Below are 114,399 nucleotides of genomic sequence, written 5' to 3' on the forward strand. Positions count from 1 at the left end.
CCATCGTGCCGTCGCTGGCCGGCCCGAAGCGCCCGCAGGACCGCGTCCCGCTGAACGCGGCGAAGGCCATGTTCCGCGACGCGCTCGGCAACTACGTGCAGGGCGTCGACGGCCACGCGGACGAGGCCTCCGCCGAGTCCTTCCCGGCCAGCGACCCGCCGGCCAACCACGTCGACGACGAGGCCGACAAGCCGCACGTGTTCAGCGCCGCCAACGGCTCCGACGGCCGCCCGTCCAAGCCGACCCGGGTGGTCGGCGAGGACGGCACCGAGTTCGAGCTGGACCACGGCGCCGTGGTCATCGCCGCCATCACGTCCTGCACCAACACGTCGAACCCGCAGGTCATGATCGGTGCGGCGCTGCTGGCCAAGAAGGCGGTCGAGCGCGGCCTGACCCGCAAGCCGTGGGTCAAGACCACGCTGGCGCCGGGCTCCAAGGTGGTCATGGACTACTACGAGCGGGCCGGGCTCACGCCGTACCTGGAGAAGGTCGGCTTCCACCTGGTCGGCTACGGCTGCACCACCTGCATCGGCAACTCCGGCCCGCTGCCCGAGGCGATCTCCGCCGCGGTCAACGAGGCCGACCTGACCGCGGTCAGCGTGCTCTCCGGCAACCGCAACTTCGAGGGCCGGATCAACCCGGACGTCAAGATGAACTACCTGGCGTCCCCGCCGCTGGTCGTCGCGTACGCGCTGGCCGGCTCGATGGACATCGACATCACCACCGAGCCGCTCGGCACCGGCTCGGACGGCAAGCCGGTCTACCTCGACGACATCTGGCCGTCCGCGCAGGAGATCGACGAGACCATCGCGCAGGCGATCGGCGCGGAGGGCTTCTCCGCCGCGTACTCCGACGTCTTCGCGGGCGACGAGCAGTGGCAGTCGCTGCCCACGCCGACCGGCAAGACGTTCGAGTGGTCCGAGGACTCCACCTACGTGCGCAAGCCCCCGTACTTCGAGGGCATGTCCGCGGAGCCCACGCCGGTGAACGACATCTCCGGCGCGCGGGTGCTGGCCAAGCTGGGCGACTCGGTCACCACCGACCACATCTCCCCGGCCAGCTCGATCAAGCCGGACTCCCCGGCCGGTCGGTACCTGGCGGAGCACGGCGTGGCCCGGCACGAGTTCAACTCGTACGGCTCCCGCCGCGGCAACCACGAGGTCATGATCCGTGGCACGTTCGCCAACATCCGGCTCCGCAACCAGCTGGTGCCGGGCGTCGAGGGCGGCTTCACGGTCAACCACCTGACCGGCGAGCAGACCACGATCTACGACGCCTCCGTGGCCTACGCCGCGGAGAACGTGCCGCTGGTCATCCTGGCCGGCAAGGAGTACGGTTCCGGCTCGTCCCGCGACTGGGCCGCCAAGGGCACCATGCTCCTCGGCGTCCGCGCCGTCATCGCCGAGTCCTACGAGCGCATCCACCGCTCGAACCTGATCGGCATGGGCGTGCTCCCGCTGCAGTTCCCGCAGGGCGAGAACGCGGAGTCGCTCAAGCTCACCGGCACCGAGACGTTCACCATCACGGGCGTCACCGCGCTGAACGACGGCACCACCCCCCGCACGGTCAAGGTCACCACCGACACCGGCATCGAGTTCGACGCGGTCGTCCGCATCGACACCCCCGGCGAGGCGGACTACTACCGCCACGGCGGCATCCTGCAGTACGTCCTCCGCAAGATGATCGCCAGCTGACCCACCACTACACCGCCGTCGGGCGGCCGTCCTTTCCCAGGGCGGCCGCCCGACGCGTTCCAAGAGCCGACATTCATGTTCCCGCTCTCGCGGGCGCCGAGCCCATCGTGGTTCCGGCCGCCCCTCGATGGGCTGTCACCGCGGTCCGGCGCCGGGCGACGACGTCACTCCCGCGGCACCGATTCCGGCGCTGGTCGCCGGAACCGCTGCCGGCTGCTTCTGATCAGCGGCCGGTCATCGTCCTCACCGGCACCCCGGGCAATGCGCGCACCGGTTGTTCCACCGCCTCGATCCGGTACACCGGCGGATCGGTGAAGTCCTCGACCTCGTCGATCATCGCCCGAGTGTGCTCACCGTCCGGCCCGGCCAGCCAATAGGCACCGGGAAGCACCTCTCGCCAGGGGTGGACGACGACCTCCCGGAGATGCCTCGCGAGGAATACCGCCGTCTCGGGCTCGGTCGGCTCCGGGGATACCGACAACCCGAAGTCGATCTCCAGGCTCCAGCTCACGTCGCCGGCGAGCGACGCGTGGGTGGCGAGCACCGCGGCGTCCCAGTCGCGCTCGGCGGCGCCCTCAGGCGCCACGTCAACCGCCTCGGGCGGCACACCGAGCAGTGCGCCCAGCGCCGCAGCGATCCGCTGCGGCTCCGGCTCGCCGGCGATCATCACGGTGAACACGCGATCAGCGGCCGGGCTGCCGGTCCCAGGGGAGCGGGCGGGGGACGTGACGCCACCACCAGTGGTCCGGCGGGGCGTCGGCCGCGTCGCCGGGAAGGGCGGCGGCGAGCGCGGCGCCGCCGTCGTCGTGGGTGAGGCGGCGGAAGGCGTCGTCGATGCCGGACAGCGCGGCGGACAGCACGGCGCGGGCGTCCGGCGGCGCCTCGGCCACGGAGACCGCGAGGCGATCGCGGGTCTCCAGGTCACCCCGGTAGAAGTCGGCCGGGTACCAGCCGTCCGGTGGCCAGCCGAGCTCGAGCCGGGCGACCAGCGCCTCCCACGCGGCCAGCCGGTTGACGGCGTGCCACAGCCGTTCGTCGCCGAGCTGCTCCCCGACCCGGTCCGCGACCGGGGAGGGCATGACGTGCGTGCGGATCACGTCCGGCAGCGGCCGGACCGACGCGCCGGGAAGCTCGGCCACCGGATACTCCACCGCGCCGACTCGGACGACCGGCGGCTCGCCGCCATCCTCGCCGTCGAGCCGCGCCCGGATCCGGTTACCGGTCGGCGTGGCCACCCAGAAGGCGCTCGGCAGATCCTCCTCGGCCGGGTAGATCACGGGAGTCCGCAGTGCGCGGGCGAGCCAGGCAGCCGCCTCACGTTCGGACGGTGCGGTGACGGACTCCGCCAGGTAGATGTCGAGTGCCTCGCGCACGTCGCCGGTCCGCGCCGCGGTCGTCACCAGGACCGGAGCGGCCCAGTCACGCTCCTCGGCGTCCTCGTCGGCGATGTCCACGGCCGCCGGCGGCAACCCGGTCAGGTCGGCCAGCGCGGCGGCGAGCCCGGCGTGATCCGGCTCCCCGACGATCAGCACGTTGTAGGTCACGGCTTCCAGGTCCCGTCATAGATCTGCTTGGCCTTGTCTACCAGCTCGGGGTTGTTCACGAACCGCGGGGCGTGCGAGAGCTGCGGCGCCCTCGACAGGTCGCCCTCCGCCCGCACCCACTGCTGAAGGGCCGCGTATTCGTTGCGGTCCAGCTTCTCCATGCCGACGCCCTCGACGGGGAAGGCGCGGCCGGTGTCCTCGATGCGGTACGTGCGCCCGTTGATCGTGTACAGCCCGGTCTTCTCGTCCCACGTCGCCCGGCCGTCCGCGATGCCCTGGACGTCCTCCCGGCCCGCGCCCTCGTACCCACGCAGGTACACCGTGTTGTCGCCCTTGATCTCGCCGCTCTTCGCGCCGCTGATCGAGTGCCGGTCGTGCGGCGGCAGTAGCGCGTCGACGCCACCCGGCAGTCCGCGCACCCCGTCCGCCACCGGCCACGGTGGCCCGCTCGACGCGTCCGGTGTGGTGCCGCGACCGGCGTCCGGTGTGGTGCCGCCATCCGCGGCCGGCGTTCCGGACCGCCCGGGGCGGCCGGCGACCGCCTCCGCGTGCGTCTCGGCCTGGGCGGCGTCGACGGATCTGCTGCCGCCGCCCCGGCCGCCGCGTGTGGGGCCGTCGCCGCCGTCCGGTGGGTCGTTCGGCCCACGTGGGGTGCCGCCACCGCCGGGATTCCTCGCCACAGTGCCTCCGCCGTCCCGGGAACGGCGTCGACTGTACCGGCCATGATCCAGGGCGCCGGGATGCGGCCGGACACGGACCATGATCGAGTGTCCCGCGAGTCGTCAGGCCGACTCGCGGGACACCTCGATCATGCGATTGACCGCGTTTACTGCAGGTAGTTCTCGACCTCCTGCTTCGAGTGGGCCTCCTGCGCGTCCGGGTCCTGCCCGAACTCGCGGGCGGCCCGGCGGCGGCGCAGCAGGTCCCAGCACTGGTCGAGGGACTCCTCGACGGCGCGGAGGCGGTCGTGCTCCTCACCGGCGGTGATCTCACCGGCGGCGAGCTGCTCGCGGAGCTTGTGCTCCTCGTCGACCAGGCTGTTGATCTGACTCAGGATCGTGGTGTCTTCCATGTGTCGTTTCTACCGCAGGTTCGCCTCGGCGAGCAGCGTGGTGATCAACGGCTCCGGATCGGCGAGTTCCGCGGGCAGGCCGCGGGACGCGAACCAGGCCGCGACCACCCGCACGTCGCGGGCCAGGAAGTCGCGGCCCTGCGGGTTGGCGATCACGTCCACGATCTGCGGCAGGTCGATCAGGACCAGCCGGCCGTCGTGCACCAGGATGTTGTAGGGCGACAGGTCGCCGTGCGCGAGCCCGCACCGGGCCAGCACGGTCAGCGCCTCGACCGCTTGCCGCCACAGGTCCAGCAGCGCGTCCGGGTCGGGGCGGGCCTGGGCCAGGCGCGGTGCGGCCCGGCCGTCGTCGTCGCCGAGGAACTCCAGCATCAGTTCGGTGCCGAGCAACTGCACCGGGTACGGCACGTGGATGCCGCCCATGGTCCGGCCGATGTGCCAGAGCCGGGACAGCGCGGCGAACTCCGCGGCCGCCCACTGACCGGCGATCACCTGGCGGCCGAAGCTGGTGCGGTTCTCCATCGCGCGCATCTCGCGGGAGCGGCGCACCCGGCGTCCCTCCAGGTAGCCGGCGTCGCGGTGGAACAGGCGGTGGTCGGCGTCCCGGTAGCGCTTGACGGCGAGCAGCACGGACCGGTCCGTGCCGGGGACGCCGCGGCGTACCAGATGGACGTCGGCTTCTTTTCCGGTCTTGAGGATGCCGAGCTCGTCGTCGACGGCGGCGTGCTCGGTGACCACCCACTCGGGGATCGGATCGGGGCCGTGCTCGGCCGCCTCCCAGGTGGACCAGCGGTCGCCCTCGTCGGGCTGGTCGGGCTCGGCGACCGCCTGCCGGCGGGCGCCGCGGAACTTCAGATCGTGGGGCTCGTCGTCGTCGAACCGGCGACGGCCGCGCGGACGGGAACTATCGAACACTTCAGCGTCTCCTCGGACGAGAAAAGGAAGGAAGGCATGGCGAAGCTCGTGACCATGACAGCCATTACTCGCACCTCCTCCTTGTCTCGCCGAGCGCGGAAGCGCCGGTCTGTCGCGCGACCACTATCGCGAACCCGGCCGGGCCGCGCAAGCGATTTACGGATGCACCACCCGGCCGCCCGCGAGCACCGCGGACAGGCCCTGGATCAGCGACCCGGCGGACGTGGTCGGCTCGAACCGCGACTCCATCCACTGCCGCCCCCGGTGCAGCCACACGCTGGGCAGGCCCATCGCGGCGGCGGCGCCGATGTCCGCCTCCGGGCTGTCGCCGACGATCCAGGCGCCGCGCAGGTGCATGCGCACGCGCTCGGCCGCCAGCGTGAAGATCCGGGGGTTCGGCTTACTGACGCCGGCGGCCTCGGAGATCACCCAGTCCGCGACGTAGTGGTCCAGGCCGGTGCGGCGGATGATGCTCTCCTGCCGGTACGCCGGGCCGTTGCTCACCACCACCGGCATCCAGCCGGCGTCGTCCGCGATCCGCAGGGCGCACGCCACCAGCGGGTCCAGCCGGGTGTGCTCGACCAGCCCAAGGTCGAGCTCGTCCACCAGGTCCACGGCGGAGGCGCGCAGCCGGTACCGCGCCTGGATCGAGTCGGCCAGGTCCCACCGCGAGGTCAGGCCGTCCGCGTCGATCGAGACCAGCCACTCCAGATCCTCCGGCGGCGCGCCTATCTCGGCGAGGAATTTCGCACCCCAGGCACGGAACGCCGCCTCTCGGTCGAGGAGGGTGTTGTCGAGCGCCAGCAACATGAGGGGCACTCGCGCACACTAGTTGAGCAGCCTGGGAGCCGACCAGTCCCACCATGTAAACAAGACGTATAAAGCAAGTCCGGGCTAGCGACGACGGGTGAACGTCCGGCCCGCGACCTGCACGATCAATACCTCGGCGGTACGCCGGACGGCCGGAAACCGGCGTGGCCGGGGCTCGCTCCCGCCGTCGTAGACCCAGGCCGCCTCGCGCCGGGCCAGCTCCTCCTCGGCCGCCGGGCCCCGCGTGCCGCACGCGCGGGCGAAGTCCCAGCCGTCGCGCAGCCCGCCCGCGGTCGGCCGCCGCGCCGCCCAGGCCGCGAACGCGCCGGTCCAGCCGGTCCCGTAGCCGGCGGCCAGCATCGGCCAGTGCCGGGCCGCCACCCCGGCCCGCTTGCGCAGCAGCGCCTGCCGGGCCACGCCGACCAGCCGCGCGTCGAACCCGTCCGGGATCGGCGCGCCGCCGGTCAGCGCCGCCACCAGCGCCTCCTGCCGCGCCGCCAGGTCCCCGCTCACCTGGTCGGGTCCGGGTAGCCGGCCGCGGCCGCGATGGCGGACAGCTCCGCGGTGAGCTCCGCCGCCGGCGGGTAGTGGCCGTCGCGCTCCAGCATCAGCGCCGGTGGCCGGCAGCGCGCGGTCAGCTCGCCGATCAGGTCGAGCACCGGCTGCGGCGTCGCGGCCGTGTGCGTGTCGTGGTAGATCCCGTCCAGGTCGTCGCCGCCGGCCACGTGGCAGTACGCGATCCGCTCCAGCGGCAGCCGGTCCAGCAGGTCCACCGGGTCGGTGCCGCGGTTGCGCGCGTTCGCGTACACGTTCGCGACGTCCAGCAGCAGCAGCGCGCCGGACCGCTCGACGATCTCGGTGATGAACTCCGCCTCGGACAGCTCCTCGTCCGGCCAGTCGAAGATCGCCGCGATCGGCTCCAGCGCGATCGGCACCGACACGGCCGCGCGCACCCGCCTGACGTTGGCCACCACCGCGTCGACCGCCTCCCGGGTGCGCGGCAGCGGCAGCAGGTGGCCCGCCTCCACGCCCCCGGCCCGGACGAACGCGATGTGCTCGCTGACCAGCGGCGCGTCCAGCGCCTCGGCCGCGGCCGCGAACTGCGCGACCCGGTCCGGCTCGACCGGGGTGGCGCCGCCCAGCGACAGCCGGACGCCGTGCGGCACCACGGTCACCCCGCGCTCCCGCAGCTCGGCCAGGCCGGGCGGGAGCGGGCCGGTGACCGGCACGGTCTCCGCGATCACCTCGGTGAACCGGAGGCCGGGCAGCCCGCCGACGTACCCGGCGATCTCCGGGCGCCAGCCGATGCCGACACCGTGGAAGGCCGGGACGGTCATCCGCCGCAGCCTCCGCCACCGCCGCAGCCGCCACCACCGCCGCCGTCGGAGCCACCGCCGCCGCCGTCCGAGCCGCCCCAGGACGAGCCGGCATCGCCGGACCACCCGCCGCCGGACGCGGCCGACGCGGTCTGCCGCTGGATCTCCGCCTCGGCCGCGAACGCGGCGTCGTACGTGTAGAGCGACGCGGTGCCCCAGAGCGCCACGCCCATCGCCAGGCCGGTCGCGCCGTAGGTGCCCCAGGCCGGCGACTGTGCCGGCGACAGGTACTGGTAGCGCGTCCGCAGCCCCTCCAGCACCCGCCGGCCGGCCCGGGTCATCCACGGCGTACGGCCGCGCAGGACCAGCGTGGTGATGCCGAGCGCGATCACGATCAGCACCAGGTACCCGACCGGCGCGCCGTTGACCAGGCCGGACACGATGCGCACCGCGCCCAGTGCGACCAGCGCGGCGAGCAGCCACGTGCTGCCGCGGTAGGCGCGGCGGTCCTCCTCGGTGAGCGCGAGCCCGAGCCGTTCCAGCTCGGACCGCAGCCGGTCCAGCTCGTTGGTCACGCCCGGCTCGGTCTTCACCGCGCGCACCGACCGGGTGCTCCGCAGGCCGTGGTAGACGGCGGCGTCCAGGGCCGGCGCGCCCGGCGGGAGCGGCGCGGACGGCGTCGTGATCCGGCCCGGGCTGATGTCGATCACACCGGCCGCGCGCAGCGCCGCGACCGAGGAGTAGACGGCGAGTTCGGGCCCGCCGGTGAGGTAGGCGGCCTGCTGCGAGGTGAGCCGGTCCGCGCCGGGGAGCTGCCGGCCGGCGGCCAGCCCGCTGCGGCGGACCAGGACGATGACGAGTGCGACGACGGCCGCACCGAGGTACAGCGCGAGGAAGGTCGGGCCCGGGATTCCCCAGGTGGCGCCCGATGCCGATTGCGCGATCATGTCGTCATTGTGCGCCACCGCCGCCAGCGCGGGACTCCCCGGAACGGGCCATGATCAGGGACGGCGGACCGCTTCCTCCACCACGTCCAGCACCCGGCTCAGCGAACCGGCCGGGCGGCCCATCGCCAGGTGCAGCACCAGCCCGTCGTAGGCCAGCTCCAGGAACTCGGCCAGCACGTCCAGCGGCACGTCGTCGCGCAGCTTCCCGGCGTCGCGCAGCCGGCCGAGCCGGGTGCGGGTGGCCTCCTCGATCGCGGCCTGCCGCTGCGCCCACCGGGACGCGAAGTCCGGGTCCGTGCGCAGCCGCCGCGAGACCTCCAGCTGGCTGCCCAGCCAGCCCGCCGTGTCCGGCGACCCGGCGCGCGCCAGCAGGTCGCGCATCACCTGGACCAGGCCGTTCTCCGCGACCGTGCTGACCATGGCGGCGGCGTCGTCCTCCGCGACCGCGAGGAACAGCGAGTCCTTGTCCCGGAAGTGGTGGAAGATCGCGCCGCGGGACAGGCCGGTGGCCTCCTCCAGGCGACGCACGGTGGCGCCCTCGTACCCGTGCCGGGCGAAGCAGGCTCGCGCGGCCGAGAGTATCTCCTGGCGGCGCGCGTCGAGCTGGTCCTGGCTTACCCTTGGCACGCGAACGATCGTGTCACGCTGCGCAGTAATTCTGCAATCCGTACGTACGGCTTGTAACTCGCGCGTGCGTAGGATGTCACGCATGGATCTGGGTCTGGACGGTCGTGTCTACGTACTCACCGGCGCCTCCCGCGGCCTGGGCTTCGCCACCGCGTCCGCGCTGGTCGCGGAGGGCGCACGCGTGGTGATCTCCGCGCGGGACGCGGACGCGGTCGCCGATGCCGTGGACCGGCTGGGTGGCGATGATCACGCGCACGGCGTGGCCGCCGACCTCGCCGACCCGGACACGGCGCGGCGCCTGGTCGACGCGGCCACCGCCCGGTTCGGCCGGATCGACGGCGCGCTGATCTCGGTCGGCGGCCCGCCGCACGGCTCGACGCTCCAGGTGACGGACGAGCAGTGGCGCCAGTCGTTCGAGAGCGTGTTCCTGGGCGCGGTGCGCACGGCCCGGGTGATCGCCGCCGCGCTCTCCGAGGGCGGCGCCCTCGCGCTGGTCGCGTCCAGCTCCGCGAAGTCGCCGATCGTCGACCTCGGCATCTCCAACGGGCTGCGCCCCGGCCTGTCCATGGTGGCCAAGGAGCTGGCCGACGAGCTCGGCCCGCGCGGCATCCGCGTGCTGAGCCTGCTGCCCGGCCGGGTCCTCACCGGCCGGCTGCACGAGCTGTTCGAGGCCACCGGCGACGCGGAGCGGGCCGCCGCCGACGCCGCCGCGCGAATCCCGCTGCGCCGCGTCGGCGAGCCCGCGGAGTTCGCGCGCGTCGCCGCGTTCGTGCTCTCCCCCGCCGCGAGCTACCTGACCGGCGTCGCGCTGCCCGTCGACGGCGGCGCCATGCGTACCCTCTGATGCCCTTCACCAGGGCGGAGCTGGAGGCCGCGGCCGACAACGTCATCCCGGACGTGATCGCGCCCGGGCTGCGCGTGCTGTTCTGCGGCATCAACCCCGGGCTCTACTCGGCCGCGACCGGTCACCACTTCGCGCGGCCCGGCAACCGGTTCTGGCCGGCGCTGCACGGCGCCGGCTTCACGCCCCGGCTGTTCACCCCCGCGGAGCAGGACCAGCTTCCGGGGTACGGACTGGGGATCACGAACATCGTGCCGCGTGCCTCGGCCCGCGCGGACGAGCTGACCCCGGCGGAGCTGTCGGCCGGCGGCGCCGCGCTGAGCGCGAAGGTCGCGGAGTACCGGCCGGCGTGGCTGGCCGTGCTGGGCATCGGCGCCTACCGGGCCGCGTTCGCCCGCCCGAAGGCCGCGATCGGCCCGCAGCCGGACCGGCTGGGCGCGTCCGGCGTCTGGATCCTGCCGAACCCGAGCGGGCTCAACGCGTCCTACCAGCTGCCACGGCTGATCGAGGAGTTCGCGCGCCTGGCCGCCGCCGCGCGGGGATAGCCTGTTCCGCATGTCCCGCTCCGGTGCCGACCTCGCGCTCCTCCTGCTCGGCGGGTTCCGCACGCTCGCCGACGCCGCCACCGCCGAGCTGGCCCGGCGCGGCTTCGAGGACTACCGCCCGGTGCACGACTTCGCCATGCGCGCGATCGTGGCCGGCGCCGACAGCGCGTCCGAGCTGGGCCGCCACCTCTCCGTCACGAAGCAGTCCGCCGCCAAGACCATCGGCGTGCTGCAGGATCGGGGCTACGTCACCCGCGAGCCCGACCCGACCGACGCCCGCCGCAAGCGGCTGCGGGTCACGCCGCTCGGCTTCGAGGTCATGCAGACCGGCGAGGCCATCTTCGACCGCCTCCGCGCCGACTGGGCCGCCCGGGTCGGCGCCACCGAGCTGGAGTCCCTGGAGAAGCACCTCGCCACCCTGGTCGGCACCGTCCCCACCCGCTTCGACGCCCCCGGCTGGCTCTCCCGCGACCTCCCCGACTCCGCCTGACGCCCGCCCGCGGGGCCACGACGTCACCGGGCCGTGGCGAACTGGGTCCGGTAGAGGTCGGCGTAGAGGCCGTCCGCGGCGAGGAGGGAGTCGTGGGTGCCGCGCTCGACGATGCGGCCGTGGTCCATGACGAGGATCTGGTCGGCCGCGCGGATCGTGGACAGGCGGTGCGCGATGACCAGCGCGGTACGGCCGGAGAGCGCGGCGGTCAGCGCGGACTGGACCGCGGCCTCGCTCTCCGAGTCGAGGTGGGCGGTGGCCTCGTCGAGCACCACGATCGCCGGGGCCTTGAGCAGCAGGCGCGCGATGGCGATGCGCTGCTTCTCGCCGCCGGAGAAGCGGTAGCCGCGCTCCCCCACCACGGTGTCCAGCCCGTCCGGCAGCTCGCGGACCACGTCGCCGACCTGGGCCGCGTCCAGCGCCGCCCACAGCTCGTCGTCGGTGGCGGTACGGCGGGCGTAGCGCAGGTTCTCCGCGATCGTCTCGTGGAACAGGTGCGCGTCCTGGGTGACCACGCCGACCGTGTCCCGCAGCGAGGCGAGCCGGGCGTCGCGGACGTCGACGCCGCCGACGGTGACCGCGCCGGACGTGACGTCGTAGACGCGGGACAGCAGCATGGCCGTGGTCGACTTGCCGGCGCCGGACGGGCCGACCAGCGCGACCATGGTGCCCGGCTCGACCGTGAACGACACGTCGCGCAGCACCGGCTCGCCCGCGGTACGGTCCAGCGCGGCCACGTCCTCCAGCGAGGCCAGCGACGTCTCGGCCGCGGTCGGGTACCGGAACGTGACGTCGTCGAAGACGATCCGGGCGTGCTCGCGGGGAAGGCCGACCGCGCCGGGGCGCTCCGCGATCGCGGGCGTCAGGTCCAGGACCTCGAAGACCCGCTCGAACGACACGAGCGCGCTCATCACGTCGACCCGCACGTTGGACAGCGCGGTGAGCGGCCCGTAGAGGCGGGTGAGCAGCAGCGCGAGCGTGACCACCGTGCCCGCGCTGACCGCGCCGCGCACGGCCAGCCAGCCGCCGAGGCCGTAGGTGAGCGCCTGCGCCAGCGACGCCACCAGCAGCATCGCCACGAAGAAGGTGCGCGAGTAGATCGCCTGCCGGACGCCGATGTCCCGTACCCGCCGGGCCTTGACCTCGAACTTGGCCGCCTCGTCGGCGGGCGAGCCGAACAGCTTGACCAGCAGCGCGCCCGCGACGCCGAACCGCTCGACCATGGTGGCCTGCATCGACGCGGACAGCTCGTACGACTCGCGGGTGATCTCGGCGAGACGGCGCCCGACCCGGCGCGCCGGCAGGATGAACAGCGGCAGCATGACCAGCGAGAGCAGCGTGATCTGCCAGGACAGCGTGAACATGACGCCCGCGGTCAGCGCCAGCTGGATGGCGTTGCTGACCACGCCGGAGAGCGTGGACGTGAACGCCTGCTGCGCGCCAATCACGTCGTTGTTGAGCCGGCTGACCAGCGCGCCGGTCTGCGTGCGGGTGAAGAACGCCAGCGGCTGCCGCTGCACGTGGTCGAAGACGCGGGTGCGCAGGTCCAGGATGATGCTCTCGCCGACGCGCGCGGAGTACCAGCGCTGGCCGAGCGAGAGCAGCGAGTCCGCGAGCGCGATGCCGGCGATCGCCAGCGCGATCCAGACGATCGTGCGGGCCGCCTCGGGACCACCCCGGGTGATCTCGTTGACCACGTCGCCCGCCAGCACGGGCGTGGCCACGCCGAGCACCGCCGAGATCACCACGGCCACCAGGAAGATCCCGATATCCCGCCGGTACGGGTACGCGAAACGCACCACCCGCCGGGTGACCCTCCAGTCGACCTTGCGCCCTTCGAGTTTCTTCTCATTGTTGAGCGCGCGCAGCGTCGACCAGCCGCCCATGCTCCCTGGCCCGCCCGGCATTCCCCGCATGTTGTTCATCTCGCCGGCAACCCTAACCCCTGCCCCACCCCGAACCCGCAGGCCGCGGCCCCGGCGCCGGGCGCACGCGGCGGATCGTCACCGGCCCGCGCCGACTGGGCCGGACCCGCCGCGACAATCGGCGGATCCAGGAGCCGATCTTCCCGCTTCCGGTCTGGTCGCGGCCCGCATGCTCCCGCGGGCGAACCTCGCCCGGGCTCCGCTCCGCCCGCGGCGCCGGAGCCGCTCCCGGCGTGGCCGGAGATCGCGCGGGAGCAGCCGGCCGCGCCGCCTGCCGAAGGTCGATGGCGGCGCCGCCGGGCGCCGAGATGCCGGGATCGCGGCGGGTGCGGGAGCCGCGTGGGGTGTGCCGCGGCCAGGTGCGGGACCGGCAGGGACGAGCGCCGGCGACGACCGGTGCCCGCGGGAGCTTGCGGGCCACACCACGCCGGAAGCGGGAAGACAGGGTCCGGGGTCTTCGTCGTGAGGGCGCTAGTCGCCGGTGCCGAAGAGGGTCTTGGCGCGCCGCACCTGGGCCTCGCGTTCGGCGCGGTCGGCGTCGGGGTAGGTGCGGTCGGCGGCGGTGGCGAGCAGGGCCTTGATCTCGATGACGGCGTCGCGGTTGCCGGAGAGGACGGCGGCGACCAGGTCGGCGGTGGCGGAGGGAAGGTCGGCGGCGGGGACGACCAGGTTGGCGAGGCCCATGGTGGCGGCCTCGTCGGCGGCGACGCGGCGGCCGGTCACGCACAGTTCGAGCGCGCGGGCGTAGCCGATGAGCTCGACGAGGCGTTTGGTGCCGCCGAGGTCGGGGACGAGCCCGAGCGTGACCTCGGCCATGGCGAGCTTCGCGTCGTCGGCGAGGATGCGCAGGTCGCAGCCGAGCGCGAGCTGGAAGCCGGCGCCGATCGCGTAGCCCTGGACGGCCGCGATGGTGATCAGATCCGGTCGGCGCAGCCAGGTGAACGCCTCCTGGAAGCCCAGGATGCGGTCGGCGGCGCGGTCGTCGGGGAGCGCGGCGAGGTCGGTGAAGTCGCCGCCGCCGAGCACGGCGCGGTCGAGGCCGGCGGAAAAGGCGCGCCCCTCGCCCCGCACGACAACGACGCGGACGTCGCCGGTGAGTTCCCCGGCGAAATTGCGAAGCGCCCGCCACATATCCGGAGTCTGTGCATTGAGCACGTCGGGCCGGCACAACGTCACCGTCGCGACCGGCCCGTCGCATTCAAGTCGCACGCCACTATCTGAATTCATCGGGGGGATCCCGGACGCGCGTACTGTTTGCCGGCGATTACCGGCCTCACGCCTTCTTGCGACGCCGCGCGCCGCCGCGCTGGCGCAGTTGCACGCCGCTTTCGGTCAGAACCCGGTGCACGAAACCGTAGGAACGGCCCGTCGAGGCGGCCAAGGCGCGGATACTTTCCCCTGAGGTATACCGCTTTACGAGGTCCTTGGCGAGCGTCTGACGCTCCTGCCCGACAATTCGACGACCTTTCTCAGTGCTGGTGGCTGTGCCAGTGGCTGCCATGTTGAATCCTCACGTCCCAGACTGTGCGGTTCGAGTGCGGTCCCACCTATTAGACCGCCTCGAACGATCATGCGCCAGACACCATTCGTTCGCCAACCGACACGCATGCCACTGTCGGGCCGTGCTCACGGCGGCCGAGTCGCTTCGTGGGCCGGCTCGTTACCCGCCTATCGGCTTGTACCTGCGCATTCTTGGCGCCGCCTGCGCGGTGCGGCATCGTCGGCCGTACATCGCGGGCGGTACGGAGTGTGCCAAGATTTTCACACTCCCGTGTCGCCGCCGACAAGAGAAGCCGTCAATACCTACCGTCACTGAAATTTTCGGCGCCAATTCCACACGCGGGATCAGAGAAACGTGGGATTAGCTGCGGCTCAGGCGAGCTCGACCAGCTCCAGCAGGTCGTCGCTCCACGCGTCCTCGTCACCGTCCGGGAGAAGGATCGCCCGGTCCGGCTTGAGCGCCAGCACCGCGCCCGGGTCGTGGGTCACCAGCACGATCGCGCCCGGGTAGTTGGCGATCGCGTCCAGCACCTGCTCGCGGCTGGCCGGGTCGAGGTTGTTCGTCGGCTCGTCGAGGAGCAGCACGTTCGCGCCGGAGCAGACCAGCGTGGAGAGCGCGAGCCGGGTCTTCTCGCCACCGGACAGCACGCCGGCCGGCTTGTTCACGTCGTCGCCGCTGAACAGGAACGCGCCCAGGATCTTCCGCAGGTCGGTGTCGGACTGGTCGGGCGCGGCGCTGCGCATGTGCTCCAGGATCGTGCGGTCCACGTCCAGCGTCTCGTGTTCCTGCGCGTAGTAGCCCAGGCGCAGCCCGTGCCCCGGGTTCACCGACCCGGTGTCCGGCGCCAGCAGCCCGCCCAGCATGCGCAGCAGCGTGGTCTTGCCGGCGCCGTTCAGCCCCAGGATCGCGACCCGGGAGCCGCGGTCGACCGCCACGCTGACGTCCGTGAAGATCTCCAGCGAGCCGTACGACTTGGAGAGCCCGGTCGCGGTCAGCGGCGTCTTGCCGCAGGGCGCGGGCGCGGGGAAGCGCACCTTCGCCACCCGGTCCGCGGTGCGCTCGTCCTCCAGCCCGGCCAGCAGCTTCTCCGCGCGCTTCGCCATGTTCTGCGCGGCGACGGTCTTGGTGGCCTTGGCACGCATCTTGTCGGCCTGCGCCATCAGGGCACCGGCCTTCTTCTCCGCGTTGGCGCGCTCGCGCCTGCGGCGGCGCTCGTCCGTCTCGCGCTGCTCCAGGTACGCCTTCCAGCCCAGGTTGTACTGGTCGACCACGGACCGGGTGGCGTCCAGGTACCACACCTTGTTGACCACGGCCTCCAGCAGCGCGCCGTCGTGGGAGATCACCACCAGCCCGCCCTTGTGCGCGGAGAGGAAGCTCTTGAGCCAGGTGATCGAGTCCGCGTCCAGGTGGTTGGTGGGCTCGTCGAGCAGCAGGATGCCGCTGTCGCCGGCGTCCCGGAAGAGGATCCGGGCCAGCTCGATCCGGCGGCGCTGACCGCCGGAGAGCGTGCCGATGGTCTGCGCCAGGATGCGGTCCTCCAGGCCCAGGTTCGAACAGATCCTGGCGGCCTCGGCCTCGGCCGCGTAACCACCGAGCGCGGCGAACCGGTCCTCCAGCGTGCCGTACCGCCGGACCAGGCGATCGTCGGCGCTCTCCGCCAGCTTCTCCTGCAACTCGTTCATCTCGCGGAGCAGCGCGTCCAGGCCACGGGCGGAGAGCACCCGGTCGCGCGCGGTCACGCCCAGGTCGCCGGTGCGCGGGTCCTGCGGCAGATAGCCGGCCTCGCCGCGGCGCTCGACGTGCCCCGCGTACGGCTGGCCCTCGCCGGCCAGCACCTTGAGCGTGGTGGTCTTGCCCGCGCCGTTGCGGCCGACCAGGCCGATCCGGTCGCCGGGCTGGATCCGCAGGTTCGCCTCGGACAGCAGGATTCGGGCTCCGGCGCGCAGCTCCAGGCCGGTGGCGGTGATCATGCGGTGTGACTCGCTCTCGATGAGACCCGGGCCGGACGATCCCCGGCACAGAGAGAAGCTCCGCACGCGGCGGAGCACCAACCTTCAGTGTACCGATCGCGCGACGGCCCCTCCGCCGGATTGATTTCCAAGATCAACGGGTACGTGGGAGGGACCCCGCATCGACGAGTTGGAGCCGTCAGATGGAGCTCAACGAGAACGCACGGATCGACACCGACCAGATCACCGACCGGCGCGGCAGCGGCGGCGGCGGTGGCGGGCTGTCGGGCATCCCGATCCCGATCGGCGGCGGCAAGGGCGCGTGGATCGGCCTGGCGGTCTTCCTGCTGGTGTCGCTGCTCGGCGGCGGGCTCGGCCTGAACGCGATGAACGGCGACGGTTCCGGCGCCGGCTCCGGCTCCGGCGAGTCGCTGGCCCAGGAGTGCGGCGCGGACGACCGGCTCCAGCAGCTGGAGTGCCGCAACGCGCTCTACGTCAACTCGATCCAGGACTACTGGAAGGACGCGCTGCCGCAGCACTTCGGCGAGCAGTACGCGGAGTCGGACACCGTCTTCTTCAGCCAGGCCGTGAGCACGGGCTGCGGCAACGCGGACTCCGGCGTCGGCCCGTTCTACTGCCCGGCCGACGACCTGGTGTACATCGACCTCACGTTCTACCGGCAGCTCGCGGACCAGCTCGGCGCGCCGGGCGAGTTCGCGCAGCCGTACGTGCTGGCCCACGAGTACGGCCACCACGTGCAGGACCTGCTCGGCACCGAGGCGCAGATGCGCCGGGCGCAGGAGCGCGACCCGGGCGCGGCGAACCAGCTATCCGTGGCGCTGGAGCTGCAGGCCGACTGCTACGCCGGCGCCTGGGCGAAGAACGCGACCGGCACCGACGACGAGAGCGGCCAGAAGATCTTCACCAGCATCACCCAGCAGGACATCCAGGAGGGCCTGGACACCGCGGCCGCGATCGGTGACGACACGCTCCAGCAGCGGTCCGGCAACCCGGTCGACGAGGAGGCGTTCACCCACGGCTCCTCCGCGGACCGGCAGAAATGGTTCCGCACCGGCTACGACAGCGGCGACCCGAAGTCCTGCGACACGTTCGGCGGCACGCTCTGAGCCTCGCCGGTCAGGGCGGCGGATCGTGCACGACGACGGTGACGGCCCGGGCCTCGGGCAGCGCGTCCGACAGGACCGCCTGACGGGGCTCGGGCACGTCCAGGAACCGTTCCGCGCGCAGCTCCAGCAGCGGCGCGAGGCGGCGGTCGGCCAGGATCGCGTCCACGGCGGCCCGGTCGCCGCCGGTGACCAGCGTGGTCAGCTCCCGCGCGCGGGGCAGCAGCAGGCGGACCGCGATGTCGGCGGCGCCGCCGGCCGCGGCCTTGGCCTGGTTGTCCCGCCGCCGGGCGAAGCGCTGCTGCGACCAGCCGCCGGCCGCGGTCCGCGACTGCACGTAGCTGCGGTCGACCTTCGACTCGCGCAGGTCGTCGCCGACCGCGTAGCCGACCGCGACCGCCGATCTCCGCGCCAGCAGCAGGCCGAGCGGGCGGGGTGCGACCGCGGCGGCGAGGAACGCGTCCGGGTCCGCGGTGAGCGGCGCGCCCGGCGGCGGGTGCAGTTCCGCGACCGCGCCGTCCGGGGCCTCCAGGCGTACCGCGTACCCCCGCATGGTCCGGTGGGGTCGCCCGTGCCGGGCCGTGAAGTTGTCGAGCCAGCGGGTCAGGCGGCCGGGGACCACCTCGACCTGGCGGCCGCCGCCCGCGGCGGGTCGCGCACGCATGCCCACAGCGTAGTGCGCTAGTCGGTCTCCTCCAGCAGCAGCGCGCGGTGGTCGCCGAGCAGCCGGCGCAGCCGCTCCAGGCAGCGCTTGCTCTGCGACTTCACCACCGTGGTGGAGACGCCCATCACCTCGGCGACCGTCTCCACGCTGTGGTCCTCCCAGTAGCGCAGCACCACGATCGCGCGGTCCCGCTCGGGCAGCGTGCCGAGCGCCTCCAGCAGCGTCATCCGCAGCTCCGGACCGGCCTCCGGGGCCGGTGAGTCCAGCTGGTCGCCGGACGCGATGCCGATGAACTCGCGGTTGCCCTTGCGCCGGTGGTCGAAGAGGGCGTTCATCAGGACCTTGTGGCTGTACGCTTCCACGTTGACGGTGCCGTGCAGGCGCTTCCAGGACACGTACATCTTGGTGAGCGTTATCTGGGTGAGGTCCTGCGCCAGGTGCCAGTCGCGGCACATCAGGAACGCGGTACGCCGCAGCCGCTCCGCCATCGCCTGGGCGAACTCGACGTACTCGTCCTCCTGGTCCTGGCGGGCGGCGCGCGCCCGCCCGGTGCGCAGCAGGCGCCGCGTGCCGGACTCCGACGGCGGCTGGGGCGGGGCGGAGGGGGCCACGGCCGGCGCCGCCAGGGCGTAGTTGCCGGGAACGGTGGTCACTCAGCCTCCAACAATCGGGGTCAGCTTCTCGAAGGTGCGATCGCCCGTCTTGACCACCTCAAGCGGCACCCGCGTGCTCCATACCGGGTTCACCACCACGGTCACCGCTTCCTGGAGCGACAGCGCGACCTCGCCGGGCGGGTGCTCCCGGCCGTTGAACATGAGGCAGTCCGCGAGCTGGAGCCGCACCTGCACGCCGTCCGCCCGATACAGCGAGACGACCTGCCGGCGCGTGCAATCGTCGGCACTGTCCTCCACCACCAGCAGGCCGGTGCCGGTCAGGTAGGCGCAGGACATCGCGTCCTGGCAGATCTTCTCGTCGAAGCCGTCCGTCACCGGCTCGGTCGCGCCGACGTAGAGGCGCAGCATGCCGAAGCCGAGGCCCCGGTCGAGGTAGAGCTGGACGTAGGCGCCGCCGTCCTCGGCGTCGAGGATCGGCTGGTAGGCCCACCCGCCGGTCCGGCCCTCCGGAACCAGCTCGGTGAGCAGTTGGAGCACGGCCCCGGCGGTGGCCGGCGCGAGGTCCGCCTGGCTCGGGCTCACCGGCGGGACGGACAGGTCGAGGTCGTCCAGGAGGCCGGGGCACTCCGCCGCCGTGGCCGGGCGGGACTCGCTGGGCTCCCCGCCGTCGTCGCTGGTGGCGGGGCTCGCGCTGGGCGGGACGCACCGGTACGACGGCGCGACCGACGGCACCGGGTCGGACGGCGCGGCCACGTTCATCGCCGGCGTGGGAGTCTCGGTGGGCGTCCCGGATGGGGTGGACGGCGAGCCCAGCGCGAACAGCCCGACGACGGCGAGCACGGCGGCCGCGGTGCCGCCGCCGGCACCGGCGAACCACCGGCGCCGGCGGCGGACGCGTCGCCCCGAGTCGACGGACACCCGCACCACGTCTCCGAGTGGTGGCGGCGTCTCGCCTGCGAGCTCCTCCTCGAGGAGCCGGCGTAGTTCATGAGTCACAGCGGTGTTCCCTCTTCCGGGCCGACGCCATGAAGACGCGGCTCGAGCCGGTCAGGTGACACCCTGGGCCACGCGAATTTGTGAATCGGTTGGTCAGCGGGTGCTCGTGAACCGATGACCCGGGTGCAGGATCAGACGATCGGGGCGGATCACCAGGGTACGGCCCGAGCCCACCCACCCGGCCAGCGTCCCGGTTCCGTCCTCGACGTCGGTGCCGACCGCGACGACCGGCGCGTCCAGCCCGGCCGCCAGCCGCTCCGCCGCCGGGGTCCGCCGCGCCGTCAGCACCGCGAAGCCGGGGCCGAGCACGTCGTCGAGCAGCACGTCGCGTCCCCGGTGGCGCACCCGGGGCTGCGGCAGGAACCGGCCGGTCGGCGGCGTGCTCCACCACGGGCGCAGCGTGCTCGGGCCGATCAGCGGCGCGATGCCGCGGAGCCCGGCCGCGGTGAAGCCGGGTACCCGGACCGCGGCCGCGAGCACGCCCCGGCGTACCGCCGCGGCCCGGTCCTGCCCGCCGGTCATCGCGGCGCCGAGCAGCCGGGCCGCCTGGATCAGGCGCAGCGCGGGCCGGCGGCGCTCCGCCTGGTACGTGTCGAGCAGCGCCTCGCCGGCCCGCCCGGTGAGCACCAGCTCCAGCTTCCACGCCAGGTTCGCGGCGTCGCGCAGGCCGGCGCCCAGGCCCTGCCCGATGAACGGCGGCGTCTCGTGGGCGGCGTCGCCGAGCAGGAAGACCCGTCCGTACCGCCAGCGGTCCGCGATCCGGGCCCGGAACCGGTAGGCGACCCGCCGCCGGATCTCCACGCGCGCGCCCCCGGTCCACGGCGCGAGCAGCGCCTCCAGGTCCGGGCTGTCGGCCGTCTCGCCGGGCAGCAGCCGGAACTCCCAGCGGTACCGGTCCGGGCCGACCTGCATGAACGTGGCCGCGCGGCGCGGGTCGCTGACCTGGTGGACGCCGCCCCAGTGGCCGAGGTCGTCCGCGGTGACCGCGTCCACGACCAGCCAGTCCTCGCTGTAGCCGAGGTCGGTGCTGCGCGCGCCGACGAGCGTGCGGACCGTGGAGTTGGCGCCGTCGCAGCCGAGCACGGCGGCGGTACGCAGCCGGTACGTCCCGGTGTCCGCGCGCAGCGTGGCGTGCGTGCCGTCCGGGTCCAGCGCGGTCAGCTCGGTGCCGGCGCGCAGCTCCGCGTGCGGCAGCCGGGCCAGGCGCTCGCGCAGCAGCGCGTCCAGCGCCGGCTGGTCGAACATGTTCGCCTGCGGCCAGCCGTGCAGCCCGACCAGGCTGTCCCGGCGGAACTCGGCCAGCGTCCGCAGCCGCGCGTCGACGATCCGGAGGCCGAGCGCGGGACGGCTGATCGCGCGGAAGGCCTCGGCCACGCCGGCCCGCTGGAGGATGCGGTGGCCCTCGTCGTCCAGGTGCACGGCGCGCGGCAGCGGGTACGGCTCGCGATGCCGCTCGGCCACGATCACGCGCACGCCCCGCTGCGCGAGCAGGATCGCGGCCGTCAGCCCCGTCGGGCCCGCGCCCACCACCAGCACCGGATCGGCCGTCACTGCCCCATCAGACCCGATCCGCGCGGCGCGCGCATCACGTGGTGAGCGTGTGCGCGGCCAGGGCGGTGATCAGCAGGGCGGAGACCAGTGCGGTGACCAGCCGGCCGCGGCGCCCGGTGAGCAGGCGGCCGACCAGCGAGCCGCCGGCCGCGATCAGCAGTTGCCAGCTCGCCGAGGCCAGGAACGCGCCGAGCACGAACGCCGCCGCCGCGGCCGGCGTGAGGTCGCCGGAGGCCTGCCGGGCCAGCACCAGCGCGGCGAAGTAGACCACGGTCATCGGGTTCAGCAGGGTCAGCGCGAGAATCCCGCCGTACGCCCGGATCGGCGTGGTCAGCCCGCTGCCGGTCGCCACGGCCACGGCCGGTGACCGGTGGTGGCGGATCGCGGTCAGCGCGGTGTGCCCCGCGAGTCCGATCAGGACCGCCGCGGCGATCCAGCGCAGCGGCGCCGCGATCGGCGCGATCACCCCGGCCAGCGCCGCGCCCCCGGTGACGGCCACGGCCGCGTAGAGCCCGTCCGCCGTGGCCACGCCGAGCGCCGCCGCCGCGCCGACGCGCAGCGACGTGCGGGCGGTGAGGCCCGCGATCAGGATCGCGATGGCGCCGACCGGCACGGCCACGCCGTAGCCGGCGATCGCGCCGGCCAGGAACGCCGCGCTCATCGTCGCGGGCGGCGGGCCGGGGCGGGCACGGCACCGCGCTGCTGCCGCCCGGCCCGGACGGCCGTCGCGACAGTGGTGCGGTTCCGCTTCGTCCCGGTCATGCGGCCATGGTGCGCGCCGCCGTCCGTCGCCCGCCACCGGTTTTCCGGTGCGGCGCGTCAGGTGAGGTAAGCCTCCAGCAGCGTGCGCAGCCCTTCCGCGTCGGCCACGTTCGTGTGCGGGGTGATCGAAGGGTGCGCGATCGGCTCCGGCGCGACCAGGATGGTGGCGCCGACGCCCGCGCGACGGCCGCAGAGCACGTCGCGGTCGAGCTTGTCGCCGGCGAACCAGCTGTGCGCCAGGTCGACGCCGAGGCGGTCCGCCGCGTGCTTGAGGATGGCCGGGTTGGGCTTGCGGACGCCGACCTCGTCGCTGTAGATCTCCGCGCCGAACGCGCCGTCCAGCGGCGACTGCGCGATGATCTCGCGGAACGCGGCGCCGCAGAGCGTGTTGCTGACCACCGCGACCGGCAGGCCGGCGTCGACCGCGGTGCGGACCAGCTCGACGATGCCGGGCAGCAGCGTCCAGTCGTTGTTGTCGATCAGCCAGCAGCGGCTGAGCACCTCGGCGCTGTCCCGGACCGCGGCGCGGGCCGGCGCGGGCCAGTCCGCGGCCACGTACTCGGTCCAGAACTCCTGCTGGGAGAGTTCCGGCGGCGCGGACGGGCGGGCCATGGCGTTGCGCCACTCGCGATATGCCGCGCGGCCGGCGGCGTGGTCGGCGCGGATGCGGTCGACGGGCACGGACGGCCCGGCGATGCGCGCGAGGACCTCGATGAACGCGTCCTCGCGGCCGGGGCGGGCCTCCGAGCGGCCGATCACCCCGTGGAAGTCGAGCAGCAACGCCCGTGGCCTGATCAACACGGATGTGATCCTGACATGTGCGCGCCAGTAGGTCCAAAGGGGCCGGTGCCCGGGCGAGCCGGACACCGGCGGTACGGCATCAGACGTTGAATCCAAGCGACCGAAGCTGGTCGCGGCCCTCGTCGGTGATCTTGTCCGGGCCCCACGGCGGCAACCACACCCAGTTGATCCGCACGTCGCTGACCAGGCCGCCGTCCGGGCCGCTGAGCAGCGCGGTACGGGTCTGGTCCTCGATCACGTCGGTCAGCGGGCAGGCCGCGGAGGTGAGCGTCATGTCGAGCGTGGCCACCTTCTCCGCGTCGACGTACACGCCGTAGATCAGGCCGAGGTCGACGACGTTGATGCCGAGCTCGGGGTCGACGACGTCCTTCATCGCCTCCTCGATGTCGGCGACCAGCTTCGGGTCGACGGTCGCCGCCGCGGTCTCCCCGGCGGACTCCGGGGCGGGCTCCGCCTCGGGCTCCGTGCGGGACGACTGCGGGACGGTGGCGTCGTAGATGGAGGACGGAGTATCAGTCATGACAGAACCTCTCACGCGGCGGGCGACGTCGCGGCCACGCCGGCCCGCGCCGCCGCGTCCTTGAACGCCATCCAGGGCAGCAGCGCGCACTTCACGCGCGCCGGGTACTTCGCGACGCCGGCGAACGCGACGCCGTCACCGAGCAGTTCCTCGTCGGGCTCGACCGCGCCGCGCCCGCCCATCAGCTCCGCGAACGCGGCGTGCACCCGGAACGCCTGGTCGGCGCGGGCACCGCTGAGCAGTTCGTGGAGCACGCTGGCCGAGGCCTGGCTGATCGAGCAGCCCTGCCCGTCGTACGAGATGTCGGAGAGCACCCCGTCGGAGTCCACCGCGACGCGGATGGTGACCTCGTCCCCGCACGTCGGGTTCACGTGGTGCGCCTCCCCGCCGAAGGGGTCACGCAGCCCGCGCCCGTGCGGGTGCTTGTAGTGGTCCAGGATGATCTCCTGGTAGAGCCCGTCAAGCATCGCTCGCGCCCCTCAGCCGAATATCTTCCGCACCTGGTCGAGCCCGCGCACGAGGGCATCGACCTCTTCGGTGGTGGTGTACAGGTAGAACGACGCTCGGGTCATCGCCGGAACGCCGAATCGGGCGCAGACCGGCCGCGCGCAGTGGTGCCCGACGCGCACCTCCACGCCCAGCGAGTCCAGCACCTGGCCGACGTCGTGCGGGTGCACGCCGTCGAGTCCGAAGGAGAGCGTGCCGCCGCGGCCGACCGGCACCTCCGGCCCGAAGATCCGGAGCCCGTCCACGGACCGGAGCGCGTCCAGCGCGTACGCCGTGAGCTCCTTCTCGTGCCAGGCGATGGCCTCCATGCCGATGCCGGTGAGGTAGTCCACGGCCGCGCCGAGGCCCACCACCTCCACGATCGGCGGCGTGCCGGCCTCGAACCGGGCGGGCGGCGGCGCGTACGTGGACCCGCTCATCGACACGGTCTCGATCATCGACCCGCCACCCAGGAACGGCGGCATGGCGGTGAGCAGCTCGTACCGGCCCCACAGCACGCCGACGCCGGTCGGGCCGCACATCTTGTGGCCGGTGAACGCGATGAAGTCCGCGTTCAGATCGCGCACGTCGACCGGGATGTGCGGCGCGGCCTGGGACGCGTCCAGCAGCACCAGCGCGCCGACCTCGCGCGCCCGGGCGGTGATCGCGGAGGTCGGGTTGATCGTGCCGAGGGTGTTGGAGACCAGCGCGTACGACACGATCTTGGTGCGCTCGTTGACCAGCTCGTCCAGCGCGTCGAGCTGAAGCCGGCCCTGGTCGGTGATGGAGAACCAGCGCAGCGTGGCGCCGGTGCGCTCGCAGAGCAGCTGCCACGGCACGATGTTGGAGTGGTGCTCCATCTCGGAGATGACGATCTCGTCGCCGGGACCGATCCGGAAGCGCGGGTCGGTGGCGCGCTCGGAGAACGAGTACGCCACCAGGTTGATCGACTCGGTGGCGTTCTTGGTGAACACCACCTCGTCGACGCTCGGCGCGTTGATGAAGCCCGCGACCTTCGCGCGGGCCCCCTCGTACGCCTCGGTCGCCTCGGTGCCGACCGTGTGGACCGAGCGGGACACGTTGCCGTTGTGCCGCTCCAGGTGCGCCTGCATGACCTCGAGCACCTGGCGCGGTTTCTGCGACGTGTTGCCGCTGTCCAGGTAGACCATGCGGTGCCCGTTGACCTCGCGGTCGAGGATCGGGAAGTCGGCGCGGACCTTCTCCACGTCGAACCGGGGCTTGTCCTCGTACTGAGGCATGCCCTGCGGAATCGCGGCGGTCGACATCAGGCTCCTTCTAGGTTCAGATCGCGGCCGCGCCGGCGCCGGCCTGGTACCGCTCGTAGCCGGACTCCTCGAGCTTCTCGGCCAGCTCCGAGCCGCCCTCCTCGACGATCTTGCCGTTGACGAAGACGTGCACGAAGTCCGGCTTGATGTAGCGCAGAATCCGGGTGTAGTGGGTGATCAGCAGCAGGCCGGTGTCGCCGGTCTCGCGGACCCGGTTGACGCCCTCGGAGACCACGCGCAGCGCGTCCACGTCGAGGCCGGAGTCGGTCTCGTCGAGGATGGCGATCTTCGGCTTGAGCAGCTCCAGCTGGACGATCTCGTGGCGCTTCTTCTCACCGCCGGAGAAACCCTCGTTCACGTTGCGCTGGGCGAACGCCGGGTCCATCTGAAGGCGCTCCATGGCGCCGCGCAGCTCGCCGGCCCAGGTGCGCAGCTTCGGCGCCTCGCCGTCGATCGCGGTCTTCGCGGTGCGCAGGAAGTTCGCCACGGACACGCCGGGAACCTCGACCGGGTACTGCATGGCGAGGAACAGGCCGGCGCGGGCCCGCTCGTCCACGGTCATCTCCAGGACGTCGTTGCCGTCCAGCGTCACCGTGCCGCCGGTGATCTCGTACCGCGGGTGGCCGGCCAGCGAGTAGGCCAGCGTGGACTTGCCGGAGCCGTTGGGGCCCATGATGGCGTGCGTCTCGCCCGACCTCACGGTCAGGTCGACGCCGCGCAGGATCGGCTTGAGCTCGCCCTCGGGCAGCTTGACCGACACCTGCAGGTCGCGGATCTCGAGGGTGCTCACAGCGTTACTCCATTACTCGGATTCAGGTCGACGTAGATGTCCCCGTCCCGGATCTCGACGGGGAAGACGGCCACCGGCTCGGTGGCGGGCAGACCGGTCGGCTCACCGGTGCGCAGATCGAAGCGCGAGCCGTGCAGCCAGCACTCGAGCGTGCAGCCGTCCACCTCGCCCTCGGAGAGCGGGATGGTGGCGTGCGAGCACTCGTCGTGGACGGCGTGGAACTCGTCGTCGTCGGTGTGCACGACCGCGAGCGGGACGCCCTCCACCTCCACCGCCATCGCCGTTCCCTTGGCGAGGTCGGCGGCGGCCGCCACCCGTACCGTTGCGGGCATCTAGGCCCCTGTCCGCGCGAGCCGGGCCTCGATGGCGTCGCCGAGCCGCTCACGCAGCTCCTCCACCGGAATCTTGGTCAGGATCTCGGCGAAGAAGCCGCGGACGACCAGCTTGCGGGCCTCGCCCTCGGGGATGCCGCGCGCCATCAGGTAGAACAGCTGCTCGTCGTCGAAGCGGCCGGTCGCGCTCGCGTGGCCGGCACCGGCGATCTCGCCCGTCTCGATCTCCAGGTTCGGTACCGAGTCGGCGCGCGCGCCGTCCGTCAGCACCAGGTTCCGGTTGATCTCGTACGTGTCCGTGCCGGTCGCGTCCGCCTGGATCAGCACGTCGCCGACCCAGACCGTGTGCGAGGACGCGCCCTGCAGCGCGCCGCGGTAGCCGACGTAGCTGCGGCAGTCCGGCACGTTGTGGTCGACGAGCTGCCGGTGCTCCTGGTGCTGCCCGTTGTCCGCGAAGTACAGCCCGTACAGCTCGGCGTCGCCGCCGCGCTCGGTGTACTCCACGCTGGTGAACTGGCGGACCAGGTCGCCGCCGAGCGTCACCTGGGTGTGCACCACCTTGGCGTCCCGGCCGAGGCGGATCTTGATGTGCTGCGCCTGCACCGCGTCCGGCGCCCAGTCCGCGACGGTCACCAGGTTCAGCCGGGCGCCGTCCGCGATCACGACCTCGAGGTTGTCGGCCAGCGTGACCGAGCCCTCCTGCCAGAGCACCAGCGCGGCCTCGGCGAACCGGCCGACGGTGATCTGGGTGCGGGCCGCGTGCAGCCCCTCCACGCCGGTGCCGGTGATCGTCACGACCGCCGGCTCCTTGATCACCGTGTCCTTGGCGACCTCGATGAGCGTGACGTCGGTGGCCGCGCCGTAGCCGAGCGCGCTGATCCGGTCGAACGGGGTCAGCACCTTCCCGGCCTCGGCGGCGGCCACGACGCGCAGCGAGACGCCGTCGGTGTCGGCCAGCGCCACGGTGACGCCGCCGCTGGTGGCCTCGACCGCGCTCTCCAGCCCGCGGAGGCGCTTGAGCGGGGTGAACCGCCAGTCCTCCTCCAGGCCGGTCAGCGCCGGGAAGTCCGCGACATCGTACGAGCGCAGCGCCTGGGACTTGGTCTTCGGCGGCGCTATGGCTTCAGCAGTCATCTCGTCCTAGCTCTGTGATCTTCTCGTGCAGCGCCGGAACTAACCGACGGCGCCTTCCATCTGCAGCTCGATCAGGCGGTTGAGCTCCAGCGCGTACTCCATCGGAAGCTCCTTGGCGATCGGCTCGATGAACCCGCGCACGATCATCGCCATCGCCTCGTCCTCGGTCAGGCCGCGGCTCATCAGGTAGAACAGCTGGTCGTCGCTGATCTTCGACACCGTGGCCTCGTGCCCCATGGAGACGTCGTCCTCGCGGATGTCGACGTAGGGGTACGTGTCCGACCGGGAGATCGTGTCGACCAGCAGCGCGTCGCACTTCACGGTCGACTTCGACTGGTTCGACCCCTCCAGGACCTGGATCAGCCCACGGTACGAGGTGCGGCCGCCGCCCCGGGCGATCGACTTCGACACGATGGTGGACGACGTGTTCGGCGCGGCGTGCACCATCTTGGCGCCCGCGTCCTGGTGCTGGCCCTCGCCGGCCATGGCCACGGAGAGCACCTCGCCCTTGGCGTGCGGGCCGGTCATGTAGACCGCCGGGTACTTCATGGTGACCTTGGAGCCGAGGTTGCCGTCGATCCACTCCATGGTCGCGCCCTCGTGGCACACCGCGCGCTTGGTGACCAGGTTGTAGACGTTGTTCGACCAGTTCTGGATGGTCGTGTAGCGCACCCGCGCGTTCTTCTTCACGATGATCTCGACGACCGCGGAGTGCAGCGAGTCGGACGAGTAGATCGGTGCGGTGCAGCCCTCGACGTAGTGCACGTACGAGCCCTCGTCCGCGATGATCAGCGTCCGCTCGAACTGGCCCATGTTCTCCGTGTTGATCCGGAAGTAGGCCTGCAGCGGGATCTCCACGTGCACGCCCTTCGGCACGTAGATGAACGAGCCGCCGGACCAGGTCGCGGTGTTCAGCGCGGCGAACTTGTTGTCGCCGACCGGGATGACCGTCCCGAAGTACTCCTTGAACAGCTCCTCGTGCTCCTTGAGCGCGGAGTCGGTGTCCACGAAGATGACGCCCTGCTCCTCGAGGTCCTCGCGGATGGCGTGGTAGACGACCTCGGACTCGTACTGCGCGGCGACGCCCGCGACGAGGCGCTGCTTCTCCGCCTCCGGGATGCCGAGCTTGTCGTACGTGTTCTTGATGTCCTCCGGAAGCTCCTCCCAGCTCTGGGCCTGCTTCTCGGTGGAACGCACGAAGTACTTGATGTTGTCGAAGTCGATGCCGGTCAGGTCCGCGCCCCAGGACGGCATCGGCTTGCGGCCGAACAGGCGCAGGCCCTTCAGCCGCAGGTCGAGCATCCACTCGGGCTCGTTCTTCTTCGCGGAGATGTCCCGCACGACAGCCTCGGACAAGCCTCGCTGCGCCGCGGCGCCGGCCACGTCCGAGTCAGCCCAGCCGTACTCGTACTTCCCGAGCGCGGCGAGGTGCTCCTCCTGGCTGATCGGCTGCACGATCTGGTCCGTCATCGATCTGTCCTCACGGTGGAGTTCTTCTTCGTGGTGTTCTTACCTGCGTGCCCGGCGGTGGCCGGGATATGCGTGGTGCAGACCCCGTCGCCGTGGGCGATGGTGGCCAGACGTTGCACGTGGGTGCCGATCAGGCGCGAGATGACCGCCGTCTCCGCCTCGCAGAGCTGGGGGAACTCGGCGGCCACGTGCGCCACCGGGCAGTGGTGCTGACACAGCTGCCCGCCGGTCGCGATCGTGGTCGCGTTCGCAGCGTAGCCCTCCGCGGTCAGCACGGCCGCGAGCGCCTCCGCCCGCGCGAGCGGATCGTCGCCCGCGCCCTCCATCGCCTCCCGGCAGCGCTGCTCCAGCGCGGAGACCTGTGCCTCGGCGAATTCGGTGACCGCCCGCTCGCCGCTGTGCGCCGCGATGAAGCGCAGCGCGGCGGAGGCGATGTTGTCGTACGCGTGGGTGCCGCACCGCAGCCGCGCGGCGTCCGTCAGCACGAAGACCTTGGCCGGCCGGCCCCGCCCGCGCGGGGCACCGGACGGGTGGTCGCGTGTGGTCACGTCGCCGTCCGCGAGCAGCGCGTCCAGGTGGCGGCGGATGCCGGCGGCGCTCAGCCCGAGCGCGCGGCCCAGCTCGGCCGCGGTGGCGCCGCCGCGCTCCAGCAGCAGCTGAGTGATCTTGTCCCGGGTGCGCCCGTCCTGCGCGCCGGTGGCCGCGTCGGCCTCCGTCACGCTCTCGGACAGCAGCTCCAGGTTTTTCACTACGACAGTGTTACGTATTTCCCTCGGCACCCGCAAACCACCCCTCCGGTGACTCTTGCCACCGGGGTGAATCGCCGTCTACGACGCTGCGTAGGATTGCCTACCGTGAGTCGATCCTCCGTGCTGACGCCCGCTCCGCCCGCCACCGGCCCGGCCCGGGTCCGGAACATGGACCCCTGGCTGCGCGGGTTCGGCCTGGCGTCGCTGGTGGCGAACGTCGGGATCGTGGTCACCGGCGGCGCGGTGCGGCTCACCAAGTCCGGCCTGGGCTGCCCCACCTGGCCCCGCTGCACGGACGAGTCCTACACCACCACGCCCGAGATGGGCGTCCACGGCGTCATCGAGTTCGGCAACCGGCTGCTCACGTTCGTGGTCATCGCCATCGCGATCGCCGCGCTGATCGCCGCCTGGCTGGAGCGCCCCCGCCGCCGTCGCCTGGTCACGCTGGGCCTCGTCACGCTGCTCGGCATCCCGCTACAGGGCGTGATCGGCGGCATCACGGTGCTGACCGACCTCAACCCGTGGGTGGTCGGCCTGCACTTCATGGGCTCGATCTTCGTCATCACCACGGCGTACCTCTTCTGGCGGCGCGTGGTCGACACCCCCGTCACCACCACGCCGCCGCGCCCGCTGCGCCAGCTCGCCTGGATCACCACGCTCACCGGCCTCGCCGTGGTCGTCGCCGGCGTCATCGTCACCGGCTCCGGCCCGCACTCCGGCGACGGCGGCGCCAAGCGCAACCACCTCGACCCGGAGACCGTCTCCCAGATCCACGCCGACCTGGTCTTCCTGCTGATCGGCCTCTCCGTCGCCCTCTACTTCGCCGCGAAGATCGCCGGAGCCCCCACCCGGCCCGCGATCATCCTGATCGCGGTGGAGCTCTCGCAGAGCGTGATCGGCTTCGTCCAGTACTTCACCCACCTGCCGGTCCTGCTGGTCGGCGCCCACATGCTCGGCGCCTGCCTGGTCTGGATCGCCACCCTCCACGCCCTGCACGCCACCCGCCGCCCGGAGCCCACCGTCCCGGCGTAGCCGGTGCTCAGGCCGTGCGGTACGCCCTGATCACGGTCTGGACGACGCCGTTGCCGGCCGTGTCGGAGGCGGTCGCGCGCAGGGAGACGTAGCCGGGGGCCGGCGGGTGGTCGAGCGTGACCGCGCCGGCCGTCACCGGCGCCGGGGTCCAGGTGGTGCCGTCGTCGTAGGAGACCTCGACCGTGAGGCGGGCGTTGGCGGTGGCGGCGGAGCCGGGCTGGGCGTGCACGCTGACCGGCACCGTGACGCGGCGGCCGGCCGGGGCGGCGTTGGCGGTGTCGACCGGCGGGGCGAACCGCACCGTGGACAGCGGCATGCGGGTCAGCGTGTCCGTGTGGGCGGAGCCGAACGTCCAGGCGACGTGCACGTCGGTGGAGAGCACGGCGGGGCCGCCGCGGGACGCGGCCACCTCCAGGCGGTACGCGGACGGCTCGGGCGGCAGCGTGAACTCGGCGGTGGTGCCGTCGGCGGAGGCGAGCGGCGCGCCGTCCCGGGTGACCGTGACCGTGCCGGTGGCCAGCGCGGAGTAGCCGGCCCGGCCGGCGGCGTCGCCGTAGAGCGGGGCCAGCGCGTGCAGCGTGTCGCCCTCGCGGGTGACCCACTGGTGGTCGTACGGCGGGGACTCGACCGAGGGGGCGAACACGCCGCGGCTCCAGTTCTCCGCGGACACGCCGGCCCGGTAGCTCAGCGAGGGCGCGACCGTGCTGGTGACGGCCACGTCCACGCCGTCGACGGAGGCGATCTCGTCGAGCGAGCGGAACCAGGACGCGCCGCCGTCGGTGTTGTAGAACTCGGTGCGGGTGAACGGCAGCGCGAACGGCAGCGGGTGCGCGAAGCCGCCCATGATCGTGCCGGGCAGCACCGGCCAGGCGCTCTTGCGCCCGGTCACGGCCGTGCTCTCGCGCGCGTGGTCGGCGCGCACGGTGGCCAGTTGCTGCGGCGTCACGGTGCGGTCGAAGCCGGTCATCATGGTGCCGCGCCGGAGCCAGCCGAGCTGGTAGACGTACGGGCTGTCGGAGGCGCCGGGCGCGGTCCAGGTGGAGCTGACCCGCGCGACGAAGCCGGGCTGCGCCGCGGCGGGGCCGACCGCGCCCGCGTAGAAGCCGTCCACCGAGCCGCCGAACGTGCCGACCTCGACGGTGCGGTCCGGCGTGACCAGCGTGGTGGCCAGCTCGCCGAACACCGAGACCGCGTCCGCGGCCGGCACCCGGACCGAGACCGGCGCGGCCTGCCGCGCGTCCAGCGTGACGCGGAGCGGGCCGGAGACCGTCAGCGCGGGCTGGGCCAGCAGGGTCGCGCCGTAGACGCCGTCCGGGCCGGGGCCGACGAGCGCGCCCATCAGCGCGTACGACCCGGCGGGCACCCGGACCGTGGCGACGCCGTCCGGGGCGGCCGGCAGCGACGCCACCACGGTGCCGTCCGCGCGGGCCAGCAGCGTGCGGTAGTCGGGCAGCGGCGCGCCGTCCCGCCCGACGTGCGCGACGGTCACGTCGTAGCTCTCCGTCTCTCGGTCCAGCACGATCGGCGTGGCCAGCTCGCCCGACGCGGTCAGCCGCCCGCTGATCAGCCCGGTGGCGCCGCCGGTCCGGGTGTCGACGGTGACCGTGGCGGTGGCGACGCCGCCCGCGGGGACGGTCAGCGTGGCGGGGTCGACCCGGGCCATGCCGGCCGGGAAGCCGGACACGGCGAGATCGAGGCCGAGATCCGAGGAGCCGGTGTTCCGGTACGTGACGGTGCGCGTGATCAGCGGGTCGTCCTCGTGCGGCCACGCGGCCCGCCCGAGGTTGAGCACCGCCGGCTCGGGGACGACCGCCTGCCGTACGGCGCGGGCCACGTCCACCCGCCCGGCGCCCTGGGCGACGACCGGCACGTCCGGCAGCGGCGTGGCGCTGCCGACCAGCAGCCCGCGCAGCGCGCCGGACGGCAGGCCCGGATGCCGCTGGGCCAGCAGCGCGGCGGCGCCGGAGACGTGCGGCGCCGCCATCGAGGTGCCGGACATCGCCACGGTGCCGCCGGTGCCGGCCCGCGCGGCCGTGATGTCCACGCCCGGCGCCACCAGTTCGGGCTTGAGCGCGCCGTCGCCGGGCCGCGGGCCACGGGCGGAGAACGACGCCGGCCGGTCGGACCCGTCCACCGCGCCGACGGCCAGCGCCGCGTCCGCCGTGGCCGGCGAGTTGACCGCGGCGTCCAGCGGCGTGTTGCCGGCCGCCACCACGAACAGCGTGCCGGTGAGCTTGCCGATCGCGGCCTCCAGCGGGTCGGTGCCCGGCGTGTCCGGGCCGCCGAGGCTGAGGTTCGCCACGGTGGCGCCCCGCGCGGCGGCCCACTCCATGCCGGCCAGGATCCACGACTCGGCGCAGCCGCCGTCCACGCAGACCTTGGCGTCCAGCAGCGACGCGCCGGGCGCGACCGCGGCCACGGTGGACGCGACGTGCGTGCCGTGGCCGGTGTGGTCCCGCGCGTCCTCCGCGCCCTCGGTGAGGTTCGCCCGGCCGGTGACGCGGCCGGTCAGCGCGGGGTGGGCGTCGTCGACGCCGCTGTCCAGCACCGCGACCGTGGCGCCGGCGCCGTCGTAGCCGGCCTCCCAGGCGGCGGGCGCGCCGATCTGCGGCACGCTCCGCGTGAGCGTGGGCTGCCGGACGCCGTCGAGCCAGAGCGTGCCGAGTCCGGCGGCGAGCGTGCGGTGCGGCGTGACCATCGCGGTCCAGAACTCGGACCGGCGCGACCGGTCCGCGCTGAGCAGCACCGCGTCGACGCCGGTCAGGTCGTCGCGGACGGTGGCGCCGGGCACGGAGAGGCCGGGGAACGGCCGGTTCTCCCCGCCGCCGTCGTAGCTGGCGATCAGCGGCAGGTCCGCGCGCCGGTCGTCGTAGCCGAACTCGATCAGGGTGCTGACCTGGAACAGCCTGGGGTCGAGCCGGCCGGTGCGGACCAGCGGGAGCGCGTCGGCCGGCGTCACGGTGAGCCGCCCGCCGTCCCGGTCGGTCAGGAAGATCGTGCCGGACCGGCCGGGCCCCGGCAGCACCGAGACCTTGTCGCCGGCCGTGACCGTGACCCGGTCGCCGGTGATCAGCGTGACCGTGTGCGTCTCGGCCGACGCCACGCCGGGCGTCTCCGCGCCGGTCTCGGCCGCGGCGACGGGTGCCTGCCGGAGCGCGCCGGCGAGCGCGGCGAGCAGCAGCGGCAGGACGAGGAGGCGGCGGAGAGAAGCGCTCATTCATCGACAACAACACATGAAGCGCGGCAAAAGCAACATTCATAAGCGTCAATAAATCGGGTACGGCGGGCGCGCGCTCCCGCCGTACCCGCTGTCGCTCTAACGGGTGAGATGTGCGGCGACCGCCGCGGCGAAGCGGGCCGGCGCGTCCGGGTCGAAGCCGAAGAAGAGGGACGGCTCGGTCAGCTCCAGCTCCACCACCACCGGGTCGCCCCCGGGGCCGGGGAGCAGGTCGACGCGGGCGTAGAGCAGGCGCTCGGTGCCGCCGGGGATGGCGGCCAGCGCGCACTCGGCCACGGCCCGCTGCGCCTCCGTGGCGGTCCGCGGGTCGATCCGCTCCTGCCGGTAGAGCCCTTCCACGCCGGTGTCCGGGCCGGTCAGCATGGCGCCCTTGCGGATCGCGTGACTGTACGTGAGCGTCCCGGTGGCCGGGTCGGTGAAGTAGAGCAGCGCGGTCTCGCCGTCGGTGTCCACCGCGGACAGATAGGGCTGCACCATCACCAGTCTCGCGGCGGCCAGCAGCCGCTCCACGTGCAGCTCGGCCAGCTCGCGGTGCTCCGGATCGCCGAGGTCGTAGCGGCCGGCGTCCACGCTGCCCGCGCCGACCGCGGGCTTGACCACCCACTCGCCGGCCTCCGGCGGCGTCCAGACGTCGCCGCCGCCGATCCACCGCGTCTCGGTGACCGGCACGCCGGCCGCGGCGAGGTCGCGCAGGTAGGTCTTCTCCGTGTTCCAGACCACCACGTCGGCCGGGTTGAGCAGGCGCGGGACGGACGCGATCCAGGCCAGGAAGTCGGCGCGGCGCTCCGTGTAGTCCCAGGGCGAGCGGAGCACGACCAGGTCGTAGGCGCTCCAGTCGGCGGCGGGATCGGTCCAGACGACCGGTTCCGCCGTGATCCCGGCGGTCGCGAGCGGCGCGAGGATCAGGCGGTCGTCCGGTTCCAGGTCGGGCAGCGAGGCCGCGGTAACGACAGCGACCCGGGACTGTGCCCGGGTCGCGGTGTCGTCGAAGGGTCGGGTTGTCACATCACGATGGTGCTAGAGGGTGGTGCGGTTCTGTTCTGCGGGGTGCTGCGCGGAAGACGTCAACGTGCCATCGCGCGGCGGCCCATGGACCGCCAGAGGTCGTTGCTGGGGCGCATCTGCTCCATCAGCTCGCGCTCCCACTCGTTCTCCACCGCGACGCCGGCCTTCTCGCAGGCCTGCCGTGCCGTCTTGGTGTCGGAGGCGAACTGGTCCGCCCACTCACCGTCCTCACCGACGAGGACGATGCGGGCGCCGCGCTTGCCGACGTACTCGACGACCGCCTTCGCACCGCCGTGCCCTGCGGCGAAAGTGCGGATGCTGCCGACCAGACCGGCCGGCTGCGACTTCTCGTCGATCGTCAGCGTCGTATCGGAACCTTCTGCCATGCGGGGAAGCGTAGGCAGACAGAAGGTGAAACACAGGGGTTACATCGGTTTTTTGTGATGCCCCTAACGAGGCGTTTCAACGTGATCACCGTCCGTTTCACCCAGCTTTAACCGAAATATCGGCACAAAAATTGGGTGCAAACCGGGCGTTCGGCATGCCCCTGGCGGGGTAGCACTAAGCGACGACGATTTTCGGGCGTTTCACGCGCACAATGGTCCGTAAGGGACAGCCGGGTATCAACCTTTCGACCGACTCGGCCGAGGTCAGCACGCCGGAGACCCGTTCTCGAACCGTTACCCGGCGCGATCAGACCAGCGCGTCGATCGCGACCGTGAGGAACACGATCGTCAGGTACGTCGTGGACCAGTGGAACAGCCGCATCGGCCGGACCGGCTCGCCCTTGGCGGCCCGCCGCGCCAGCAGGTGCGACTCCAGCACGAACAGCCCGCCCACGATCGCGGTCGGCACGCCGTAGATCCAGGTCAGCCCGAACGGCCAGGCCGCCAGCGAGGAGATCAGCGTCAGCCAGGCGAACCCGACGATCTCCAGGTTGACCCGGCGGACCGAGGCCACCACCGGCAGCATCGGGATGCCGGCCCGCGCGTAGTCGTCCTTGTACTTGATGGCGAGCGCGTAGAAGTGCGGCATCTGCCAGAAGAAGACCACGGCGAACAGCGCCCACGCGGCCGGCGACAGCGAGCCGGTGACCGCGGCCCAGCCGATCAGCACCGGGGCCGCGCCGCAGACGCCGCCCCAGAACGTGTTCCACGCGGTGACCCGCTTCAGCCAGAGCGTGTAGATCACGTCGTAGTAGACGATCGAGCCCAGCGTCATGGCGGTGGCCAGCCAGTTCGTGGCCAGCGCCATGATCACGACGCTCAGCACGGCCAGCGTGAGCCCGAAGTACAGCGCGTGGCGCGGCGAGACCGAGTGGGCCGGCAGCGGGCGCCGCTTGGTGCGCCGCATGACCTGGTCGATGTCCCGGTCGATGTAGCAGTTCAGCGCGCTCGCCCCGCCGGCCGCCAGCGAGCCGCCGGCCAGCACCGCGGCCATCAGCCAGAGTGACGGCAGGCCGTTTGCGGCCAGCATCATCGTGGGTACGGTCGTGACGAGAAGCAGTTCGACGATGCGCGGCTTGGTGAGCGCGACGTACGCCTTGATCACATCCAGGGCGCGCGGCGTCGATCCGGTCGGGCGCTTCACCGGCCGGGTCCTCGGCGCGCCGGCCTTGGGCGCGGCGTCCAGACCCGGGCGTTCGGTGAGTGTGCTCACGGATTGTCACCTTCCGGCATCGGCGATGAAGCGACCCAGGCACGCGGCCGCAACGGGGCGGCAGGGCACCTCGGGCAGCGCGGCCGACCAAGGTCACGCGCCACAGGCGACAGCCTATCGGCACCGGAAACGCCGCTCCGGCAGACCCGGGCAGGATGCACGGCGTCACACCGGCGGACGCCGATGATCATGCGTGTGTCCGCTCACAGCTTAGGTTGTTCGCGCGTTCCGCGGGCGAGTGTTCAACAGCGCTCGCTAGGGTCGGACACTGGAGTACTCGAAGAACTCAATTCGCCGGTCACACCCGAGGAGCACACCGACGTGGCTGCCACCCAATCCGAGGACAGCACCCTGAGCTGGTCCGATCTCGACCGTAAGGCGGTCGACACCGTCCGCGTCCTGGCCATGGACGCCGTGGAGAAGTCCGGCAACGGCCACCCCGGCACCGCCATGAGCCTCGCCCCCGCGGCGTACCTGCTCTTCAACAAGGTCATGACGCACAACCCCACCAACTCGGCCTGGCCCGGCCGCGACCGGTTCGTGCTGTCCGCCGGCCACTCCAGCCTCACGCTCTACATCCAGCTCTACCTCTCCGGGTACGGGCTGGGCCTGGACGACCTCAAGTCGCTGCGCCAGTGGGGCTCCCTCACCCCGGGCCACCCGGAGCAGGGGCACACCGACGGCGTCGAGACCACCACCGGCCCGCTCGGCCAGGGCATCGGCAACGCGGTCGGCTTCGCGATCGCGGCCCGCCGGGAGCGCGGCCTGTTCGACCCGGAGACGCCGGACGGCGAGTCGATCTTCGACCACAACGTGTGGGCGATCGCCTCGGACGGCGACATCGAGGAGGGCATCAGCCACGAGGCCAGCGCCATCGCCGGCCACCAGAAGCTGGGCAACCTCACGCTGATCTGGGACGACAACGAGATCTCGATCGAGGACGACACCAAGATCGCGAAGTCCGAGGACGTGGCGGCGCGCTACGCGGCGTACGGCTGGCACGTGCAGGTCGTCGACTGGCGCAAGTCCTACGACGAGGGCGGCGACTACGCCGAGGACGTCGAGGCGCTGCACGCGGCGCTGGTCGCGGCGAAGGCCACCACGGACAAGCCGTCGTTCATCGCGCTGCGCACCGTGATCGGCTACCCGGCGCCGAAGAAGCAGAACACCGGCAAGATCCACGGTTCGGCGCTCGGCAAGGACGAGGTCGCCGCGACCAAGCAGGTGCTCGGCTTCGACCCGGCGCAGGACTTCCAGGTGGACGACAAGGTCCTCCAGCACGCCCGCGAGGTCGTCGAGCGCGGCCGTGCCGCCGAGGCCGCCTGGCAGGAGAAGTTCGACGCCTGGGCCGCGGCGAACCCGGAGCGCAAGGCGCTGTGGGACCGGATGGCCAAGCGTGAGCTGCCGGCCGGCTGGGACGCCGCGCTGCCGGTGTTCGAGCCCAGCGAGAAGGGCATCGCCACCCGCGCCGCCTCCGGCAAGGTGCTGAACGCGCTGGCCCCGGTGCTGCCGGAGCTGTGGGGCGGCTCGGCCGACCTGGCCGAGTCGAACAACACCACCATGGAGGGCGAGCCGTCCTTCATCCCGGAGGAGTACGCCACCAAGGCGTTCCCCGGCCACAAGTACGGCCGCACGCTGCACTTCGGCATCCGTGAGCACGGCATGGGCGCGATCATGAACGGCATCGCGCTGCACGGCGGCACCCGCGTCTACGGCGGCACGTTCGCCGTGTTCAGCGACTACATGCGCCCGTCGGTGCGGCTCGCCGCGCTGATGAAGCTGCCGGTCACCTACGTGTGGACGCACGACTCGATCGGCCTCGGCGAGGACGGCCCCACGCACCAGCCGATCGAGCACCTGACCGCGCTGCGCGCCATCCCCGGCCTCGACGTGGTCCGCCCGGCCGACGCGAACGAGACCGCCCAGGCGTGGAAGGCGGCGCTGGAACACACCGACCGGCCGACCGCGCTGATCCTCTCCCGGCAGAACCTGCCGACCGTGGACCGGTCCACGCACGCCTCCGCGGAGAACGTCGCGAAGGGCGCGTACACGCTGATCGACGCCGCGAACGGGCAGCCGTCCGTGATCATCCTGGCGTCCGGCTCCGAGGTGCAGATCGCGCTGGCCGCGCGGGAGCGCCTGGAGGCCGAGGGCACCCCGACCCGCGTGGTGTCGGTGCCCTGCCAGGAGTGGTTCGACGCGCAGGACCAGGCGTACCGCGAGAAGGTGCTGCCGTCCTCGGTGAAGGCGCGGGTCAGCGTCGAGGCCGGCATCGCGCTGTCCTGGCGGCACCTGATCGGCGACGCCGGCGAGTCGGTCAGCATTGAACACTACGGGGCCTCCGCGCCGTACCAGGTGCTGTTCGAGCAGTTCGGATTCACCGCCGACAACGTGGTGGCGAAGGCGCACGCGTCGCTCGCCAAGGTGGGCACCATCACCGGCAGCAAAACGGGTAACTGAGCTACAGAAGACTGAGTGAGGGTGTGATTCCGATGACCGATCGGCTCAAGGAGCTGTCCGACGCCGGCGTGGCGGTGTGGCTGGACGACCTGTCCCGCGTGCGCCTGGCGACCGGCACGCTGGACCAGCTCCGCACGGAGAAGCACGTGGTGGGCGTGACCACCAACCCGACCATCTTCGCGAAGGCGCTCTCCGACGCGGACGCGTACGACGAGCAGCTGCGCGAGCTGGCCGACCGCGGCGTCACCGTGGAGGAGGCCACCCGCGCGCTGACCACCTACGACGTGCGCTGGGCCGCCGACGTGATGCGCCCGGCGTACGACGCGTCGGAGGGCCAGGACGGCCGCGTCTCCATCGAGGTCGACCCGCGCCTGGCGCACGAGACCTCGAAGACGGTCGCGGAGGCCAAGGCGCTCTGGTGGCTGGTCGACCGGGAGAACCTGCTCATCAAGATCCCGGCGACGCTGGCCGGCCTGCCGGCGATCACCGCCACGCTGGCCGCGGGCATCAGCGTGAACGTCACGCTGATCTTCTCGCTGGAGCGGTACGGCAAGGTGATCGACGCGTTCCTGGACGGTCTGGAGCAGGCCAAGGCGAACGGCCACGACCTCTCCAAGATCGCCTCGGTCGCGTCGTTCTTCGTCTCCCGGGTGGACACCGAGGTCGACAAGCGGCTCGACAAGATCGGCTCCGACGAGGCCAAGGCGCTGAAGGGCAAGTCGGCGATCGCCAACGCCCAGCTGGCGTACAAGCTCTACGAGGAGAAGTTCGGCGGCGAGCGCTGGGCCGCGCTCAAGGCGGCCGGCGCGAAGCCGCAGCGTCCGCTCTGGGCGTCCACCGGCACCAAGAGCGCCGAGTTCAAGGACACCATCTACGTCGAGGAGCTGATCGCGCCCGGCGTCGTCAACACGATGCCGGAGTCGGTCATCACCGCGTACGCGGACCACGGCGAGACCCGCGGCGACACCGTCACCGGGCAGTACGCGGCCGCGCAGCAGGTGTTCGACGGGCTGGCCGCGGTCGGCATCGACTTCGACGACGTGGTCGAGGTGCTGGAGACCGAGGGCGTGCAGAAGTTCGAGGCCTCCTGGGGCGAACTGCTCGAGGGCCTGGCCAAGTCGCTCGACGCGGCCAAGAAGGGCGCGTCGAGCCCCAGCGACGCGGCCTGACATGTCCGACCTGCTCAGTGGTGGAGCCGAGGCGGCGGCCGGGCTGGCCGTCCACGGCGCGCGCGCCATCGACGAGCAGTCACCGGCGTCCACCCGGCGGGCGCTGGTCGCCGACGGTGTGCCCGGCCTGCTGGCCCGCAAGGACCCCACGCTGTGGGGGCCCGGCGCGGAGCCGCGGGCCGCGGCGCACCTCGGCTGGCTCGACACGTTCCACCGGTCCCGCGAGCTGCTCCCCCAGCTCGCGGAGCTGACCGCGGAGCTGGCCGACCTGGACCACGTGGTGCTCTGCGGCGTGGGCGGCCCGGCGCTGGCCGCGGAGGCCATCGCGGCCACGCTCGGCCGGCCGCTCACCGTGCTGGACACCACCGATCCGGGGCGGATCCGGGCCGCGCTCGCCGACCGGCTGGACACCACCGTGGTGGTCGTCGCGGACGGGCCCGGCGACACGGTCGAGGCGGACGCGCTGCGCCGGGCGTACCATCGCGCGTTCCTCGATCTGGGACGGACTCCGGAGGAGGCCGGCCGGCACTTCGTGATCGTCACCGACCCGGGCTCGCCGCTGGTGGACACCGGGCTGGAGATGGGCGCGTTCGTCATCGTGGCGGATCCGGCGGCCGGCGGGCGGTTCGGCGCGTTGACCGCGTTCGGCCTGGTCCCGGCCGCGCTTGCCGGCGTGGACGTGGCCGAGCTGCTTGATCAGGCGGAGGAGTTCGCCGGCTCGCTCGGCGGCGACCGGGACAATCCGGCGCTGGCCCTCGGCGCCGCGATCGGCGCGGCCGCGACCGCGGGGTACACCGCGGTCGCGCTGGTGCCGGACGGCAGCGGGCTGGACGGGCTCGGCCCGTGGATCGAGCAGTTGCTGGCGGAGTCGCTCGGCAAGGACGGCATGGGCCTGCTGCCGGTGGTGACCGAGTCGCCGTCGTCGCCCGGCGCGACCGGGCTCGGCGTGCTGACCGTGGCGTACGGCGGGTCGCTGGGCGCGGGCGCGGTGCCGGGCGGCGGCATCGGCGCGCAGCTGGCGGTGAACGGGCCGCTCGGTGCGCAGTTCCTCGCCTGGCAGTTCGCGACCGCGCTGACCGCGCGCGTGCTGGGCGTCGACCCGTTCAGCCGCCCGGACGTGGCCTCGGCCGTCGCGCACACGGCCCGTGTCCTCGACGGACCGGACGTGGCCGGCGCGCCCAGTCACCTGGACGGCGCCGTCGAGATCCACGGCGCCGGCTCGCTGGCCGACGCGCTCCGCACCGCCCTGGACGCCGGCGACCATCTCGCGGTCATGGCCTATCTGGACCGTGACGCGGACGCCGAGATCACCCGGCTGCGGTCCATTCTGGCCGACCGGTCCGGCAAGCCGGTCACGTTCGGCTGGGGGCCGCGGCTGCTGCACGCCGCCGGGCAGTTCCACAAGGGTGGGCCGCGCACCGGCGGTTACCTCCAGATCACCGGCGCGATCGCCGATGACCTGGGGATTCCCGGCAGGCCCTACACGTTCGGGCGGCTTCAGGCCGCGCAGGCCGCCGGTGACCGGGCCGCGCTGGCCGAGCGGGACCGGCCGCTGATCCGACTGCACCTCACCGACCGCACGGCCGGAATCAACCAACTCGTAACGGCCGCGCAGGCGCTGTAACCCTGCTCTGCCTGGCAAAAACTGGGAGGATGGCGGCGTGAGAAATCCGCTGCGCGACCCACAGGATCGCCGGCTGCCGAGAATCCCGGAGCCGTGCGCTCTGGTGATCTTCGGCGTCACCGGCGACCTGTCCCGTAAGAAGCTGATCCCCGCGGTCTACGACCTGGCCAACCGCGGCCTGCTCCCGCCCGGTTTCGTGGTGCTCGGCTTCGCCCGGCGCGACTGGGGCGACGGTGACTTCGAGTCGCTGGCGTACGAGGCGGCGAAGAAGGGTGCCCGCACGCCGTGGCGGGAGGACGTCTGGGCCCGCCTCGCGGAGAACATCAAGTTCGTGGCCGGCTCGTTCGACGACGACGCCGCGTTCGACACGCTGGCGACCTCGCTGGACGAGCTGCGCGCCACGCACGGCATCGCGGGCAACGCCGCGTTCTACTTCTCGATCCCGCCGGTCGCGTTTCCCATCGTGCTCAAGCAGCTGGCCCGCACCGGCATGGCCGACAACGGCAAGTCCGGCGGCTGGCGGCGGGTGGTCGTGGAGAAGCCGTTCGGCTACGACCTGGCGACCGCCAAGGAGCTCAACAGCCTGGTCGACTCCGTCTTCACCGCGGACGACGTGTTCCGCATCGACCACTACCTCGGCAAGGAGACCGTCCAGAACATCCTGGCGCTCCGCTTCGCCAACTCGCTGTTCGAGCCGGTGTGGAACTCGAAGTACGTGGACCACGTGCAGATCACCATGGCCGAGGACGTCGGCATCGGCACCCGCGCCGGCTTCTACGACGGCGCCGGCGCCGCGCGTGACGTGCTGCAGAACCACCTGCTCCAGCTGCTGGCGATGTTCGCGATGGAGGAGCCGACCAGCTTCGACCCGACCGAGATCCGGGCCGAGAAGCTGAAGGTGCTCAAGGCGATCAGCGTGCCGAAGGACATCGCGGCCGACACCGTCCGCGGGCAGTATCTGCAGGGCTGGGTGGCCGGCGAGCGCGCCCCCGGTTACCTGGAGGAGAAGAACATCCCGGCCGAGTCGAAGACCGAGACGTACGTCGCGGTCAAGCTCGCCATCCAGAACCGGCGCTGGGCCGGCGTGCCGTTCTACGTGCGCTGCGGCAAGCGGCTGCCGCGCCGGGTCACCGAGATCGCGATCGTCTTCAAGAAGGCGCCGCACCTGCCGTTCGACCCGGCCGACGTGGAGATGCTCGGCCACAATCAGCTGGTCGTGCGGGTGCAGCCGGACGAGGGCATGGTGCTCAAGTTCGGGTCCAAGGTGCCGGGCACCACGATGGAGGTCCGCGACATCGCGATGGACTTCCAGTACGGCGAGGCGTTCACCGAGTCCAGCCCGGAGGCGTACGAGCGGCTGGTGCTGGACGTGCTGGTCGGCGACCGGACGCTGTTCCCGGACGCGGCCGAGGTGGAGCAGAGCTGGAAGGTGATCGACCCGCTCGAGGAGGCGTGGGCGGGCACCACGCCGGAACCGTACCGGGCCGGCGAGTGGGGACCGCGCGCCGCCGACGAGATGCTGGCCCGCGAGGGCCGAAGCTGGAGGCGGGCATGATCGGCCTGTGGGACACGACCGGCAACGAGGTCGTGAAGGCGCTGGCCGCGGAGCGGCGCAGCGCGGGCGGCGTGGCCAGCGGCCTCGCGCTCACGCTGATCGCGATCGTGGACGAGAAGCGCGTCCGGGAGGCGGAGGCCGCGGCCACCATCGCGGCGTCCGCGCACCCGTGCCGCCTGCTCATCGTGGTCCGGTCCGACGTGGAGAGCCAGCGCAGCCGGCTGGACGCGGAGATCGTGGTCGGCGGCCGGCTGGGCCCGGCCGAGGCCGCCGTGATGCGCATGTACGGCCGGCTCGCGCTGCACGCCGAGTCCGTGGTCATGCCGCTGCTCGCGCCGGACGTCCCGGTGGTCACCTGGTGGCACAGCGAGCCGCCGGAGCAGATCGCCAACGACTTCCTGGGCGTGGTCGCGGATCGGCGGATCACCGACTCCGCGCAGGCGAGCGACCCGGTCGCCGCGCTCAAGCAGCGGGCCAAGGACTACGCGCCCGGCGACACCGACCTGACCTGGACCCGGATCACGCTCTGGCGCACGCTCGTGGCCAGCGCGTTCGACACCACGTCCGAGCAGGTCGTCGGCGCCACCATCGTCGCGCCGGAGAAGGACCCGACCGCCGCGCTGATGGGCGGCTGGCTCACCGCCCGGCTCGGCATCGCGCCGGTCCACGAGCCGACCACCGAGCACCCGCGCATGCGCTCGGTCGAGCTGCAGTGCGCCAACGGTGACTGCATCAAGGTCACCCGCGACGAGAACACGGCGCTGTTCAGCCGTACCGGCCAGGCCGACCGCGAGATGCCGCTGGTCCGCCGCCCGGTCGGCGACGAACTCGCCGAGGAGTTGCGCCGGCTCGACCCGGACCAGGTCTACTCCGAGGCGCTCGGCGCGCTCGCCGGCCTGCCGCACCTGGAGAACCGCCCGGCGCACCGCGTGCACGTCTGGAAGGACCCGGCACTCGCCCGCTCCGCGGCGAGCTGATCTCCGGTCGCCTTCCCCGGTCCGCTCGCGATCCGCGTCGCGAGCGGACCTTTTCAAATCATCATCGGGTACGCCGCTGTCAGTGCCCCGGCCCGCCCGGGATCCATCGGCGAGCCCGTCCGGCTAGTTTGCGAGGTGTTTCCCGATGACCGACCCGACCGTGATCGTCCACGCGGACGCGGACATCCAGACGCAGGCCGTCGCCGCGCGCCTGATCGTCAAGATCATCGACGCGCAGGCCGCGCGCGGCACCGCCGACATCGTCCTCACCGGCGGCCGCGGCGCCGCCAAGATCTACCGGGCGATCGCGTCCTCCCCCGCCGCCACCGCCATCGACTGGTCCCGCGTCGACCTGTGGTGGGGCGACGAGCGCTTCCTCCCGCTCGGCCACGCCGACCGCAACGAGACCCAGGCCCGCGAGGCGCTGCTCGACGCGCTCCCGCTCGACCCGAAGCGCATCCACCCGATGCCGCCGTCCGACGGCCCCGACGGCGACGACGCCCGGGCCGCCGCCGCCCGCTACGCCGCCGAGTGGACCGCCGCCACCCCGCACATCGACGTGATCCTGCTCGGCGTCGGCGAGGACGGGCACGTCGCGTCGCTCTTCCCCGGGCACCCGGGACTGGCCGAGACCGGTGTCGCCGCCGGCGTCCACGACAGCCCCAAGCCGCCACCCACCCGCGTCACGCTCACCCTCCCCACGATCAACACCGCCGACGAGGTCTGGCTGATCGTCACCGGCGCCGACAAGGCCGAGCCGGTCGCCGCCGCGCTGGGCGGCGGGTCGGACCTGCCGTGCGCGCGCGTGCGGGGCACGTCCCGCACGCTGTGGCTGATCGACCGCGCGGCCGCAGCCGGAATCGGTCGATAGATCAGCGGATGTCCCGGCGCTGGTCGTCGCGCCTACGCTGCGCGCATGACCAGCGCCGAACCCTCCCTGCTGCTGGCCGTCGGCTCGCTCATCCTCGGCCTGGCGGCCTCGGTCTGCTGGACGCTCACCCGGTACCTGATCACCGCCGCGCACGAGGGCAGCCACGCGCTGTTCAATTCGGCCACCGGCGGTCGCATCGTCGACCTGCGACTGCACCGCCAGGGCGGCGGCCACGTGGACACGCTGGCCGGCAGCCTCTTCCTCACCGCGGTGTCCGGCTACCTCGGGCCGTCGCTCTTCGGCCTGGTCGGCGCGACCATGCTGGCACACGGCATCACCCCGGACGCGGTGCTCTGGACGTGCCTCGTCCTCCTGATCATCATCCTCGTCCAGGTGAAGAACCCCTTCGGCTTCTTCATCGTCGGCCTCTACGGCACGCTGTTCTTCCTCCTCGCCCGCTACGGCTCGCCCGGGGTCCGCGCGCTGGGGGCGTACACGCTGATCTGGTTCCTGCTCCTCGGCGGCGTGATCCACACCGCGCTCGGCAACCTGCGCGCGGGCGACTCCGTCAACCTGCGCAAGGCCACCTACATCCCGGTCGGGTTCTGGGGCGCGTTCTGGTGGCTGGCGACGCTGGCAGCGCTGATCTACGGCGGTGGCGTCCTGTTCGGAATCATCGATCCGGTCTTCCGGCGCGAGCCCTGAGCACCACCTCTTCCGTCGACAGCGGGCTCGCCGGGTGGTGGGTGAGGCAGAGCGGCGTGCGCAGCTTGCGAGGTGGGGCGCCCTCCGCCGCCAGGTAGAACTCGCCGCTGGTCAGCCGCGCGATGTCGGGCACGTCGCCGCCCTTGGCCTTGGCCATCTCGCGGGCGGTGTCCATCTGGATCGGGCTGTTCAGCCGCCCGTAGAGCTGCGTGGCCGAGTTGCCGGGGATCTGGTTGTGCAGGCCCTTCGGCGACTGCGTCGCGAAGATCAGGCCGAGGCCGTACTTGCGGGCCTGGGAGACCAGCGCGAGCGTGCTGCGCGTGCAGGGCGTCATGCCGCTGGACGGCGCCAGGTTCTGCGCCTCATCCATGATCAGTAGCCCACCGAGCGGCCGGTCACCGGCCGGGTTCCGCTTGATCCAGGCGAACAGCGCCATCTGCAACTGGTTGACGAAGCTCTGCCGCATCTCGTCGCCGCCCAGCCCGACCATGCTGATCACCGACACCCGCGCGCGCTTGCCCGGCGCCGGCGTGAGCAGCATGCCCGGGTCCATCGCGGTACCGGCGCCGCCGAACAGCGGGTCGTTGTACTTCGCGGCGGTCAGCGACTGGGCCAGCCCGTTCGCGATCTTCGCCGCGTCGTCCAGCTCGATGATGTCCTCCGGGAAGTCGGACAGCGTGTCGATCAGACCCTGGAGGCGGTTGCCGCCCTGCCGCCCGTAGTGCTCGATCGCCCGGCGCAGCACCGCGAGCTGCAGGTTCGCCTTCACCCCGCGCCCGCTCAGCGCCCGCGGCTCCAGCGACGCGACCGCGGACTCGACCGCCTCGTTGAACTCGTCCGGGTCGTCCCGCACGCCCGTGAAGTCCGGCAGCGCCTGGAACACCAGCGGGCGCCCGGCGTCGCGCCGCGGCGTCCAGACCACCACGTCCGTGTGGGCCAGGTAGTCGGCCGCCTTCGCCGCGTCGCCGGTGCCCCACGCGGCGGGCTCCTCCGGCCACGCGTCGCCCAGCCGGGCCAGGTCGTTGTTCAGGTCCAGCACGATCGAGGACACGCCCCGCAGGGCGCACTCCTCCACGATCCGCCGGATCAGCACGGTCTTCCCGGAACCCGAGCCCGCGAAGATCGTCATGTGCTTCCGCAGCGCCTCCAGCCGCAGCGACACGGCGGTTCCGGACCCGTACCCGTGCCCGATCACGAACTCCGCGGAACCCGCGGCGGCGTCCGGAACCGACTGCCGCGGAATCCGGCCGACCGCCGGCGCGGAGCGCTGATCCGCACCGCCGGCGTCCTCCTGCGGGGCGGTGCCGGTCGCGGACCGGCCGGGATTCCACGGCGGCGCCGGGGCCGGGTCGCCGAACATCGTGGCCCGCTCGTTCGCCGGACCGGTGCGGTCGGCGAACACGGCGGCGCGGTCACCCGCCGCGGCGGCCCGGTCGCCGGACGCGGGTGGCGGGCCGTCGAACGCGGTCGCGCGGTTGGCGGGCGGCGCCGGCCGCCCCGCCGGCACGGCGACGCGCTCCGGCAGCCAGGCGTCCGCGTCGGCGAGCGCGGCCTGGAACACCGCGACGCTGCGGGTCGGGCGGCGGGCGGCCAGCCAGGCCCGCAACCCGGCGGACGGGTCCTGGAACATCATCCGCAGCGCGAACAGGATGCGCAGGTCCTCGTCGTCCAGCGGCAGCCGCACGCCGCCGTCCTTGGCGAACGCGGCCACCGCCTCGCGCATCTTCGGCCCGCCGGTCAGCTCCGTGTTGCGGAGCACGAACAGCTTGCGCTTCGGTACGCGATGGTCGAGCCCCGCGGCCGTGCACGCCTTGCGCAGCCGGGCCAGCGCCGCGTTCCCGTGGTGGCCGTCGCTGATCGCCCGGAAGCACCAGTGCACCTGGTCCTCCCGCTCCTCGTCCACGGTCAGCCGCAGGCGCGCGTGCAGCGACGGCCGCGAACTGGGCGGCGGGTCGAGGCTGAACCGCTCCCCCGCCTCGCCGCGCTCGGTGATCCAGGCGTGCAGCCCGGCCGCGAGCAGCGCCGGGATCTCCACGTCCTCCCGCGCGCCGGACAGCGGCCCGGTCACGTCCGCCACCCGCTTGAACTCCACGAACCGCGCGTCGAACCGGTCCAGCTCCCCGATCGCCACGTCCGGCACCGGCACCTCGACCCGGGGCGCCGCCGGCCCGCCGAGCCGGGTCAGCTCGCGCACCTCGCCGGCGAGCAGGCAGGCGCGCACGTGCGCGTCGATCTCGATCAGCAGTTGGCGCGGCGTGAAGTCGCCGACGTCCGCGAACGCCTGCTCGCTCACCGGCCACGTCGGGTACGGCGGCCGGAACCCGATCTCCTCGAACCGGACCGCGAACCGCTTCTCGACGATCTCCCGCCCCAGCCGGTCGTCCTTGATCGTGCTGAGGATCGGGGAGAGCCGGAAGCGGCTGCCCACCGAGGCCGTCGCCTTGGTCCGGACCAGCGTCCAGGTCGCCGGGATGCAGGAGACCACGGTCAGCGTGCGGCGGGTCCGCTCACGCAGCGTCATCAGGCCACCCGCGATCTGCTCCAGCGCGGCCGACTCCGCCGGGTCGAGGGACTGGGCGGCGGCGCCCACGCCGGTACCCGCCGACTGCGCGATCAGCGTGTCGATCTGGTCGACCGCGATCACGGTCGGGCCGGTCAGCGCCAGCAGCCGGGAGAGCTCCTGGACGATCTCCTCCGACGTCTTCGGCATCCGGCGCATGCCCCACGCCGCGCGCTCCCCCGGCGCGCCCTCGTCCAGCAGCGCGAAGAAGCCGTCCGCCAGGTCCTGGTGCAGCACGTCGTCGGACGCGCTCAACGCCAGCGCCCGGGCGGTGTCCTGGCTGTTCCGGCCCACGTACGGGTCGTACGCCGAGAGGCCCTGGATGAACGCGTCCAGCGTCTCGCGGGTCAGCTCCGTCTCGCCCATGAACGCGCGCCGGGCCAGCCGGGGCGCGCCGACCTTCGAGGAGAGCCGGCGCAGCAGCAGTTGCAGCTGGGTCTCGCTGCCCGGGATCGGCCGCGCCAGGCCGTCCAGCATGGAGGCCAGCACGCTGTCCCAGAATCCCTTCGAGTCGAGCAGGCTGACCAGGAAGAAGTAGCCGCCGAGCTGAGACGTGTGCTGGCGGACCCAGCCCAGCATGTGGGTCTTGCCGGAGCCGGGCGGCCCCTGCAGCACCACGCCGATCGGGCTGCTCTCCCGGCTCCTGTCCGCCTCGGCGATCCCCTCCACCACGTTCTGCACCACCGTGGGGTGCAGCCCGTCCACGTGGAACCGCGACGGGCGCCAGACGTCGTCCGGCACCCGGGCCCAGTCGAAGTTGAGCGCCTGCAGGGCGGCCCGCTCCTCCTCGGTCATCACACTCCGATCGCCAGCAGGTGCTTGTCCTGACCGCCGCTGCGCACCGCCGCGTCGATCTCGGCGGCGGTGAGCGTCTTCTGGTTGTCCTCCGGCGCCAGGTGCACGCCGTCCTCGCGGGAGAGCCGCTTGAGCGCCTCGTCCAGCTCCGCACGCGGCACGTCGGCGAAGTGCGGCCGCAGCGTCGCCAGGCTCACCCAGGCACCGCGGTCACTCGCCAGCGACGCGTAGACCTCCCGGATTCGCTCCGTCAGGCCGTCCGCCCGCGCCGGCTCGGCCCGTTGCGCCGGCACCACCGAGCCCTGCGCGAGCGCCTCGCCGAACGTCTGGAACTGGGTCTTCGGCAGCACCCGGTCCCGCATCGCCGCGTGGAACGCGGACAGCGCGGCGCCCAGCACGCGCGGCGTGGACCGCGGGAAGTGCAGGTCGCCCTCCATCAGCGCCCAGCCCTTGTCGCCGAGCGCGTGCACGAGGATCCGGCCCTCCTTGCGGCTCTCCAGATAGCCGAGCCGGTTGAGCTTGTCCCGGCTCGGCTTCTTCAGCTCGACCCCGAAGTCCTTCACCAGCTCGGTGTTGGGGATCTCCCGCGCCTCGGACATGAGCAGGATGAGCAGCGCGCTCTCGCTGGCGGTGAGGCTGTCGGTCATGGTTGGTGCCCTCTCAGGTGGTCGTGTCGTCGTTGGTGGATGAAGGAGCCGATCTGGCGTACGACCGCCTCGACGTCGTGGCGTACCCGCGCGTTGGTGAATCGCAGGACGGCGAAGCCGTCGAGCTGAAGCTGCACGTCCCGCTGCCGGTCGGCCTCGAACCGCTCCGGCCGGCAGTGCTCCGGCCCGTCGATCTCCACGACGCAGCGCTCGTCCCGCCACAGCAGGTCCAGCCGCACGGGGCTGGCCAGCGCGTGCGACTGGTACGTCTGATTCCAGGCGCGCCCGGCCGCCCACGGGTGCCGGGCCAGCGCGGCCTCCAGCGCCGCCTCGGACGCGCTGCGCGGGTGCGGGCGCCCGGCGACCGGCGCGATCGCGGCGTCCGCCGGTGCCGACGGCAGCCGGGCCACGCTCAGCCGGTCGACCGTGCGCAGCGGCGCACCGCACAGCCACACGCCGATGCCGGCGCGGTCCGCCAGCCACTCCGCGCCGGACACCACCGCGCGTTCCCCGGCCGCGCCCAGGCCGTCCGGCAGCCGGATCAGCAGCACCAGCCGCGCACGGCCCAGCCCGTCCGCGACCGCGCGGGCCAGGCCCCGGGCCCGGATCTCCACGGCGAAACGGCGCCGTGCCGGTACGCCGGACAGCGCCGCCGCGGCCAGATCCGCCAGGAACGGCCCGAAGTGGACGGTGCGCGCCGCGTGCTCGGCCGCGAGCGCGCGGACCGCCGCGAGCCCGGCGCCACCGGGCGTGTCCAGGTGCTCCGCGCCCGGCAGCCACGCCGGGAACAGGCCGGTCGCGGCCGTCTCCAGCTCGTCCAGGGCCGCCGCGACGACGCCGTCGACCCGGTGCGCGGCGCGCAGCCGGTGGCCGAGCACCGCGGGCAGGTCCGGTCCGCCGCGCGCGGCGAGCAGCGCGATCCGGTCCGGGTCGCCGCCGCGCACCTGCACGACCCGGTCGACCGGCAGCGCGGTGAGCATCACGGTGCGCCCTCCGCGTCCGTGCCGTCCGGGTTGATGCCGAAGACGCGCAGCAGGTGCAGCGTCTCGCGGTCGGTCTCCTCGCGCGCGGTGAGCAGCGCCAGGTAGCGGTCGATCGCGCCGGGCGTGCCCGCGTTCACCTCGGCCAGCAGTGCGTCCGCGGCGCCGAGGTCGAACAGCAGCGCGGTGAGTTCTCGGGCGGCGTCGTCGTCGCCGGCGTCGACCCGGGCGCGCAGCGCGTCCGCCTGGCGGGCCGCGGCCTCGGTCTGGCCGGACGCGCCGTCGGACATCAGCTTGTTGTAGCGGCGGGCGGCGGCCTCGTCGCGCTCCGCGCGCGCCTTCAGCTCGGCGGTCCGGCCGTGCACCGCGAGCAGGTCGGCGAGCTGTTCCGCGGCGTACCGGTGGCCGCGGTCGGCGCGCTCCCGCAGCTCGTGCAGCGCGCCCCGGTCGACTAGCAGGTCGACCAGTTCCTCGGCGGCCAGCGCGTCACCGGCGTCCGCGCGCTCGCGCAGCGTGGCGGCGCGCCCGGCGTCGGTGAGCAGTTCGTCGAGCGCGTCCGCCGCGTACGGACGGAGCCGGTCGGCACGGCTTCTCAGCTCGCACAGTTCGGCGTGGCGGTCGCGCAGCGCGGATGCCGGGCTGACCGCCATCCGGCGGACCAGCACGTCGATCGCCTCGTCCAGCCGGTCCTGCCGGGCGAGCAGCGCGGCGAGGTCGAGCGTGGCCAGGTCGTTGCGCTCCGGGAGGCGGCGCAGCGCGGCCTCCGCGTACCGGTAGCGCATGCGGGACTGCGCGGCGACCGCGAGCCGGCGCAGGTCGTCCGGGTTTGTCACGTGGCGCAGCAGCGCGTTCCACAGGCTGGGCGGCGGGCAGCTGGTGCGGTGGACGCGCCGGATGTGCTGGGCGAGGAAGTCGGCTATCACGTAACCGTCGAGCGCGCCCGCGCGCCGGGCGTACGGCGCGAGCGCGGTGACGCCGCCCTTGAGCTTGGTGGTGGCGTGCGGCAGTGCCTCGCTGAGCCAGGACTCGGGCGGTGCCGCGCGGTCGCTGTGGCCGAGGTAGCCCTCGATCGCCTCGCGGAGCAGCGCCTCCGGCAGCGGTGATCCGACGCCGAGCCGGCGCGCGTCGGCCGCCGCGGTGATCACGGCCTGGGCGTACGGGTTCGGCGCGTGCTCCCACCACTTGACCAGCGCGGGCGCGCCGGCGAGTGCCTGCGGCAGCCCGGTCCCGCCGCCGGACTCCAGCGCCTCCCGGATGCGGTTGTCCGTGGCGGCCAGGGCCATGGCGGTCTCCCGCTCGCGGTCGGAGAGCGCCGCGTGCACGTCGATCACGATGGCGGAGTCGAGCAGTTGCCGGTCGTGCAGGTACTTGTCGGGGCCGGCCGGGCGGCGCAGCGCGGTGCGCGGCAGGTACTCCTCCGACCAGAGCGTCCCGACGATGATCATCCCGGCCCGGCGCAGCCCGTCCAGCACCGCGCGGGTCAGCGGCGGGTCGGCGCCGAGGAAGTTCTGCAGCTCGTCCAGCCACAGCACGGTCCGCTCGGTGGGCGCCTCGTAGGCGCGGATCACCTCGCGGGTGCCGGCCGGTTGCAGCAGCCACCAGTCCGGCACCACGGCGAGGACCGCCTCGTAGAGCGAGCGCGTCTTCCCGGTCGACGAGCCGCCGACCATCAGCACGAAGCAGCCCTCGTCCACGCCCTTCGCGATGTGTGCGCGGAGTTCGTCGTCGAAGTCGCGGCCGACATAGGCCGGCAGTTCGCTGGCGGATTCGCCGGCGCGGATCGACGCGTGGATGCCGAGCGTGCGGGGTGCGGCGTCGCGGCATCGTCCCGCGTTCTCCGGGCCGGTGCCGGCGGCGGCGTCCAGGCGCCGCCACACCTCGCGCACCCGGTCGCGCGCGCCGTCGTGGATCGGCCAGGCCGCCAGCAGCCGTTCCAGCAGCGCCCTCCGGACCGGGCGGCGACCGCTCAGGGCGTCGGTGACCGCGCCGCGCCGCAATTCCCGGTCGCCCGGCCGGTGCCGGCCCGCCTCCGCCTCTTCCAGATCGGCGAAGCTCATTCCGGTGCCCTGGTGGATCAGGCTCAGCCAGACCGCGAAATCCGGCCAGGTGCGGATCTCGGGAAGATCAGCATTGGCGGAGAACAGCGTGCTCAACCCCTCGGTCGCGGGCCGGGATTCCGGGACAGCCTAGAAGCACGCGGGTACGGAATCCATAGACGCCGCGGGGTGGGCCCGATCGGGTGTGGAGGGTCCGCCGAACGGCCAATCCGTTCCGGGTGAATGGGACCGGGAAATGATCGTCCACACGCTACTCGCGGGATTCGCATAACGGTGGAATAGCGCGGACCAACGGCCCGCAACCGGGGACCTCCGGCCCTGATCGACAACGCGCGCGGCGGGACATGCTTGATCACGCAGCCGCGGCCGGAGCCACCGGCCGGGAAGCCCGAGGGAGAAACGCGATGCATGCGACCAGCCAGTCCACCGTTCTCGCACCGGCTCGCCTGCGCGGCGGCTTCGGCGCCTACCGCGGCACCACCGGCCGCACCCGCCGTAACCCGGCGGTCCCGGTGCCGGGCCCGCGCTCGGCCGCCGCGCCCGCCCCGGCCGAGCCGGACGCCGACTGGTTCGTCCACCCGTTCGTCGACTGACGCCGCGGACGTTTTCCCACCCCCGAGGAGCCCGAGTGGTCAGCCGGCCGCGGCTGGGTGACCACTCAGGCCTTTTCCTGCCCACCGCGACACCGGCAGGGAGGCCGGCCACGGCCGACCGGTGCCCGCGGGAGCATGCGGGAAGCGCCCGGCCGGAAGCGGGAAGATGAAAAGGGTTTTCTAGACCTCGCCGCGCCGGGCCCGGACGGCCGCTAGCGCCTCGGCGAGGATGGCCTCGCCGTCCTCGGGCGAGCGACGCTCCTTCACGTAGGCGAGGTGCGTCTTGTACGGCTCGGCCCGCGCCGGTCCGGGCGGGTTCTCCCGGTCGCGGCCGGCCGGCTGCCCGCACCGCGGGCAGTCCCAGGACTCCGGCGCCGGCGCGTCCGCGGCGAGCAGCAGTTCCGTGGTGTGGCCGTTGCCGCACCAGTAGCTGACGGGGACGCGCGGCGCGGGTTCGCTTCTCTCGGTGGGGCGCACGGGGCTGGAGCCCACGCGGGTGCCTCGGATAGCGCTGCCGTTCGGCACGGTCTCGCTCCTCTGTCCGTTGGGGATTCGGTGGAAGCGGTTACGGTCCTGGCCGGCGGTCTCACCGGTTTCGGACAATAAAAACTCTGCGCCTGGTCCCGAGGACGGGGACCAAGCGCAGAGTGTACGACTATGAATGCGTTTCAGGCACCGTCGACGGCCAGTTTCAGCCAGAAGCCGAGGCCCACGATGCAAGCGAACCACACGATTCCGACCAGAACGGTATAGCGGTCGAGGTTCTTCTCCGCCACGGACGAACCGGCCAGGCTGGAGGTCACGCCGCCGCCGAACATGCTGGACATGCCGCCACCCTTGCCCCGGTGGAGCAGGATCAGCATGGTCAGAATGGCGCTGGTGATGATCAGCAACACGATCAACGTGTAGGCGAACCAGATCGGCATGATCGGGTCGTTCCTCTCTTCGGGCGGGGCCGTCGACAAGGATAGCGGGCGGTCGAAGTCGCGGTCACGCGGGGCACGCGGAAGGGGGCCCGGTAGTGGGCCCCCTTCTTCGGAACCGCGTCAGCGGGCGACGTGTTCCGGGAAGCGAACGATCTGCACGAACTGCTCGGCGTCGATGCTCGCGCCGCCGACCAGAGCGCCGTCCACGTCCGGCTGCGCCATGATCTGGGCGACGTTGTTCGCCTTGACCGAGCCGCCGTAGAGCACGCGGACCGTGGCCGCGGTCTCCTCGCCGTACTTCTTCGCCAGGCGGGCGCGGATGTCGCCGCACACCTCCTGCGCGTCCTCCGGCGTGGCGGTCTTGCCGGTGCCGATCGCCCAGACCGGCTCGTACGCGATGACGATCTTCTCGACCTCGGCGGCGGTGAAGCCGTCGAGCCCGGCCTCCAGCTGGTCGGCGCAGTGGGCGATGTGCCCGCCGGCCTCGCGCACGTCGAGGCCCTCGCCGATGCAGAGGATCGGGGTCAGGTCGTTGGCCAGCGCGGCCTTCGCCTTCGCGTTGACCAGCGCGTCCGACTCGCCGTGGTACTCACGGCGCTCGGAGTGACCGACCACCACGTAGGTGCAGCCGAGCTTCGCCAGCATGGCACCGGAGATCTCGCCGGTGTACGCGCCGGACTTGTGCGCCGAGATGTCCTGCGCACCGTAGCCGATCAGCAGCTTGTCCCCGTCGACCGCGGTCTGCACGGTGCGGATGTCGGTGAACGGCGGGAGCACCACGGTCTCCACGTCGGTCAGCTGCTTCTCGGTGAGCCCGGCGGCCAGCTTCTGGACGAGAAGGTTCGCCTCGAAGTGGTTGAGGTTCATCTTCCAGTTGCCGGCCATCAGCGGCCGGCGCGACGAGGTCGCCATCACTTCTCCAAAGCGGCGATGCCGGGGAGGGTCTTGCCCTCCAGGTACTCCAGGGAGGCGCCGCCACCGGTGGAGATGTGGCCGAAGGCCGCCTCGTCCAGGCCGAGCGTGCGCACGGCCGCGGCCGAGTCGCCGCCGCCGACCACGGTGAAGCCGTCGACCTTGGTGATGGCCTCGGCGACGCCCCGGGTGCCGGCCGCGAACGGCGCCAGCTCGAAGACGCCCATCGGGCCGTTCCAGAAGACGGTCTTCGCCTTGGCGATCTCGCCGGAGAACAGCGCGACCGACTCGGGCCCGATGTCGAGGCCCAGGCGATCAGCGGGAATCCCGTCAGCGGGAACGACGTCGTGATCGGCGTCAGCGGCGAAGGAGGAGGCCGCCACCACGTCCACCGGCAGCACGATGCGATCGCCGGCACGCGCCAGCAGGTCGCGGCAGGTGTCGACCATCTCGTCCTGGAGCAGCGACTTCCCGACCTCGTGGCCCTGGGCCTTGAGGAACGTGAAGCACATGCCGCCGCCGATGAGCAGCTTGTCCACCTGCGGCAGCAGCGCCTCGATCACGGCCAGCTTGTCGCTGACCTTCGAGCCGCCGAGCACCACCACGTACGGCTTCTCCGGCGAGGTGACCTTCTTCAGCACCTCGACCTCGCGCTGAACCAGCCCGCCCGCGTAGTGCGGGAGCAGGGCCGGCACGTCGTAGACGCTGGCGTGCTTGCGGTGCACCGCACCGAAGCCGTCGCCCACGTAGACGTCCGCGAACGCGGCCAGCTTCGCCGCGAAGGCCTGGCGCGCGGCCTCGTCCTTGCTGGTCTCGCCCTCGTTAAAACGCAGGTTCTCCAGCAGCAGGACGTGCCCGTCCTCCAGCGCGGCGACCGCGGTCTCCGCACCGGGGCCGACCGTGTCCTCCGCGTAGACGACGGCGGAGCCGAGCAGCTCACGGAGCCGCTCCGCGACCGGCGCGAGCGTGAACGCGGGGTCCGGCGCGCCCTTGGGACGGCCGAGGTGGGACATGACGATGACGCGGGCGCCCGCGTCGCGGAGCGCGACGATGGTCGGCAGCACCGCGCGGATGCGGCCGTCGTCGCTGATCACGCGCGGGTCGGAGTCCTTCTCGAACGGGACGTTCAGGTCGGCGCGCACGAGCACGCGCCGACCCGAGACACCCTCGCCGAGCAGGTCGTCGAGAGTCTTCACGGTCGTCGTCCCTTACAGGGAGGCGCCGACGTACTTGACCAGGTCGACGAGGCGGTTCGAGTAGCCCCACTCGTTGTCGTACCAGCCGACGACCTTGACCTGGGTGCCACCGATGACCTTGGTCAGCGGCGCGTCGAAGATGCAGGACGCCGGGTCGGTGACGATGTCGGCGGAGACGATCGGGTCCTCGCTGTAGGACAGGTAGCCCTTGAGCGCGCCCTCGGACGCGGCCTTGACCGCGGCGTTGACCTCCTCGACCGTGGTCTCACGGGAGGCGACGAAGGTCAGGTCGGTGGCGGAGCCGGTCGGGATCGGCACGCGGACCGCGAAGCCGTCCAGCTTGCCCTTGAGCTCCGGCAGGACCAGGCCGATCGCCTTGGCGGCGCCGGTCGAGGTCGGCACCAGGTTCAGCGCGGCGGCGCGGGCGCGACGCAGGTCGCTGTGCGGGCCGTCCTGCAGGTTCTGGTCCTGGGTGTACGCGTGGATCGTGGTCATCAGGCCGTGCTCGATGCCGATCGCGTCGTTGATCGCCTTGGCCATCGGGGCGAGGCAGTTCGTGGTGCAGGACGCGTTCGAGATCACGGTGTGCGACGCCGGGTCGTACTTGTCGTGGTTCACGCCCATGACGACCGTGACGTCCTCGTTCTTCGCCGGAGCGGAGATGATGACCTTCTTCGCGCCGGCCTCGACGTGCGCCTTGGCCTTGGTGGCGTCGGTGAAGAAGCCGGTCGACTCGATGACGATGTCGGCGCCGACGGCGTCCCAGGCGAGCTTGCTCGGGTCGCGCTCGGCGGAGGCGCGGAACGTGTTGCCACCGACGGTGATCTCGGTGTCGGTCGCCTTGACCTCCTGGCCGATGCGGCCCAGGATGCTGTCGTACTTCAGCAGGTGAGCGAGCGTCTTGTTGTCGGTGAGGTCGTTCACCCCGACGATCTGCACGTCGGCACCGGACGCGAGCACCGCCCGGAAGAAGTTACGGCCGATCCGGCCGAAGCCGTTGATACCAACCCGGATGGTCACAGGTCCGTCTCCTCGCGATCTGGCCCGCCGTGGGTTACTCAGCGGCGGACACGTGTGCCGACCGTTTTCCGCAGCCGGCCGCCATTGTGGTGGTACCGGAGAGCCCCGCCGCGGTTGCGCAAGAGACCGAACCACGACGAGGGTTGAACCGGTTTGCCGGCCCCGTCGCCGTACGCTGCGAACACTATCTGAGTTGTTGCGGTGCCGTTGCGGCGGGGCTAAGGAACCCATCGTCTCCGCTCGCACGCCGGTCTACCAGGGCACTTCGGCCCCTCCACGGCACCCGGGAACCATTCGGAAAGGCATCGGAGGGTACGGCCGGCGACCGTACCCTCCGTACACGGCGGTCAGCAGGCGAGCATCTCCGGGGTGACCGCCGCCTCGGTGTCCGGTATTCCCAGATCACGCGCGCGCTTGTCGGCCAGCGCGAGCAGCCGCCGGATGCGCCCGGCGATCGCGTCCTTGGTCAGCGGCGGGTCGGCGAGCGCGCCCAACTCCTCCAGCGACGCCTGCCGGTGCTGAAGCCGCAGGTGACCGGCGGAGGTCAGGTGGTTCGGCGCGTCCTCCGCGAGGATCTCCAGCGCGCGGGTGACGCGCGCGGCGGCCGCGACCGCGGCGCGGGCGGAACGGCGCAGGTTCGCGTCGTCGAAGTTCGCCAGCCGGTTCGCCGTGGCGCGGACCTCGCGGCGGACCCGGCGCTCCTCCCAGGAGAGCACGCTGGAGTGCGCGCCGATCCGGGTGAGCAGCGCGGCGATCGCGTCACCGTCCTTGACCACCACCCGGTCCACGCCGCGCACCTCGCGCTGCTTGGCCGTTATCCCGATCCGCCGGGCCGCGCCGACCAGCGCGAGCGCCGACTCCGGGCCAGGGCAGGTGATCTCCAGCGCGCAGGAGCGGCCCGGCTCGGTGAGCGAACCGTGCGCCATGAACGCGCCGCGCCACGCCGCCACCGCGCAGCAGGCGTTGCCGGAGATCACGTGGTGCGGGAGGCCGCGCACCGGCCAGCCGCGCACGTCGAGCAGCCCGGTCTGGCGGGCCAGCGCCTCGCCGTCCTTGACCACCCGGACGATGAAGTGGCTGCCCTTGCGCAGGCCTCCGGAGGCGAGCACGTGCGTCTCACTGGGGTAGCCGTACACCTCGGCGATCTCCCGCCGGAGACGGCGCGCCGCGACGCCGGTGTCGAGCTCGGCCTCCACGACCACCCGGCCGGACACGATGTGCAACCCGCCCGAGAAGCGCAGGAGCGCGGTCATCTCGGCCCGCCGGCAGCACGGCTTCGCCACTTCCACGCGGCTCAGCTCGTCCTTGACGGCCGCAGTCATCGCCATATCGTCGTCACCTCGTGCACGCAATCCTTGAGTTGTATTGAGCCATTCTCAACCTGGCCTGTGGCCGGACGGCAGGGCGCCGTTCGACGGTCCGGGTGCGCCAGGTTGAAAAAAGCTCACCGTCCCAGCTCGCCTCGCCCATGGCTTAACGATCGACTTCCAGCACCGGCACCAGCGCGGCGCCGAGTGTGACCGGATCATGCCGCGGGCTGCCGTCCGGCACCGCGACGGGCGCCAGCACCAGCCGGGCACCCAGCGATTCTGCCGCACCCGCGACCGGTTCGGGGTCACCGACCGCCGCGGGATCGGCCAGTACCACGTCCGCGCAGAATCCCGGCAGGTACCACCCGAGCGCGGCCAGGTGATCGGCGGCGGAGAGGCCGAGCGTCTCCTTCTCCGCCGCGAGGTTGAGCAGCACCAGCCGCCGCGCCCGGCTGGCCAGGATGGCCGTGGCCAGCTCCGGGACCAGCAGGTGCGGGATGACGCTGGTGTACCAGCTGCCCGGCCCGAAGATCAGCCAGTCCGCCTCGGCCACGGCGGTGAGCGCCTCCGGGCAGGCGGGCGGGTCCTTGGGCAGCAGCCGGACCTGCTGCACGGTGCCGCGGGTGACCGCCACCTCGTGCTGGCCGTGCACGGTGCTCACCTCGTCCGGCGCGGCCGGGTCGGCGCCGCGCACGTCCGCCTCCAACTGCACGCCCTGCTTCGACATCGGCAGCACCCGGCCCTGCGCGCGGACCAGGCCGGCCGCGTGGTCGAGCGCGGCGATCGGGTCGCCGAGCAGCTCCATCAGGCCGCAGAGCAGCAGGTTGCCGACCGCGTGACCGGTCAGCGGGTCCTCGTCGCCGAAGCCGGCCGCGGTGAAGCGGTGCTGGAGCAGCGCGGCGGTCAGCGCCGACGTCTCATCCTCCGCGGAGAGCGCGGCCAGCGCCTGGCGCAGGTCGCCGGGCGGCAGGATGCCCCGCTCCGCGCGAAGCCGGCCGCTGGAGCCGCCGTTGTCACCCACGGTGACCACGGCGGTCAGCTCCAGATCCAGTTCCGGCCGGATCCGCCGCAGCGCCCGCAGCGACGCGCCGAGCCCGTGCCCGCCGCCGAACGCGACGACCTTCACCGTCACTCGCGCCCCAGGTCGCGGTGCTGGGCGTTGGCGGAGAGACGGGCCTCGCGCAGGCGGGAGGCGAGCTCCTCGCTGATCGCGACGCTGCGGTGCTTGCCGCCGGTGCAGCCGACCGCGACGGTCAGGTAGCGCTTGCCCTCGCGCTCGAAACCGGACGCGGTGGCCGCGATCAGCGACGCGTACGACCCGACGAAGTCGAGCGCGCCGTCCTGGCCCAGCACGTACGAACTGACCGCCTCGTCCCGGCCGGTGAAGTCGCGCAGCTCGGGCACCCAGTACGGATTCGGCAGGAATCGCGCGTCGAGCACGAAGTCCGCGTCCGGCGGCAGGCCGTACTTGAACCCGAAGGACAGCACGGTCACCCGCAGCCGGCGCGCGTCCTCGCCGCCGAACAGCTCCTCCACGCGCCGGCGCAGCTGGTTGACGTTGAGGTGGCTGGTGTCGATGATGACGTCGGCCTGGTCGCGCGCCTCCTCGAGCAGCTTTCGCTCGGCCGCGATGCCCTCCTCCAGCCGCCCGTCACCCTGCAGCGGGTGCGAGCGGCGGACGCTCTCGAAGCGCCGGATCAGCACCTCGTCGTCCGCGTCCACGAACACCACGCGCGGGTGGAAGCCCTTGTCGCGCAGTGCCTGGATGGCGCCGGCCAGGTCGGTGGAGAACGCGCGGCTGCGCACGTCCAGCACCATCGCGGTCTGCCGGGTGGCGCCGCCGGCCGCGAACGCCAGCTCGGCCATGTCGACCATGAGCGCCTGGGGCAGGTTGTCGACGACGTAGAAGCCGACGTTCTCCAGCGCGCGGGCCACGGTGCTGCGGCCGCCGCCGGAGACGCCGGTGACGACGACGAGGCTGGTCTCCTCGCGGGACGCGGCGTCGCCCTCCGGTCGCTGCTCGCCGTGCCGGTCGAGCCGGTCGGTCACTGTGTCCTCCGGTCGCTCGTCGTCGCGCCGATCGGTCACGACGGCCCCCTCGTGGTCGAAAGTCTGTCGGGCGCCAATCCTAGAGTTCGCCCGGTGCGGGGTGCGCGCCCGCGTCGACCTCAACATCGTGGGTGGATGCGCTGTTCCCCGGCATATCGGCCGTCTCCGGGCGGGCGGGCTCGGCCGGCTTTTCACCCGTCAGGGCGGCGATGATGGCCTCGGCCGTGCGCGGGCCGATCCCCGGCACCTCGGCGATCTCCGCCGGGGAGGCGGCCGCCAGCTTCTTCACCGAGCCGAACCGGCGCAGCAGTGCCTTGCGGCGCACCTCGCCCAGGCCCGGCACGTCGTCCAGCGCGGAGACCGTCATCCGCTTGGAGCGGCGCTGCCGGTGGAACGTGATGGCGAACCGGTGCGCCTCGTCGCGGACGCGCTGGAGCAGGTAGAGCGCCTCGGAGTTGCGCGGCAGGATGACCGGGAACTCGTCGTCCGGCAGCCACACCTCCTCCAGCCGCTTGGCCAGGCCGCAGAGCGCCACGTCCGTCACGCCCAGCTCGGCCATCACCGCGGCGACGGCCGCGACCTGCGGCGCGCCGCCGTCGACCACGATCAGATTCGGCGGGTACGCGAAGCGGCGCGGCCGCCCCGTGGTCGGGTCGATGCCGGGCAGCTCGGCCGGGACCGGCTCGCCGCGCGCGGTCAGCTCCTCGCTCAGCGCCGTCTCGCCGCCCGGGGTCAGCTCGCCGTCCGCGCCGACCTCGTCGTTCGCCACCGGCTCGCCCGCCGCGGCCCAGCCGCTCCCGCCCGCCGCGTCCGCCTCCGCTCCGGCCTGCGCGGTCTCCGACTTGAGCCGGGCGAAGCGGCGGCGCATCACCTCGGACATGGCGGAGAGGTCGTCCATGCCGCCGCCGTGCCGGTCGCCGCGCACGATGAACCGCCGGTACTCCCCCTTCCGGGGCAGCCCGTCCTCGAACACCACCATGCTGGCCACCACGTCGGTGCCCTGGATCTGGGAGACGTCGAAGCACTCGATGCGCAGCGGCGCGGTGTCCATGCCGAGCGCGTCCGCGATCTCCTCCAGCGCCTTGCCGCGCGTGGTCAGGTCGCCGGACCGCTTCAGCTTGTGCCGGGTCAGCGCCTCCGCCGCGTTGCGCGCCACGGTCTCCATCAGCGTCTTCTTGTCGCCGCGCTGCGGCACCCGGATCTGCACCCGGCTGCCGCGGTGGTCGGAGAGCCAGTCGGCGAGCGCGTCCGCGTCGTCCGGCAGCGCCGGGACCAGCAGCTCGCGCGGGACGTCCGTCTCGCCGTGCTCGGTGCCGTAGACCTGGGTGCAGAAGTGGTGGACCAGGTCGCCGAGGCTGAGCTCCTCGTTCTTCTCCACCACCCAGCCGCGCTGGCCGCGGATCCGGCCGTCGCGCACGTGGAAGACCTGGACCGCGGCCTCCAGCGGGTCGTCGGCGAACGCGACCACGTCCGCGTCGGTGCCGTCGCCGAGCACCACGGCCTGCTTCTCCAGCGCGCGGCGCAGCGCGGCGATGTCGTCGCGCAGCCGGGCGGCGAGCTCGAAGTTCAGCTCGTCGGAGGCGGCCATCATGTCCCGCTCCAGCCGCTTGACCATGGTGTCGGTCCGGCCGGCCATGAAGTCGCAGAAGTCCTCCACGATCGCGCGGTGCTCGTCCGCGCTGACCTGGCCGGTGCACGGCGCGGAGCACTTGCCGATGTAGCCGAGCAGGCAGGGGCGGCCGACCTGGCCGGCGCGCTTGAACACGCCGGTGGAGCAGGTGCGGGCCGGGAAGACGCGCAGCAGCAGGTCGAGCGTCTCCCGGATGGCCCAGGCGTGCGAATACGGCCCGAAGTAGCGCACGCCCTTGCGCTTGGCGCCGCGCATCACCTGCAGTCGCGGGTACTCCTCGTCCAGCGTGACGGCGAGGAACGGGTACGACTTGTCGTCCCGGTATTTCACGTTGAAGCGCGGGTCGAACTGCTTGATCCAGGTGAACTCGAGCTGGAGCGCCTCGACCTCGCTGCCCACCGTCACCCAGTCCACCGAGCCGGCCGTGGTGACCATCTGCTGGGTGCGCGGGTGCAGCGTGAACGTGTCGGCGAAGTACGAATTGAGCCGGCTGCGCAGGCTCTTCGCCTTGCCGACGTAGATCACCCGCCCGGTCGGGTCGCGGAACCGGTAGACACCGGGCGACTCGGGAATGGTCCCCGGGGCGGGGCGGTAGGTCGACGGATCGGGCACTCGTCCAGCCTAATCCGGGGGTACGACAGGCGGCCCCGGCGGCCGGGTGCGCGGGCACCCGGCCGCCGCGGGACGTGGTGTCAGGCGAGCGTGATCGACTCACCCTCGACGGTGATCTGCTTCTCCTCCAGCGGCTGGCGCGCCGGGCCGGAGGTCGGCGAGCCGTCCTCGATCGAGAACAGGCTGTTGTGGCACTTGCAGACGATGGAGCCACCGTCCACGCTGCTCACCGGGCAGCCCTGGTGGGTGCAGATGTTGCTGAAGCACTTGAACGTGCCCGCGGTCGGCTGCGTGACGACGACCTGCTGCTCCGCGAAGATCACACCACCCTGGACCGGGATGTCGCTGGTCTTGGTGAGCGCGTTGGCCGCCGCGTCGCCGCCGGTGGTGGGTGCGCTGCTCGACGCGCCACCGGTCGCCGAGGGGGCGCCGGTGGTCGGGTCGGCCCCGGCCCCCGAGCTCGTGCCCGGCGAGTCGGAATCGGTGCCGCACGCCGCCAGCGCGGTGACCGCACCCACGGAGCCGACGCCGGCCAGCAGCGTCCGGCGCGACGTTCCGGCCTCGAGCACCTGCTCGTTCTTCATGCTGTGAACCCTCCTGTTAGCCCGCGGAGCGCCCGCCGGTGTGGCGGGGCGCGCCCACGTCCATGGACACGGGTGGCGGGCCCGGCCGGTTCAGGAAAGATCCGGCCGAGCCGCCCCACGTCCGTTACTCACGGTAGAGAACAAGCCTGTGTGTAACGGATGAACCCGGGCACGGTTCGCTGACAGAGGGTGTACCGCTACCGGCTGGCCGTGACCTTGGCTCGACTAGTGCGAGCCTTCGTGGCCGCGGCCGGTTTCACCGAGTTGACCTTTTCTCCGTTCGCCTTGGCGGCGCGCGCGACCGCCTCCTTCGCGCCGGCCGGCTCGCCTTCCAGGCCGAGCATCGGGCGCAGGAACCGGCCGGTGTGGCTCTCCGGCACCTCGGCCAACTCCTCCGGCGTGCCGATGGCGAGGACGGCGCCGCCGCGGTGACCGCCCTCCGGGCCCATGTCGATCAGCCAGTCGGAAGACTTGATCACGTCCAGGTTGTGCTCGATCACGATGACCGTGTTGCCCTTGTCGACCAGGCCCTCCAGGACCAGCAGCAGCTTGCGGATGTCCTCGAAGTGCAGGCCGGTGGTGGGCTCGTCCAGCACGTACACCGTGCGGCCGTTGGAGCGTTTCTGCAGCTCGGAGGCGAGCTTGACGCGCTGCGCCTCGCCACCGGAGAGGGTCGGCGCGGGCTGGCCCAGCCGGACGTAGCCGAGACCCACCTCGACCAGCGTCTTCATGTGCCGGTGGATGGCCGGGATCGCCTCGAAGAAGGTGGCGGCCTCCTCGATCGGCATCTCCAGCACCTCGGAGATCGTCTTGCCCTTGTAGTGCACCTCCAGCGTCTCGCGGTTGTAGCGCGCGCCCTTGCAGACCTCGCACGGGACGTACACGTCCGGCAGGAAGTTCATCTCGATCTTGATGGTGCCGTCGCCCGCGCAGTTCTCGCAGCGGCCGCCCTTGACGTTGAACGAGAACCGGCCCGGCCCGTAGCCGCGCACCTTCGCCTCGGTGGTCTCCGCGAACAGCTTGCGGATGTTGTCGAAGACTCCGGTGTACGTCGCCGGGTTCGACCGCGGGGTGCGGCCGATCGGCGACTGGTCCACGCCGACCACCTTGTCCACCAGGTCCAGGCCGGAGACGCGCGAGTGCCGGCCGGGCACCAGCTTCGCCCCGTTGATCTGGTTGGCCAGCACCTTGTAGAGGATGTCGTTGACCAGGCTGGACTTGCCGGAGCCGCTGACGCCGGTGACCGAGATCAGCTGCCCGAGCGGGAACGGCACGGTCACGCCGCGCAGATTGTTCTCCCGGGCGCTCTGGACGACCAGTTCCCGATCGGGGGTACGCGGGCGGCGCACCATCGGCGTCGGGATCTTCTTCCGGCCGGCCAGGTACGCCCCGGTGGCGGACTCCTTGTTCTTCAGCAGCCCCGCGTACGGCCCGCTGTGCACCACCCGGCCGCCGTGCTCGCCCGCGCCGGGGCCGATGTCGACGATCCAGTCCGCGGTGCGGATCGTGTCCTCGTCGTGCTCGACCACGATCAGCGTGTTGCCCAGCTTCTTCAGCCTGACCAGCGTCTCGATCAGCCGGTGGTTGTCCCGCTGGTGCAGGCCGATCGACGGCTCGTCCAGCACGTAGAGCACGCCGACCAGGCCGGAGCCGATCTGGGTGGCCAGCCGGATGCGCTGCGCCTCGCCGCCGGAGAGCGTGCCGGCCGGCCGGTCCAGCGACAGGTAGTCCAGGCCCACGTCGACCAGGAACCGCAGCCGCGCGTTGATCTCCTTGAGCACGCGCTCGGCGATCATCTTCTGCCGGTCGGTCAGCTCCATCTCGCCGAGGAAGTCCGCGCACTCGCCGATCGAGAGGTTGCAGACCTCCGCGATGCTCTTGTCGTTCAGCGTGACGGCCAGCACCTCGGGCTTGAGGCGGGCGCCGTGGCAGGTGCCGCACGGCACGTCCCGCATGTAGCCCTCGTACTTCTCCCGGGACCAGTCCGACTCGGTGTCCGCGTGGCGCCGCTCGATCCACTGCATGACGCCCTCGAAGCCGGTGTAGTACGACCGGTCGCGGCCGTACCGGTTCCGGTACTTGACGTGCACCTGGTCCTCGGAGCCGAACAGGATCGTCTTCTGCGCCCGGGACGACAGCTTGCGCCACGGGGTGTCCAGCGTGAAGTGCTCCTGCTCGCCGAGCGCCTCCAGCAGCCGCAGGAAGTACTCCTGGGTCTGGCCGCCGGACCACGGCTGCACCGCGCCGTCGCGCAGCGTGCGCTCGGTGTCCGGGATGACCAGCTCCGGGTCGATCTCCTTCTTCGTGCCGAGGCCGGTGCACTCGGGACAGGCGCCGTACGGCGCGTTGAACGAGAAGACCCGGGGCTCCAGGTCCTCGATCGCCAGGGGGTGCTCGTTCGGGCAGGCGAGGTGCTCGGAGAAGAGGCGCTCGCGGTCCGGATCGTCCTCCGGCTGGTCGACGAACTCGAAGATGACCAGGCCGCCGGAGAGGCCGAGCGCGGCCTCGACCGAGTCGGTGAGCCGCTGCTTGGTGCTCGCCTTCACGCTGAGGCGGTCGATGACCACCTCGATGGTGTGCTTCTCCTGCTTCTTCAGCTTCGGCGGCTCGGTCAGCGGGTAGACCACGCCGTCCACCCGGGCCCGCGCGTAGCCCTTGGTCTGCAGCTCGGCGAAGAGATCGACGTACTCACCCTTGCGGCCGCGGATCACCGGCGAGAGCACCATGAACCGGGTGCCCTCCTCCATCGCGAGCACCCGGTCGACGATCTGCTGCGGGGACTGCTTGGAGATCAGCTCGCCGCAGACCGGGCAGTGCGGCACGCCGGCCCGGGCGAAGAGGAGACGGAGGTAGTCGTACACCTCGGTGATGGTGCCGACGGTCGAGCGCGGGTTGCGCGACGTCGACTTCTGGTCGATCGACACCGCGGGCGAGAGGCCCTCGATGAAGTCGACGTCCGGCTTGTCCATCTGGCCGAGGAACTGCCGCGCGTACGACGACAGCGACTCCACGTAGCGCCGCTGGCCCTCCGCGAAGATGGTGTCGAACGCGAGGCTGGACTTGCCCGACCCGGAGAGGCCGGTGAAGACGATCATCGCGTCGCGTGGCAGATCAAGGGAGACGTCGCGGAGGTTGTGCTCACGCGCGCCACGAATGATCAGTCGGTCGGTCACAGCCCGCCCACTTCCCAGCTCAAAAATGTCATATCTGTGGTCTGTGTCACATCGGGCCGGTCAACGGCCCGGGATGTTCCAACGCCCGCTCCCCCGGTTGAACTCCCGCTTCCCCGATCGGGGTACTAACAGCAGGTCAGACCGCAGACGAGCGCCGCAGGCGACTGTAACCGGGGGGTCTGACATTTTTCGGCGGCGACGGTCAGACCGGCAGGTCCGACACCTCCCACACCCAGGCCCCGCCGACCAGCCGCGGCTCCCGGCCCAGCAGGTCCGTCACCGTGGCGCGCAGCGGCGCCGCCTGCGGGTGCCGCTCCCCCAGCACCAGCGCACCGGCCCTCCAGTATTTCAGGTCGGCCAGCGCGGCCGACCGGTCGGCCGGGGTCACCACCGGCGCGCGGCCGGACCGGACGATCTCGTACAGGATGTCCGAGGTGCGGCGCGCCGGCGCGTTCCACGTGCCGGTGGGGTCCGTCTCACCGTTCGTCGGGCCCATGAAGTAGCCGCGCGGCACCGGCGCGTCCAGCGCGGAGAACGCCGCCATCCGCATGCCCTCGCGGCCCACCGTCACCTCCGGCGGCGGCACCGGGACCAGCGAGCGCCCCTCCGGCACGAACTCGCGCCACCGGCCGGACGTGATCAGCTCCGGCATCGGCGTGGCCGGCGCGGTGACCAGCGGCTTCGGCGCGACCGGGATCAGCGCCACCGCGACCGCGACCCACCAGATCAGCGCGCGCCGCGGGGCCCGGTCGCGGGCGGGCACCCGGTCGGCCGCGACGGCCAGCAGGAACGCGCACGCCCACACCACCACCATGGTGAACCGAGTGGTGGTGATCAGGTTGATCAGCGGCAGATGACTGACGAAGAACAGCGGCATCGGCACGCCGGTGTCGGTGCCACCGACCACCAGCGTCGGGCCGGACCCGATGATCACGAAGACCAGCCCGGTGATCACGACCGCGCGCATCGCCCTGATCCGCCAGGTCAGCACCGCGCACACCACCAGCAGCACGACCAGCGGCAGCCCGAAGAAGCTGTTGTCCTCGGTGGCGCTGACGCTCAGCGACTCGGCCAGCGCGGTGTCACCGGCGATCGACTGCCGCGCGTAGACCAGGTACGACGCGAGGTCGGTGACGTAGACGTCCGGCTCGAACGGCAGGCCGCGGTAGTGCTGGCGGCCGAGGAACTGCTGGAACAGCGGGTACGCGAGCAGCACGCCCGAGGTGCCGGCCGCCACCGCGAGCCCCTTGATGCCCGGAATCGCATATGACGTGAAATCCGCCCGGTGCATCAGCACCCAGCAGATCGTGAAGATCGCGCAGGCCAGCGCCACGAAGAGCAGGATCTCCTCGTTCACGAAGACCTGGGCGGTGATCAGCAGGCCGAGGATCACGCCGTTCCGCACGGACCGGCCGGGCTCGCGCAGCACGGCGACGCGCCAGAACAGGAACGGCACCAGGATCAGCACCGTGAAGTTGATGTGCCCGTTCGCGTGGGAGATCATCGCGGGCGCGAAGCCGGCCCACAGCCCGCCGGCGAACGCGGCGCTCCGCGTGCGCACGAAGTGCCGGCCGAGCACCCAGTACCAGGCCGCGGCCGTGCCGCCCAGCCCGATCGTGAGCAGCAGCGCCAGCGACACGCCCGGCCCCAGCCAGTGCGTGATCGGCGAGACCGGGACGCCGAGCGCCAGGATCGACGTGTTGGCCATCATGTTGATGCCGTCGGGGAAGTTCAGCCGGTCGGTGAAGAACGGGTTCTCCCCGTGGAAGACCGCGCGCTCCGCGTGCGCCAGCACGAAGAGGAAGAAGCCGTGATCGTCCTCGTTCGCCCGGAGGACGCGGCCGTCCGGGTCGGCCCACAGGCGCGACATGACCAGCACCGCCAGCGCCGGGTAGACGACGCCGGCTATCGCGTCCCACACCCACGGGGCTCGACGCCGGCCGGCGGGCTGTGGTGTCGCCTCCTCGGGCGCGCTCTCCAGGACTCGCACCCGCGCATCATGCCAGAACCCGCCCGTGGCGTCCCTGTCGCTACGCTGGGCCCGGAACCGATCATCGATGCGCGGGGGGTTCGCTCGTGACGTACACCGGCCAGGTCTCACCGGGCTCCGCCCCCGCCGTGCGCACGCTGCCGGCGCTGACCATCACCAAGCTGTCGGTCGGCGGCGCCTGGAACAACAACGCGTACCTGTTGCGCTGCCGCGCGACCGGCACCCAGCTGCTGATCGACGCGGCGGCCGACGCACCGGAGCTGCTCGCCCTGATCGGTGACGGCGGCCTGGAGACCGTGGTGACCACGCACCGGCACGGCGACCACTGGGGCGCGCTGGCGGAGGTGGTCGCCGCCACCGGCGCCGCCTCGGTCGCGCACCGCGACGACGCTCCCGAGCTGCCGGTGGTCTCCCGCACCGTGGCGGAGGGCGACGTGATCACGGTGGGCGAGGTGTCGCTGGAGGTCATCCACCTGGTCGGGCACACGCCGGGCTCCATCGCGCTGCTCTATCAGGACCCCGCCGGTACGCCACACCTGTGGACCGGCGACTCCCTCTTCCCGGGCGGCGTCGGCAACACCCGCGGCGACCGCGACGCCTTCCGGTCCCTGATCACCGACGTCGAGACCAAGCTCTTCGCCCGCCTCCCCGACGACACCTGGTTCTACCCCGGCCACGGCGACGACTCCACCCTCGGCACCGAACGCCCCTCCCTCCCCGACTGGCACGCCCGCGGCTGGTAGTCATACCCCGTATATACTTCATCGTGTCTCCGGATATACGGGAGGAACACGTGGCCAAGGTGCTCATCGACGTCGACGACGACGCTCTCGCCGAGGCGTCGAGGCTGCTCGGTACGAAGACCAAGAAGGACACGGTGAACGCCGCGCTGCGGACGACCGCGGAGCAACTTCGGAGGGCGCAGGCTCTCAGCCGGCTCGCCGAGCTCGGCGAGGCGGGCGCGTTCGACGAACTGCTGGACAAGAGCACATATCGGGCATGACGACGGCCAGGTTCCTGATCGACACCAGCGCGGTCGTGCGGCTCCTGCGGAACCGTGCCGTCAGAGAACGCTGGCAGTCCCAGATCACCGCCGGGGTGATCGGCATGTGTCCGCTCACCGAGCTCGAGTTGCTCTACACCGCGCGCTCCAAGGCCGATCGTGAGGAGTTGGTCGGCCTGCTCGACGCCGCCTTCACCTGGGTGGGCATACCTGACCGCGGCTACGCTCAGGCCTCCCGGACACAGCAGCACCTGACGGACGACGGCACCCATCGCTCCGCGGGGACCGTCGATCTGCTCGTGGCGGCGACCGCCCACCTCGAGGGTCTGACCCTCGTCCACTACGACCACGACTTCGAAGCGATCGCGAGGGTTACCGGGCAGCCCACCGTCTGGCTGGCGCCGCCCGGTTCCATCCCCTGACACCCGTCGCGACCTTGGTGCGAACGGCGGTACGCGCACGCACCGCCGTTCGTGAGATCGGGAATCAGTCCGGGGGGCCGACCGGGCTGCCCTGGTCGGCGGGGCTGTCCGGGGAACGGCCCGGGACCGCGGGGGCGTGGTCGCCGGTGGCGAGGTCCTCGTGGTCGGTGTCGAGGTCGCCGGGGTTGCCGGTGTCGGGCTCGGTCATGGTGTCGGGGGACATCGAGCCGGGGTCGGCGATGTGACTCAGGTCGTCCTGCGGGTTCGTCATGGCGGGCGGGTACCCGGGCGGCCACGGGTCAACCGTCAGAAGACGGTCCCGGCGTCGGCGGGGACGAGGGTGTCGAGGCAGCGTTCGGCCAGGGCGGCGACGGTCAGCGCGGGGTTGCAGGCGGCGGTGGAGCCGGGGATCAGCGACGCGTCGAGGACGTAGAGGCCGGGGTGGTCGTGGACGCGGCCGTACAGGTCGCAGGCGCGGTCCAGCACGGCGCCGCCGAGCGGGTGGAACGTGTAGGGCTCCAGCGCGTTCATGTCGAGCAGGCCGTAGGGCGCGGCAGCGGCGGCGGAGAGCAGGCCGTCCAGCACGGCGATGCCGGTCAGCGGTGGTTGCGGGCCGGGCGACGGCGTGCCGGCGACCAGGGTTCGCAGGGTGTCGCGGATCGACGCCTGCGCGACGGCGTCGGCCGTGGACGGCCAGGTCAGCCGCACCTCGTCGGTGAGCGGACGGTACGTGAAGCGGCCCGCCGGCTCGCACAGGCCGATGCCGGGGACGGGCATCGCGTGCGTCTCCACCGGGAACGGCGCCGGGCCGAACTCGACGGTGGTCGCGCGCGCCGGATCGGACCAGCGCATGATCGCCACGCTGGTCGGGCCGCCCTGGTACGCACCGGTCGGCTCCGGGATCAGCGCGCGCAGGTAGAGGCGCAGGCCGTTGTTGCCCCAGTGCAGGCCGACCTGGTCGTTGAGGCGGGGCAGCGCGCCGGTGTCGCGCGCGCGGACCAGCAGCCGGGTGGTGCCCATCGCGCCGGCCGCCAGAATCAGCGCGTCCGCGGTCAGGACCAGCTCCTCCACCAGGTCGCCGTCCGCGGTGATGTGCCGGGCGCGGACGGCGTACCGGCCGGTCGAGGACGACGCGGCGACGTCCGTGACCACGTGCAGCGGCCGCACCTCGGCCAGCCCCGACGCCTCGGCCCAGGCCAGGTAGTTCCGGTCCACGGACGTACGCGCGCCGCTGTTGATGCCGGTCAGGTACTCACCGATGGACGCGGCCGGTACGGCGGTGCCGGCCAGTTCGGCGCGGACCACGGACCAGTCGCAGGCCTCGTCGAGCCGGCCGGCGGGCAGGCCGGCCCGGGCGGCCTGGTCCAGGAAGAGGCGGGTGGGCGCGTACCGCTGATGGGCGAGCACGTCGTCGGGGATCGACCGCGCGCCGATCCGCGCCCGCACGCGCGGATAGTGCACGTCGGCCATCTCCTGGTAGTCGACGCCGGCCGGCATCACCCGGCTGAACACGTCCCCGTCCGGCTGCAGCATGACGCCGTCGACCAGGGACAGCCCGCCGACGCCGGCCCCGGTGATCACGTCCATGCCGTCGCCGCGGACGCGCTCGAACAGCCCGGCGTACGGCCGGTACACCGTGGGCGGCATGCCGGGGTAGACCGGCGCGGGCGTGAACCAGGAGGAGCGGCGGTCCGGTGCCAGGAACGGCGGGAACGTGTCGCCGCCCGGCAGGATCGGCCAGCGGCGGCCGCGTTCCAGGACGAGCGACCGGACGCCGGCCTCGGCCAGCCGGTACGCGGCGATCGCGCCGCCGTACCCGGACCCGATGATGATCACCCGGTGGTGCTCGCGCCGGACCCGCGAGGGCGGGCCGGGCAGCAGCGCGGCGGCGGACAGGGCGAGCACGCTCCGGCGGGTCAGCTCGGCGGCCACGGGCACTCCTCACGGTGATCGGCTGCACGCAGTGTGGCCCGGCCCGGACCACGACGCACGTCGATCAAGGATCAGGCGGCCATCGCGTGCCGGAGGCGATCGTGCAGCGCGCGCGTCTCCGGCGAGGCGGACGCGCCGACCTCGGACCGGAGCAGGCCGACCAGGTCGTCGTACTGGCGGAGCGCGCGGGCCGGGTTGCCGAGCGCGGCGTGGCAGCGCATCAGCCCGCGGTGCGCCGCCTCCAGCAGCGGGTCGTGCTCGATCAGCCGGGTGAACACCTCCGCGGCCTCGGCGAACCGGCGCTCCCGGCCGAGCAGCACGCCGCGGGTCAGCATGACCTGCTCGTAGCGGCGGCGCAGCCGGTCGCGCGGGACCGCGGCCCAGTCGCCGGCCGGCACGCCGGCCAGGAAGTCGCCGGTGTAGCGGCGGGCCGCCTCGGTGAGCGCGGCGAGGTCCTCGCCGTCGGCCGCCGCCAGGAACGCGTCCACGTCGTAGCGGACGTCACCCTCGACGCGGTATCCGCCCGCGGTGAACCGGACCGTGACCGCGCCGCCGAGCGCGCGCCGCAGGTGCTTGAGGCAGGTGTGGAAGCTGTTGCGCAGCTCGGCCGGGCCGGCGTCGGGCCAGAGCGCGGCGCCGATCTCGTCCTTGCCCGCGCCCGGATGGGTCAGCAGGTGGTACAGCAGCTCGCGCGGCTTGGCGTAGGTCCAGTCCTCCGGCCCGAGGACCCGGCCGCCGGCCAGCACGCGCGCCCGGCCGAGCGCCTCCACGACCAGCCCGGCCGGGGGCGTCCTCACCACCGGGACGGCCGCGGGCCCGGCGAGCGCCAGCTCCACCGCGCGGTCCAGCGGCATCGCCGCGCCCTCCGCCGCGGCGCGCTCCCGCTCCCCGCCGGCCAGCCGCGCGGTCACCGTGCGCACGCAGTACTCCCGGTCCAGCCGGTCGCACGGCGGCAGCGGCGTCCCGATCGCCGCGCGGGCCGCCGCCGCGGCCGACAGCAACACCGCGGCGGTACGCGCGTCCGCCAGCAACCCGGCCAGCACGTCCAGCACCCCGGCGGTACGCCACCGGTCGCCCACCTCGTGGTGCAGCCGCAACCCCTCGCGGAGCAGCCCGAGCGCGTCCTCCCGCTCGCCGAGCAGCAGCGCGGCCAGCCCGAGCTGCTCGGTCGACCACGCGATCCCCTCCGCCGACCCGAGCCGCCGGGACAGCTCCAGCGCCTCGCGCAGCAGCGGGCGGGCGCCCGCCGGGTCGCCGCCGCGCAGCGTGGCCGCGCCCAGGTCGACCAGCGCGCCGATCATCCCGTCCGGGTCGTCCAACTCGCGGAACTGCCGCAGTGCGTCCGTGGCGAGCGTGGCCGCGTGCGCGTAGTCGCCCTCCAGCCAGGCCGTGAAACTCAGCGCCTTGACCGCGCGCGCCGTGCCGGCCGGATCGCCCAGCCCGCGCCACGCGGCCAGGCTCCGCTCGTGCCGGGCGCGCGCCTCCGCGTACCGCCCCTGCTCGCGCGCGATGCCGCCGAGCCGGTGCAGCGCCAGGGCCGCGCCGTGCGTGTCGCCGGCGCGCTCGAACAGCGCCACCGCGCGGTGCAGGCGCGCGGCGGCCGACTCGTACGCGCACTGCAGGAACTCCAGCGCGCCCAGCCCGGCGAGCGCCTTGGCCAGCACGGCCGGTGGCGTGCTCGCGTCGGCCAGTTCCAGCGCGGCCCGGAGCCGGTCGCCGCCCTCCGCGTACCGGCCGCGCAGCCGGTGGTAGTGGCCGAGCGCGACGGCGAGCCGGACCGCGGCGGCCGGGTCGTGCTCGCGCGCCCAGCCGAACGCGGCCCGCAGGTTGTCCCGCTCCAGGTGCAGCCGGTCGAGCCAGACCTCCTGACCCGGGCCGGTGAGCCGGGCGTCCGCGTGCTCGGCGAACGCCACGTAGTAGTGCGCGTGCGCGCCCGGGTCCGCGGCCGGCCCGCGCGCGGACGCGTATTGCCGGACCACGTCGAGCAGCCGGTACCGCTCCTGGTCGCCGTCCGCCTGGGCCTGGACCAGCGACTTGTCCACCAGCCGGGCGAGCAGCGGCAGCGCGTCCGGGCCGCCGACCGCCTCGGCCGCGTCCAGCGTGAAGCCGCCGCGGAAGACCGCGAGCCGGGCGAAGAGGTCGCGCTCCGGCCCGGGCAGCAGGTCGTAGCTCCAGTCCAGCGCGGCGCGCAGCGTGGCGTGCCGCGCGGGCACGTCCCGGTCCGCGGTCACCAGCAGGCCAAACGCGTCGTCCAGGCGGTCCAGGATGCGCTGCGGCGGCAGCATCCGGACCCGGGCGGCCGCCAGTTCCAGCGCCAGCGGCATGCCGTCGAGGCGGCGGCACAGCCGGGCCACCGCGTCCGCGTTGCCCTCCCCGACCGTGAAGCCGGGCGCGACCCGCCTCGCCCGGTCCGCGAACAGCCGCACGGAATCCGCGTCGGGCAGCCCCTCGACCCACCAGACGTGCTCGCCCGCCACGGCCAGCGGCTCGCGCGAGGTGGTGAGCACGCGCAGCCCCGGGCAGGCGCGCAGCAGCTCCCCGGCGAGCCCGGCCGCGGCCGCGACCAGGTGCTCGCAGTTGTCCAGCACCAGCAGCAGCGGCCGGTGGCCGATCAGGTCCGCCGGCCCGCGCCCCGGCACCTCGGCGACCCCCAGGGCATCGAGCACCGCCGGTACGACCTGGTCCGCGCCGGCCTCGGCGAGCGCCACCCAGGCCGTGTCCGGGCCGGTGCAGACCTCCCGGGCCAGCCGCGTCTTCCCGCTGCCGCCCGGGCCGACGAGACTGAGCAGGCGTGACTCGCCGAGCAGGCGACGGATCTCGCTGACGTCGCGGCGGCGGCCGATGAATCGGGTGAGCGGGGGCGCGGTCATCTCCCGGCCAGCATTCGATTCGCGGCCGTCACCGTCAAGCGGACTGTCGGCTCCGCGATGACCTGTATTTTCAGCGCTTCCCCCCGCGTCACCCCGCGTCTCCCCCCGCACCCGGACGGCACTGTCATGAGGTCAGTTCCGACTCCTCAGAAGGGGAAACAGATGCTCAGGCGTCTCGCCGTCATCGCGATCACCACCGGTGCCGTCACCGCGGCCCTGCTTCCGTCGTCCGGCCCGGCGTCGGCGGCTCCGGCGGCTCCGGCGGCGTTCACCAAGATCCAGGGCGCGGCCGCCAACGCCGCCGGCCTGCAGGGGACCGTGGACGCGTACCGGCTGCTGCTCGGCAACCCGAACAACGGCAGCGCGCTCGGCACCCAGCCGGCCGGCCGTCGTGAGATCAACTGGGACGGTACGCCGGACGCGCAGTCCTCGCCGAACGCGTTGCCGCGCGACTTCTTCAACACCACCGTGCCGCGCGGTGCGGTCTTCTCCGGCGCGTCGGCCTTCCAGGTCAGCGCGGACAGCTCCAACCCGTCGTCGGCGCCGGTCCGGTTCGGGAACATCAACTCGACGTACCCGTCGGTCTTCGGCACGTTCAGCCCCGAGCGGCTGTTCACGCCGATCAACTCGAACAAGACCACGATCAAGTTCTTCGTGCCGGGCAGCACCACGCCCGCGGCCGTGAAGGGCTTCGGCGCCGTCTTCACCGACGTCGACAAGGCCGGCACCACCCGCGTCGAGGTCTACGACCGCTGGGGCGGCCTGCTCTGGGGCGACTGGGTGCCGGCCGGCACCACCTCCTCGAAGAGCCTGTCCTTCCTCGGCGTCACCACCGACGCGGACATCGCCGAGGTGCGCATCACCACCGGCAACGCCGCGCTCGGCGCCTGGACCAACGACACCTCCAGCACCGACCTGGTCGTCATGGACGACTTCCTCTACGGGGAGCCCAAGGCCCTCTCCTGACACCACCACCGCCGGTGGCCGGGTAACGAGGGCCCGGCCACCGGCCTTTCCATGCCCCGAGGCGTGCCGCGGCAGCGGTCTCGACGGGCCGAGATGAAGTCGGCCGCTCAGCTGCGGGCCGGTCGGCAGCCGGCCCGCCCCGGAGCTGAGCGGCCAATCAGTGAGCGACATGGCCCGGCCAGCGCTGGTGACCCGTCGTTCGCCCAGCTGATCGGCCGTTCAGGGTCTGCGACGACGCGGCCCCGGCGACGTGGTGGGCGGCAGCGCATAGAGTGGCGCGCGATGGACCCGCGGAAGATCCTTGTGGCGTTGGCGGATCTGGCGCCGGCCAGGTCGGAGCTGGTGCTGGACGTGGCGCGGGCCGGGCAGCCGTTCGCGTGGCTGGCGGATCCGGAGCGGGCACCGCACGGGCGGGTCGGCGATCGGTTCGCCGGGCTGGACGCGCTGCACCGGGAGGAGCGGGTGCTGCGGCGCGGCTGGGGGTGGGTGCTGGGCCGCGCGGAGATCGGCGGGACGCTGCGGCGGGTGCGGGTGCCGCTGGTGTCGCAGCCGGTACGCATCGAGCGCGGCCTGCGCAACCGGCTGCTGCCGGCCGGCGACCTGGAGATCACGCCGCTGCTGGCGGACCGGGCGCTGGCGGCGCGGTTCGAGGAGGCGTCGGGGCTGGGCGGGCCCGGGTGGCTGACCGCGCCCGGCACCAGGGCGTGGATCTCGTCGCTGGCGTGGGCGGCCGAGCTGCCGGTACGGGACGTGCTGTCGCCGCCGGTGACGAAGGCGCCCGCGGAGCACCTGGTGGCGTACGCGGCGGCCGCGCTCTACATCGCCCGGGACGTGGCCTCCACCGGCCCCCGGGACACGCTGCTGACCTGGGCGAACCGGACCGGCCTGGAGCACACCGCGCTGGCCGCGGTCTACACCGGCGCGCCGGGCGACGCGACGGCGGCGGAGCAGGAGGTCAGCTCGCCGCTGCCGCTGAACGCGGCGCAGCGCACGGTGGTGGCGCGCACCCGGTCCGAACGCGTGGTGGTGGTCTCCGGGCCGCCCGGCAACGGCAAGTCGCACGCGGTGGTCGCGGCCGCGCTGGACACCGTCGCCCGCGGCGGCTCGGTGCTGGTCGCCACGCAGTCGCGGCACGCGGCCGAGGTGCTGGGCGGGCTACTGGAGCGCTATCCGGGGCCGGTCCCGGTGCTGTTCGGCGACGCCGAACGGCGCGACGAGATCGCCACGACGCTGACCTCGGGGCTGGGCGAGGGCGTCCCGCCGGGCCGGCTGGCCGAGGACGCGCGCGCGGTGGACGAGGCGGCCGCGGCCGTGCGGCGCGCCGAGCGGGAGATCACCGCGGCGCTGGCCCGGGAGGCGCTGGCCGAGGAGTTGGAGGACTGGCTGCCGCTGCTGCCGGCGCTGCGCGCGGACGTACCCGCGGCCTTCGCCCCCGACGCCGATCTTCAACGGGCCCGGCGCCTGCACGACGAGGCCGCGGCGGAGCCGGTCGGCTGGTGGCGGCGGTTCCGGCGGCGGCGCGCCGAGCGACGGCTGCGCGCCATGCTGGGAACCCACGACCGCGCCGGTACGGCGTTGCGCGCGGCCGAGAGCGTGCGGGCCGCCGCCGAGCTGGCCGCGTGCGGCGGCACCGACCTGGCCGCGCGGTGGGACGCGCTGGCCCGCGCGGACGACGCGCTCGCCGCCGCGATCGGCACCCGCCTGCGCCACGATGCCACCAGCGCCGCGCGCTGGGACGCAGCCGCCCGCCGCAGCGCCGCCGCGCTGGCCGCCGCGCTGCGCGCCGGTCGCGCCCGCCGCCGGGAGGCGCTGGCCGCGCTGGACGGGTCGGCGCTGGTCCGGGCGCTGCCGCTCTGGGTCGGCACGGTCACGGACGCGGAGGACCTGCTCCCGGCCGTACCGGCGCTGTTCGATCTGGTCATCCTGGACGAGGCCGCGCACATCGACCAGATCCGGGCCGCGCCGGTGCTGGCTCGCGCCCGCGCCGCGCTGGTCGTCGGCGACCCGCGCCAGCTGCGGTTCGTGTCCTTCGTCGGCGACGCGGACGTGGCCGTGACGCTGGAGACCCACGGCCTCGGCGGGTACGCGGACCGGCTGGACATCCGCCGGATCAGCGCGTTCGACCTGGCCGCCGGCGCCGCCGCGGTGACCGTGCTGGACGAGCACTACCGGTCGGTGCCGCACCTGATCGAGTTCTCCGCGCGGCGCTTCTACGACGACCGGATCGCGCTGGTCACCCGTCATCCGCGCACCGAGGGCACGGACGCGGTGGAGGTCCGGCAGGTCGCGCCGGGGACCGAGGTCGAGGCCGTGGTCGAGGAGGTGCGGCGGCTCTCCGGCGGGACCGGCATCGGCGTGGTCACGCCGTTCCGGGGGCAGGCGGACGCGCTGGAGGCCGCGCTGCTGGCCGCGTTCCCGGTCGAGCGGATCGAGGCGATGGGGCTGCGGGTCGGCACGGTGCACGCGTTCCAGGGCGCGGAGGCCGACGTGGTGATCGCGTCGCTCGGCCTGTCCGACGCGGACCCGGCGTCCCGGCACCGGTTCGCCGCGGACCCGAACCTGTTCAACGTCATGATCACCCGAGCCCGCCGCCGCCTGGTGGTGGTGACCGCGCAGCAGCGGCCGGCCGGCCTGATCGGGGACTTCCTGGCGTACGCCGCGGAGCCGCCGCGCCCGGCGCACGCGCCGCCGGACGCGGCCAAGGGCTGGGCCGCGCGGCTCGGCCGCGAGCTGGCCGAGGCCGGCGTGACCGTACGCGCGGACTACCCGGTCGGCCGGTGGACCGTGGACCTGTGCGCGGGCGAGACCGGCCTGATCTGCCGGGTGCACCCAGACGGCCCGGCCGCACACCTGGAACGGCAGCGCACGCTGCGGCGCGCCGGCTGGGACCTGCGCGACGCGTTCCCGAGCCGCTGGGACGGCGACGCCGCGCGGGCCGCCATGGAGATCGTCAGCCGGTGAGGTCCCGCGCCCACGGGAGCACCGGCACGATCACCGAGCCGAACCCGCGCCCCCGGGTCGCGGTCAGCCCGGCCGAGGCCGGCGGTGACAGCACCCGGGTCACCGGCGCCGGCCGGCGGTGGAGTAGAGCAGCGGCGCGCGGATCACCATGCGCGGGTCGGACATCAGCGCGGTGACCCGGTCGAGCAGCCCGTCGTCCAGCCCGGCCGAGCGCAGTCCGTCCCGCTGCTGCGCGATGTTCGCGGCGTTGAGCAACGCGCCGGCCGTGCCGCCGGGCCAGGAGCGCGCGTGCACCTCGGTGTCCACCCCGGTCAGCCCGGCCGCCAGCATCGCCGCGTGCACGCGCAGCGCCCAGCCCGGGTCGTTGCCGAGCGCGGGCAGCACCCGGCCGGTCAGCACGTCGAGGTAGGTCTCGAACGCGACCTCGTCGGCGGGCTCGGGCGCGGCCAGCACCGCGTGGCGGACCCGGGTGGCGAGATCCTCCAGCAGCAGCACGCCGCCGGGCGCGAGCGCGCCGGCCAGCCGGCGCAGCACCTCCTCCCGCTCCGGCAGGTGCATCAGCAGCAGCCGGGCGTGGATCACGTCCCACTCGCCGGGCGGCAGCGGCTCGGTCACCACGTCGTGCCGGAGCACGTGGTAGCCCGCGCCGGCCGGCAGGTGGCGGACGTTCACGTCGGTGGCCAGCACGGACGCGCCGCGCCCGGCCAGCCAGCGCGCGATGCCGCCGCCGCCCGCGCCCAGCTCCAGGCAGCGCCGGCCGGCGAGGTCGCCCAGCGCGGACAGGCGCGCGGCGGTGCCGCCGTCGTACATCTCGGTCAGGTAGCGGTGCCGGTCGGCCGCGGCCGGGTCGTCGTTGTCGAACGCGTACCGCAGCATGCCTCAGCTCCCCGGGGTGAGCGGGAACGCGACCACCCCGGTCCCCGGCGCGCCGCCGGCCGGGCGGTCGGCGGTGCCAGCGGCCGGGTGCCGCGCGCATAGAAGTCTAACGATGCCTAAGTCAACCCGCGACGAACCGTCCTCGATCTGATAGAGATGAGCCGGAGGTGGGGACAATGGCGTTCTATCGTTCCGTCGGCGAGGTGCCGCCGAAGCGGCACACCCAGCACCGGCGCCCGGACGGCGGGCTCTACTACGAGGAGCTGATGGGTGAGGAGGGCTTCTCCTCCGACTCCTCGCTGCTCTACCACCGCGAGATCCCGTCCGCGATCGTGGACGCGTCGCCGTGGGAGCCGCCGGGCCTGGGCACCACGGCGAATCATCCGCTGCTCCCCCGCCACCTCCGGCTGCACGAGCTGTTCAAGGACGCCCAGTCGGAGGACGTGGTCACCGGCCGGCGGCTGGTGCTCGGCAACGGCGACGTGCGCATCTCGTACGCGGTGGCCGACGAGCCGTCGCCGCTCTACCGCAACGCGATCGGCGACGAGTGCGTCTACGTCGAGTCCGGCGCCGCGACCGTGGAGACCGTGTTCGGCGCGCTGGACGTCACGGCGGGCGACTACGTGATCCTGCCGCGCGCCACCACGCACCGCTGGCTGCCGACCCCGGGCGAGCCGCTGCGCACCTACATCATCGAGGCGAACAGCCACATCGCGCCGGCCAAGCGCTACCTGTCCCGGTACGGGCAGTTCCTGGAGCACGCGCCGTTCTGCGAGCGGGACCTGCGCGGGCCCGGCGCGCCGCTGCTGTCCGAGGACACCGACGTGCCGGTGCTGGTCAAGCACCGCGGCAGCCGCGGGGTTACCGGCACCCGCTACGTCTACCCGAAACACCCGTTCGACGTGGTCGGCTGGGACGGCTGCCTGTACCCGTACACGTTCAGCATCCACGACTTCGAGCCGATCACCGGCCGGGTGCACCAGCCGCCGCCGGTGCACCAGGTCTTCGAGGGCGGCGGCTTCGTCATCTGCAACTTCGTGCCGCGCAAGGTCGACTACCACCCGCTGGCCATCCCGGTGCCGTACTACCACTCCAACGTGGACAGCGACGAGGTGATGTTCTACTGCGGCGGGAACTACGAGGCGCGCAAGGGCTCCGGCATCGGCCAGGGCTCGATCTCGCTGCACCCCGGCGGGCACCCGCACGGGCCGCAGCCGGGCGCGACCGAGCGCTCGATCGGCGTCACCGAGGTCGACGAGCTGGCCGTCATGGTGGACACGTTCCGGCCGCTGGAGCTGGGCGAGGGCGGCACGGCCTGCGAGGACCCGGCCTACGCGTGGAGCTGGGCCCGGTGACGTACGGCGTCTTCAGCGTGGCGGGCGGGCCGCGCCGGCTGGGCGCGCTGGTCGGCGACCGGGTGGTGGACCTGACGTCCGCGGGCGTGTTCGCGGCCGCCTCGCTGAACCCGCTGATGGCCGCCGGCCCGGCCGTGTGGCGCGCGGTGCACGACCGGCTCGCCGACGTGGACCTGGACCGGCATGCACACCCCGCCCACACGGTACGGATGCACCGCCCCTTCGAGGTGGCCGACTACGCGGACTTCTACGCCTCCGAGCATCACGCCACCAACGTGGGCCGGATCTTCCGCCCGGACGGCCCGCCGCTCCGGGAGAACTGGCGCCACCTGCCGATCGGCTACCACGGCCGGGCCGGCACGGTGGTGGTCTCCGGCACCGACATCCGCCGCCCGGCCGGCCCGCTCGGGCCCGGCGAGTTCGGGCCGACCCGCAAGCTGGACTTCGAGGCGGAGATCGGGTTCGTGGTGGGCGTGCCGTCCGAGGGGCCGGTGAGCGCGGACGCGTTCGCGGAGCACGTCTTCGGCGTCTGCCTGGTCAACGACTGGTCGGCGCGGGACGTGCAGCGCTGGGAGGCGACGCCGCTCGGCCCGTTCCTCGGCAAGTCGTTCGCCACGTCGATCGGCGCGTGGGTCGTACCGCTGCATGCGCTGGACCACGCGCGCGTGCCCGCGCCGCGGCAGGAACCGGAACCGCTGCCCTACCTGCGCCCGGCGAAGCCGTGGGCGCTCGACCTGGCGATCGAGGTGCGGATCAACGGGCACGTGGTGTCCGCGCCCCGCTTCGCGGACATGTACTGGACGCCGGACCAGCAGCTCGCGCACCTGACCGTGAACGGTGCCACGCTGCGCACCGGCGACCTGTTCGCGTCCGGGACGGTCAGCGGCCCGTCCCCGGACCGGCACGGCTGCCTGCTGGAACTGTCCTGGGACGGCCGCGACCCGATCGCGCTGCCGGACGGCACCACCCGCGCCTACCTGGAGGACGGCGACACGGTCACCATCTCCGCGACCGCGCCCGGCGGCCCGTCGCTCGGCGCGGTCACCGGCACGGTCCGCGCTCACTGAGCGATTCTCACCCCGGCCCGAGGTGCTCGGCGAGCCGCGGTCATCCGTCCGTGGGCGCCAGGTCGGAAGAGACTCACTCCTGACGGCGGCCCACGTGGTGGACGGTGGCGGCGGCCGCGGCGACCATCAGCACGGAGACCGCGCCCAGGCCGGAGAGCGGCGTCAGCATGGTCTCCGGCGCCGCCTCGCTGCCGAGCAGCACCAGCATCGGCGCGACCGGCGGGATCACCCGGATCAGCACCATCACGCCCACCGCGCCGACCGCGACGAGCACCGCCACGCCGGTACGCCGGATCAGCAGCCGCGAGCAGAGCAGGCCCACCGCGATCCCGGCGAACCCGGCGGTGAGCTGCGCGATCACGCCGACCGCCAGGCCCGCGCCGGTGATCGGGTGCCGGCCCGCGTAGAGCGGATAGATCAGCCCCACCAGCATCAGCAGCACCGCGATCGAGGCGGCGGCCAGCACGTTTCCCGCCAGCACCCGGGTCTCGCCGCCGGCCGCGGTCGCGGTCATCGCGCGCTGCGTGCGGTCCTCCGTGTTGATCAGCACCACGGTCAGCCAGGTCATGCTCAGGAACAGCGTGAGCGCGCAGGCGGAGTACGTCTCGGCCAGCGGCCCGGCGTCGCCGGTGGTGAGCACCGTGACCGCGGTGCCGTGGAGCAGGATCGGCGCGATGTAGCCCTGGCTGCGCACCAGCATGGACAGCGAGTAGCGGACCAGCGCGATCATCGGACCTCCTCCGCCACGTCGGTGTTCTTCACCAGCGTGAGGTTCGGCCGGGGCTTCCGCGGCGCGGGTGCGGGCCGCGGGGCGCCGGGCTCGTCGTCGGCCAGTTCGCCGGCCGCGCGCCAGGCGTCGCCGGGCCGGCCACGCGACCGGCCGTCGTCCCGGCCCGGGTCGTCGTCACGCCCGCCGACCGCATCCGGGCCGTCGTGCGGATCGCCGTCACCGCCAGGATCGCGGTCGCCGTGCGGGTCGCGCTCGTCGCGCGGATCGCGGTCGCCGCGAGCCGGGGCAGGGCCACCTCGACCCGCCTCCGGCTCGTCCCACCTCCTGGCGGCGCGGGTGCTTTTCTCCCGGTCGCCGGGATCGGAGCCGGTCAGCGCACCGTCATCGTCCCGGAAGCCGGGATTCCGGCCGCCGCCGGTGTCGGCGTCGCCCGGCGCATCGCGATCAGGTGAATCGTCGTCCCGGCGGTCGCGCCCGTCCCCGGCGTCGGGCGCGTCCCGCTCGTCCGCGTCCGCCACGTCGTCCCCGCCGCCCCTCCCGGCCACCACCGGCACCGGCGCGGAGCGGCGCACCGACTGCACGGACCAGCCGTTGCCGAGCGCCTGGAAGATCAGCTCGTCCGCGTACTTCGCGACGATCTCCAGCGTCACCACCGCGTCCTCGCGGCCCGCCTCCAGCACGCCCGGCAGCCGCCACCAGTCCGGCTCCGGCGCGTCCAGCGCCGCGTCGACCAGCTCCACGAAGGCCAGCGCCTCGCCGGACGGCGCGGTGGAGAGCCGCCCGCCCGCGATCCGGTAGATCACCGACGCGCTGGCCGACACCACGGCCTCGCGGTGGTCGGTGAACACCACCGCGCCGCCCTCGCGCGCGGTCTCCGCGATCAGCTCGGCCAGCACCTCGTGCGCGGCCGCGTCCAGCCCGGACCAGGGCTCGTCCAGCACCAGCAACTGCGGCGGGACCATCAGCGCCTGCGCGACCGCGACCTTCTGCGCGTTGCCCTTGGAGAGCCGGCGCAACTCCGCGTTCGCCCCGCCGACCAGTGCGAGCCGGCTGAGCAGTTCGTCCGCGCGGGCGCGCGCGGCGCGCGTGCCGAGCCCGCGGATCCGGCCGATGTGCGTGAGGTAGGAGCGCGCCGAGACGCGCGCCTGGGTGGGGAAGCGCTCCGGCACGTACCCGATCGCGCGGGGCCGGGCCACCACGGTGCCGGACGTGACCGGCGAGAGCCCGGCGACGATGCGCAGCAGCGTGGACTTGCCCGAGCCGTTGCCGCCGATCACGCCGACGACCTCGCCCGGGTAGATCACCAGGTCGATGTCGTCCAACACGGTGCGTGATCGGCCGTACCGCTTGCCGACGCCGCGCAGCTCGACGAGGCCAGCCATGACACCTCCATTGTCGCAGGCATCCGCCCTTCGCCCCGGCCCAGCATACAAACCCGCGGGGCTTCGCGGGGGTACGCCGTCGCACCGTCACCCGCCCGGCGACGATCACCCACAGTGGTCATCCGGTTGCGATCAGATCCACGACGATCAGCAGCGCCACCACGTCCCAGCCCCGTCCCAGCTGCCGCAGCAGGTCCGCCGGGATCAGCCCGAACGGCGTCTCCACCACCGGCCCGTCGTAGACCATCGCGCGCCGGGTGCCGGACCGGTACACCGCGCCGACCGCGCCGGCCAGCAGCACCGCGTCCGTCCACAGCGGACGCGTGCCCGCGACCGGCGTGGTGACCAGGAAGAACAGCGTCGCGGCCAGCGCGGGCACGACCAGGTGGGCCAGCTTCAGCGCGGTGTCGCCGCCACCGAGCGCGCGGCGCAGGCCGGGCGAGCGGGTGATCGCGCGCAGCCCGCCGGCCAGCCGGTCGCCGGCCAGGAACGTGGTGAGCACGTGCGCGGGCCCGGCCAGCCCGGGCACGGCCAGCGCCACCGCGTACTGCACCAGCACCAGCGCGGCCCAGCCGAGCAGCGCGCCGCGCCGCCGCACCGCCCGCCGCAGCTCCGCCTGCACCAGCGCCCAGGCGCGGGGCGGGCCGCCGAGCGCCGGCCCGCGGTGGAAGCGGCGGCTGCGGACCCGGCCGATCGCGCGCCAGCGGCGCACCTCCAGCAGGTCCGCGATCAGCGTGGGGTCGAGCATCACCGCGGCCGCGGCGGCGCTGCCGGCGAACTGCGCGCCGGTCGTGGTCACCGCGCGGTCCACCCGGGCCAGCGCCCGGACCGCGAACACCACGGCCGTGCCGGCCGCCAGGAACACCAGCGGCGGTACGGCGGCCGGCACGCGCAGGCCCGGGTGCACCATGGCCGTACCCGTGAAGTGCAGCGCCACCACCGCGGCGGCGGTGAGCGCGCCCGCGCCGATCAGCACGCGCCCGGGCAGCTCCGCGAGCCCGCGGGCCCGGCGCGCGCCCTGCATCACCACCGCGCCGGCGCCGGCCAGCAATCCGGTCGCGGCACCGAGCAGCGTCGCGTGCACGGTCCCGCCCGGGCCGCCCGCGAACCCGGACAGCGGGCCCGGCAGGAAGCCCAGCACGGCCACGGTCGCGGTGGCGCCGGCCAGCAGGCCGGTGAACCGGGGCAGCAGCAGCGCCCGCCGGTCGACCGGTGCGCTGGCCACCCAGGACTGCAGCGCCGGGCCGACGAAGACCGGCCCCATCGCGCGCAGCCCGGCCCAGCCGAACCCGGCCGCGGTCAGCATCGCGGCCACCAGCAGCCAGCGCTGCTCCGCCGGGTCGCCGGCGCCGACCAGCGGCGACCGCAGGAACGAGCGGCTCATGTCGGCCAGCACCCAGCCGTAGAGCGCGGCCAGCAGCGCCAGCATGTACAGGTCGGTGAGCACGTCCCCGAACGAGGTGCGGTGGTGCCGGCGCCGGAGCCGCCGCAGCCGGGCCCGGACCTGCCGGACGCCGGGCCCCGGCCGTCCGCTCATGCCGGACCTCCCGGCACGTCGCGGTCCCGCCGGGGCCGGCGCTGCACCGATGATTCGCTCGCCCGCTCGCTCATCCGCCGATCTCGATCCGGACGTCCGCGACGGCCTCGATCAGCTCCTCGTCGTGCGAGGCCATCAGCACCGCCACGCCGGCCGCCTTCTCGCGCAGCAGCCGCTCGGCCAGCCAGCCGCGGCCACGGACGTCCAGCCGCTGCTCCGGCTCGTCCAGGATCAGCAGCCGCCGCGGCCGGACGAAGCACGACGCCAGCGCGAGCCGCCGCCGCTGCCCGCTGGAGAGCGTGGCCGGCAGCTGGTCGCGCGCCCGGTCCAGGCCCAGCTCGGCCAGCACCTCGCCGACCGGGTCACCGCCGCCGCCGTGCGCGGTCGCCAGCAGCTCCAGGTGCTCGGCCACGGACAGGTCCGGGAAGAAGTCGATGTCGTCCAGCGCGGCCGCCATGATCGAGCGCGTCCACGGGTCCGCCTCGTCCAGCCGCCGGCCCGCCGAGGTGATCTCGCCGTCGTCCGGCCGGTCCGCGCCCACCACGCAGCGCAGGAGCGTGGTCTTGCCCGATCCGTTCGGCCCGGTCACCACGCCGGCCTGGCCCGCGCGCACCGTGAAGCTCACGTCGTCGAGCACCACCAGGTCCCCGAAGCTGCGCCGCAGCCCCCGCACATCCAGCGCGTCCATGGCGGTCACCCTGCCATGCGGTCCCGCCGGGCGATCATCGGGTCAGGCCGGCACCGTCGTGGCCGCGACCATCCGGGCGGACCAGCGCCAGCCGTCCACGTACGCGCGGACCAGGTCGGTGCCGCGCGCGGAGGGCGCGACCGCGTCCAGGTCGCCGCGGGAGAACGCGTCCACGGTACGGAGCACGTCGCCGAGCGTGCCGGAACCGTCGATCAGCGCGCCGGCCACGTCGTCCGCGAGCGGCAGCCGGTCGGCGAGCATGGCCGGGGTCACACTCAGCACCTCGGCCACGCCGCTGATCAGGCCCGCGGTGAACGCGGCGTCCGGCGACGCGCGCATGCCCTCGGCCAGACTCTCGCAGAACCGGGCGCGCAGCAGCGCGGTGGTGAGCTGCTCGTCGGTGGCCTCGACCGCGTCGCCGAGCGCCATGATCATCGCCCACTGGCGGATCTGGGTGAGGCCGAGCAGCACCACGGCCTGGCGTACCGAGGAGACCTTGTACGCGGCACCGGCCGCCGCCGAGTTGGTGGCGCGCAACACCCGCAGCGCCAGTGCCGGATCGCTGACGATGGTGCTGATCACGCGGTCCATGTCCGCGTCGCCGAGCGCCGGCACCAGCTGCAGCCGGACCAGCCGGGACGGGGACAGGCTGGTCGCGGTCATCACCCGGGGGCGGCTCAGCGCGTAACCCTGGCGCAGCTCGAAGCCGTAGCGGTCGGCGAGCGCGACGTGCTCCGCGGTCTCCAGCCGCTCCGCCACGATCTGGATGCCCGGGTACTCCCGGCAGACCGAGGCCACCTCGTCGAACCGGGCCTCGTCGCCGTCCAGCATGTCCAGCTTGAGGTAGGAGGCCAGCGGCAGCAGCCGCTCGTGCCCGGAGCCGTGCACGTAGTCGTCCAGCGCGATCCGGTAGCCGGCCTCGACCAGCGCGGTCACGCCGGCCACCACCTCGTCGTCCGGGACCACGGTCTCCAGGATCTCCAGCACCACGTTCTCCGGCCCGAACGGCAGCGCGACCTTGCCGACGATGAACTCGCGGGTCAGGTTGATGAAGCAGAGCCGGTCGCCGGCCACCTCCGCGATGCCGAACTCGGTGAACACGTTGATCAGCACCTGGCTGGTCGCGTACGCGTCCCGGGCGGACGCGTCCACCGCCTCCATGCTGCCGCGGAAGAGCAGCTCGTACGCCACGACCGTGCCGCGCGAGTCGAAGATCGGCTGGCGGCCGACGTGCACGCGCTGGGTGATCGACGGCATGGGGTTCACGCGCCGACGATCGGTGCCGCCCGCCCGCTCCTGAGACATTCCGGAGTGAGGCATATTACGTACCCATGACATGGTCTTATCTGTCCGCCGCCGAGGCGGTGGCCGCGCTGGTGGCCGACGAACGGGTGGCCGCGGTCTGGGACCGGCCGAGCGCGCTGGAGCGGATGACCGTCGCCGCGCTCGCCGGCCACCTGGCCCGCGCCGTGACCCAGGCCGCGCAGGTGCTGCGGGCGCCCGCGCCGGACGCCGCGCCGATCCCGCTGGTCGAGCACTACACGCGGTCCGCCTGGGTCGGCGCGGACCTGGACGACCCCGCCAACACGATGATCCGCGACACCGGCGACGCCGAGGCCGCGGAGGGCCCGGCCGCGCTGGCCGCCCGTACCCGCGCCGCGCTCGACGCGCTCCGCGAACATCTGGCCACGGAGCAGCCGGCGCGCCCGGTGCTGCTGCCGTGGACCGGCTGGGCGCTGACCGTGGAGGACTTCCTCACCACCCGCATGCTGGAGATCTCGGTGCACGTGGACGACCTGGCGGTCAGCGCCGGCATCCCCACGCCCGCGCTGCCCGAGGAGGTGCTGGACCCGGTGCTCACGCTGCTGCACCGGCTGGCGGTCCGCCGCCACGGCCCGCTCGCCGTGCTGCGCGCGCTCAGCCGCGCCGAGCGTGCCCCGCGCACGATCGCCGCGATCTGAGCTCAGACGAGGTCCTCGGACGGAACCGGCGGCGCGGCCGGGTCGTAGCGGGACGTGTGGCGCTGCCAGTCGTAGTTGCCGCGGATCAGCGCGTGCAGCGCCACCCGGATGTAGCGGTCCACCGCGGCGCGCTCGGCCGCGTCCAGCCCGATCGCGGCCGCGGTGTCCGGAACCAGCCGCTCCAGCCCGGTCAGCTCCGTGATCAGTGCGTGCGCCTGGCGTACCGTCTCGGTGACCGCGTCGGCGCGGGCGTGGCCACCGGCGTCCTCCAGGATCAGGACCGCGTTGCGCCGGGTGCCGCGGCGCTCCTCCACCTCGACCGAGGCCACGTCGTTGCAGAGTCCGGCGATGTCGGCCGTGAGCGTGCGCAGGCGTTGCAGCAGCGGCGTGTGGAACGCGACGTCCGGCAGCTCGCAGCCCTGGACACGCTCGGCCAGGTCGAGCACGGGGTACGCGCCGACGGTCGGCCGCCGCAGCGCCAGGTGCTCGGTGACCGTGGCGGGCGGCGCGAGCGCCGGCGGCTGCGCCTCGACCAGCACGCCGGCCAGGTATCCGGCCCAGTCCTGCGCGGCCCGGGTGCGCCACGCGGCGGACATCCCGGCGCAACTGCGCGCCCACACGTCCGCCCAGGCGAGCGTGGCCGGCACGGCGTGCGGCGGCGGCGTGCCCGGCGGCTCGTGCAGCAGCGCGAGAAGTTGCCGGGCGGCCGCGACCGCGGCGGCGCGCGGGCCCGCGGGCGCGTCGTCGAACTGGTCGTCGAAGAGGAACAGGAAGCACTGCAGGTGCGCGGCGAGCAGCAGGTCGTCGCCGTGCGCGGCCGGGTTGAAGCGCGCCGCCAGCTCGGCGAGCCGCCAGCCGGCGACCCGGTCCGCGGCGGCGCCGCTGCGGATCAGGCCGAGGTCACGCGCCCAGCCCAGGGTGCCGGCCGCGGCCCGCTCGATCTCCGGAGGGGCGACCGCAGCCGACGGGTACGGGATGTCGAAGGCGACGCCCTGCGGCACGGGGACCCCCGGAAAATATCGATTTCCTCCGGTCCACCATACGTGAGGGTCACTCGGCGCCGAGGCGTCCGCGGCGGATCAGGCCGACCGCCAGCAGCAGCACGCCGAACGCCGCCACCAGCGGCAGCACACCGATCCGCTCCACCGTGGACACCAGCGCCTCCTGCACGCCCAGCGCGGCCTCCACCACCGGGTCCGCGCCCGCCCACCGGGCGTCGTGGAGGACGCGCAGTTCGTACCAGCCGTAGTAGGTGATGTAGAGGCCGGCGACCGCGAGCAGCACGCCGCCGGCGCGCGGCGCCACCGCGCTCGCCCGGCGCACCCGGGACAGCAGCGACGTGCGGACCAGCGCCACCGCGAGCGCGGTCACCCCGACCACCAGCGCCATCCCGGCCGCGTACGCGCCGAACAGCGCGGCCGAGCCGCCGCTCAGCGACACCCCCACGATCGCCAGGAACGGGACGATCGTGCAGCTCACGGACGCGAGCGCGTACGCGGCGCCGAACAGGGCCATGGACGGCAGCGAGCGGGTGAGCGCGGGCGCGCGGCGGATCAGCGGCAGGCTCGGCAGCCGGCGCCCGGTCGCCAGCAGCACGCCCAGCACGGCCAGGATCGCACCGGAGGCGAGCGTCAGCCAGGGCAGCCGCGGCTGCAGCCACCCCATCGCGGGCGCGAGCGCGAACCCGAGCGTGCCGAACACGGCCACGAAGCCCGCGGTCATCGCGAGCGTGGAGGTGACCACACGGCCGGCCGCGGCCCAGCGCCCGCCGGGCGCGTCCGCGGCGACCAGCACGGAGAGGTACGCGGGCAGCATCGCGAAGCCGCACGGATTGAACGCGGCCAGCATGCCCGCGGTGAGCGCCAGCAGCAGCCCGGCGGTGTCCACGGCTCAGGCCGCCAGCCGGTCGAGCCAGGCCACGAAGTCCTGCTCGTCGAGCCAGCCCTTGTGCACGACCTCGCCCTTGGCATCGATCATGACGTAGTAGGACTGCCGGGTCACCTCGAACCGCTTCCACAGCTCGCCGGCGCCGTCGTTGATCTGCGGCACGGCGCCGAGCTCGTAGGTGGTGACGAACGAGTCCATCGCGGCGGTGTCCGTGCTGAGCCCGGCCACGCCGACGATCGGCACCCGGCCCGCGTAGCGCGGCGCCTGCTCCGCGATGATCCAGCCCTGGCCGGCACAGGTCGCGCACCACGGCGCCCAGAACCACAGCACGGCCGGCTTGTGCGCCAGCGACGTACCGTCGAAGGTTCTGCCGTCCAGCGTGGTGCCGGTGAATCGCAGCAGCTCCGGCACCGGGCCGGTCGGCGCGGGCTCGGACGGCGCGGCCGGGGCCGGCGCGGACGGCGCGGCGGCGGACGGCGCGGAGACCGGCGGCGGGGCCGACACCCACGACTCGGGTGGCGATCCGCACGCGCCCAGCGCCAGCAGCGCGGCCCCCATCACCAGCGCCGTGAACCGCCGTGCCCGCATGCCGCCCCCAGAGGATCGTGGCGAGAAAACCCCGTCGACCATGAGGTACGGCGGGCACCCACGATCCGGTTCAGACACGGCTCCGGCCGGCGCGCCACACGGGGCACGCCGGCCGGAGCACGGTGTCGTCGGTTCAGCGGGTGGCCATGGCCCGGCCGTGGCCCAGCCGGGCCGCGAGGACCTGCTCGATCAGGGACACCAGGATGCCCTTGACCGATTCGCGGGACCGGGCGTCGCACTCGACGACCGGCACGTGGTCGGCCACGCCGAGCGCCTCGCGGATCTCCCCGAGGTCGAACCGGTTGACCGACTCGAACACGTTCACCCCGAGCAGGAACGGGATGTTGTGCTCCTCGAAGTAGTCCAGCGCGGGGAAGCAGTCCTCGATCCGGCGCGTGTCGACCAGCACCACGGCGCCGAGCGCGCCGTCGACCAGGTCGTCCCAGAGGAACGCGAACCGGTCCTGTCCGGGCGTGCCGAACAGGTACAGGACCAGCGACTCGTCGAGGGTGATGCGGCCGAAGTCGAGTGCCACCGTGGTGGTGGTCTTGGCCGCGACCTGTGACGTGTCGTCGATGCCGATCGACCGTTCGGTCATCTCGGCCTCGGTGATCAGGGGCTCGATCTCGGAAATCGCACTCACGAAAGTGGTCTTCCCGACGCCGAACCCACCGCTCACCACGATCTTCACCGAGATCGGTGTCGTCAGGCGGCTAGAGGGCGCGTACACGATCCCTGATCCTTTCGATCAATTCGATGGACAGCTCGTTCTGCTGTTCGGAGACCTGGATGTACTTCTCGGCGATCAGGTCTCCGACCAGCACCCGCGTCACGCCGAGCGGCGTGCGCAGCGCGGCGGCGAGGTCCGCCAGGGACATCGGCGCCTGGCAGAGCTGGACGATCCGCTCCGCCTCGAACCGCAGCGGCGCGGAGAGCGCCGCCGGCTGCGCGAAGAGCAGCGTCTCGATGCGGAGGTTGTCCGCGAGCGGCCGGGTCCGGCCGCCCGTCACCAGGAACGGCCGGACGACCGGGTCCTCCGCCTCGGAGGAGGACCCGTCCGGGGCGCGGTGCCCGGCGTGGTCGTCTGTCCGGCGCCGCTCCGGCTGCTTCTGCTGCCATTGCGGGAACATCCGCGGATCCGGCATCCGCAGTCCGGACTCCGGGTCGACGTTCACAGGCCCAGGTGACGTCGGGACTCGGCGATCAGGGCCGGCGTGAGCAGCGTGCCGAACCGCTCGGTCAGCGTGGAGATCTCGTAGCCGATCAGGCCCAGATCGCTGTCGCCGGTGGCCACCACGCCGAGGACGCTGCCGCCGGTGATGACGGAGACCAGCAGGAAGCCCCGCTTCATCTCGATCATGATCAGCTTCAGGCCCTCGAACTCGTACTTCTTCGAGGCGCTCCGGGCCAGGCTGGCCATGCTGGAGACGATCGCCGCCAGGTGGTCCGCCTCGGTCCGGTTGAGCCCGTCCGAGCACGCGATGAGCAGGCCGTCGGAGGAGACCGCGACCGCGTCCTTCACCCCGTCGGTCTGGTGCACGAAGTTGCCGAGCAGCCAGTTGAACTGGTGCCGGTCGGTCTGAGTGTCGACGCTCATGCGCTGGTGCCTCCGCCTTCGGTGCCGTGGGGGTGGTTGGTTCGTACATCGGTGTTCGCACGCTGCATGCCCGCCCGCAGCGCCGTGAGGCGGTTGCGCACCTCGGCCGGCGAGGAGTCGACCATCGCCGCGGGTGCCTCCGGCACGCTCGGCGCGGCCGGTGCGGCCTCGGCCGCGGGCCGGCTGGTCCGCGGTGCGCGCTTGCGCAGACCGTTCCGGGTGCGCTCGACCTCGCCGGTCTCGATCGTCCGGGGACGCGGCGAGGACTGCTCCGCGACCGCCTCGGCGGCGGCCTCCGCGGCCGCGACCTCGGGGGACGGCGGCACGGTCAGGTACTCGACCACGCTCGGCTTGACCCGTCCGCCGATCGCCAGGTACGGCGCGTCCGGTGCCTGGGTCGGCGCGCCGGAGCTGACCAGCGGCCGGCTGACCTCGGGGGCCTGCGGAGCCTGCGGGGCCTGCGGCGGCCGGAAGGCCGGTGCGGGCGCGATCGACGCCGGCGGCTCCGGCGGCTGCGGCCGGACCGGGATGACCGGCATGGCGGGCCGCTCGTCCACGATCTCCCCGTCCCGGACCGCCGGCGTCGCCGCGGAGGCGATCACCGAGGAGGGCAGCAGCACGCGGGCCGTGACGCCGGTGACCGGCGAGGACGCCAGCTTCACCTCCGCGCCCATGTCCCGGGCGAGCTGACCGACCACGTAGTGGCCGAGGTAGCGGGCCGGCGCCGTGATGAAGTCGCCCTCACCGCGCAGACGCGCGTTGGCGGCCTCGATGTCCGTGTCGCTCATGCCGACGCCCTGGTCGACGATCGCGATCAGGTACTGGTCGCCGACGCGGCGGCCCTGGATCTCCACGTCCGAGTCCGGCGGGGAGAACGTCAGGCCGTTCTCGATCAGCTCGGCGAGCAGGTGCGCCACGCCGCTGACCACGGCACCGACGATGTTGGCGTCGTCGATGCGGCGGAACGAGACCCGGCGGTACTCCTCGACCTCGGAGACCGCGGCCCGGATGACGTCCGCCATCGGCAGCGGCGCCGACCACTGCCGCGGGCTGGACGTGCCCACGAGCACCAGGAGGCTCTCCGCGTTCCGTCGCATACGGGTGGCCAGGTGGTCCAGCTCGAACAGGTTGGCGAGCGCGGACGGGTCCGTCTCCTCCCGCTCCAGCGTGGTGATGAAGCCGAGCTGACGGCGGAGCAGGTTCTGGTTGCGGCGGCCCAGGTTGGCCAGCGACTCGGTCGTCGACTTCCGCAGCAGCGCCTGCTCGGTGGCGAGCGTGTACGCGGTGGCCTGCACGTGCTCGAACGCCTCGGCCAGCGACCGCATCTCGGAGGACGCGCCGCGGGCCAGCCGGACCGGGGTCAGGCGCGGACGCTCCTCGTCCGGCGACATCTCCTGGGCGATGGCCACCGCCTGCGGCAGCCGCACCTCGGCGATGTGGTCGGCCTCGGCGGCCAGCGCCGCCAGCGGCCGGGTGATCGACCGGGACGCGAAGATCAGCACCGTGATCGCGACCGCGAAACAGGCCACCACGATGGCGGTCAGCAGCAGGATCGCGTTCAGCGTGAGCGTCTGCAGCTCGGACGCGCGGCCCCGGATCTCGTTGCCGACCTCCTCCTGCACCTTGGTCACGCCGTTCAGGAACTGCGTCATCGCGTTGGAGTAGAGGCCGGTGTCCGCGAAGATCTCCCGGCCGTCCGCGGACTCGTCCGCGATCTCCCGGAACCGCTCCACGGTCCGGGCCGAGCCGGTGTCCATCACCGCGGCGAGCCGCTCCCGCTGCGACTGGGTCGCGGAGGAGGAGAACTCGGCGATCGCCGCGTCGTTCTGCGCGATGAGGCTGGCGTAGTCGACGTATTCGTTCACGCCGTTGACCTCGAACGTGCCGCGCAGGAACACCTCGTTGAGGCGCACCGCCTCCTGCGAGGACGACTCCTTGATCACGTTCAGCGCGTTCAGCACGGTCACCATGCGGCGCAGCGAGGTGTCGCCCAGCCGGTCCAGCTCGAAGTCGATCGTGTTCAGCGCGGTGATCTTGTCCGTGAAGAACACGACCGCGCTGTTCAGCTTGGCGGACTTCGCGTCGACCTGGCCCCGGAAGTTGTCCAGCGCGGTCAGCGAGGCGAGCGTGGAGCTGATCCGGTCGTCGATCGCGGCCTGGTCGTCCTCGGCCACCATCGCGGCGACCTCGCGCCGCCGCTGGTCGACGGCCTCGCGGGCCGGCGCCAGCCGGGCCGCGACCAGATCGTTGCCGGTGAGCAGGCCGGCGGTGGCGCCGCGCTCGTCCTGCAGCGCCTGAACCAGCTGCTGCACGCCGAGAGCGAGCGTGACGCTGCGGGTGGTGTCCCGCGCGTCGTTGTAGTCCTGGGCGCTGTCCACGGCGAGCACGCCGAGGAGAGCGAGAATACCGGCGAGCGGGACAGCCAACAGTGTGGCCAGGCGCTGACGGATCGGGCGGCCCTGCCGGAGCTTCTGCCCCGACGTGGTGACGCTCGATCCGCGACCAGGCCTGAGGATCCCGCTCAGCCGCGATTTGCGGTGCACGGCTGCACTCAACACCGACCTCCAATTAGCAGATGCGGACAACGGCTACCTCCCGGTGGTGACCGGGCCGCATCAGCTGTGGCGGTCTAGGTGGCCTGGGTTGCAGTTCGACAGGAATCGCGCGTCTCTTAGGCGATTACGTCGGTACTGCACCCGAACCGTGGGCGAGTCGGGGGCGCCGGGCGTCGAACAGCGCGATCGGATGGGCGGTCGTGCCCGTGATGGCCAGGTCGGCCAGGATCTCGCCGACCACCGGGACGAACTTGAAGCCGTGCCCGGAGAAGCCGCACGCGACCGTGACGGTGGGGTGCTCCGGGTGCGCCGCGATGACGAAGTGCTCATCCGGCGTGTTCGTGTACATGCAGGTCTTGGCGCGCAGGAACCGCCCGGCCCCGCCCGGCAGCAGCCGGCCGAACCGCGCGGCCATCGCGGCGACCTCCGCCGGATGCACCTCGCGGTCGATCGTCTCCGGCGTGCAGCTCGCGCCGCCGCGGAAGAACGCGACCTTGACGCCGCCCTCCGGGCCGTCCAGCGCGGGGAAGCCGTAGATCTGCGAACCGTCCGCGTCCTCCCAGACGTAGATCGGGTGCCGGTCCGGCGTGAAATTCGCGATCGACGCGCCGGGCGCGAACCAGAACTGCACCTGCCGCTCCACCTCCAGCGGCACGCCCAGGCCGGCCAGCACCCGCGGCGCCCACGCGCCCGGCGCCACCACCAGGTGACCCGCGTCGTACCGGCCGGTGGCGGTGGTCACCCGCACGCCGGCCGCGGTCGCCTCCCAGGCCAGCGCGGGCTCGCCGAAGCGCAGCTCCGCGCCGGCCCGCGCGGCCAGGTTCAGGTGCCCGCGGACGGTCGGCTCCGGGCGGACGAACCCGGCCTCGGCCTCGTAGAGCGCCACGTCGTCCGGCCCGGGGTGCAGCGTCGGGAAGCGCCGGTGCAGTTCGGCCGCGTCCAGCATCTCGTGCCGCAGGCCCCACCGCTGCGCGCTGCGCCGTGATCCGGCGACCGTGCGGCTGCCGGGCGGGCCGATCATCACGCCGCCGCACCGCGTGATCACGTCCGCGCCGGAGTCCACGGCCAGCCGGTCCCACAATTCATAGGAGCGGAGCAGCAGCGGTACGTACGCCGGATCCTCGAAGTACGCCTGCCGGATGATGCGCGAGCCGCCGTGGCTGGAGCCCTGGTCGTGCGCGGGCCCGAACCGCTCCAGGCCGAGCACCCGCCGGCCGCGCGCGGCCAGGTGATACGCGGCGGCGCTGCCCATTCCGCCCAGTCCCAGCACGATCACGTCATAGGCCGGCATCCGCGTCCCCTCTGGCGAGCCCCAGGATCGCGCGGTACAGCCGGAACGTCAACAGGCCCCGCGACCTGCGTGGTCGCGGGGCCGTCGCCCCAGGGCGTGTCTGGTGGATCTTCGCCGGCCTGCGGCGTGGCCTCGGCTCGACGAGATCCACCAGATCCGCCCTAGCGGGCGGCCTTCGCCACCGGGCCGCCCTCGGTGACCTGCGAACCCTCCGCGACCTCCAGCTTCTCGCCCAGGTCGAGGCTGGAGCGGAGCATGGTCGGCTTGAGGAGGATCGCGGCCAGGATGCCGATCACGCCGATCGCGGCGGAGATCAGGAAGATGTGGCCGGTCGCGTCGCCGTACGCGGCGCGGACGATCTCCTGCACCGGCGCCGGCAGCGCGGCCAGGTTCAGCGCGCTGGTGCCGGAGTCGCCGCCGGCCGGGATGCCGGCCGCGGTCAGGTCGCGGGTGATCGAGTCGCCGACCCGGCGGGCCAGCACCGCGCCGAGCACCGACACGCCGATCGTGCCGCCGAGCGAGCGGAAGAACGTGACCGTGGCGCTGGCCGCGCCGATGTCCTTGAGCGGCACGTCGTTCTGCACGGCCAGGATCAGGTTCTGCATGGAGAGGCCGACGCCGGCGCCGACCAGCAGCATCGCGCCGCCGACCAGGTAGAGCGACGTCTGGTGATCGATGGTGGAGAGCGCCAGGAAGCCGAGGACCAGCACGACCGTACCCGTGATGATGTAGGGCTTGACCCTGCCGCTCTTGGTGATCATTCGGCCCGCCACGATCGAGGAGATCAGCACGCCGGCCATCATCGGGATGGTGAGCAGACCGGCCTCGGTCGGGCTGTAGCCGCGGCCGATCTGGAAGTACTGGCCCAGGAAGACCGCGCCGCCGAACATCGCCATGCCGACCGCGAGACTGGCCAGGATGCTGAGCGCGGGCGTGCGCTGCCGCACGATGTCCAGCGGCACGATCGGCTCCTTGGCCCGCGACTCCACCAGCACCGCCAGTGCCAGCAGCAGCAGGCCGCCACCGACCATCACACCGGTCTGCCAGGAGACCCAGGCGAACGAGCCGTCGACGAACGAGATCCAGATCAGGATGACGCTGACGCCGGCCGCGATCAGGAACGCGCCCAGGTAGTCGATCCTCACGTCGTCCCGCCGGGCCACCGGCAGGCGCAGCGTGATCTGCAGCAGCACCAGCGACACCAGCGCGAACGGGATGCCGGCGAAGAAGCACCAGCGCCAGCCGAGCCAGTCGGTGTCTACGATCACGCCGCCGATCAGCGGGCCGGCCACCGTGGCCAGCGCCATCACGCCGCCGAGGTAGCCGTTGTACCGGCCGCGCTCGCGCGGCGGGATCATCGCGGCGATCGCCACCTGGACCAGGGCCTGGAGGCCGCCGACGCCGATGCCCATGAACGCGCGGGCCGCGATCAGCTGCGGCGTGTCCTGCGCGAAGCCGCTGACGATCGAGCCGAGCACGAAGATGACGATGGAGATCTGGATCAGCGTCTTCTTGCTGATCAGATCCGACAGCTTGCCCCAGATCGGAGTGGTGGCGGTCGAGGTCAGCAGCGTGGCGGTGACGACCCAGGTGTACTGGGTCTGCGATCCGTTGAGCGAGCCGATGATCTGGGGCAGCGCGTTCGAGACGATGGTGGCGCTGAGCATCGCCACGAAGAGCGCCAGCAGGAGGCCGCTGAGCGCCTCCAGGATCTGGCGGTGACTCATCGTCTCCGGTGCGGGTACGGTCTGGGCGCTCATCGCGCATCCTCCTTGGACAGGTACGTGGTCATGTCCCGCGAGAAGCGGGCGAGCATCGCGGCGAAGTCGGCGATCTCCATGGGGGTCCAGCCCGCCAGCGCGGCGGCGGCGACGGTGCCGAACCAGTCGTGCGTCTCGGCCAGCACCTCGCGCCCGGCCGGCGTCACGCTGAGCACGCTGGCGCGGCGGTCCCCGGGGTCGGGCGTGCGCGCCACGTATCCCAGCGAGACCAGGTGCGCCACCGCGCGACTGACCGTGGACGGGTCCAGGTAGGTGTGCGCCGCGAGCTCCTTCAGGTGGCACCCCTGCCCGGCCATCCGGTCCAGTTCCGCCAGCAGACCGATCAGACCCGGCGGTACGCCGTCGGCGGGTCTTGCCTGCTTGGCCAGGCGCAGCACCCGCTGCTGCTCCTGAAGCAGGCGGATCAGTTCGGTCTCCATCGCGGATGCCCCTCATGTGGTTGGCACATGCAAGCATCCTCCAAATTTGCCCACTGCGCAAGATTGCTCATTGGGAACCGGGTCACACAGGGCTTACCCTCGTGACCATGGATTCGCAGCCACCCGGGCTCCGGGAGCGCAAGAAGGCCGCCACCCGCCTCGCGCTGCACGAGGCGGCCCTGCGGCTCGTGCTCCGTGACGGGCTGGCCAACGTGACGGTCGAGGCGATCGCGGACGCGGCCGACGTCTCCCGCCGCACGTTCTCGAACTACTTCTCCGGCAAGGAGGAGGCGCTGCTCTACGGCGACCAGACCCGCATGCGCGCATTCCTGGACACCATGCGGGCCCGGCCCGCGGACGAGACGCCGTGGACCGCGCTGCGCGAGACGCTGGTCGCGCTGCGCGACACGTTCGGTTCCCGCGGCCCCGGCGTCACCGGCCAACTGCGGCTGCTGCGCCAGCAGCCCGACCTGATCAGCCGGCAGGCCGCCATCTACGCCGAGGTGGAGCAGGAACTGGCCGCGGAGTTCACCGCGCGCGGCGCCGCACCCGGCCTCCAGGCCCGCATCCTGGCCGCCACCAGCATGGCCGCGATCCGCGTCGCCACCACCCGCTGGATCGAGGACAACGGCACCACCCCCCTCCCCGACCTCGTCGACACCGCCCTCCTCCTCATCCGCCCCGCCTTCCCCACCCCGCCCACCGTTCCTCCCCGCGCCGATCTAGGGCGGATTCCGGCGGTTTGATCTCCGATCACGTGAATCCGCCCTAGATCGGCGACGGGGGGGCGGGGGTGCGCGGGGGGGCGGGGGGTGGCGGGGGACGGGATAGGATCGGCCGTTGTGGGGCGCATGACCCGGGCGGAGATGCAGGAGCACAACCGCCGCAAGGTGATCGCGGCCGCGCGTGCCGAGTTCCTGGCCCGCGGGTTCCGGGACGCGAAGATCGACGACATCGCGGAGCGGGCGGAGCTGACCCGCGGCGCGGTCTACTCCAACTTCCCCAGCAAGCGCGCGCTGTACCTCACGGTGCTCGCCCAGGACCTGTCGGTCCCCTCCCCCGCCATCACGGACGCGCCGCGTACCGCCGCCGACGCGCTCGCCGCGTTCGCCCGCGCCTGGACCGCCCGCCTCCCGCTGATCGCCGACACGCCCCGCCTGGACGCCGAACTGCTGCCGGAGATCGTCGTCGCCCGCTCGCTGCACCAACCGTTCGCCCAGCTCACCCAGCTGGCCGCGATCACGCTCGGCCTCACGCTGGAGGCGTTCCCGGACGCGCGCGACCGCATGGTGCGTACCGCGGAGGCCGCGCTCACCACGCTCTACGGCGCCACCCAGCTCAGCGCCGCCGCGCCGATCTTCACCGACCCGATCGCGGTCACCGCGGCCGTGGCCCACCTGGCCCGGCTCGACCTGGGCGACGGCTGGCCGCCGCCACACCTGCCGTTCACCGACGCGGCCGTACCCGCGGACGACCCCTGGACCCCACCGCCCGCCGTCGACGCGCTGCGCGACGCGCCCGCGCCGCTGACCGGCGACGGCGTGGTCGCGGTGCTCGGCCTGCACCGGCTCGCCGCCGTCGAGGAGGCGCTGCGCGCCACCAGCGGCCCGGTCACGCTGGTGCCGGTCACCGCGGACCCGGCCGAGCTGGGACCGCTCGTCCGCCTGTGCGTCGCCGACCTCGCCGGCTGCCTCCGCGCGACCGTGCCGATGTCCGGATTCCCCCGCCTCCACGTGGTCCACGACGAGACCGGCGCCCTGGCCGCGGCGGCCGGCATCGCATCCCCGGCCGACGGAACCGAGGCCGCGATCCGAGTCTCGGGCGGCCGGATCGTGGCGCGCGCCCACGGCTTCGGCGCCTGCCACGCCGCGGCGTCCCATTCCTGACCGCGGCACTCGGCCCGACCACCGCCATGTCCGCCGCGACCACTCCCCGACGGGTACTCCGCCGCCCTGGCTCACAACCTCGGCCAGCTTCCTAGGAGGCTACCCTTATATCGTGGCGGCCGCCGTAGCGGACATCAGTGCAAAGTCCCGGCTCGCCGAAACACCGCCGCGGATAGAAAAACGACGGCCCGAGGAAGCCCGCCGGCGGCCGGCAGACGTCCGCGGCAAACAGACGGTCACAAGCCACGGCCCCGCAGGCGTCCGCGGAAAGAAAACGACGGCCCGGAGGCCGTCAGGAGTCGGTGGTACGGACGTGCTGGTGCGGGATGCCCGCCGCCGCCAGCTGGCCGGCCAGGATCGGCGGCGGGTTGTCGTAGTAGATCGGGACCCGTTGGTCCGCCGCGATCTCGCCGGCCGCGATCAGCGTGCCGAGGTTGATCGGGTCGACCGCGGCCACGTCCGCCAGGTCCAGGATGACCAGGGACGGCCGCTCGCGGCGGAACGCCTGGACCAGGATGCGGCGCAGCGGGCCGGCGTGCTCGGCACCGACCGTGCCGTGCGGGACGACGACGAGCGTGCCGTCGTCGCCTCTCTCGATGTCGACGAGACTGGGCTGCCTGTCGGAGGTCTGTGGCATGGGTCTGCCTTCCGCCACCACTCGTTCACCGGCACCTCAGCCTAACGCCTCCGCGCACATGCGCACGTCACACCCACTGACCGGCGGGTGAACATCGCGTCACCCGAGGTGGCCGGAGAGCACGTGGGCGTTTATCCGGCGCACCTCGTCGGCCAGGTCCTCCAGGTGCACCACCTGGACGCCGCAGGCGGTGAGCAGCGCGGCGCCGTCGCCCTCGACGAAGACCGGTGGCTCGCGGAGCGCGTAGACCACGCGCGGGATGCCGGCCTCCAGGATCAGCTCCGCGCAGGTACGCGGATGCGACGCCCGCCGGCTGCACGGCTCCAGCGAGCTGTAGATGGTGGCGTCCCGGAGGTTCACGCCGCGCAGCTTGCGCAGCGCGGTCTCCTCCGCGTGGTCCAGCGGGTCGGTCTCCCGGGAGTAGCCGGTGGCCAGCTCGCGCCCGTCCGCGCCGACCACGACCGCGCCCACCGCGAACGCGGTCTCCGAGACCGGGCAGAGCCGGGACAGCTCGACGGCCCGGCGCAGCCACAGCAGGTCAGGCGTCACACCGGCACCTCGAACCGGTCGGTGAGCAGATAGCGCAGCAGCACCACGTCGCCGATCTGGCGCACCTCGGCCACGGTCATCCGCCGGTCCGGTTCCCAGGGCAGTTCGCCACCGCCGGCGAAGCGCGGCGCGGCCGGGTCGCCGACCAGGAACGGCGCCACCACGAGCTGCAGCTCGTCGACCAGCCCGGCGGTGAGGAACTCCGCGTGCACGGCGGCGCCGCCCTCGACCATCAGCCGGTGGACCCCGCGCGCGGACAGGTCCGCGAGCACCCAGTCGAGCGCCACGTCCGCGCCCGCGTCGATCACGGTCGCCGCACCGGCCAGCGACGCGGAGAGCGCCGGGAACGCCGGCGACGCGGTGTAGACCAGCTTGTCCGACTCACCGACCGTGAAGAAGTGGGACGCCGGGTCCAGCGAGCCGGAGCGGGTGAGCGTCACCTTCACCGGGGACGCCGGCTGCCGGCGGGCGACCCGGTCGTCACGGCGGGTCCGGGAGCGGACCACCAGGCGCGGGTTGTCCCGGCGCACCGTGCTGGCGCCGACCAGGATCGCGTCGCAGGTGGAGCGGATCAGGTCGACGCGGTCGAGGTCGGCGTCGTTGGAGAGGATGAGGCGCTCGGCGGACGCGTCGTCGATGTAGCCGTCGACGGACATCGCGCAGCTGAGCAACGTGTAGGGACGCTGCGACCCCATGGCACAACCCCCCGGCGCCGGACGAACTCGACAGCGCAAGCGTAGTGGCCCGGACGGGCCGGAAATGCGCTAATGCCCACGTGACGCGCGTCAAATGCGGGTCAGTACGCCAGCGCCCGGTCCGCCGCGAGCAGCCGTTCCACCGCGTCCGCCGTGATCGGCCGGGAGAAGTGGTAGCCCTGCCCGAGCTGGCAGCCGAGGTTGTGCAGCAGCCGCGCCTGGTCCGCGGTCTCCACGCCCTCCACCACGGTGCCGAGCGCGAGACTGCGCGCCAGGTCGATGATCGCCCGGATCAGCGATACCTGTTGCGCGCCCTCCGGCCCCTCGACCGGCACGAACGCCTTGTCGATCTTGATGCTGTCGATCGGCAGGTGCTGGAGGTAGGCCAGCGAGGAGTAGCCGGTGCCGAAGTCGTCGACCGCGACCTTCACGCCGATCCGGCGCAGCGCGGTGAGGTGCGTGATCGCCTGCCCGCCGCCGTCCGCGACCAGCACGCTCTCGGTGATCTCCAGCGTGAGCGCGTGTGCGGGCAGCCCGGAGGCCTCCAGCGCCTCGCGGACCACCTGCTCGAAGTCGGGCTCGCGCAACTGCCGCACGGAGACGTTGACGGAGAGCCGCACGCCGTACCGGTGGTGCCAGGCGACCGCGTCCAGGCAGGCGCGGCGCAGCACCCAGGCGCCGAGCGGCACGATCAGCCCGCTGTCCTCCGCGACCGAGATGAACTGGTCCGGCGGGATCGGCGGGCCGTCGCTCGGCGTCCACCGGACCAGCGCCTCGACCGACACGGTCTGCTCGTCGCGCAGGTCCACCAGCGGCTGGTAGTGCACGGCGAAGTCGGCGCGGTCGATCGCGGCGCGCAGCCCGTCGACGGTACGGGTGCGGTGCAGCTGGTCCGCCCGCAGCCGCTCGTCGAAGCTGACCACGCGGTCCTTGCCGGCCGCCTTGGCCGCGTACAGCGCGAGGTCGACGTCGCGGAGCATCTCGGAGGTGCTGAGCCGGGAGTCGAGCGTGCGCAGGCCGACGCTGGCGGTGGTGTGCAGCCGGTGGTCGCCGACCTCGACCGGCAGCCGTACCGACCGGACCAGCTTCTCGCCGATGGTGACCGCGTCCAGGCCGCAGACGTCCTCCAGCAGCACCGCGAACTCGTCGCCGCCGAGCCGGGCGAGCGTGTCGCCGGCCCGCAGCCCGCCCTGGAGGCGCTCCGCGATCACCGCGATCAGCGCGTCGCCGGTCGGGTGCCCGAACCGGTCGTTGATGTCCTTGAACCCGTCCAGATCCAGCATGATCAGCGTGGCCGGCACCGGGCCGGTCAGCGCGGCCTCGACGCGCTGGCGCAGCAGCAGCCGGTTCGGCAGCCCGGTCAGCGGGTCGTGCAGCGCCTGGTGGCTGAGCTCGTCCTGGAGCGACTCCTGGCGGGCGAGCGCGCGTTCCAGCGCGGCGCCGCGGCGGTCGAGCGCGCGGGCGCGGGACTCCGCCAGGCTGGCGATCTGGGTCAGGCGCGTCACCAGCAGCACCAGCGTGACCACGGTGGCGGCCATCGGCACCACGACGTCCGGCGTGTCGGCCACGCCGGAGCGCACCGCGGTGAGCAGCGAGACCGTGGTGGCGGCCGGCACGATCAGCACCAGCGCCAGGTAGGTGGCGAACATCCAGCGCGGATGGGTACGCCGTTCGCCCGCGGGCCGCCGGGCCACGGCCATCGCCGGGTGCAGCGCGGCGGCGCCCACCAGCACGGCGCCGACCAGCCAGCACAGCGACGCGTTGAGCAGGCTGAGCCGGCCGTCGCCGCCGTCCACGACGTGGATGAAGAACGTGGTGTCGCCGGCCGCCAGCGCGAGCCCGGCCAGCACGACCAGCGCGCTCCACGCGGCCCGGCGGCTGCCGATCACCGCCAGGCGCACCGCGCCGCAGATGATCAGAAGATCCATCAGGGGGTACGCGAGCGCGAAGCTCGCGGCCGGCGTCAACTGCGTGTCCCGGGCGGTCAGCACCGGGTCGACCAGCACCGTCCAGTAGAGCACCGCGCCGGCGCAGGCGAAGATGCCGGTCTCCAGCGTGCCGGCCCGCCACGAGTCCCGGCCGGCCCGCTCCGGCAGCCCCAGCATGCCGAGGAAGAGCAGCGGGTACATGAGGACGTAGAACGTGTCGACCGGACCCGGGTAGGGGGACCGCAGGCCCGCCGCCTCCAGCACGATCCAGACCACGTTCGCGACCAGCGGCACGGTGAGCCCGGCGAGGATGCACCACCACGGCACCATCCGGCGCGGCCGGTACCGGCGGATGCCGACCGCGACCGCGCCGACCGCCGCGAGCTCCATGGCCAGGAAGGCGAACGGCCGGAGCACCGGCACCGCGACTCCGAGGGCGGTCACCGCCGCGCCGCCGAGCACGAACCACAGCCACAGCGACGGCCGCGTCCGCGACGGCGCGGCCCGCTCAGCGATCGTCACGCAGGCCTCCGGGTTGCCTCAAGCTGTCCTCGCCCGCCACCATCGGCCACCCGACGGGCGACATATGTGGTTTTCCGGAAAGCGGGGTGGGGCCCGTCACGCTTGGTCACCACGGGCGGAGACGGCTATAGTCGGCATCGCGAAGGGGAGTAGCTCCCAATGTCGTGGTCGACATACTGACGCCCCGCGGTCCGCCGCGAGCGTCCGGCCACGCGGCCCCGGCCCTCCGGCCGAGGCGGGCGAGACCTTCGACTCTGGCTGGTGCACGCCTGTGCGCAGGACACTCGGCCGGGTCGAGGTCGCCCGCGCCCTGATCCGGCTCCGATAGACCGGAAGGGCTCCATGGACGGCTTTGTAGTCGCGTTCCTCGTCAGCTTCGGCGTCATCTTCGTCGCCGAGCTGGGCGACAAGTCGCAGCTGATGGCGATGACCTTCGCGCTGCGTCACCGCGCGTGGCCGGTGCTGCTCGGCATCACGATCGCCACGTCGGTGGTGCATCTCGCCTCCGTCGGCATCGGCTACGGCCTCGGAGCCGCGCTCCCGACCGGCTGGATCGCGCTGGTCTCGGGCATCGCGTTCATCTTCTTCGGCGCCTGGACGCTGCGCGGCGACAGCCTGACCGACGACGAGAAGAAGAAGGCGGAGCGGTCGACCGGGTCCGCGGTGCTCGCGGTCGGCATCGCGTTCTTCGTGGCCGAGCTGGGCGACAAGACCATGCTCGCCACGATCACGCTGGCCACCCAGTACGGCTGGTTCGGCACCTGGGTCGGCTCCACGCTCGGCATGGTGGCCGCGGACGCGCTGGCGATCGTGGTCGGCCGGCTGCTCGGCCGGCACCTGCCGGAGAAGGCCATCAAGATCGGCGCGGCCGTGCTGTTCGCGCTGTTCGGCGTGTGGATGATCGCCGAGGCGATCGCCGAGCTGACCTAAGCCTGGGCGCCGCGCTCTACAGGTGCGTGCTGTAGAACGCGGCCAGGTCGTCGCGCAGGCCGTCGGCCGCGTACCGGTCCCGGATGTGGTGGTACGCCAGGCGCCCCATCGCCCGTACCCCCGCGGGGTCCTGATCGTAGGTCTGCAACGCCTGCTCGGCGCGCTTGGCGAAGGCCAGCACGTCGTCCTCCGGCACCGGCACGCTGAACATCTCGTCGAAGAACTCGCGCCCGGCCAGCCCGGTGAACCCGACCACGTAGGCGCCGCTGGCCATCGCCTCCGCCGGCGGCAGGCCGAAGCCCTCGCGCTCGCTGAAGCTGAGGAAGATCGGGCACCCGCGCAGCAGCTCCGCGACCCGCGCCTCCGGTACGCCGTCGATCGGCACCAGTTCCCAGCCGGTCAGCGCGCCGCGCGCCCGCAGCAGGTGCAGCACCTGTTCCGCGTCGGCCCGGCGGCGGCGCGGCAGGTACGCGATCCGCCGCGCCGGCAGCTCGTCGCGGTCGCCCGGGAAGAACAGCTCCGTGTCCACCACCACGCGCGCCCGCCCCACCGGCAGGTCCGGGAACGCGTACCGCAGGAACCGCTCGTTGTCCTCGGAGACGGCCAGCAGCGCCAGCACGTTCGCCACGCCGGCCAGCGGCGCGCCGGCCGGCGTGGACTCGAACGGCACCTGCTCGAACGTCCGGTACGCGTTCTGGTTGAAGATCACCTTGCGCAGCGCGGCCGGCAGGCGGCCGAGCGCCGGCCCGTACCACTCCGCGACCACCAGCAGGTCCGCGGGCGTGAGCACGGCGTCGGCCGCGGACGTGACGCGGGTGGCGTTCGGGAACCAGTCGCACCGGAAGCCGCGCTCGTGGTGTAGCACGGACGCGGTGATGCCGGACGCGTTCAGCAGGTCCACGTGCCGGTAGATCTGCCGCAACCCGCCGCTCGGCCGCGGGTTGTCCGGCGTCAGGTAGTAGACGACCGGCGGCCGGTCGCCCCCGGCCGGCGCGGTGCGCAGCGACGGCGGCTGCCGCACCTTGAGATCGGACGCGCGCTGCACCGCATGCGCCATCCGGCGCGCCGCGCCCATCACCATGCGCCACCCCTCACCTCAGGTCGAACCGGGTGAGATCGTAGCGGCGCATGATGTTGATCAGATTGTCCGCGTACGTCGGCGAGGTGGCGTAGCCGGCCTTGTGGATGGCGCGGGCGAACCGCTCCGGCGCGTAGTCCCACTGGAACGCGGGCGCGTACCGCGGGTTCACGGTGAGGAAGCGGCCGTGGTCGACCATCGAGCCGGAGGCGTTGCGGTACGCCCGGAACGACGCCCGCGTCCGGTAGCAGCCCTTGCTGTTGCACTCGCTGGTCTCGTACGTCCGGCAGCCGACCGCGATCCCGCCGGGCGTGCCGAAGCACTTGATGCCGAAGTAGTTGTGGTCGCGCCGGGTCAGCCCGCTGCCGCCCCACCCCGACTCCAGGATGGCCTGCGCGATCGTCACGGACGCCGGCACCTTGTACTGCCGCATGCCCTCGCGGGCCGGCTCGGCGACGCGCGCGATGAACGCCTCCGGCGTGCCCGCCGGCACGGTCGGGGGCGCCTGCCCGCACCAGGGCAGCGTCGGCGAGGACGGCCAGGCCACGTTCGCGTCCGCCACGTACCCGCCCTCGGCCAGCCGGTTCCACGCCGCGCTGCGCCGCTGCGTGCCGGCCACCGACTCGCCCCAGTCCTGGCAGACCACGTGCAGCGTCTCGCCGTTCTTGATCTTTCGGAGCTCCCGGCCGCCGGTGTTGGAGACGGACCGGACGTTCAGCCCGGACGTGCCGCCGGGGCGGGCCACCGGCACGGTCGCCGCGGTCGGCCCGCACCAGGCGACGTGCGGCCGTTCCGGGCGCCACCGCACGTACGCCTCCGTGACGTAGCCGCCGCCAGTCAGCCGCAGCCAGTACGGGCTGCTCCGCACGCTGCCCGCGATCTGCTGGCCGAAGACCTGGCAGCTGACCGTGATCGCGGCGCCGTCCGCCACCGTGCCGATCTTCTTGTGCGCGCTCGACCCGCCGGAGCGGATGTTGAGCGGCGTGTCCGGGCTGTCCACCGTGGCGCCCGCCGGCGCGCCGAGCGCCTCGACCGGCGCGCCGCCGAGCGCGGCCAGCGTGCCGACCATGGCCAGCGCCATCGGGCCGAACCGGCGTATGCCGGCCGCGTCCCGAACCCGGACCGTCCTCCGATGCCGCCCGCCACCCTTTCGCAGGTGGCGAGCCGCGGAACCGCTGCGCATGCCGGTTCCCCCTTCCCGACATAGACGAAGTGCGCCACCGAGCGTAAGTGCCTTTTCGGGTGATAGAGGGAAATTACGGAAATCGGCTCATAACTCGACGGGCAGGTACACGGCGGAACGCCGTACCCCGTCGTGGAAGATCTCGCGCGCGGCGGACCGCAGCGTGACCGCAGCGCCCAGCGGGTCACCGGTGCCGGGATTGCGCGCCCAGCGCGGATGCGCACCGCCGCTGACCTGCACCCGCAGCCGGTGCCCGACCCGGAACACGTGCCCGATCGGCCACAGCGGCACGGTCACCCGGTGCACGCCGTCCGCGTCCGCCGGGAACCGATCCGGCGTCACCCGCACCAGCCCGTCGCACACGTTCCGGGACACGCCCGCCCGGTCCACGTCGCAGACCCGGACGAACACATCGTGGTACGGACGGGAACTGCGCTCCCAGATCTCCGCGCGCACCGGCCCGATCGCGGTCAGGTCGCGCTCCAGCGGCGCGCTCGTGTAGGTGAGCACGTCCGCCCGCGCCTCCAGCGGCGCGTTGTCCACCGGCCCGGACCGGTGCGCCACCAGCACCGGCCCACCCAGCGACGGCGTCGGGTCCCGCGGGTCGTAGGTGAACGCGTCCGGCGGGCTGGCCGGCGCGGGCGCGGTGCCCAGCCCGCGGTCCGGCCGCAGGTACCAGGCGGTGGGCCGGTGCGGCGGCGGCCAGGCGTCGCGCCGCTCGGGCCGGCCGGTCAACGTCACGCCGACCGTGCCGCCGTCCCGCCCGCCCGCCCCGGTCAGGTGCTCCAGCAGGAACGACACGCCGGTCCGGATCGTGGCCGTGAACAGCGCGACGCTGCCGTGCGTCCACGGCCCGACGAGCAGGCTCGGCCGGTGCCCCGCCTCGCGCAGCACCGCGAAGTCGTCCAGCTGGGCCGGGAGGAAGATGTCGTGCCAGCCGGCCACCATCAGCACCGGCGCGTCCACCTCGGCCAGCCGCCGGTCGAAGACCCGGTCCCGCCAGTACTCGGCGCCGGCCGCGTGCTCGGCCAGCCACTCCTGGAAGAACGGCACGGTGCCGCCGGTCGCCACCCGGTCCGCCTCGGCCAGCGGCAGGTGCGCGAACCCCGCGGTCAGCCGCGGCTGGCCGCGCCGCAGCTCCACCAGGCGGGGCAGCCACGGCGCGGTCTGCGCGGACAGCAGTTCAGTCCAGGTCAGCACCGTGTCCAGGGAGAACGCCTCGCCCGCGTAGGTCAGGTCGCGCATCGCCGACGTGGTCACGGCCGCCACCACGGCCGCCAGGTCCGGTGCCGCGTCCGGCGCGATCGCCCAGTGCGCGGCGCCCTGATAGCTCACGCCGAACATGCCGAGCCGGCCGTCGTACCACCGCTGGCGGCGCAGCCAGGCGAGCGTCTCCAGGCCGTCGTCACGCTCGTGCACCAGCGGCTCGAACCGCCCGCCCGACCCGAACGTGCCCCGGCAGGACTGCACCACCGCGTGCACGCCGCGCTCGGCCAGCAGCCGGCCGATCAGCGCCACGCCGGTGCTCCGGCCGTAGGGCGTGCGGATCAGCACGGCCGGGCCGTCGTGGCCGGGCGAGTAGTGATCGGTCCGCAGGATGACGCCGTCGCGGGCCCGCACCGACAGGTCCCGGTCGATCCGGACCCGGCGGTGGACCGCCTCCGGCAGACCCAGCGCGGCACCCAGCGCCGCCGTCACGACCGACCCGATCACCCCAGAACCTCCTCCACGTCTTCGTCGCATCGACGATTACCCACGTCGCCGGACCGCTCACGTCGCCGCCGCAGCGCGCGCCCGGCCGGCGTCAGCGCCACCGCGATCACGGCCAGCACCAGCAGCGCGCCGGTCGCGCCGCCGAGCACCGCGGACATCCGCCGGTACGACTCGCCCGCCAGGTAGCCGGCCAGCACCGACGCGCCGACCCAGCCGGCCACGCCGGCCAGGTTCCACGGCAGGAACCGCCGGTACGGCAGCCCGCCGGCGCCGGCCAGCCGTGGCGCGAGCGTGCGCACGAACGCCACCCAGCGCGCCACCAGCATGGCCCGGCCGCCGTACCGCGCCATCAGCGCGTCCGCGCGCTCCCACCGCGCCGCGCCGACGCGCCGGCCCGGTCCGGTGGCGCGCAGCCGCGGGCCGTACCGCCGCCCGGCCCGGAACGCCAGCGAGTCCCCCACCGCGGCCGCCGTGATCATCGACACCAGCGCGACGCCGAGGTGCAGCCGGCCCTGCGCCGCCAGAAACCCGACAAGCAGCAGCGTCGCCTCCGCGGGCAGCAGCAGGCCGATCAGCGAGGCGGTCTCGACCATCACCAGACCCGCCGCGGCCAGGTAGACGAGCGTGGCCGGCAGCCCTGCCAGCGGCTCTACCAGGCCGTCCACGACACTCCCGAGGTCATCCGGACAGCATCGCAGTGCACAGCCGTCACACCGGAACCGGGATCGACCCCCGATTAGGCGGTTTGATCCCAGGTTGGGGACACTAAGAACATGCAGACCCGCTCCGACCTCCGTAACGTCGCGATCATCGCTCACGTCGACCACGGTAAGACCACGCTGGTCGACGCCATGCTCACGCAGGGTGGCGCATTCTCCGCCCGAGCCGAGGCCGCCGACCGGGTCATGGACTCCATGGACCTGGAGCGCGAAAAGGGCATCACGATCCTGGCGAAGAACACCGCCGTGCGGTACGTGCCCCCCACCGGCGACCCCGTCACCATCAACATCATCGACACCCCCGGTCACGCCGACTTCGGCGGTGAGGTCGAGCGCGGCCTGACCATGGTCGACGGCGTCATCCTGCTCGTCGACGCGTCCGAGGGCCCGCTCCCGCAGACCCGCTTCGTGCTCCGCAAGGCGCTCGCGGCCCGCATGCCGATCATCCTCGTGATCAACAAGGTGGACCGCCCGGACGCCCGGATCAAGGAGGTCGTGGACGACACCTACGAGCTCTTCCTCGACCTGGACGCGGACGAGGAGCAGATCGACTTCCCGATCGTGTACGCCTGCGCCCGCGACGGCATCGCCTCGCTGACCCAGCCGGCCGACGGTCAGGTCCCGGCCGACAGCGACTCGCTGCTGCCGCTGTTCACCACGCTGCTGAACACGATCCCGGCCCCGTCCTACACCGAGGGCTCGCCGCTGCAGGCGCACGTGACGAACCTGGACGCCTCGCCGTTCCTCGGCCGGCTCGCGCTCTGCCGCGTGCACGAGGGCACGATCGCCAAGGGCCAGACCGTCACCTGGTGCAAGACCGACGGCACCATGTCGAAGGTGCGCATCTCCGAGCTGCTGATGACCGAGGGCCTGGAGCGCAAGCCGGCCACCTCGGCCGGCCCGGGCGACATCATCGCGGTCGCCGGCATCCCGGACATCATGATCGGTGAGACGCTGGCCGACGCGGAGAACCCGGTCGCGCTGCCACTGATCACGGTCGACGAGCCGGCCATCTCGATGACCATCGGCACCAACACCTCGCCGCTGGTCGGCAAGGTCAAGGGCGCCAAGGTCACCGCCCGCATGGTCAAGGACCGGCTGGACGCCGAGCTGATCGGTAACGTGTCGCTGCGCGTGCTGCCGACCGAGCGGCCGGACGCGTGGGAGGTCCAGGGCCGTGGCGAGCTGGCGCTGGCCATCCTGGTCGAGCAGATGCGCCGCGAGTCGTACGAGCTGACCGTCGGCAAGCCGCAGGTGGTCACGAAGGAGATCGACGGCAAGATCTGCGAGCCGGTCGAGCGCCTCACCATCGACGCGCCGGACGAGTACCTGGGCGCGATCACGCAGCTGCTCGCCACCCGCAAGGGCCGGATGGAGCAGATGGTCAACCACGGCACCGGCTGGATCCGGATGGAGTGGCTCGTTCCCGCGCGCGGTCTGATCGGCTTCCGGACCGAGTTCCTCACCGACACCCGCGGCACCGGCATCCTGCACCACGTCTTCGAGAAGTACGAGCCCTGGTTCGGCGAGCTGCGTACCCGCAACAACGGCTCGCTGGTGGCCGACCGCTCCGGCCCGGTCACCGCGTTCGCGATGACCAACCTGCAGGAGCGCGGCAGCCTCTTCGTCGAGCCCGGCACCGAGGTCTACGAGGGCATGATCGTCGGTGAGAACTCGCGCTCCGACGACATGGACGTGAACATCACCAAGGAGAAGAAGCTCACCAACATGCGCTCCTCCACCGCGGACGAGACCGAGAAGCTCATCCCCCCGCGCAAGCTCTCCCTCGAGCAGGCCCTCGAGTTCTGCCGCGAGGACGAGTGCGTCGAGGTCACCCCCGCCGCGGTCCGCATCCGCAAGGTGATCCTCAACCAGCAGGAACGCGCCCGCGCAACCGCCCGCCGCAAGCACGCCAACTGACACCCGGCCACGATCCAGGCGCCCCCGCCCCTCGCCCCGGCGACCCGGCCGGCGCCTGGATCACCGGCCGGTCCACCGGCAGCACCCGCAACGCGGCGAACCCGGAAGCCGCACGCCGCCCCGGCGCCTGAACGGTCCGGCGCCTGCTCCGGTCACCACGGCCGTCATCCTCGGCGACCGGCCACCGGTGGAACCAGACGTTCCGCGGCGCGCTAGCCATCATCGGCGCGGCCGGTGATACGGAAAACGCGCCCCGCCGTCGTCGGCGGGGCGCTCGCTGGGGTCGGGGGTGGGTGACCGGCCACCCGACTGGCAGGGAGGCCGGCCACGGCCGACCGGTGCCCGCGGGAGCATGCGGGAACCGGCCGGGCCGGAAGCGGGAAGAGCCGGCTCTTAAGCCTTGAGGACGGGCTCGTCGTCGGAGGACTCGGCCGCCTGGCGGCGGGCCTCCCTGCGGTCGTCGGCGGCGGTCTTGATCAGGCTGGCGACCGTGGCGATGATCAGCGTGCCGAGGATGACGGTCAGCGAGAGCCAGATCGGGATGGTCGGTGCCCACTCGATGTGCTGGCCGCCGTTGATGAACGGCAGGTTGTTCTCGTGCAGGGCCTCGAGGATCAGCTTGACGCCGATGAACGCGAGGATGACCGCCAGGCCCTTGGACAGGTAGACCAGGCGCTCGATCAGGTTGCCGAGCAGGAAGTAGAGCTGGACCAGGCCCATCAGCGCGAACACGTTCGCCGTGAAGACCAGGTAGGGCTCCTGCGTGATGCCGAAGATCGCGGGGATCGAGTCCAGCGCGAAGATCAGGTCGGTGGTGCCGATCGCGATCATGACGATCAGCATCGGCGTGAACATGCGGCGGCCGGCGTGCACGGTGGTCAGCCGGGCGCCGTCGAAGCCGGGCGAGATCGGCAGCGCGCGGCGGGACCAGCGGATCAGCACGTTCTCCTTGAAGTCCTCGGCCTCGTCCTCGAGCCCTTCCCGCGCGAAGTTGATCGCGGTGTAGATGAGGAACGCGCCGAAGATGTAGAAGACCCAGGAGAACTGCGTGATCAGCGCGGCGCCGGCGGCGATGAACGCACCGCGCATGACCAGCGCCAGGATGATGCCGACCAGCAGGACCGTCTGCTGGTACTGCCGGGGCACCGCGAAGCGGCCCATGATGACCACGAAGACGAACAGGTTGTCGGCCGACAGGCTGTACTCGGTGAGCCAGCCGGTGTAGAACTGCCCGGCGTACGACGGGCCGGCGAGGACCCAGACGCCGACGCCGAAGAGCAGCGCGAGACCGACGTAGACGCTGACCCAGATCCCGGACTCGCGCGGGCTGGGTTCGTGTGGGCGGCGCCCGATGACGACGAGGTCGATGATCAGGACGACCGCCATCGCGGCGAGCGTGATGGCCCAGACCCATGCGGGAACGTTCAACTGAATCCTCCGGCAGACACAGCACTTCGCCGCAGCGGTTAACTCTTCGCAAAGAGATACCCACTGACGGCGATGTACACGCGTATGTGACTGTCCGGAGGTCTCTTCCGCCACGATCCGGATGGGGATCGTGACCGACGGCGCCGGGCGTCCACCCGTCTCCGGGTTTCGTCCGTGCTGACGACACCGCCGTAAGGGGAATACTCCCCTCCTTCGGGCGCAATTGTGCCTCATTCCGGCCGCGAACCGGAACCGGGGCCGGACGTGCCGCGCGCCACGGTTCCGGTCGTGCGAGACTGCCGGGCATGGTTCTTGAGGTGGCATTGATCGACGTACAGCCTGGTCGCGAGGACGAACTCGCCGCGGCGTACGCGAAGGGACATCAGATTCTCGCGGGTACGCCGGGATGCCGCTCCGTCCGGATGACGCGCGGCATCGAGACCCCGGACCGGTTCGTGCTGCTGGTCGAGTGGGACTCGGTCGAGGCGCACGAGGAGAACTTCCGGGCCACCGAGCGCTTCACGCAGTGGCGCGCGCTGATCGGGCCGTTCTTCGCCGG

101 protein-coding genes and 3 pseudogenes (2 of these 104 cut by a window edge) are annotated in these 114,399 nt (G+C 73.0%); 27 read left to right on the forward strand and 77 right to left on the reverse strand.

What is annotated here, in order from left to right:
* Window positions 1-1,694 carry the 3' portion of an aconitate hydratase gene (locus J2S41_RS23605; RefSeq protein ID WP_310370572.1) on the forward strand. Its footprint begins 1,081 nt before the window's first position, so only the last 1,694 of its 2,775 coding nucleotides appear in the window; its start codon lies off the left edge, out of view; it ends in the stop codon at window positions 1,692-1,694.
* 223 nt (window positions 1,695-1,917) lie between these two features.
* Here J2S41_RS23605 and J2S41_RS23610 read toward each other — a convergent pair whose 3' ends face one another.
* The 10 genes from J2S41_RS23610 to J2S41_RS23655 all read right to left on the reverse strand — a co-directional run bounded on the left by J2S41_RS23610 (window position 1,918) and on the right by J2S41_RS23655 (window position 8,925).
* On the reverse strand, window positions 1,918-2,373 hold the full coding sequence (locus J2S41_RS23610) for a hypothetical protein (RefSeq protein ID WP_310370573.1): 456 nt from the start codon (window positions 2,371-2,373) through the stop codon (window positions 1,918-1,920).
* A gap of 4 nt (window positions 2,374-2,377) precedes the next feature.
* A complete protein-coding gene (locus tag J2S41_RS23615) occupies window positions 2,378-3,238 on the reverse strand; it encodes a hypothetical protein (RefSeq protein WP_310370574.1) in 861 nt (286 codons plus the stop codon).
* On the reverse strand, window positions 3,235-3,918 hold the full coding sequence (locus tag J2S41_RS23620) for a hypothetical protein (RefSeq protein ID WP_310370575.1): 684 nt from the start codon (window positions 3,916-3,918) through the stop codon (window positions 3,235-3,237). Before J2S41_RS23620 ends, J2S41_RS23615 begins: the two co-directional genes overlap by 4 nt.
* 146 nt (window positions 3,919-4,064) lie before the next feature.
* The gene (locus tag J2S41_RS23625; RefSeq protein WP_310370577.1) at window positions 4,065-4,310 is read right to left on the reverse strand and encodes a DUF2630 family protein; all 246 of its coding nucleotides are present in this window, start codon (window positions 4,308-4,310) and stop codon (window positions 4,065-4,067) included.
* A gap of 9 nt (window positions 4,311-4,319) precedes the next feature.
* Window positions 4,320-5,225, reverse strand: coding sequence for a serine protein kinase RIO (locus tag J2S41_RS23630; RefSeq protein ID WP_310370579.1), 906 nt, complete (start codon window positions 5,223-5,225; stop codon window positions 4,320-4,322).
* A gap of 156 nt (window positions 5,226-5,381) precedes the next feature.
* A complete protein-coding gene (locus tag J2S41_RS23635) occupies window positions 5,382-6,044 on the reverse strand; it encodes an HAD family hydrolase (RefSeq protein ID WP_310370581.1) in 663 nt (220 codons plus the stop codon).
* Window positions 6,045-6,119: 75 nt separating this feature from the next.
* Window positions 6,120-6,548, reverse strand: a complete 429-nt coding sequence (locus J2S41_RS23640) for an SCO6045 C-terminal-like domain-containing protein (protein ID WP_310370583.1) — start codon at window positions 6,546-6,548, stop codon at window positions 6,120-6,122.
* Window positions 6,545-7,372, reverse strand: coding sequence for an MbnB/TglH/ChrH family RiPP precursor modification enzyme (locus tag J2S41_RS23645; protein ID WP_310370585.1), 828 nt, complete (start codon window positions 7,370-7,372; stop codon window positions 6,545-6,547). Before J2S41_RS23645 ends, J2S41_RS23640 begins: the two co-directional genes overlap by 4 nt.
* A complete protein-coding gene (locus tag J2S41_RS23650) occupies window positions 7,369-8,298 on the reverse strand; it encodes a TIGR04222 domain-containing membrane protein (RefSeq protein WP_310370587.1) in 930 nt (309 codons plus the stop codon). The genes J2S41_RS23645 and J2S41_RS23650 overlap by 4 nt, the downstream gene beginning before the upstream one ends.
* A gap of 54 nt (window positions 8,299-8,352) precedes the next feature.
* Complete coding sequence (locus J2S41_RS23655; RefSeq protein WP_310370589.1) at window positions 8,353-8,925, reverse strand: TetR/AcrR family transcriptional regulator; 573 nt, start codon at window positions 8,923-8,925, stop codon at window positions 8,353-8,355.
* Window positions 8,926-9,007: 82 nt separating this feature from the next.
* On the opposite strand from J2S41_RS23655, the gene J2S41_RS23660 reads away from it, so the two are divergent.
* From J2S41_RS23660 to J2S41_RS23670, 3 genes are read left to right on the forward strand one after another with little or no spacing between them, the layout of a single operon-like run.
* Window positions 9,008-9,769, forward strand: coding sequence for an SDR family oxidoreductase (locus J2S41_RS23660; protein WP_310370591.1), 762 nt, complete (start codon window positions 9,008-9,010; stop codon window positions 9,767-9,769).
* Window positions 9,769-10,311, forward strand: coding sequence for a G/U mismatch-specific DNA glycosylase (gene mug, locus J2S41_RS23665; RefSeq protein ID WP_310370592.1), 543 nt, complete (start codon window positions 9,769-9,771; stop codon window positions 10,309-10,311). The genes J2S41_RS23660 and mug overlap by 1 nt, the downstream gene beginning before the upstream one ends.
* Before the next feature lie 10 nt (window positions 10,312-10,321).
* Window positions 10,322-10,801 carry a MarR family winged helix-turn-helix transcriptional regulator gene (locus J2S41_RS23670; RefSeq protein WP_310370593.1) on the forward strand — a complete coding sequence of 160 codons (480 nt, stop codon included), beginning with the start codon at window positions 10,322-10,324 and terminating at the stop codon, window positions 10,799-10,801.
* Between the two features lie 23 nt (window positions 10,802-10,824).
* Here the strand turns inward: J2S41_RS23670 and J2S41_RS23675 are convergent, their stop codons facing one another.
* The 4 genes from J2S41_RS23675 to J2S41_RS23690 all read right to left on the reverse strand — a co-directional run bounded on the left by J2S41_RS23675 (window position 10,825) and on the right by J2S41_RS23690 (window position 16,197).
* Entirely contained in the window at window positions 10,825-12,717 is a 1,893-nt protein-coding gene (locus J2S41_RS23675) for an ABC transporter ATP-binding protein (RefSeq protein WP_445343931.1), read from the reverse strand.
* Window positions 12,718-13,197: 480 nt separating this feature from the next.
* Window positions 13,198-13,953: an enoyl-CoA hydratase/isomerase family protein gene (locus J2S41_RS23680; protein WP_310370595.1), complete on the reverse strand. Its 756-nt coding sequence runs from the start codon at window positions 13,951-13,953 to the stop codon at window positions 13,198-13,200.
* 46 nt (window positions 13,954-13,999) lie between these two features.
* Entirely contained in the window at window positions 14,000-14,227 is a 228-nt protein-coding gene (locus J2S41_RS23685; RefSeq protein WP_306827061.1) for a helix-turn-helix domain-containing protein, read from the reverse strand.
* Between the two features lie 371 nt (window positions 14,228-14,598).
* Window positions 14,599-16,197, reverse strand: a complete 1,599-nt coding sequence (locus tag J2S41_RS23690) for an ABC-F family ATP-binding cassette domain-containing protein (protein WP_310370601.1) — start codon at window positions 16,195-16,197, stop codon at window positions 14,599-14,601.
* Between the two features lie 182 nt (window positions 16,198-16,379).
* On the opposite strand from J2S41_RS23690, the gene ypfJ reads away from it, so the two are divergent.
* Window positions 16,380-17,303 carry a KPN_02809 family neutral zinc metallopeptidase gene (gene ypfJ, locus J2S41_RS23695; RefSeq protein ID WP_310370604.1) on the forward strand — a complete coding sequence of 308 codons (924 nt, stop codon included), beginning with the start codon at window positions 16,380-16,382 and terminating at the stop codon, window positions 17,301-17,303.
* A 10-nt stretch (window positions 17,304-17,313) separates the two neighbouring features.
* Here the strand turns inward: ypfJ and J2S41_RS23700 are convergent, their stop codons facing one another.
* The 15 genes and pseudogenes from J2S41_RS23700 to J2S41_RS23765 form a co-directional block, all read right to left on the reverse strand.
* Window positions 17,314-17,964, reverse strand: a complete 651-nt coding sequence (locus J2S41_RS23700) for an acVLRF1 family peptidyl-tRNA hydrolase (RefSeq protein ID WP_310370605.1) — start codon at window positions 17,962-17,964, stop codon at window positions 17,314-17,316.
* 17 nt (window positions 17,965-17,981) lie between these two features.
* The gene (locus J2S41_RS23705; protein WP_310370606.1) at window positions 17,982-18,617 is read right to left on the reverse strand and encodes a SigE family RNA polymerase sigma factor; all 636 of its coding nucleotides are present in this window, start codon (window positions 18,615-18,617) and stop codon (window positions 17,982-17,984) included.
* A complete protein-coding gene (locus J2S41_RS23710) occupies window positions 18,618-19,496 on the reverse strand; it encodes a hypothetical protein (RefSeq protein WP_310370607.1) in 879 nt (292 codons plus the stop codon).
* A 171-nt stretch (window positions 19,497-19,667) separates the two neighbouring features.
* On the reverse strand, window positions 19,668-21,125 hold the full coding sequence (gene mhpA, locus J2S41_RS23715; RefSeq protein ID WP_310370608.1) for a bifunctional 3-(3-hydroxy-phenyl)propionate/3-hydroxycinnamic acid hydroxylase MhpA: 1,458 nt from the start codon (window positions 21,123-21,125) through the stop codon (window positions 19,668-19,670).
* 34 nt (window positions 21,126-21,159) lie between these two features.
* Window positions 21,160-21,786 carry a LysE family transporter gene (locus J2S41_RS23720; RefSeq protein WP_310370609.1) on the reverse strand — a complete coding sequence of 209 codons (627 nt, stop codon included), beginning with the start codon at window positions 21,784-21,786 and terminating at the stop codon, window positions 21,160-21,162.
* Between the two features lie 158 nt (window positions 21,787-21,944).
* Window positions 21,945-22,688 carry an HAD family hydrolase gene (locus J2S41_RS23725; protein WP_310370610.1) on the reverse strand — a complete coding sequence of 248 codons (744 nt, stop codon included), beginning with the start codon at window positions 22,686-22,688 and terminating at the stop codon, window positions 21,945-21,947.
* A 79-nt stretch (window positions 22,689-22,767) separates the two neighbouring features.
* A complete protein-coding gene (locus J2S41_RS23730) occupies window positions 22,768-23,208 on the reverse strand; it encodes a metal-sulfur cluster assembly factor (protein ID WP_310370611.1) in 441 nt (146 codons plus the stop codon).
* 11 nt (window positions 23,209-23,219) lie between these two features.
* On the reverse strand, window positions 23,220-23,675 hold the full coding sequence (gene sufU / locus J2S41_RS23735; RefSeq protein WP_310370613.1) for a Fe-S cluster assembly sulfur transfer protein SufU: 456 nt from the start codon (window positions 23,673-23,675) through the stop codon (window positions 23,220-23,222).
* 12 nt (window positions 23,676-23,687) lie between these two features.
* On the reverse strand, window positions 23,688-24,980 hold the full coding sequence (locus J2S41_RS23740; protein WP_310370615.1) for a cysteine desulfurase: 1,293 nt from the start codon (window positions 24,978-24,980) through the stop codon (window positions 23,688-23,690).
* A gap of 16 nt (window positions 24,981-24,996) precedes the next feature.
* On the reverse strand, window positions 24,997-25,770 hold the full coding sequence (gene sufC / locus J2S41_RS23745; RefSeq protein WP_310370617.1) for a Fe-S cluster assembly ATPase SufC: 774 nt from the start codon (window positions 25,768-25,770) through the stop codon (window positions 24,997-24,999).
* Window positions 25,767-26,102, reverse strand: a complete 336-nt coding sequence (locus J2S41_RS23750; RefSeq protein ID WP_310370620.1) for a non-heme iron oxygenase ferredoxin subunit — start codon at window positions 26,100-26,102, stop codon at window positions 25,767-25,769. Before J2S41_RS23750 ends, sufC begins: the two co-directional genes overlap by 4 nt.
* Window positions 26,103-27,002: pseudogene (gene sufD, locus J2S41_RS23755) on the reverse strand (Fe-S cluster assembly protein SufD); the annotation flags it as partial. It lies immediately after the preceding gene.
* Between the two features lie 86 nt (window positions 27,003-27,088).
* A pseudogene (locus J2S41_RS39925) lies at window positions 27,089-27,236 on the reverse strand (Fe-S cluster assembly protein SufD); the annotation flags it as partial.
* 39 nt (window positions 27,237-27,275) lie between these two features.
* Window positions 27,276-28,706 (reverse strand): Fe-S cluster assembly protein SufB, encoded by a 1,431-nt coding sequence (gene sufB, locus J2S41_RS23760; RefSeq protein ID WP_310370624.1) that lies wholly within the window; start codon window positions 28,704-28,706, stop codon window positions 27,276-27,278.
* Window positions 28,703-29,446 carry a helix-turn-helix transcriptional regulator gene (locus J2S41_RS23765; RefSeq protein ID WP_374728268.1) on the reverse strand — a complete coding sequence of 248 codons (744 nt, stop codon included), beginning with the start codon at window positions 29,444-29,446 and terminating at the stop codon, window positions 28,703-28,705. Before J2S41_RS23765 ends, sufB begins: the two co-directional genes overlap by 4 nt.
* A 177-nt stretch (window positions 29,447-29,623) precedes the next feature.
* Here J2S41_RS23765 and J2S41_RS23770 point away from each other — a divergent pair, with 177 nt between their 5' ends.
* Entirely contained in the window at window positions 29,624-30,487 is an 864-nt protein-coding gene (locus J2S41_RS23770) for a COX15/CtaA family protein (protein ID WP_310376481.1), read from the forward strand.
* Window positions 30,488-30,494: 7 nt separating this feature from the next.
* Here J2S41_RS23770 and J2S41_RS23775 read toward each other — a convergent pair whose 3' ends face one another.
* The 4 genes from J2S41_RS23775 to J2S41_RS23790 form a co-directional block, all read right to left on the reverse strand.
* Window positions 30,495-33,704, reverse strand: a complete 3,210-nt coding sequence (locus J2S41_RS23775; protein WP_310370626.1) for a S8 family serine peptidase — start codon at window positions 33,702-33,704, stop codon at window positions 30,495-30,497.
* Window positions 33,705-33,803: 99 nt separating this feature from the next.
* Window positions 33,804-34,730, reverse strand: coding sequence for an ATP-grasp domain-containing protein (locus J2S41_RS23780; protein ID WP_310370628.1), 927 nt, complete (start codon window positions 34,728-34,730; stop codon window positions 33,804-33,806).
* Between the two features lie 59 nt (window positions 34,731-34,789).
* Window positions 34,790-35,116 (reverse strand): hypothetical protein, encoded by a 327-nt coding sequence (locus J2S41_RS23785; protein WP_310370630.1) that lies wholly within the window; start codon window positions 35,114-35,116, stop codon window positions 34,790-34,792.
* 307 nt (window positions 35,117-35,423) lie between these two features.
* On the reverse strand, window positions 35,424-36,389 hold the full coding sequence (locus J2S41_RS23790) for a heme o synthase (RefSeq protein WP_310370632.1): 966 nt from the start codon (window positions 36,387-36,389) through the stop codon (window positions 35,424-35,426).
* A 321-nt stretch (window positions 36,390-36,710) separates the two neighbouring features.
* On the opposite strand from J2S41_RS23790, the gene tkt reads away from it, so the two are divergent.
* From tkt to J2S41_RS23825, 7 genes are all read left to right on the forward strand, one after another.
* On the forward strand, window positions 36,711-38,849 hold the full coding sequence (gene tkt / locus J2S41_RS23795; RefSeq protein ID WP_310370634.1) for a transketolase: 2,139 nt from the start codon (window positions 36,711-36,713) through the stop codon (window positions 38,847-38,849).
* Window positions 38,850-38,881: 32 nt separating this feature from the next.
* A complete protein-coding gene (tal, locus tag J2S41_RS23800; protein ID WP_310370636.1) occupies window positions 38,882-40,018 on the forward strand; it encodes a transaldolase in 1,137 nt (378 codons plus the stop codon).
* 1 nt (window position 40,019) lies between these two features.
* A complete protein-coding gene (locus tag J2S41_RS23805; RefSeq protein WP_310370638.1) occupies window positions 40,020-41,642 on the forward strand; it encodes a glucose-6-phosphate isomerase in 1,623 nt (540 codons plus the stop codon).
* A gap of 37 nt (window positions 41,643-41,679) precedes the next feature.
* A complete protein-coding gene (zwf, locus tag J2S41_RS23810) occupies window positions 41,680-43,197 on the forward strand; it encodes a glucose-6-phosphate dehydrogenase (RefSeq protein ID WP_310370641.1) in 1,518 nt (505 codons plus the stop codon).
* A complete protein-coding gene (locus J2S41_RS23815) occupies window positions 43,194-44,174 on the forward strand; it encodes a glucose-6-phosphate dehydrogenase assembly protein OpcA (RefSeq protein WP_310370643.1) in 981 nt (326 codons plus the stop codon). The genes zwf and J2S41_RS23815 overlap by 4 nt, the downstream gene beginning before the upstream one ends.
* A 145-nt stretch (window positions 44,175-44,319) precedes the next feature.
* Window positions 44,320-45,045, forward strand: coding sequence for a 6-phosphogluconolactonase (pgl, locus tag J2S41_RS23820; RefSeq protein WP_310370646.1), 726 nt, complete (start codon window positions 44,320-44,322; stop codon window positions 45,043-45,045).
* 45 nt (window positions 45,046-45,090) lie between these two features.
* The gene (locus tag J2S41_RS23825; protein ID WP_310370648.1) at window positions 45,091-45,750 is read left to right on the forward strand and encodes a M50 family metallopeptidase; all 660 of its coding nucleotides are present in this window, start codon (window positions 45,091-45,093) and stop codon (window positions 45,748-45,750) included.
* On the opposite strand, the gene J2S41_RS23830 is transcribed toward J2S41_RS23825, so the two are convergent.
* From J2S41_RS23830 to J2S41_RS23845, 4 genes are read right to left on the reverse strand one after another with little or no spacing between them, the layout of a single operon-like run.
* Window positions 45,719-49,105, reverse strand: a complete 3,387-nt coding sequence (locus J2S41_RS23830) for an ATP-binding protein (protein ID WP_310370649.1) — start codon at window positions 49,103-49,105, stop codon at window positions 45,719-45,721. The two genes, J2S41_RS23825 and J2S41_RS23830, sit on opposite strands and share 32 nt — an antisense overlap.
* Window positions 49,105-49,752, reverse strand: coding sequence for a hypothetical protein (locus J2S41_RS23835; RefSeq protein ID WP_310370651.1), 648 nt, complete (start codon window positions 49,750-49,752; stop codon window positions 49,105-49,107). Before J2S41_RS23835 ends, J2S41_RS23830 begins: the two co-directional genes overlap by 1 nt.
* On the reverse strand, window positions 49,749-50,732 hold the full coding sequence (locus tag J2S41_RS23840; protein ID WP_310376483.1) for a DUF559 domain-containing protein: 984 nt from the start codon (window positions 50,730-50,732) through the stop codon (window positions 49,749-49,751). Before J2S41_RS23840 ends, J2S41_RS23835 begins: the two co-directional genes overlap by 4 nt.
* Window positions 50,732-52,885, reverse strand: coding sequence for a hypothetical protein (locus J2S41_RS23845; RefSeq protein ID WP_310370652.1), 2,154 nt, complete (start codon window positions 52,883-52,885; stop codon window positions 50,732-50,734). The genes J2S41_RS23840 and J2S41_RS23845 overlap by 1 nt, the downstream gene beginning before the upstream one ends.
* Window positions 52,886-53,193: 308 nt before the next feature.
* On the opposite strand from J2S41_RS23845, the gene J2S41_RS23850 reads away from it, so the two are divergent.
* Window positions 53,194-53,382, forward strand: a complete 189-nt coding sequence (locus tag J2S41_RS23850) for a hypothetical protein (RefSeq protein WP_310370654.1) — start codon at window positions 53,194-53,196, stop codon at window positions 53,380-53,382.
* 180 nt (window positions 53,383-53,562) lie between these two features.
* Here the strand turns inward: J2S41_RS23850 and J2S41_RS23855 are convergent, their stop codons facing one another.
* The 12 genes from J2S41_RS23855 to J2S41_RS23910 form a co-directional block, all read right to left on the reverse strand.
* Window positions 53,563-53,907 carry an RNA polymerase-binding protein RbpA gene (locus J2S41_RS23855; RefSeq protein ID WP_310370656.1) on the reverse strand — a complete coding sequence of 115 codons (345 nt, stop codon included), beginning with the start codon at window positions 53,905-53,907 and terminating at the stop codon, window positions 53,563-53,565.
* Window positions 53,908-54,050: 143 nt separating this feature from the next.
* Window positions 54,051-54,308, reverse strand: a complete 258-nt coding sequence (gene secG, locus J2S41_RS23860) for a preprotein translocase subunit SecG (RefSeq protein ID WP_310370657.1) — start codon at window positions 54,306-54,308, stop codon at window positions 54,051-54,053.
* Between the two features lie 120 nt (window positions 54,309-54,428).
* Window positions 54,429-55,220 carry a triose-phosphate isomerase gene (tpiA, locus tag J2S41_RS23865; RefSeq protein ID WP_310370659.1) on the reverse strand — a complete coding sequence of 264 codons (792 nt, stop codon included), beginning with the start codon at window positions 55,218-55,220 and terminating at the stop codon, window positions 54,429-54,431.
* On the reverse strand, window positions 55,220-56,416 hold the full coding sequence (locus tag J2S41_RS23870) for a phosphoglycerate kinase (RefSeq protein WP_310370660.1): 1,197 nt from the start codon (window positions 56,414-56,416) through the stop codon (window positions 55,220-55,222). Before J2S41_RS23870 ends, tpiA begins: the two co-directional genes overlap by 1 nt.
* A gap of 12 nt (window positions 56,417-56,428) precedes the next feature.
* On the reverse strand, window positions 56,429-57,436 hold the full coding sequence (gene gap, locus J2S41_RS23875; RefSeq protein ID WP_310370662.1) for a type I glyceraldehyde-3-phosphate dehydrogenase: 1,008 nt from the start codon (window positions 57,434-57,436) through the stop codon (window positions 56,429-56,431).
* Between the two features lie 347 nt (window positions 57,437-57,783).
* Entirely contained in the window at window positions 57,784-58,764 is a 981-nt protein-coding gene (whiA, locus tag J2S41_RS23880; RefSeq protein ID WP_310370663.1) for a DNA-binding protein WhiA, read from the reverse strand.
* Window positions 58,765-58,909: 145 nt separating this feature from the next.
* On the reverse strand, window positions 58,910-59,878 hold the full coding sequence (locus J2S41_RS23885; RefSeq protein WP_310370664.1) for a gluconeogenesis factor YvcK family protein: 969 nt from the start codon (window positions 59,876-59,878) through the stop codon (window positions 58,910-58,912).
* Entirely contained in the window at window positions 59,875-60,834 is a 960-nt protein-coding gene (rapZ, locus tag J2S41_RS23890) for an RNase adapter RapZ (protein ID WP_310370666.1), read from the reverse strand. Before rapZ ends, J2S41_RS23885 begins: the two co-directional genes overlap by 4 nt.
* 40 nt (window positions 60,835-60,874) lie before the next feature.
* Window positions 60,875-63,037 (reverse strand): excinuclease ABC subunit UvrC, encoded by a 2,163-nt coding sequence (gene uvrC, locus J2S41_RS23895; protein WP_310370668.1) that lies wholly within the window; start codon window positions 63,035-63,037, stop codon window positions 60,875-60,877.
* 80 nt (window positions 63,038-63,117) lie between these two features.
* Window positions 63,118-63,621, reverse strand: coding sequence for a Rieske (2Fe-2S) protein (locus J2S41_RS23900; protein WP_310370670.1), 504 nt, complete (start codon window positions 63,619-63,621; stop codon window positions 63,118-63,120).
* Window positions 63,622-63,818: 197 nt separating this feature from the next.
* The gene (uvrA, locus tag J2S41_RS23905; protein WP_310370672.1) at window positions 63,819-66,794 is read right to left on the reverse strand and encodes an excinuclease ABC subunit UvrA; all 2,976 of its coding nucleotides are present in this window, start codon (window positions 66,792-66,794) and stop codon (window positions 63,819-63,821) included.
* 202 nt (window positions 66,795-66,996) lie between these two features.
* Window positions 66,997-68,784 carry a glycosyltransferase family protein gene (locus J2S41_RS23910; RefSeq protein WP_310370674.1) on the reverse strand — a complete coding sequence of 596 codons (1,788 nt, stop codon included), beginning with the start codon at window positions 68,782-68,784 and terminating at the stop codon, window positions 66,997-66,999.
* An 86-nt stretch (window positions 68,785-68,870) separates the two neighbouring features.
* Between J2S41_RS23910 and J2S41_RS23915 the strand changes: the two genes are divergently transcribed.
* From J2S41_RS23915 to J2S41_RS23925, 3 genes are read left to right on the forward strand one after another with little or no spacing between them, the layout of a single operon-like run.
* Window positions 68,871-69,527 (forward strand): MBL fold metallo-hydrolase, encoded by a 657-nt coding sequence (locus tag J2S41_RS23915; protein WP_310370676.1) that lies wholly within the window; start codon window positions 68,871-68,873, stop codon window positions 69,525-69,527.
* 50 nt (window positions 69,528-69,577) lie between these two features.
* Window positions 69,578-69,787, forward strand: a complete 210-nt coding sequence (locus J2S41_RS23920; protein ID WP_310370677.1) for a type II toxin-antitoxin system VapB family antitoxin — start codon at window positions 69,578-69,580, stop codon at window positions 69,785-69,787.
* A complete protein-coding gene (locus J2S41_RS23925; RefSeq protein ID WP_310370679.1) occupies window positions 69,784-70,209 on the forward strand; it encodes a PIN domain nuclease in 426 nt (141 codons plus the stop codon). Before J2S41_RS23920 ends, J2S41_RS23925 begins: the two co-directional genes overlap by 4 nt.
* A gap of 64 nt (window positions 70,210-70,273) precedes the next feature.
* Here the strand turns inward: J2S41_RS23925 and J2S41_RS23930 are convergent, their stop codons facing one another.
* From J2S41_RS23930 to J2S41_RS23940, 3 genes are all read right to left on the reverse strand, one after another.
* Window positions 70,274-70,480, reverse strand: a complete 207-nt coding sequence (locus tag J2S41_RS23930) for a hypothetical protein (RefSeq protein ID WP_310370681.1) — start codon at window positions 70,478-70,480, stop codon at window positions 70,274-70,276.
* Window positions 70,481-70,515: 35 nt separating this feature from the next.
* On the reverse strand, window positions 70,516-72,141 hold the full coding sequence (locus tag J2S41_RS23935; protein WP_310370683.1) for a GMC oxidoreductase: 1,626 nt from the start codon (window positions 72,139-72,141) through the stop codon (window positions 70,516-70,518).
* Window positions 72,142-72,212: 71 nt separating this feature from the next.
* On the reverse strand, window positions 72,213-75,011 hold the full coding sequence (locus J2S41_RS23940) for a tetratricopeptide repeat protein (protein ID WP_310370685.1): 2,799 nt from the start codon (window positions 75,009-75,011) through the stop codon (window positions 72,213-72,215).
* A 162-nt stretch (window positions 75,012-75,173) separates the two neighbouring features.
* On the opposite strand from J2S41_RS23940, the gene J2S41_RS23945 reads away from it, so the two are divergent.
* Both J2S41_RS23945 and J2S41_RS23950 read left to right on the forward strand, forming a co-directional pair.
* Entirely contained in the window at window positions 75,174-75,977 is an 804-nt protein-coding gene (locus J2S41_RS23945) for a hypothetical protein (protein WP_310370687.1), read from the forward strand.
* A 303-nt stretch (window positions 75,978-76,280) separates the two neighbouring features.
* Window positions 76,281-78,938, forward strand: a complete 2,658-nt coding sequence (locus tag J2S41_RS23950) for a DEAD/DEAH box helicase (RefSeq protein ID WP_310376485.1) — start codon at window positions 76,281-76,283, stop codon at window positions 78,936-78,938.
* Between the two features lie 99 nt (window positions 78,939-79,037).
* On the opposite strand, the gene J2S41_RS23955 is transcribed toward J2S41_RS23950, so the two are convergent.
* Window positions 79,038-79,814, reverse strand: a complete 777-nt coding sequence (locus J2S41_RS23955) for a class I SAM-dependent methyltransferase (protein ID WP_310370689.1) — start codon at window positions 79,812-79,814, stop codon at window positions 79,038-79,040.
* A 176-nt stretch (window positions 79,815-79,990) separates the two neighbouring features.
* On the opposite strand from J2S41_RS23955, the gene J2S41_RS23960 reads away from it, so the two are divergent.
* Together J2S41_RS23960 and J2S41_RS23965 are read left to right on the forward strand one after the other, a co-directional pair.
* The gene (locus J2S41_RS23960) at window positions 79,991-81,169 is read left to right on the forward strand and encodes a homogentisate 1,2-dioxygenase (protein WP_310370691.1); all 1,179 of its coding nucleotides are present in this window, start codon (window positions 79,991-79,993) and stop codon (window positions 81,167-81,169) included.
* Window positions 81,151-82,236 carry a fumarylacetoacetate hydrolase family protein gene (locus J2S41_RS23965; RefSeq protein WP_310370693.1) on the forward strand — a complete coding sequence of 362 codons (1,086 nt, stop codon included), beginning with the start codon at window positions 81,151-81,153 and terminating at the stop codon, window positions 82,234-82,236. Before J2S41_RS23960 ends, J2S41_RS23965 begins: the two co-directional genes overlap by 19 nt.
* A gap of 73 nt (window positions 82,237-82,309) precedes the next feature.
* On the opposite strand, the gene J2S41_RS23970 is transcribed toward J2S41_RS23965, so the two are convergent.
* The 5 genes from J2S41_RS23970 to J2S41_RS23990 all read right to left on the reverse strand — a co-directional run bounded on the left by J2S41_RS23970 (window position 82,310) and on the right by J2S41_RS23990 (window position 87,830).
* Window positions 82,310-82,966: a hypothetical protein gene (locus J2S41_RS23970; protein WP_310370695.1), complete on the reverse strand. Its 657-nt coding sequence runs from the start codon at window positions 82,964-82,966 to the stop codon at window positions 82,310-82,312.
* Window positions 82,963-84,348, reverse strand: a complete 1,386-nt coding sequence (locus tag J2S41_RS23975; RefSeq protein WP_310370697.1) for an ABC transporter ATP-binding protein — start codon at window positions 84,346-84,348, stop codon at window positions 82,963-82,965. The genes J2S41_RS23970 and J2S41_RS23975 overlap by 4 nt, the downstream gene beginning before the upstream one ends.
* A gap of 118 nt (window positions 84,349-84,466) precedes the next feature.
* Window positions 84,467-85,885, reverse strand: coding sequence for a DUF6297 family protein (locus J2S41_RS23980; RefSeq protein ID WP_310370699.1), 1,419 nt, complete (start codon window positions 85,883-85,885; stop codon window positions 84,467-84,469).
* Window positions 85,886-85,955: 70 nt separating this feature from the next.
* Window positions 85,956-86,573 (reverse strand): ABC transporter ATP-binding protein, encoded by a 618-nt coding sequence (locus tag J2S41_RS23985; RefSeq protein WP_310370701.1) that lies wholly within the window; start codon window positions 86,571-86,573, stop codon window positions 85,956-85,958.
* Between the two features lie 42 nt (window positions 86,574-86,615).
* Window positions 86,616-87,830, reverse strand: coding sequence for an EAL and HDOD domain-containing protein (locus J2S41_RS23990; RefSeq protein WP_310376487.1), 1,215 nt, complete (start codon window positions 87,828-87,830; stop codon window positions 86,616-86,618).
* A gap of 74 nt (window positions 87,831-87,904) precedes the next feature.
* On the opposite strand from J2S41_RS23990, the gene J2S41_RS23995 reads away from it, so the two are divergent.
* Window positions 87,905-88,534 carry a maleylpyruvate isomerase N-terminal domain-containing protein gene (locus tag J2S41_RS23995; protein ID WP_310370703.1) on the forward strand — a complete coding sequence of 210 codons (630 nt, stop codon included), beginning with the start codon at window positions 87,905-87,907 and terminating at the stop codon, window positions 88,532-88,534.
* Between the two features lie 2 nt (window positions 88,535-88,536).
* Here the strand turns inward: J2S41_RS23995 and J2S41_RS24000 are convergent, their stop codons facing one another.
* From J2S41_RS24000 to J2S41_RS24045, 10 genes are all read right to left on the reverse strand, one after another.
* Window positions 88,537-89,535, reverse strand: coding sequence for a terpene synthase family protein (locus J2S41_RS24000; RefSeq protein ID WP_310370706.1), 999 nt, complete (start codon window positions 89,533-89,535; stop codon window positions 88,537-88,539).
* A gap of 49 nt (window positions 89,536-89,584) precedes the next feature.
* A complete protein-coding gene (locus J2S41_RS24005) occupies window positions 89,585-90,421 on the reverse strand; it encodes a cytochrome c biogenesis CcdA family protein (RefSeq protein WP_310370708.1) in 837 nt (278 codons plus the stop codon).
* Between the two features lie 3 nt (window positions 90,422-90,424).
* Window positions 90,425-91,009 carry a redoxin family protein gene (locus J2S41_RS24010; RefSeq protein ID WP_310370710.1) on the reverse strand — a complete coding sequence of 195 codons (585 nt, stop codon included), beginning with the start codon at window positions 91,007-91,009 and terminating at the stop codon, window positions 90,425-90,427.
* Between the two features lie 133 nt (window positions 91,010-91,142).
* Window positions 91,143-91,739, reverse strand: a complete 597-nt coding sequence (locus J2S41_RS24015) for a GTP-binding protein (RefSeq protein ID WP_310370711.1) — start codon at window positions 91,737-91,739, stop codon at window positions 91,143-91,145.
* Window positions 91,723-92,184, reverse strand: a complete 462-nt coding sequence (locus J2S41_RS24020; RefSeq protein ID WP_310370713.1) for a DUF742 domain-containing protein — start codon at window positions 92,182-92,184, stop codon at window positions 91,723-91,725. Before J2S41_RS24020 ends, J2S41_RS24015 begins: the two co-directional genes overlap by 17 nt.
* Entirely contained in the window at window positions 92,181-92,606 is a 426-nt protein-coding gene (locus tag J2S41_RS24025) for a roadblock/LC7 domain-containing protein (protein ID WP_310370715.1), read from the reverse strand. The genes J2S41_RS24020 and J2S41_RS24025 overlap by 4 nt, the downstream gene beginning before the upstream one ends.
* Window positions 92,603-94,993, reverse strand: coding sequence for a sensor histidine kinase (locus tag J2S41_RS24030; RefSeq protein ID WP_310370717.1), 2,391 nt, complete (start codon window positions 94,991-94,993; stop codon window positions 92,603-92,605). The genes J2S41_RS24025 and J2S41_RS24030 overlap by 4 nt, the downstream gene beginning before the upstream one ends.
* A 292-nt stretch (window positions 94,994-95,285) precedes the next feature.
* Window positions 95,286-96,452, reverse strand: coding sequence for an N-methyl-L-tryptophan oxidase (gene solA, locus J2S41_RS24035; protein ID WP_310370719.1), 1,167 nt, complete (start codon window positions 96,450-96,452; stop codon window positions 95,286-95,288).
* 161 nt (window positions 96,453-96,613) lie between these two features.
* Window positions 96,614-98,212, reverse strand: a complete 1,599-nt coding sequence (locus J2S41_RS24040) for an MDR family MFS transporter (RefSeq protein ID WP_310370721.1) — start codon at window positions 98,210-98,212, stop codon at window positions 96,614-96,616.
* Window positions 98,209-98,652 carry a MarR family winged helix-turn-helix transcriptional regulator gene (locus J2S41_RS24045; RefSeq protein ID WP_310370723.1) on the reverse strand — a complete coding sequence of 148 codons (444 nt, stop codon included), beginning with the start codon at window positions 98,650-98,652 and terminating at the stop codon, window positions 98,209-98,211. Before J2S41_RS24045 ends, J2S41_RS24040 begins: the two co-directional genes overlap by 4 nt.
* A 107-nt stretch (window positions 98,653-98,759) precedes the next feature.
* Here J2S41_RS24045 and J2S41_RS24050 point away from each other — a divergent pair, with 107 nt between their 5' ends.
* Window positions 98,760-99,398, forward strand: coding sequence for a TetR/AcrR family transcriptional regulator (locus J2S41_RS24050; protein ID WP_310370725.1), 639 nt, complete (start codon window positions 98,760-98,762; stop codon window positions 99,396-99,398).
* 105 nt (window positions 99,399-99,503) lie between these two features.
* The gene (locus J2S41_RS24055) at window positions 99,504-100,538 is read left to right on the forward strand and encodes a TetR/AcrR family transcriptional regulator (protein WP_310376489.1); all 1,035 of its coding nucleotides are present in this window, start codon (window positions 99,504-99,506) and stop codon (window positions 100,536-100,538) included.
* Window positions 100,539-100,830: 292 nt separating this feature from the next.
* Here the strand turns inward: J2S41_RS24055 and J2S41_RS24060 are convergent, their stop codons facing one another.
* The 4 genes from J2S41_RS24060 to J2S41_RS24075 all read right to left on the reverse strand — a co-directional run bounded on the left by J2S41_RS24060 (window position 100,831) and on the right by J2S41_RS24075 (window position 104,869).
* Entirely contained in the window at window positions 100,831-101,175 is a 345-nt protein-coding gene (locus J2S41_RS24060) for an STAS domain-containing protein (RefSeq protein ID WP_310370727.1), read from the reverse strand.
* Between the two features lie 99 nt (window positions 101,176-101,274).
* The gene (locus tag J2S41_RS24065) at window positions 101,275-101,724 is read right to left on the reverse strand and encodes a deaminase (RefSeq protein WP_310370729.1); all 450 of its coding nucleotides are present in this window, start codon (window positions 101,722-101,724) and stop codon (window positions 101,275-101,277) included.
* Entirely contained in the window at window positions 101,721-102,419 is a 699-nt protein-coding gene (locus J2S41_RS24070; RefSeq protein ID WP_310370730.1) for a RibD family protein, read from the reverse strand. Before J2S41_RS24070 ends, J2S41_RS24065 begins: the two co-directional genes overlap by 4 nt.
* 101 nt (window positions 102,420-102,520) lie before the next feature.
* A complete protein-coding gene (locus J2S41_RS24075; protein WP_310370732.1) occupies window positions 102,521-104,869 on the reverse strand; it encodes a putative bifunctional diguanylate cyclase/phosphodiesterase in 2,349 nt (782 codons plus the stop codon).
* A 342-nt stretch (window positions 104,870-105,211) separates the two neighbouring features.
* Between J2S41_RS24075 and J2S41_RS24080 the strand changes: the two genes are divergently transcribed.
* The gene (locus J2S41_RS24080) at window positions 105,212-105,799 is read left to right on the forward strand and encodes a TMEM165/GDT1 family protein (RefSeq protein ID WP_310370734.1); all 588 of its coding nucleotides are present in this window, start codon (window positions 105,212-105,214) and stop codon (window positions 105,797-105,799) included.
* 16 nt (window positions 105,800-105,815) lie between these two features.
* On the opposite strand, the gene J2S41_RS24085 is transcribed toward J2S41_RS24080, so the two are convergent.
* The 4 genes and pseudogenes from J2S41_RS24085 to J2S41_RS24100 form a co-directional block, all read right to left on the reverse strand.
* On the reverse strand, window positions 105,816-106,880 hold the full coding sequence (locus J2S41_RS24085; protein ID WP_310370736.1) for a glycosyltransferase: 1,065 nt from the start codon (window positions 106,878-106,880) through the stop codon (window positions 105,816-105,818).
* A 10-nt stretch (window positions 106,881-106,890) separates the two neighbouring features.
* Window positions 106,891-108,060 carry a sporangiospore maturation cell wall hydrolase GsmA gene (gene gsmA, locus J2S41_RS24090; protein WP_310370738.1) on the reverse strand — a complete coding sequence of 390 codons (1,170 nt, stop codon included), beginning with the start codon at window positions 108,058-108,060 and terminating at the stop codon, window positions 106,891-106,893.
* Window positions 108,061-108,147: 87 nt separating this feature from the next.
* The gene (locus J2S41_RS24095) at window positions 108,148-109,773 is read right to left on the reverse strand and encodes a CocE/NonD family hydrolase (RefSeq protein ID WP_310370740.1); all 1,626 of its coding nucleotides are present in this window, start codon (window positions 109,771-109,773) and stop codon (window positions 108,148-108,150) included.
* A 65-nt stretch (window positions 109,774-109,838) separates the two neighbouring features.
* Window positions 109,839-110,366, reverse strand: a pseudogene (locus J2S41_RS24100) (DedA family protein); the annotation flags it as partial.
* Between the two features lie 180 nt (window positions 110,367-110,546).
* On the opposite strand from J2S41_RS24100, the gene typA reads away from it, so the two are divergent.
* On the forward strand, window positions 110,547-112,412 hold the full coding sequence (typA, locus tag J2S41_RS24105; protein WP_310370742.1) for a translational GTPase TypA: 1,866 nt from the start codon (window positions 110,547-110,549) through the stop codon (window positions 112,410-112,412).
* 393 nt (window positions 112,413-112,805) lie between these two features.
* Here typA and J2S41_RS24110 read toward each other — a convergent pair whose 3' ends face one another.
* On the reverse strand, window positions 112,806-113,840 hold the full coding sequence (locus tag J2S41_RS24110; RefSeq protein ID WP_310370744.1) for a TerC family protein: 1,035 nt from the start codon (window positions 113,838-113,840) through the stop codon (window positions 112,806-112,808).
* A 305-nt stretch (window positions 113,841-114,145) separates the two neighbouring features.
* Here J2S41_RS24110 and J2S41_RS24115 point away from each other — a divergent pair, with 305 nt between their 5' ends.
* Window positions 114,146-114,399 carry the 5' portion of an antibiotic biosynthesis monooxygenase family protein gene (locus J2S41_RS24115; protein ID WP_310370746.1) on the forward strand. It continues 40 nt past the right edge of the window, so only the first 254 of its 294 coding nucleotides appear in the window; its start codon is at window positions 114,146-114,148; its stop codon lies off the right edge, out of view.

Origin of the sequence: Catenuloplanes atrovinosus (assembly GCF_031458235.1) — a bacterium.
GTDB classification, from domain to species: Bacteria; Actinomycetota; Actinomycetes; order Mycobacteriales; family Micromonosporaceae; genus Catenuloplanes; species Catenuloplanes atrovinosus.

Excerpts from the sequence above, each read along its gene's own strand:
- J2S41_RS23625 (WP_310370577.1), bottom strand. The coding sequence starts at position 4,310 with ATGGAAGACACCACGATCCTGAGTCAGATCAACAGCCTGGTCGACGAG.
- J2S41_RS23645 (WP_310370585.1), bottom strand. The coding sequence starts at position 7,372 with ATGACCGTCCCGGCCTTCCACGGTGTCGGCATCGGCTGGCGCCCGGAG.
- J2S41_RS23650 (WP_310370587.1), bottom strand. The coding sequence starts at position 8,298 with ATGATCGCGCAATCGGCATCGGGCGCCACCTGGGGAATCCCGGGCCCG.
- J2S41_RS23660 (WP_310370591.1), top strand. The coding sequence starts at position 9,008 with ATGGATCTGGGTCTGGACGGTCGTGTCTACGTACTCACCGGCGCCTCC.
- mug (WP_310370592.1), top strand. The coding sequence starts at position 9,769 with ATGCCCTTCACCAGGGCGGAGCTGGAGGCCGCGGCCGACAACGTCATC.
- J2S41_RS23670 (WP_310370593.1), top strand. The coding sequence starts at position 10,322 with ATGTCCCGCTCCGGTGCCGACCTCGCGCTCCTCCTGCTCGGCGGGTTC.
- J2S41_RS23675 (WP_445343931.1), bottom strand. The coding sequence starts at position 12,717 with ATGCGGGGAATGCCGGGCGGGCCAGGGAGCATGGGCGGCTGGTCGACG.
- J2S41_RS23680 (WP_310370595.1), bottom strand. The coding sequence starts at position 13,953 with ATGAATTCAGATAGTGGCGTGCGACTTGAATGCGACGGGCCGGTCGCG.
- J2S41_RS23685 (WP_306827061.1), bottom strand. The coding sequence starts at position 14,227 with ATGGCAGCCACTGGCACAGCCACCAGCACTGAGAAAGGTCGTCGAATT.
- J2S41_RS23690 (WP_310370601.1), bottom strand. The coding sequence starts at position 16,197 with ATGATCACCGCCACCGGCCTGGAGCTGCGCGCCGGAGCCCGAATCCTG.
- ypfJ (WP_310370604.1), top strand. The coding sequence starts at position 16,380 with ATGGAGCTCAACGAGAACGCACGGATCGACACCGACCAGATCACCGAC.
- J2S41_RS23700 (WP_310370605.1), bottom strand. The coding sequence starts at position 17,964 with ATGCGTGCGCGACCCGCCGCGGGCGGCGGCCGCCAGGTCGAGGTGGTC.
- J2S41_RS23720 (WP_310370609.1), bottom strand. The coding sequence starts at position 21,786 with ATGAGCGCGGCGTTCCTGGCCGGCGCGATCGCCGGCTACGGCGTGGCC.
- J2S41_RS23730 (WP_310370611.1), bottom strand. The coding sequence starts at position 23,208 with ATGACTGATACTCCGTCCTCCATCTACGACGCCACCGTCCCGCAGTCG.
- sufU (WP_310370613.1), bottom strand. The coding sequence starts at position 23,675 with ATGCTTGACGGGCTCTACCAGGAGATCATCCTGGACCACTACAAGCAC.
- J2S41_RS23740 (WP_310370615.1), bottom strand. The coding sequence starts at position 24,980 with ATGTCGACCGCCGCGATTCCGCAGGGCATGCCTCAGTACGAGGACAAG.
- J2S41_RS23750 (WP_310370620.1), bottom strand. The coding sequence starts at position 26,102 with ATGCCCGCAACGGTACGGGTGGCGGCCGCCGCCGACCTCGCCAAGGGA.
- sufB (WP_310370624.1), bottom strand. The coding sequence starts at position 28,706 with ATGACGGACCAGATCGTGCAGCCGATCAGCCAGGAGGAGCACCTCGCC.
- J2S41_RS23770 (WP_310376481.1), top strand. The coding sequence starts at position 29,624 with ATGGACCCCTGGCTGCGCGGGTTCGGCCTGGCGTCGCTGGTGGCGAAC.
- J2S41_RS23775 (WP_310370626.1), bottom strand. The coding sequence starts at position 33,704 with ATGAGCGCTTCTCTCCGCCGCCTCCTCGTCCTGCCGCTGCTGCTCGCC.
- J2S41_RS23785 (WP_310370630.1), bottom strand. The coding sequence starts at position 35,116 with ATGGCAGAAGGTTCCGATACGACGCTGACGATCGACGAGAAGTCGCAG.
- tal (WP_310370636.1), top strand. The coding sequence starts at position 38,882 with ATGACCGATCGGCTCAAGGAGCTGTCCGACGCCGGCGTGGCGGTGTGG.
- J2S41_RS23805 (WP_310370638.1), top strand. The coding sequence starts at position 40,020 with ATGTCCGACCTGCTCAGTGGTGGAGCCGAGGCGGCGGCCGGGCTGGCC.
- J2S41_RS23815 (WP_310370643.1), top strand. The coding sequence starts at position 43,194 with ATGATCGGCCTGTGGGACACGACCGGCAACGAGGTCGTGAAGGCGCTG.
- pgl (WP_310370646.1), top strand. The coding sequence starts at position 44,320 with ATGACCGACCCGACCGTGATCGTCCACGCGGACGCGGACATCCAGACG.
- J2S41_RS23825 (WP_310370648.1), top strand. The coding sequence starts at position 45,091 with ATGACCAGCGCCGAACCCTCCCTGCTGCTGGCCGTCGGCTCGCTCATC.
- J2S41_RS23830 (WP_310370649.1), bottom strand. The coding sequence starts at position 49,105 with ATGACCGAGGAGGAGCGGGCCGCCCTGCAGGCGCTCAACTTCGACTGG.
- J2S41_RS23835 (WP_310370651.1), bottom strand. The coding sequence starts at position 49,752 with ATGACCGACAGCCTCACCGCCAGCGAGAGCGCGCTGCTCATCCTGCTC.
- J2S41_RS23840 (WP_310376483.1), bottom strand. The coding sequence starts at position 50,732 with ATGCTCACCGCGCTGCCGGTCGACCGGGTCGTGCAGGTGCGCGGCGGC.
- J2S41_RS23850 (WP_310370654.1), top strand. The coding sequence starts at position 53,194 with ATGCATGCGACCAGCCAGTCCACCGTTCTCGCACCGGCTCGCCTGCGC.
- secG (WP_310370657.1), bottom strand. The coding sequence starts at position 54,308 with ATGCCGATCTGGTTCGCCTACACGTTGATCGTGTTGCTGATCATCACC.
- tpiA (WP_310370659.1), bottom strand. The coding sequence starts at position 55,220 with ATGGCGACCTCGTCGCGCCGGCCGCTGATGGCCGGCAACTGGAAGATG.
- whiA (WP_310370663.1), bottom strand. The coding sequence starts at position 58,764 with ATGGCGATGACTGCGGCCGTCAAGGACGAGCTGAGCCGCGTGGAAGTG.
- J2S41_RS23900 (WP_310370670.1), bottom strand. The coding sequence starts at position 63,621 with ATGAAGAACGAGCAGGTGCTCGAGGCCGGAACGTCGCGCCGGACGCTG.
- J2S41_RS23925 (WP_310370679.1), top strand. The coding sequence starts at position 69,784 with ATGACGACGGCCAGGTTCCTGATCGACACCAGCGCGGTCGTGCGGCTC.
- J2S41_RS23930 (WP_310370681.1), bottom strand. The coding sequence starts at position 70,480 with ATGACGAACCCGCAGGACGACCTGAGTCACATCGCCGACCCCGGCTCG.
- J2S41_RS23940 (WP_310370685.1), bottom strand. The coding sequence starts at position 75,011 with ATGACCGCGCCCCCGCTCACCCGATTCATCGGCCGCCGCCGCGACGTC.
- J2S41_RS23945 (WP_310370687.1), top strand. The coding sequence starts at position 75,174 with ATGCTCAGGCGTCTCGCCGTCATCGCGATCACCACCGGTGCCGTCACC.
- J2S41_RS23955 (WP_310370689.1), bottom strand. The coding sequence starts at position 79,814 with ATGCTGCGGTACGCGTTCGACAACGACGACCCGGCCGCGGCCGACCGG.
- J2S41_RS23960 (WP_310370691.1), top strand. The coding sequence starts at position 79,991 with ATGGCGTTCTATCGTTCCGTCGGCGAGGTGCCGCCGAAGCGGCACACC.
- J2S41_RS23970 (WP_310370695.1), bottom strand. The coding sequence starts at position 82,966 with ATGATCGCGCTGGTCCGCTACTCGCTGTCCATGCTGGTGCGCAGCCAG.
- J2S41_RS23975 (WP_310370697.1), bottom strand. The coding sequence starts at position 84,348 with ATGGCTGGCCTCGTCGAGCTGCGCGGCGTCGGCAAGCGGTACGGCCGA.
- J2S41_RS23980 (WP_310370699.1), bottom strand. The coding sequence starts at position 85,885 with ATGAGCGGACGGCCGGGGCCCGGCGTCCGGCAGGTCCGGGCCCGGCTG.
- J2S41_RS23985 (WP_310370701.1), bottom strand. The coding sequence starts at position 86,573 with ATGGACGCGCTGGATGTGCGGGGGCTGCGGCGCAGCTTCGGGGACCTG.
- J2S41_RS23990 (WP_310376487.1), bottom strand. The coding sequence starts at position 87,830 with ATGCCGTCGATCACCCAGCGCGTGCACGTCGGCCGCCAGCCGATCTTC.
- J2S41_RS23995 (WP_310370703.1), top strand. The coding sequence starts at position 87,905 with ATGACATGGTCTTATCTGTCCGCCGCCGAGGCGGTGGCCGCGCTGGTG.
- J2S41_RS24010 (WP_310370710.1), bottom strand. The coding sequence starts at position 91,009 with ATGCGGGCACGGCGGTTCACGGCGCTGGTGATGGGGGCCGCGCTGCTG.
- J2S41_RS24025 (WP_310370715.1), bottom strand. The coding sequence starts at position 92,606 with ATGAGCGTCGACACTCAGACCGACCGGCACCAGTTCAACTGGCTGCTC.
- solA (WP_310370719.1), bottom strand. The coding sequence starts at position 96,452 with ATGCCGGCCTATGACGTGATCGTGCTGGGACTGGGCGGAATGGGCAGC.
- J2S41_RS24040 (WP_310370721.1), bottom strand. The coding sequence starts at position 98,212 with ATGAGCGCCCAGACCGTACCCGCACCGGAGACGATGAGTCACCGCCAG.
- J2S41_RS24045 (WP_310370723.1), bottom strand. The coding sequence starts at position 98,652 with ATGGAGACCGAACTGATCCGCCTGCTTCAGGAGCAGCAGCGGGTGCTG.
- J2S41_RS24050 (WP_310370725.1), top strand. The coding sequence starts at position 98,760 with ATGGATTCGCAGCCACCCGGGCTCCGGGAGCGCAAGAAGGCCGCCACC.
- J2S41_RS24055 (WP_310376489.1), top strand. The coding sequence starts at position 99,504 with ATGACCCGGGCGGAGATGCAGGAGCACAACCGCCGCAAGGTGATCGCG.
- J2S41_RS24060 (WP_310370727.1), bottom strand. The coding sequence starts at position 101,175 with ATGCCACAGACCTCCGACAGGCAGCCCAGTCTCGTCGACATCGAGAGA.
- J2S41_RS24070 (WP_310370730.1), bottom strand. The coding sequence starts at position 102,419 with ATGGGGTCGCAGCGTCCCTACACGTTGCTCAGCTGCGCGATGTCCGTC.
- J2S41_RS24080 (WP_310370734.1), top strand. The coding sequence starts at position 105,212 with ATGGACGGCTTTGTAGTCGCGTTCCTCGTCAGCTTCGGCGTCATCTTC.
- J2S41_RS24085 (WP_310370736.1), bottom strand. The coding sequence starts at position 106,880 with ATGGTGATGGGCGCGGCGCGCCGGATGGCGCATGCGGTGCAGCGCGCG.
- gsmA (WP_310370738.1), bottom strand. The coding sequence starts at position 108,060 with ATGCGCAGCGGTTCCGCGGCTCGCCACCTGCGAAAGGGTGGCGGGCGG.
- typA (WP_310370742.1), top strand. The coding sequence starts at position 110,547 with ATGCAGACCCGCTCCGACCTCCGTAACGTCGCGATCATCGCTCACGTC.